We start from the raw sequence: 115,343 nt of genomic DNA on the forward strand, positions 1-115,343 counted from the left end.
TCATTTTTTCTTCTTGGATAATAAACTAGGTTGTAACTCCATTTTTTACCTATAAAAGCGCTATCAGCTAAGTAATAATTATAGTTGCTTATTCCTGTTTTAGATAAAGGACTCACAAAACTTTTATCAAAAATTTTAATATAATTATCATAGATATTATAGTCTGCATATAAATCATCGATATAAGCAATAAGTTCTTGATTATTGCTAAAACCAGAATTTTGATTAGCAACCAAAACATTTTTTTCTTTGTTTAAAGTATTGTCTCCATAAACATTAGATAAAGATTCGTTTAAAAAAATAGGCAGATAAGATTTACCTGTAATGTTAGAGGTATCTACATCTTCAAAAATAAATTCTAGATTTCTAAAGATTTTTTTGTCTTTTAATTTATCATCTATGGTATTTAAGTCAAATTCTACTTTCTGATATTTTTTAAACTCATATTGGTTAAAATGCTTTAATCCATTTTTACGCTTTTGAGCCCAAATTTTTCTAAGAATATCAATTGCAGGATTATTTTTTTTGGGTTGTTTGCCAGTTATTATGGTTATTTCGTTTAAAGATTCTTGTTCTTCTTCTAACGTAAGCCTTAAATTAAACTGAATATTTTGAACTAATTTATAGTTTAAGGTTTTATAACCAATAAAAGAAACGCTTATTTCTGGCCAAGTTTTATCAGATTCTAAGTAAAACGCACCATTATCATTGCTAGTTGTACCCTCAGTAGAGCCTTTAAATTGTATATTACAATAAGGTAGAGGTTCGTTATTTGTATCTACAACAATACCTTTAATTTTAGTTTGTGCTAATAATGAGGTGGTTATGAGTAAAGTAAATACTAAAGTTAATTTAAATTTCATGTACTTTTAAATGTTCAAAAGAACAAATAAAGAAACAGTTTTTTCTTTATAAAAAGTTAAAAAACAAATTATTTTTTACCATAAAAAAAGGCCTTTTTGATTTCTCAAAAGACCTTTTAAATATTTGTTTAAATTCAGTTGCTATAGGTATAACACTTCTTTAACTGCTTTAACTACATCATTAGAATTTGGTATCCATTTTTCTAATAAAACTGGAGAATAAGGTGCAGGTGTATCTGCAGTAGTTATTCTTTTAATAGGAGCATCTAAATAATCGAATGCTTGATCTTGAATTCTATATGTTATTTCTGAAGCAACACTAGCAAATGGCCAAGCTTCTTCTAAAACAACTAATCTATTTGTCTTTTTTACTGATGTTAAAATCGCTGCATGATCCATTGGTCTTACAGTTCTTAAATCAATAATTTCTACAGAAATATTTTCTTTAGCTAATTCATCTGCAGCTTTGTAAGCTTCTTTAATAATTTTTCCAAAAGAAACAATAGTTACGTCTGTACCTTCTCTTTTAATATCTGCAACACCAATTGGTATAATGTATTCTCCTTCTGGGATTTCCATTTTATCACCATACATTTGTTCAGATTCCATAAAAATTACTGGATCATCATCTCTAATAGCGGCTTTTAATAAACCTTTTGCATCATAAGGATTAGATGGCACAATAACTTTTAAACCAGGTGTATTAGCAAACCAATTTTCAAAAGCTTGCGAGTGAGTTGCACCTAATTGACCAGCAGAAGCCGTTGGTCCTCTAAAAACAATTGGACAATTGAACTGCCCACCAGACATTTGTCTAATTTTAGCGGCGTTGTTTATAATTTGATCAATTCCAACTAAAGAGAAGTTAAAAGTCATATACTCAACAATTGGTCTGTTACCATTCATAGCGGAACCGATTGCTATACCTGCAAAACCAAGTTCAGCAATTGGAGTATCAATTACTCTTTTTTCACCAAACTCATCTAACATTCCTTTACTAGCTTTGTAAGCACCATTGTATTCTGCTACTTCCTCACCCATTAAATAAATGCTTTCGTCTCTTCGCATTTCTTCGCTCATTGCTTCGCAAATAGCTTCTCTAAATTGAACTGTTTTCATTTGTTTTAATTAGTAGTTTATTTTGAAAAACAAAAGTAAGAAAAAATGATGTAACGAAAACACTTGTTAGTTATATAAATCTTTATATTTTAAGATGTTTTATGCTTACTTCATATATAAATTAATATTTTAAATAATTTTGATTTTTAACTCTTTTATAATTCCTTATATTCTTGGTTTTTGGTATGTGTTTTGATGTTTATATAACTCTACAAAGTTTATCTTTACAAAGAATTAAGAATAATATAAATACATTTTTACCTATGATTAATAATCGCTTTTTATCGCTATTTGTACTTTTAGTTTTTTCTAACCTTATAATCCATTCACAAGAATTATCAGAAGATAATTGTAAAGTTTGTACTGTTTTACCTGGTTCTGTTGATGAGTTTAAAAGTGCTTTAATAGATTCTAAATTACATTATTATACAGATAATGGTAAAACTAAATTAGATTTAAAAAAAGCTGAAGAAATCTGTGATGCCAATTATTTCTATACTTGTAACGGCTTAATGTTTTTAATTTCTACCGGACAAAAAAATGATAGAACAGAAATAAGACAAGATAAAAATCTTAGTTTAAATGATTACAGTGCAATGCATTTTATTGCAAAATTTGAAAATGTACCAGATACAAACTCAAGAAAAGGAGTTACAATTGGTCAAATTCATAACGATACTAAAGGAGTAAAAAGACCTTTATTAAGAGTAGAAATTGCTGGCGGAAATGCAATTAAAGTAATTGTTACAGATAGTTATATTAAAAATGAAGGGAATGTAGAGAATGATTTTTTTACATCATTTAAAGAAAAAGATGAGGTAGAATGTAAAATAGAAATCAATGATTCTGATGATAAAATTACCGTTTTTGTAAACAATCTTACTCAAGATAAAAAAGAATCAAAAACTTATAATGTAAGTGATTTATGGAAAGAAATGGATGGTAATTTCTATTTTAAAGCAGGGGCTTATACTCAGGTTTCAGGTCCAAAAACAAAAGTGAGTTACAGTAAGTTTCAGTTTGTTTATGAATAAAGATTTATATTGATAAAATCATTTAAAATAAGTCTCAATTTTTAAGGGATTTACTTTTATTTCAAAAAATTTATTATGCGTGCATAGTATTTTTTAAAAAAAAGACGTAGTTTTGTAACAGATAATTTTAAACTAAAAATAGAATTTATGAAAATATTGGTATGTATTAGTCACGTTCCAGATACAACTTCAAAAATTAATTTTACTGAAAATGATACAAAGTTTGATACAAATGGAGTACAGTTTGTAATCAATCCTTATGATGAGTTTAGTTTAACAAGAGCAATGTGGTTTAAAGAAAAGCAAGGAGCAAATGTAACTGTTGTTAATGTGGGTAATGCATCTACAGAACCAACTTTACGTAAAGCTTTGGCTATTGGAGCAGATGATGCAATTCGAGTAAATATGGATGCTACAGATGGTTTATCTGTTGCAAAACAACTTGCAGAAGTAGTTAAAAATGGTGGTTACGATTTAGTTTTAGCAGGTAGAGAATCTATTGACTATAATGGAGGTATGGTTCCTGGAATGTTAGCTGCTTTAGTAGATTTTAACTTTGTTAATGGTTGTGTAGGTATGGAAATAGATGGAACTTCGGTTACTGCAACAAGAGAAATTGATGGTGGTAATGAAACTTTAAGTACAGCTTTACCTTTAGTAATTGGAGGTCAAAAAGGTATTGTAGAAGAAAAAGATTTACGTATACCAAATATGCGTGGAATTATGATGGCGCGTAAAAAACCTTTAAATGTTGTTGAGCCTGTTGCTACAGAAAGTGCGACTTCTATAGAATCGTTTGAAAAACCAGCACCAAAAGGAGCTGTAAAATTAGTAGATGCAGATAATGTAGATGAGTTAATTAGCTTATTGCATAATGAAGCAAAGGTGATATAATTGTAAATTATATCGTTCTGAATTTGTTTTCAGAGTTCAATAAATTAATAAAAATCTTTTAGCGTAGTTTTTAAGTTTGATTAAAAATCTACTGTCTAAAAATCTAAAATTTAAATAAATATGTCAGTTTTAGTTTTTGCAGATTCAGCAGAAGGAAAATTTAAGAAAAGTGCTTTCGAAGTAGTTTCTTACGGAAAAAAAGTTGCTGAACAATTGGGAAGTAATTTAGTTGCTCTAACCATAAATGCTAATAATAACGAAGAATTATATACTTATGGTGCAGAAAAAGTAATTGCTGTATCTAACGACAGTTTGGCAACTTTTAATGCAAAAGTTTATGCATCAGTAATTAAACAAGTTGCAGAAGCACAAGGCTCATCAGTAGTTATTTTAGACTCAAGTATAGATACTTTGTATGCAGCACCAATTTTAGCTGTAGGTTTAGATGCAGGTTACGCATCTAATGTTGTGGCTTTACCAAGTGCTACAAGCCCTTTTACCGTAAAAAGAAAAGCTTTTTCTAACAAAGGATTTAGTAATACAGTAATATCAACAGAAAAAAAAGTAATAGGAGTTGCTAAAAATTCTTATGGAGTTTTTGAAAGTCCTGTGGATGGTTCTACAGAAACTTTCGAAGCAACAATTGCAGATTCTGGAGTAACATCAATAAAAGTAGAAAGAGTTACAGGTAAAGTAACTATTGCAGATGCAGATATAGTTGTTTCTGCAGGTAGAGGTTTAAAAGGACCAGAAAACTGGGGAATGGTAGAGGAGTTAGCAGACGTTTTAGGTGCTGCAACTGCTTGTTCTAAACCAGTTTCAGATTTAGGTTGGAGACCTCATGGAGAACACGTGGGGCAAACAGGTAAACCAGTTGCATCGAATTTATATATTGCAATAGGTATTTCTGGAGCAATCCAGCATTTAGCAGGAATTAATGCATCAAAAGTAAAAGTTGTTATAAACACAGATCCAGAAGCACCTTTCTTTAAGGCTGCAGATTATGGTATTGTTGGTGATGCTTTTGAGGTAGTTCCTAAATTAATAGAGAAGCTCAAAGCTTTTAAGCAAGCTTAATTCAAATATTCAAACATAGTTTTTTAATGAAAACCTATTAGTTTCATAGCTAATAGGTTTTTTCTTTTTAGTAAAAACTATTAAAATTAAAGGAGTAATCTATTATTTTTATTAAATTGTGCCCTCTAAATAAGTGGTAAATAATATCTGTTTTTATGGATGCTACTTTTTAGATTTGTAGAAGATATATGAGTTTAATACTACTAACCATCAAAGGAATTTCTTACAGTCAAACACAAAGTGGTGCATATGCATTAGTTTTGAGTGAAATGCAAGGAACAAGAACTTTACCTATTATTATTGGTGCTTTTGAGGCGCAATCTATTGCAATTGCTTTAGAAACAGAAATTAGACCTCCAAGACCATTAACACACGATTTATTTAAAACTTTTTCAGACACTTTTGCAATTACAGTAAAAGAAGTTATTATTCATAAATTGGTAGATGGAGTCTTCTTTTCTAGCTTAATTTGCGAAAGAGAAGGTAAAGAAGAGGTTATTGACACTAGAACTTCGGATGCAATTGCAATTGCTGTTCGTTTTAATGCACCTATTTATACTTATGAAAATATTTTAGATAAAGCAGGTATTTATTTAAAAGTTGAAGAAGAAATGGCTATTGAAAACAAACAAGAGTCACAAGAAATTCCGATAGATTTTGAGTTAGAATCTTCTGATGATAAGAGCGATTTCTCAGCCTTATCTTTAAGTGAATTAAATAACCAATTAAACAATGCAGTTGATAATGAAAATTATGAATTGGCAGCAAAAATAAGAGACGAAATTAGTAAACGTTCTTAAAAAAATATCTTCATTATGAAAAAAACACTCATTGTTTTACTTTGTTTTTTCTCAGCTTCAATCTTTGCTCAAGATGCTGAAACTTTAGTAACAACTACAGAAATAATACCTAGTCAAGGTTTTTCAATTACAAGTTTATGGAGAGGAATTCTTGGTATGTTTGTACTTATTCTGATAGCTTTTTTATTTAGCAGTAATAAAAAAGCCATCGATTGGAAAAAAGTAGGTATTGGTTTAGCTTTACAGTTATTAATCGCAATTGGAGTATTAAAAGTTAGCTTTATTCAGAAAATATTCGAATTTATTGGTAGTATTTTTATTGAAATTTTAGAATATACAAAAGCAGGTAGTGAGTTTTTATTTGCTGGTATTGTTGCAGATACAAATACATTTGGTTACATATTTGCTTTTCAGGTTTTACCAACTATCATTTTCTTTTCGGCATTAACTTCTTTATTGTTTTATTTAGGAATCATTCAGAAAGTAGTAAAAATATTAGCAATTGGTTTGTCTAAATTTTTAGGTATTTCTGGTATGGAAAGTTTGTCTGTTGCTGGTAATATCTTTTTAGGTCAAACAGAAGCGCCACTTTTAATAAAGGCTTATTTAGAAAAAATGAATAAGTCAGAAATGCTTTTGGTAATGATAGGAGGAATGGCTACAGTTGCAGGTGCTGTTTTAGCAGCTTATATTGGTTTTTTAGGTGGTGGAGATAAAGCTTTAGAACTAGTTTTTGCAAAACATTTATTAGCTGCTTCTGTTATGGCAGCTCCTGGTGCAATTGTAATTTCTAAAATATTATATCCACAAACAGAAGAAGTAAATACAGACGTAACTGTATCTCAAGAAAAAATAGGATCTAATATTTTAGATGCAATAGCAAACGGAACTACAGAAGGTTTACGATTGGCTGTAAATGTTGGAGCAATGTTATTGGTTTTTGTAGCTGTAATTGCAATGATTAACGGAATTTTAGGTTGGGCAGGAGAAGTAACAACTTTAAATGAAATTATAGCAGCAAATACAGGATATGATAAGTTTTCTTTAGAGTTTATTTTAGGTTATATTTTTGCACCATTAATGTGGTTAATTGGTGTAGCATCAGAAGATATGGCTTTAATGGGGCAATTATTAGGTATTAAATTAGCTGCAAGTGAGTTTGTAGGTTATATACAATTAGCAGAATTAAAAGACGTTGCAAGTGCAACACATCTAACATTTAATAAATCTATAATTATGGCCACTTATATGCTTTGTGGTTTTGCAAACTTTGCATCAATAGGTATTCAAATTGGTGGTATTGGGTCTTTAGCTCCTGGTCAGCGTAAAACATTATCAGAATTTGGAATAAAAGCATTAATTGGGGGTACAATTGCATCACTAATGTCTGCAACTATTGCTGGGATGATTATTGGATAATTGACACTATAAATAAAAGTTTTTGTGTTATAAAATAGTTGATAACTTTAAAATATCATCTATAAAAAACTACGAATAAAACCTTAATCTTTTTCTATTTTTACAAACAGTTTTTTCTAAAAAGCTTACAAGAATAATCAATTAAACGCACGCGCATTTTTATGAAACAATATCACGATTTAGTAAAACACGTTTTAGAAAACGGAAATGAAAAAGGAGATAGAACAGGAACAGGTACAAAAAGTGTTTTTGGGTATCAAATGCGTTTTGATTTAAGTGAAGGTTTCCCTATGGTAACAACAAAAAAACTTCATTTAAAAAGTATTGTTTACGAATTACTTTGGTTTATAAAAGGCGATACAAATATTAAATATCTACAAGAAAATGGTGTTAGAATCTGGAATGAATGGGCAGATGAAAAAGGAGATTTAGGGCCAGTTTACGGTCATCAATGGCGTAATTGGAATAGTGATGAAGTAGATCAATTAAAAGAAGTTATTGAGACTTTAAAGAAAAACCCAAATTCGAGAAGAATGTTGGTTTCTGCTTGGAATCCTTCTGTATTACCAGATACTTCAGTTTCATTTTCAGAAAATGTAGCTAATGGTAAAGCAGCTTTACCTCCTTGTCACGCATTTTTTCAATTTTACGTTTCTGAGGGTAAATTATCTTGTCAGTTATATCAAAGAAGTGCAGATATATTTTTAGGAGTTCCTTTTAATATTGCGTCTTACGCTTTATTTACAATGATGATTGCTCAAGTTTGTGGTTATGAAGCAGGCGAATTTATTCATACTTTTGGTGATGCTCATATTTATAACAATCATCAAGAACAATTGAAATTACAATTGTCTAGAGATATTAGGCCATTACCAAAAATGAAAATGAATCCATCTATCAAAAATATCGAAGACTTTACTTTCGATGATTTTGAGCTGTTAGATTATAATCCGCATCCACACATAAAGGGTGCAGTTGCAGTTTAAAAGAAACAAAAAAGAGCTTTCAAAATTTAAAATTGAAAGCTCTTTTTTTATTTTATCATAATAAGTTAATTATAAACTTAAAACACTGTTATCTGCTCCAGCAAAATCGCTCCAAGCAAAACTATCAGCAGCTTCTTCGTTTACATATTCACCGTCAACTAGATATTTAAATTCGTAAGAATTACCAGATTCTAAATCAACAGTTCCTTTAAACGATCCATTTTTTAATTTTTTAAGCGGCATTGCCTCTACATTCCATTCATTAAAACTTCCTACAACTGCAACACTTTTAGCTTCTTCAGCTGGTACAGTAAAAGTTACTTTACAAACTGGTTTACTTTTTAAAAATTGTTTTTTAATTGCCATAATAATTAGGTTAAATTATACTGTAAAAATATAGAAGAACTTCTTTACAACAAACACAATTTAACAATAAGATTAAAGAATTATCAGTTTAATAATATCAGCATATAATTTATTTAAAATTGTAAATAAAGGTATTGCTTATTTGTAGTTCTTATAAAATTGATGTATGTTCTTTATACTTGATTTTCAGGTATTTTAAAACTAAAACGTATTCGTGTAAGTAAAAAGTAGTTTAAAATTAACCGAAAACATCAATTTAAAGAAACATTTCTGTTATTTTTGTGTAAAATGATGAGGATTATATGATTACAATTATAGCTGCAATTGCAAAAAATAATGCATTAGGAAAAGACAATGATTTAATCTGGCATTTGCCTGCAGATTTAAAAAGATTTAAAAAAATAACTACAGGTCATTCTATTTTAATGGGTAGAAATACTTTTGAATCTATTGGTAAACCTTTACCAAACAGAACCACTGTAATTATTACTAGAAATAAAAACTATGTAAAAAATGATTGTTTAATTGCTAATAGTTTAGAAGAAGCTTTAGAGTTGGTAAAAGAAGACGATCAGATTTTTATAATTGGTGGTGCCCAGGTATATACATATGCTTTAGAAAATAACTTAGTAGATGCTTTAGATCTTACTTTGGTTCACGAAGAGTTTGAAGCTGACGCTTTTTTTCCGGAAATAGATACCAAAGTGTGGAAACAAGTAAAAAAAGAAGATTTTAAAGCAGACGAAAAAAATAAATTTGATTATAGTTTTTTACGTTTCGAAAAAATCTAGTTAATTCTATTCGTTCTAAATCCGCCACCTAAATTCATTTTATATTTTCGTTGTGCAAATAAAAAGTAATTGAATAATTTATAATTTACCTCATAACCATAATCTACTGTTGGTTGGTAATCGATAATGTTTTCATAAATACTTGCGTTAAACTGATTTGGAGTTCTGGCTCTTTGATTCCAGGTTACTACCCAAGCTCTATTTCTTGCCTCTAAATATTGTTGAGAATAAAAACCTTCTGGTTTTGCAATTGAATTTAAAAAGTTGTTAAAACCAATATCAATAATTGTTATTTCATATTCTAAACTATCATTTGCAATAACAACAGGTTCTTCTTTTTGAACTGGAGTTTTATTTATAGGTGATGATCCACAAGCCCAAAAAAAGACACTAACTGCGAATAGTACTAGTATTTGTTTTAAAGTTTTCATAATATCTAAATATATTAAATTTATATAAGTTTTTTGTTAAAAACGGATAATACATCCATTTTATCTTTTGTAAAAGTAGATTAGATTGTTTGCAAAGAAAAATGAGAATGAGTGAAAACTACCTTTTAATGAGTAAACAGAAATAAAACCTCAAAAATTATTCCAAATTGTATTATTTTTAAATCTTTAATATTAATTTTAGGACTTAAAACCAGCTTTTTATGTTTAAAAAAATACTTACGCTAATTGTATTTACAACCTTCTTTTCTTGCGGAAATCAAGAGGGAAATCAACAAGTAACAGAAAATTTATATTCAATTTTAAAAGAGAAAGATAGAGCTGTTTTAAAGGATGAACTTTTAGAAGACAGGTTCAATAATTTGTTACCAAAATTAATGGATAAAGCAGATATTGATATGTGGTTGTTAATCTCTAGAGAATATAATGAAGACCCAATTTTAAAAACAATGTTGCCAGCCACTTGGTTAAATGCTAGAAGAAGAACAATTATTGTTTTTTATAGAAACAAAGAAAATAATACTTTAGAAAGATTGGCTGTTGCTAGATACGATATTGGTAAAAGCATTCAATCTGCTTGGGATAAAGAAAAAGAACCCAATCAATGGAAAGCATTAGTAGCAATTATTAAAGAAAGAAATCCTAAGAAAATAGGTGTAAATTCATCTACACATTTTGCTTTAGCAGATGGTTTGGTAAAAACCGATTATGATGAACTGAACCAAAATTTACCAGAAGATTTAAAAAGTAAACTGGTTTCTGCAGAAAAATTAGGCATTGCTTGGATAGAAACCAGAACAGAAAAAGAGTTGGCACTTTTTAGAAAACTAGTAACAATTACCCATAATATTATTGATGAAGCTTTTTCGGAAAAAACAATAATTCCGGGTAAAACAACTACAGATGATGTGGTTTGGTTTTTAAGACAAAAAGTTACAGATTTAGGTTTAGAAACTTGGTTTCATCCCACAATAGACGTGCAAAGAAATAATGAAGCTTTAAAATCTCATATCGAATCTTTTTCTAAAAGTAAAGATGAAAAAGTGATACAAAAAGGAGATTTGTTACATTGCGATTTCGGAATTACTTACATTGGCTTAAACACAGATTGCCAACAACATGCTTATGTTTTAAAAGATAACGAAACTCAAGTTCCAGAATTTTTACAAGAAGCCTTTAAAAAAGGAAATAGAGTGCAAGATATTTTAACCAATAATATGAAAGCTGGTTTAACTGGGAATCAGATTTTAGCAAATTCTTTAAAACAAGGTAAAAGCGAAGGTTTAAGGCCATCAATTTATACACATCCTTTAGGTAAATATGGGCATAGTGCAGGTACAACCATTGGTATGTGGGATTCTCAAAACGGAGTGCCTTTTAACGGAGATTATCCTCTGCAAAAAAATACAGCTTACGCCATAGAACTCAATACAACTGTTAACATTAAAGAATGGAATAAAGATATTAGAATAATGTTAGAGGAAGCTGGTTTTTTTGGCGATAACACCTTTGAGTACGTAAATAAAAGACAAACAGAAATTAAACCAATCAAAATTAATTAAATGAAACAAAGATGTTTTTGGGTAACTGATAGTAAATTGTATCAAGATTATCACGATTTTGAATGGGGAGAACCTGTGTATGATGATAAAATTTTATTTGAATTTTTAATATTAGAAACGTTTCAGGCAGGTGTAAGTTGGATTACCATTTTAAATAAAAGAGAAAATTTTAGAAAGGCTTTTGATAATTTTGATTATCAAAAAATAGCTAAATATTCAGAGAGTAAGTTTAATGAATTAATGCAAGATGCAGGTATTATTAGAAATAAATTAAAAATAAGAAGTACTATTTCTAATGCGCAATTGTTTATGGATATTCAAAAAGAGTTTGGTTCTTTTTCTAAATTTATTTGGAGTTACGTTGATGGAAAACCAATTTTAAATCAGTTTCATAAAAAAGAAGATGTACCAGCTAAAACATCAATTTCAGATCAGCTTTCTAAGGATTTAAAAAAACGCGGATTTAAATTTACAGGTTCTACAGTAATGTATGCCTATATGCAAGCGGTTGGTATGGTAAATGATCATACAACAGATTGTTTTAAATATCCGAATTAATGTAGAGTTTTGTAATAATTGGTTTTGAAAAAAAATCTTAGATTTCTAAGAATCGTAAAAAACGAAGTTAATTACCAAAAATAATACGAATCGCTATAAAAATAGCCACAATTAATCCACCGTAAATAGCAACTTTTTTACCAGCATTTTTGTAATAACGCTCGTGGTTTTTAATGTCTTTTTTATAACTGATAAATATTAAGGTTCCGAAAGCTAAAACAAAAAAGACGATAAAAATTATTCTTCCAGTAGTAAAATAGGCATTTATAAACATCATCTTTATTCTTAATAAGTTTTTAATTAATCCAATATTAGCCCCTTTAAATTATTATAAAGTTTCTATATCTTGTGTTTTGCAAAATTACAAATAAAAGTAGACTAAATGAAAAACAAAATAGCAGCAGTTCACGAATTTCACACAGCGTTTAAATTAAATATTCAAGACAAGCCAACTGTAAATATTTCTGATGATAGAAAAAAGTTACGTTTTGAGTTAATGAAAGAAGAAAATGAGGAATATTTAGAAGCTGCACAAAATAACGATTTGGTTGAGGTTGCCGATGCATTAGGAGATATGTTATATATTTTATGTGGTACCATTATAGAACACGGAATGCAAGATAAAATCGAAGAGGTTTTTAATGAAATTCAACGTTCTAATATGAGTAAATTAGGTGAAGATGGTAAACCAATTTACAGAGAAGATGGTAAAGTTTTAAAAGGACCTAGTTATTTTAAACCAGATTTTTCTAAGATTTTAGGAGAGTAGGTTTATATATTTAGTGCAAATTTTTCAAGACCAGATAATTGTTGAGCTATGAATTTTTTCCATTTATTTTGGAGTGATTCTGATCTAGAAAAATCAGTTTCCAAATCATATTTTTTTTGATATTGAATGTATTCTTTAAAGAGTTTTTTGTGAATTCTTCTATAATCAGATTCTTCAATTTTTTTGTTGGATAATTTAGTTTTTAGAATTTCTTTTCGCATTTTTCTAGCATAAAGTTCAGCAATATCAAAATGTAGTTGTTCGTGATTTAAAATTAATTCACTGTTTGTGTTAATCCAAGATTTATACTTGTAAAACTTGGCTAACACTCGATAAAGATATTTCCCTCCTTTTTTTGCGTAAGGAACTATTATAATATTTGCTCCAGTTTGCGCTATGTTTTTCGAATTCTTATCAATTTTTCCTTTAAAATCTAACTTTTTAACTTTTACATTTTTAGACCAAGTAATTGATTTTTTTTCACTTTTATTTTGTGCACCAGTATTTACAGAAACACTAATAAAAACGATTAAAAAGATTAATTTTATTAAAGATATGTGCATAGTTTTTTATCAAAAATAAATTTAAATAATTTTGAAAGAAAACTCATTATTTTCACTTTCAAAGATAAAAATACATTTAGCAATTACATTCTTATAAGAAACATAATTAATTTCATTTTGTAATAATTTTATAAAATGTTGATATGCTTTCACTTTTAAATTCCAATGGCATCTTAAAAATAAGCACCTTTTATTATCATAAAAAGAATGATGCACAATAAACAATCGATTCTGAATATGGTTTCTTACTCCTTTACTTTGGTTTTGGTAATAATAATTGATAATTTTTTCTTCATCAGAAAAAGTGAAATTTGCTCTTAGTTTTTTAGGAACAATAGTGCCTTTTAAATCAAATCTTAAATTTTTGTTATTATCGAATTCAATATCCCAGTCTTTATCTTTAGCATTTGGGTTTTTCAGAATATCGTTTTGGCTATAGAATAAATATTCATCAACTCTGGCACATTGCCATAAAAACCATCTTCTTCTGTAATAATTTTTATCAGTATTACTCAAAGGTTTAATCTTGTTTTCTAATTGATTTTTACTTCGAATTTTAAAAAGATTTATTTTGGCATCAGTAATATCATTCTGAATATTTCCCCAATTTAATGGGATGTTTTTACTCAATTCTTGTAGTTCTTTACTAAGTTTTAAAAATTCATCTTTATTCATAGCAGTTTTCTTTAGCAATTCTATAAAGATACTACTATTCAGATTGATAGTTGTTTAGGGTGTAAAATGATGAAAATTATTCCTGTTTAGAGAAGTTTTGAAGATGATAAATAATTTAGAAAACTAAGATGAATTATTCTTTTTCCAATGTTTTTTTAATGGATAAACCTATGGCTTTTGCCAAAAAAGGAGGTACAGCATTACCAATTTGTACCATCTGTTTGCCTTTTGCACCTTTAAAAATAAAATCGTCAGGAAAAGATTGCAATCTAGCCATTTCTCGAACTGTAATTACTCTTGGTTCTATAGGATGAATGTTTACACCTCCATGATTTTCTTTAATGGTACAGCTAGCTTCGTTCCAAGGGCATTTTTTCCAAGAATCAGAATAATTATCGTATAAACTTTTACCTTCTGGTACTAATGCCAAACGTTCTTTCATAGCATCGCTATGCTTGGTTCTAATATGATTAAATTCTGCATTGTCTTTTACGTTAATTAAATCTTGAATCGCTTCTTTTGTAGTGATGTAAGAACCCGATTCTAATAAAGGAGAAGGGTGATAATTTGTTTTTTGAATTCTATTAGCAATAAAAATTACACGTTCTCTTTTTTGTGGCACGTAATAATCTGCAGAATTTAAAACAGTAACATTTACTTCGTAGCCGAGTTTTTTTATGTCGTTTTTTATTTTGTCTTCTACTTTGCCTTTTAGCATAGAGCGTAAACCTTTTACGTTTTCTGCAACAATAAATTCTGGTTGTAGTTCATCGATTATTTCTAGCATATCTTTGTATAAAGAGTTTCTTTCGTCTTCTACAATTCTACTGCCAGACATACTAAAACCTTGGCATGGAAAGCCGCCAGAAAGTACAGTTAATGGTTTGCCTTTTAGCTGTTTTTTTACCGTGTTTATAAATTTATCTTTTATAGATTTGTCTGTAATATCTCCTTCAATATGTGGATGTGTAAAATTGTGTCTGTAAGTTAAACCAGCTTCTTTAAACCAATCTAAACCACCAACTTGATTAAAACCAGCCATTTCAAAACCTTTAGCCATACCACCTGCACCACAAAATAAATCTGCAGAAGTTAGTTTGTTTTTCTTCGGATTGTCCCAGTCTTCAGAAATATCAATCCAATTTACTTTATCTGTTTTTGTAGATTTACTTTTCAGGTTTTTAAAATTAATTTCTTCGTTTTTTTTAGAAACAGAAGCATTTAAAAAGCGTTGTAATTCAGTTGCTTCAATTCGATGAACACCACCAATTTTATGCGATTGTAGTTTGCCAGAATGTATATACCTTCTTACCGATTTTTGAGATACATTTAAGTTGTTTGCAACATCTTCTATTCTTAACATTTTCGATAAATTGTCCATTAATGTCTAGTTTTGTCCAAATATAAAAATAATCAAGAATTTATTTATGGTTAGCTATGTAATATTATTCTTTCGTTTTTTTTAATGGCGAGTTAATCCAATAAGCCTCTTTAAAATTTGCTTTTGTGATTTTGCTTTCTGAAAGAGGTAAGTTTTTATTGACAAAGTTTTTTTGAAGCGGTAATTTTTTGTTCTCAAAAACTTCTTGTACAAATAGTTCTCTATATTGATTTAATTTGATGCTTGGTCTTTTGTCAATTTCAAAACCGTTTACATCTTTAATTTTTGTAATATCAAAAGTAAAAAAGGAAGCGTAGTTTGGGTTTTTACTTTCATTTATAAAGTTAATTTTCTCTATAGATTTTTTATCAACATAAACAATAATAGTGTTTTTGGCTGTTTCCATATGCTTTACATCTGTTACGTTTAACTTTACATTTTTAAAGTAAATTTTAATTTTTTTATGAAAAGGTGTTACTGTATTAAAATTTAATTGTCGATTAAAAGAAATTTTAAAAGTGTTGTTTTTTGAGTTAAAAGTAGTTTTAATAATCTTAAAATAATTACCATTAGTTGCTTCGAAAAAATTGTTGAAAGAAATGTAATTTAAATACATTTTATCATTTTTTTGATTGTAATCTATGGTTATTGAATATTGAGGTTTTTTACTTTTTCTGTAAAATAGGTTGTAGTTTAACTTATGAATTGCAAAGTTGTTTTTAGAAATATAAATATATCCGCTTGCGAAGTATTCATAACTAGTTTTGTGTTTTTTTGAATTAAAGTATATTTTATAAAGCGGAGTATTGTCTGTATAAATTGTTTCTTTTAAAAATATTAAGTGATTATTTATAAAGTCTTTTTTAAAAATATTGGCAAATGAAAAAGACATTTTATCATAATTTCTAATGGCGTTTGTTAAGTCTAAAATATTTAATTCATTGCCTCCTAAAGGAGTTATATAAACGCTTTCTGAGTATTTTCTACTTTTATTATCATAAGGAATAGTTAATGATGCATCCTGAATAAATTTTTGATTAATGCCATAATTGTAAACTAAAGTTTGATTTTTTTTATCCTTTAATTTATCTGATTTAAATCCATTATCATAAGATTCTAAAATGCCCTCATGAACGTTTAAATACTCAATAGCTTTTTCTGATTTTATTAATTTTTGATAAGTATTATCTGCAGGTTGTTGATAATCTCTGTAATACCCAATATATGAATGTGGTTGAGTAGGGTAGTTGTTTAAAATGTTTTCAATAGCTTTTCTTACAATTTGTGCGCCAGATAAGGTTTTTTGCTTCTTTTTCTTTTCTTTATTCTTTTTAGAAGTTGTAATTACAATTTCTTGTAATTTGTTATTTGATTTGTTAAGATGAATAATATTAACAATATCTAATTTTAATTCAGAGAGCTTAATTTCTTTTGATTTATAACCAATAGAAGATATTCTAATAATTGCATTTTGATAATATTTTATCGGGATTTCGAAATTACCATTTAAATCTGCATGTGTACCTCTATTGATGTTTTTTAGCATTACAGTAGCGTAAACAACTGGTTCTTTGGTAGAAGTGTCTATTACTTTATAAGATATTTTAGTTTGCTTTTCTTGACTATAAGTAGTGCTAGATAAAAAGAAGAGAATAATAAAAAGGCTAAATTTATTTATCAAAAATAGATGTATTTAAATCAATTTAAAAGTAAAAACCACACCAAAAACATGGTGTGGTTTAAATATAACTTTTAAATAATATTCAATTATTTAGGTTCTAAAATCATATCGATTCTATCAACAACATCTTGTAAGTGGTAACGTCTTAATGTATTACCAGAATAAGCTGCTTTTTTAGCATCTCTTTGAATACGTTTTAACTCACCTCTTGCTACAGATTTTACATCAGATTGGTTAATAGTAATTCCTGATCTTTTTCTGTAACCACTGTTAGCTCCTCTTTGATCTTTCGCTTTATTTAATAAATAATCTAATCGATCTAAATGTGCTCTTTGTAAGTTTCTTCTATATGTGTCTATAGATGCTCCATTGTAAATTTCAGTCCAAACACCTTTACGTAAATCACTCATCATATTAACAAGTGTATAAGATTTAGATGCCCCGTTTAAAGTTTCATTTTCTATCATTCTAGCCATTCTACCAGCATCTAAAATGTTGTTTAAATTTCTAGCTTGTAAACCACGAACTCTTTCTACAGAGCCAGAAAATTCAGTTTTGCTAAAAATGTTTTCATCGATCATCCATTTAGGAGTTTTAAACAATTCATCAATAACAAATTGTAAAGCTTCTTTTTGAATAGCTTTATCTACGTGTGTATAAACAGCTCCTTCTTGGTCTGTAGTTTTATAGTTTTCGTAAACACCACCAATATTAGCAGAAACGTGTCCTATATATCTATTAAACTGACTTAAAACTTGGCCATACATTGTAGATAAGTTTTCGTAGGTTTCACCTTTTTCAGATGTCCATTCTTCTAATCTTGGTAAAATTCTTTGTAAATTTTTAATTCCGTACATAGAAGCTTTCATTGCATCATCACCTAAATCTTCTGTTTGAGAACTAGGATCTACAACTCCACCTGCTTGTTGATGACCAAATCTATACATTGGATCTCCAGCGTGTTTTAAAATCCAAGAATCTAAAACTGGTTTTTCTTCTTCAGCAGTTTTATCTAAAATTGGTCTATAACCCCAAGCAATTGCATATTTATCATAAACCCCAATGTTTGGCATTAAAGCAACACCTTTATCTTCTGGCTGTGCAACATAATTAAAACGAGCATAATCCATAATAGAAGGTGCAGTTCCGTATTTTTTTGTGAATGATGCAGAACGTAAAGAATCTACAGGGTAAGCAGACGAACTCCCCATATTATGTGGTAATCCTAAAGTATGTCCTAATTCATGTGATGAAACAAATTTAATTAATTCACCCATTGTTTCTGTCTTAAAGTTATTCCCTCTTGCATCAGGATTAATTGCTGCAGTTTGAATAAAGAACCAGTTATGTAATAAAGACATTACATTATGATACCAGTTAATATCAGATTCTAAAATTTCTCCAGAACGTGGGTCACTAACGTGAGGTCCATTTGCATTTGGTATAGGAGAAGCTAAATATCTAATAACAGAATAACGCACATCTTCTGGGCTATATTCTGGGTCTTCTTCTTTTGTTGGTGCTCTTTTTGCAATAATTGCATTTTTAAAACCTGCTGCTTCAAAAGCAACTTGCCAATCATTTACACCTTGTATAATATAAGGAACCCATTCTTCTGGTGTAGCTCTATCTACATAATAAACAATTTGTTTTTTAGGCTCTACTAATTCACCTCTTTTAAACTTCTCAATATCTTCGTCTTTAACTTCTAAACGATATCTATCTAAATAAGCAACAGTTTTACTTTTTTGTGCATCTAAACCATAATCAGTTTGTCCACGTGCAAACCAACCAACTCTTTCATCAAAATAACGACGTTTCATTGGTACCTTTGGTAATAAAACCATAGAGTTACTCATTTCTAAAGTAATAGAACCCAAAGCACTATTTGATGGTGCTTTGTTAGCAAAATATGTTTTTACGTGTCTTACTTCTATATTTTGAGGATAACTACTTACTCTGTCTATATAAGAACGTGTTTTATCTAATCTTGTAGCTTGATAAAATTTTCTGTAAAATCCTGGGAAACCAAGAGGTTTTACATCTGTAGAAAATAAAGAAGTTGCATCGATTACAGTTGCTGTAGAATCTTTACTAAATGCTTTAATAGGAAAAGCAAATAAAATAGGCTCTAAGTTAGAGTTTACAACTGCTTCATGTACTGGTAATATTGTATCTGCAACAACATTATGAGAAACAACTCTTAATAAAATTTGTTTTTGTTTCTTTTCCCAACGTAAAACTTGTGTGTTTGTTTTTCCGCCACCAAAACCAATTCCGCTAGCAGTTTTAGCGATTCTTGTTACCATTAACATTTCTCTTTTTAAAAGAGAATCAGGAATTTCGAATAAATAAGTATTGTCTTTTTGATGAACTTTAAATAAACCTTCGTCAGTTTTATATTCTTTGGTAACTACCTTAGCATAAGGCTGAATTGCGCCTTTTTTAGGCTTTGGTTTCGGAGCAACCTTTTTAGGTTCTTCTTTCTTTTTTTTCTTCTTAAAAATTTGGGCTTCAGCGTTTGCAGAGAAACCTAAAACAAGAGCAAAAAGAAGTACTCTCGAAAATATTTTTTTAGTCATAATGTGTAATTTGAATTGTTTTCGAAATTACGGAAACTTTAAAAAACTAAAACCTTAAAGTTTTGTTAAAGAGGATGTGTAACTGTATTATTTAAAAAATTATAAAAAAAACTTCTTAGATTCAATGTTGTAACGCAACAAATCGTATTGTTTTTTTTGTTCTTAATTTTAAAAAAAATATATTTTATAAGTTGTTTTTCAGGTTTCTAGATTTTGTTATATACTAAAAAACCACTGACTAAAAATAGTCAGTGGTTTTTTAGTATATATGTTTAACTTTAATCTTTTAAGTTTGTTTCAACTCTGTATCCATTTTTGTCTAGAAACCAATCTTTTTTTGTTGTACCACCAGATGTTGCCCACTTAGCAAAATAGTTATAGGCTTCTGTAATAATTACTTTTTCTTTTGGTGCTCTATACTCTCCTGTTATATTAATAGCCCAAGGTAAACCTGTAGGAGATTTAAAATCACCATCACTATCTTTTACATCTCCAGACGTTTCTATAGTAGTCGTTGTTGGGTAATAAGTAGTTGCTTTCGTTGGTAAATGTACTTCTTTAAGTCTGTTTTTGTTTACGATTAAAAAAGGATTAAAAGGTGCAGTACCTAGAGCTGCAGTTGTTATAGGGGTTTCAAATACAATTGATATTGTATTGCTTATACCTACATTAATGTGAGAGTTATCAAAGAATATAATTACTGCATTTTGTTGAGATTGCTCGGTTCCGTTTGCGTTATTTTGAATAAATCCTTCTGTTAAATTTTGTCCTATAACACTTGATATTGCAGATGGTGAAACACCTTCTAGTTCTAAACCAAACCCGTTTGTATAACTTGCTCCAATAGATTCAACGATATAGTTATAGTCTAATTGAGTTACTTTGTTTTCTGCATCTAAAATAGTTTGAATATTGTAACTTATCACTAAATCATTAAAATCATAATCACCAGCATAAGGCCATAAATCCTCAAAAGCTAACGTTGCGTTTGTTAATTCAGATGGATAATACATTTTATTATTAACACTTGTACAATCACCAGCAACGGTTTCTGTAATTACAATATTGTCAATAAAATTACCATAACTTCCATTGTCAACAGCTTCAAAAATAAAATAAGTGTCTTGTTGATCATCAGGTACAGTGTAAGTTCCTGAATATTGTACCCATTCAGATTTGCCTGTAGACATATTTGCTTCTATGGTTGCAGTAGCTAAGTTTTCTCCAATTCTAACTACAGCATTATCTACACCAGTTCTTCCACGATGCCAAACAGACCAGCTTATTTCTGCGCCAGGACTTGTACAAATACGCTGATATAAAGCAGAGCTTAGATTTGCATTTAATTCTGCAAAGTAAGTTCCGTTTTGAGCTGTTACACCATTAAATCCAGATTTCCATAACTCAATTTTATTATCCGTAGCAGTTGTAGACCAGCCCTCAACATTAGTTTCGTCCGTTATTGTATAAGTATTTGGGAGTTTTGGTCCGTTTTCAAAATCACTATTTAAAAAGAAGTTATCTGTACAAATAGAACAAGCATCAGTGTTTGTTTTAGATGTACTTGTTGTTTTGCTTGAAGACTTATTTTCTGATTTAAAATTAATTTGATTATTTGTAATCGTTATAATTTCTGATGTATATTCAAGGCCATCTTTTCTTAAAACATATACTTTATCATAAACACTTGATAAGCTAAAAGAATGGTTAAGTTCACCATCATATGGTTTACCAGAGTATAACAAATAATTTAAGGCATCAGAAATATTTTCTTCTTCTGTGTTTGAATTTTCTGAGTATGCAAAAACTTCGTATTTTACAAAAGGGGTAGCATCTGTAATAGATAATGTTACCGCTCTTTCTGTTTCAAAGTTAAAATTATCAGGAATTGATAAATTTTCTAAAACATTTATAGGAGTCTCTGTAATGTCTTCTGATTCTGGGTTTTGAATGTCATCTGCATTTGGCACACAAGAGCTAAGAATAAGCAAAAAAGATAATACAAGGTAAAAGTTAAATGTTTTCATTATATAAAGGTATTAATGTTTTTTTATATTATGTGGTAAAGATATACATATAGAGGTATTATTTTTTAAAATAAAGATTAGTTCAGTCTTTGTTGCATTAAATTGCAAGCAAGTGCCGACGAATGGTATTTGATTTCATAAATTTTATAAAAAGTTTACGAAGTATAGTTCTAAAATACAAAAAAAAAGACTGCCTTTTTAGACAGTCTTTCTATAAAATATTATTTTAAAACGCTTTTACGACTTAAAAGCTTCTTTAATAGTATCTACGTAATCTAATTTTTCCCATGTAAAAGTTTCAACTTCTTCAGAAACTGTTTCTCCCATAGGATTTGTAAATGTAACCGTTTTTACTTCTGGAGTCCTACCCATATGTCCATAAGCAGAAGTTTCTGAGTAAATAGGTGTTCTTAATTTTAAACGTTGTTCTATAAAATAAGGACGCATGTCAAAAATTTCTTCAACTTTTTTACTGATTTCTCCATCAGATAAAGCTACAGTAGCTGTGCCATAAGTTTCTACATTTATACTTGTTGGTTTAGCAACACCAATGGCATAAGAAACTTGAACCAAAACTTCTTTACACAAACCTGCAGCTACTAAATTTTTAGCAATATGTCTGGTTGCATACGCTCCAGATCTATCTACTTTACTTGGGTCTTTACCAGAAAAAGCTCCACCTCCATGAGCACCTTTTCCTCCATAAGTATCTACAATAATTTTACGACCAGTTAAACCAGTATCTCCATGAGGACCACCAATAACAAAAATTCCTGTTGGGTTTATGTGATACGTAATATCATCAGTAAATAATTTTTGAATATGAGCAGGCAATTTTGCAACAACTCTAGGAATTAAAATCTCAACAATATCTTTTTTAATTTTTGATAACATTACTTCTTCTGAAGTATTAAAATCGTCATGTTGTGTAGAGATTACAATGGCATCAATTCTTTGCGGAACGTTATCATCAGAATACTCAATAGTAACCTGACTTTTTGCATCTGGTCTTAAATAAGTAATGTCTGAATTTTCTCTTCGGATTTCTGCTAATTCTTTTAACAATCTGTGAGATAATTCTAAAGCCAAAGGCATATAGTTTTCGGTTTCGTCTGTAGCGTAACCAAACATCATTCCTTGATCTCCAGCACCTTGTTCTTCTGGGCTAGATCTATCAACTCCTTGATTAATATCTGGTGATTGTTCATGAATTGCAGATAAAACTCCACAGGAATTTCCATCAAACATGTATTCTCCTTTAGTGTAACCAATTTTGTTGATTACATCTCTGGCAATTTTTTGAACGTCTAAGTACGTTTTAGATTTTACTTCACCTGCTAACACTACTTGACCTGTTGTAACTAAAGTTTCACAAGCTACTTTACTATCTTTATCAAAAGCTAAAAAGTTATCGATTAAAGCGTCAGATATCTGATCTGCAACTTTATCTGGATGTCCTTCTGAAACACTTTCTGATGTAAATAAATACGACATAAATTTATATGTATTTTAAATAAATTATAATAATAAATGATTGCTTTGTCGCTAAAAGAAGTAGGAAATTACTGCTTTAGCATTTTTTGTTTAAACTGAATTAATTTCAGTTTCAGAGGTTGCAATCAGTTCAAATTTTTCCTCTGTATTGAAATGCAAATTTACATCATTCTTAGAAATAATTGCATTTTTATAAAAAAAATATTCTTTTTTAGGGTTAATTCGTAAAATACTATCAATTTGTTAAATAAAACAAAATAAATTGAATTTTACTTGGATATTAAATTTTTCTATTGCAATATTTGTACTCACAAAGTTCAATAACTTATTGAAATGTTATCAAGAAAGGTGAAGGGATTAGACCCAATGAAGCCTTAGCAACCCTTTGTTATGCTGAAATCTATTCAGTGTTTTAAAGAAGGTGCTAAATTCTACTCAACTATTTTAGTTGGATAGATAACAAAAATGAATATTCCAAATACGGATATTTAATTTTCTTAATAACATTTTTCTAGTAAACACATCAATAAAAATTGATGATTTTGACTTTTGTTTTAATTATTTATTAACTCAAAAAATAGAAAAATGAGTACACACAAATTAGCAACTAACGCGTTGCACGCAGGTCATGATGTAAAAGCAAATGGAGGAACAAGAGCAGTGCCTATTTATCAAACATCATCGTATGTTTTTAATGATTCAGAACACGCAGCAAATCTTTTTTCATTAAAAGAGTTAGGTTTTATCTATACAAGATTAAATAACCCAACAAATCAAATTTTACAAGAACGTTTAGCAGCTGTAGAAGGTGGAATAGGAGCTGTAGTTTTTGCTTCTGGAACATCTGCAATTTCAACTGGATTGTTAACGCTTTTAAAAGCAGGAGATCATATTGTAGCATCAAGTAGTTTATATGGAGGTACGTACAATTTATTAAATGTAACTTTACCAAGATTGAGTATTACAACTACGTTTGTTGATGCTTCTAATCCTGATAATTTTAAGGATGCTGTACAAGAAAATACAAGAGCATTTTTTGTAGAATCTTTAGGGAATCCGAAGTTAGATGTATTAGATTTAGAAGCAATTGCTGAGCATTCTAAAGCAGCAGAAGTTCCTTTTATTGTAGATAATACTGTGGCTACACCAGCTTTATTAAACCCAATTAAACACGGAGCAAATATTGTAATTCATTCCTTAACAAAATATATTGGTGGTCAAGGAACATCTTTAGGTGGTGCTATTATTGATACAGGAACTTTTAACTGGGCAAATGGAAAATTTCCAGAATTTACAGAGCCTTCTGCAGGTTATCATGGTTTAAAATATCATGAAGTTTTAGGTGCAGCATCTTATACTTTTAAATTAATTTTAGAAGGATTACGTGATTTTGGTGGAGCATTAAGTCCAACAAACGCATTTAATATTATTCAAGGTTTAGAAACTTTACCAGTTAGAATTAAACAACACTCAGAAAATGCATTGGCTTTAGCAACTTGGTTAGAAGCGCAAGAAGAAGTTGCTTGGGTAAACTATCCTGGTTTAGAAAGTAGTAAATACAATGATTTAGCTAAAAAATATTTGCCAAAAGGACAAAGTGGAATTGTAACTTTTGGTCATAAAGGCGGATTTGAAGCTGCAAAAACCATTGCAGATAAAACAAAAGTTTTCTCTTTATTAGCAAATATTGGAGATACAAAATCATTAATCATTCATCCAGCAAGTACAACACATCAACAATTAGATGAAGCTCAGCAAGAAAGTGCTGGAGTTTCTCAAGATTTAATTCGTTTGTCTGTAGGTATTGAAGATTTGGAAGATTTAAAAGCAGATTTAAAAGCAGCTTTTTCAGAAATATAAATTTTTATTTCCTGCAAAATTTTTAAAACCTTGTAGGTATTAATTGTAATAAATTTGGCACATCCATTAGAACATATTAAAATAATAGATTTTACCACAGAAGCTGGTGCAATAATTCCTGAATTAAATTTGAGTTATCAAGTCTTTGGTAAAGAATTGGGTACAGCTCCTGTGGTTTTAATCAATCATGCATTAACAGGTAATAGCGAAGTTGGTGGTAAAAATGGTTGGTGGCAAGACATTGTTGGTAAAGAAAAAGCCATTAATACTGATGTTTATACAGTGTTGTCTTTTAATATTCCTGGTAATGGTTTTGATGAATTTTTAATAGATAATTACAAAGATTTTATTGCCAGAGATGTAGCAAAACTGTTTTTAAAAGGATTATCAATCTTAAAAATTAAGCAATTATTTGCTTTAATTGGAGGTTCTTTAGGTGGTGGAATTGCTTGGGAAATGGTAGTGTTAAATAATAAAATTACCCAACATTTTTTGCCTATTGCCACAGATTGGAAGTCTACAGATTGGTTAATTGCCAATTGTCAAATTCAAGAGCAATTTTTGGTAAATTCTAGCAATCCTGTACATGATGCTAGAATGCACGCCATGTTGTGTTACAGAACACCAGAGTCTTTTAAAGAGCGTTTTCATCGATCTAAAAACGAAGATTCTGCTATTTTTAATGTAGAAAGTTGGTTGTTGCATCATGGAAAAAAGTTGCAAGAACGTTATCAATTATCGTCTTATAAATTAATGAATCAATTGTTAAAAACGATTGATGTTACTGTTGGTGGCAAAAAAGACATTACAATTTTAGATCAAATAGATGCTAATATTCACATTATTGGTGTGGATTCTGATTTGTTTTTTACAGCAGAAGAAAACAGAGAAACACATAAAAAATTAGCATTAACAAAAGCAAACGTAACGTATAATGAAATTAATTCAGTGCACGGTCATGATGCTTTTTTAATAGAATACAATCAATTAGAAAAAATAATTGAACCCATTTTTAATAAGGATTACAGAGAAAAGAAGATGAAAGTAATAAAGTTTGGAGGTAAATCTTTAGCAAACGGAAAAGGCATAGAAAATGCCATTGATATTATTGTTGATAAATATAAAAATGATGAAAAATTTACGGTAGTTGCTTCTGCAAGAGGAAATACAACCAACGATTTAGAAACTATTTTAGAGTTAGCAGCTTATAAAAAAGAATACAAAACTGAATTTGAAAAGTTCAAGGAATATCAACAAAAACCTAATGATTCAGTTGATTTATCAAAAGAATTTACAAAACTAGAAACCATTTTTGAAGGCGTTTCTTTATTAGGTGATTACAGCCAAAAAATAAAAGACGAGGTTTTAGCGCAAGGAGAATTATTATCAGTAAAATTACTAGCGAGTTTATTAGAAAAAGAAGGTATTTCTGTTAATCCTGTTGATGCAAGATCGTTAATAATTACTGATGAAAATTTTGGAAACGCACAACCAATTCAAGCCGTTTCTAAAGAAAATGTAATTCAGTATTTTAAAGAAAATAAATCTACAATTAACATTGTTACAGGTTTTATTTCATCAAACAAAAAAGGAGAAACAACCACTTTAGGTAGAAATGGAAGTAATTATACTGCAGCTTTATTAGCAAATTTCTTAGATGCGGATGAGTTACAGAATTATACACATGTTAGTGGAATTTATACTGCCGATCCAAAATTGGTAGCAGATGCAAAAAAAATAGATCAATTATCTTTTAATGAAGCTAATGAGCTCGCTACTTTTGGTACGAATTTGTTACATGCTAAAACAATTATTCCGTTAATAGAAAAAAATATTAACCTTAGAATTTTAAATACGTTTAATCTTAATGATAAAGGAACTTTAATTTCTTCAACATCAGCATCACAAGGAATAAAAACTATTTCTACCATAGAAAATATGGCTATGATTAATTTTGAAGGTAGAGGTTTATTAGGAAAAGTTGGTGTAGATGCTCGTATTTTTAATGCGTTAAGTAAAGAAAATATTAGTGTTAATATTATTGCACAAGGTTCTTCTGAAAGAGGTGTTGGTTTGGTCATAAATGCAGAAAATACTTTACGTGCTGTAAATGCATTAAAAGCTGAATTTGAGAGTGATTTTCATGCACAAGATGTAAATCAAATAACTGTTTTTGAAGAAGTTTCTGTAATTTCTATCATTGGGCAAGATTTAAGTCAATTTCATCATCCATATAATGCTTTAATTAAAAATCAAATTGTACCACTATTGTTTAACAACACTGTTACTGGTAAAAATGTAAGTTTAGTGGTTAAAAAAGAGCAATTATTTAAAGCTGTAAATGTAATTCACGGTCAGGTTTTTGGGGTAACCAAAAAGATAAACATTGCCATTTTTGGTAAAGGTTTGGTTGGTGGAACTTTAATCGATCAAATTATAGAAAACACACAATCTGTTTTAGAAAGACGTAAATTACAATTGAATGTTTTTGCAGTGGCAAACTCTAAAAAAGTATTGTTAAAAAAAGATGGCGCTACTAAAAATTGGAAGCAAAATTTATTAAATAATGGAGATGAAAATGTATCTGTAAATGATATTATTTCCTTTGCAAAAACACACCATTTAGAAAACTTAATTGCTGTAGATAATACTGCAAGTGTAAATTTTGTGGCAAATTATATTCCGTTAATAGAAGCTGGTTTCGATTTAGTTTCTTGTAATAAAATAGCCAATACTTTGTCTTTTGATTTTTATAAAGAATTGCGTGCAAAATTAAAAGATTATAAAAAACAATATTTATACGAAACTAATGTTGGTGCTGGTTTACCATTGATTGATACCATTCGTTTACTACATGAATCAGGAGAAAATATTACCAAAATTAGAGGAGTTTTCTCAGGGAGCTTAAGTTACTTATTCAATAATTTTTCTGCGAATGATGTTCCTTTTTCAGAAGTTTTACAGCAAGCAATAGATAAAGGTTTTACAGAACCAGATCCTAGAGAAGATTTAGGAGGTAATGATGTTGCTAGAAAATTACTGATTTTAGCAAGAGAGTTAGAATTAGAAAATGAGTTTGATGAAGTAAAAATCAAAAATTTAATTCCAGAAAATTTAAGAGAAGGTTCTGCAGAAGATTTCTTAGAGAAATTAGAGTTATTGAATGATGAATATCAAACAATAAAAGAAAATCAGAAAGAAAACCACGTTTTACGTTATATTGGCGAATTAAGTGGAGATTTATCCAAAGAAAAAGGTATTTTAGAAGTAAAATTAGTTTCCACGCCAATAAACACACCTTTAGGTTCTTTAAAAGGTTCTGATGCAATTTTTGAAATTTATACAGAATCTTATGGAGAACAACCTATTGTAATTCAAGGAGCAGGAGCAGGAGCAAGTGTAACTGCAAGAGGAGTTTTTGGAGATATATTAAGATTAGCAAAACATAATAACTAAATTAGTAAGCAGTTTTCAGTTGGCAGTATTTCAATCAATAAGAAATAACTAACAACTAAAAACCAACAACTAACAACTATTTAAAATGAACAAACATTTCGAAACAGAAGCAATTAGAAATCAAACAGAAAGAAGTCAGTTTTCTGAGCATTCTACACCTTTATATTTAACATCGAGTTTTGTTTTTGATGATGCAGAAGAAATGCGAGCTTCATTTGCAGAAGAAAAACAGCGTAATTTATATAGTCGTTTTACAAATCCGAATACAACAGAATTTGTAGAAAAAGTAGTACAAATGGAAGGTGCTGAAAGCGGTTATGCTTTTGCAACTGGTATGTCAGCAATTTTTTCATCATTTGCAGCCCTATTAAACGCAGGCGATCATATTGTTTCTTGTAGATCTGTATTTGGTTCTACTCATAGTATGTTTACCAAATATTTGCCAAAATGGAATATTGAAACCTCTTACTTTAAGGTTGATGAAGTAGATTTGGTAGAAAGCTTAATTAAAGAAAATACTAAGATTCTTTATATAGAAACACCAACAAATCCTGCTGTTGATATTTTAGATTTAGAGTTAATTGGTAAAATTGCAAAAAAACATAATCTTATTTTTATTGTTGATAATTGCTTTGCAACACCATACATACAACAACCTATAAAATTCGGCGCAGATTTGGTAATCCATTCTGCTACAAAATTAATGGATGGTCAAGGTAGAGTTTTAGGTGGAGTTACAGTAGGTAAGAAAGATTTGATTCGTGAAATTTATTTATTTGCAAGAAATACTGGGCCAGCAATGTCTCCTTTTAATGCTTGGGTTTTATCAAAAAGTTTAGAAACTTTATCGATTAGAGTAGAAAAACATTGCGAAAATGCTTTAAAAGTAGCTGAGTTTTTAGAAGAAAATCAAAATGTTGAGTTGGTAAAATACCCTTTTTTAAAATCGCATCCTCAATATGAAGTAGCTCAAAAACAAATGAAATTAGGAGGTAACATTGTTGCTTTCGAAATTAAAGGCGGAATTGAAGCTGGTAGAAAATTCTTAGACAAAATAAAAATGTGTTCATTATCAGCAAATTTAGGTGATACAAGAACTATTGTTACGCATCCATCTTCTACAACTCACGGACGTTTATCAGAAGAAGATCGATTAGAAGTTGGCATTACAAACGGATTAGTACGTGTTTCTGTAGGTCTAGAAAATGCAAATGATATTATCGAAGATTTAAGTCAGGCTTTAGAAAAATAGTCTAACTTAAGTCTTATTTTTTCTAGTTGTTTTCAGCTGTTTTTAGGTTTTAAATATCTTAAATAATAATTTTATTTAAAAACAACGTAAATTGGTTAACCAATTTTGTATTTTTAAAAACTCAATTATAAAGTTATTATTTGTCTTATGAAAAATGCCTACAGATTACTTTTTATTAGTTTTTTATTGATGTCTTTATCTGCTTGTGGTTCTAGCGAAACAGAAGAAGAGCTAACAGAAATTTTAGAGCTAACCACAGTTAATGAGTTTTCTGCGTATCAAGAAACACAAACAGTAAACGTTACAGCAAATATGTATTGGTTTACTGATGTAGTTGGAGATTGGATTTCAGTTACACCAAGATATGGTACAAATAACGCAACTATAGAAATTACTGCAGCTACAAATTCGGTTTACGAAAAACGAACAGGATCAATTACTGTAAATGTTGGTAATTTGTCAAAAACCATAACAATTACACAAGCAGCCAGAGAAGAAAGTTCTGGAGAATTAGACCCAAATAAACCACCATCACAAAATTTTGATTTATCAACCTGGAAATTAAATACACCAGAAAATAACGGAAGTGGTTTTGCAAAAACAATTTCTGTTAGTGAAATGAATAGCGGTTATGAAGATGATGAATATTTCTATACTGCTGATGATGGAGGTATGGTTTTTAAATGCCCTGTTGATGGTTTTAAAACATCAGCAAATACAAGTTATACCAGAGTTGAATTGCGAGAAATGTTGAGAGGAACTGATACAAGTATTAGTACTCAAGGTGTAAATAAAAACAACTGGGTTTTTGGTACTGCACCAGATTCTGATAAAAATGCTGCTGCTGGTTATGATGGAGAAATGACAGCAACTTTAGCTATAAATCACGTTACTACAACAGGAAGTAGTAGTCATGTTGGTCGATTAATTATTGGGCAAATTCATGCAAATGATGATGAACCAATTCGTGTTTATTATAGAAAATTAAAAAACAATGCTTTGGGGTCTATTTATTTTGCTCACGAACCAACAGATGGTAATGGAGATGAACAATGGATTGATGTAATTGGCTCTAGAAGTAGCTCTGTAGCAAATCCAGAAGACGGAATTGCGCTAAACGAAAAGTTCACTTATACCATAAATGTTGTTGGTGATTTACTAACGTTTACTGTTTCTAGAGAAGGAAAAGAGGATGTTGTAAAAACTGTAAATATGCAAAATAGCGGTTTTAATGTAAGTGGGCAATATATGTATTTTAAAGCCGGAATTTATCAAGCAAATAACACAGGTGATGCAAACGATTATGCACAAGCAACTTTTTATGCACTAGAAAAAAGTCATACAACGAATTAAGAAGCTTTTTGTATCATTTTTAGGTATTAGGATTTAGTAATAAACTTAGATATAAAGTTTATCCTACTATCTTAGTATGGTGATTGATTTAAATTATGTAATTTTGTATTATGCTATCTAAAAAAACAAAATATGGAATTAAAGCACTTACTTTTTTAGCAAAACAAGAGTGTAGAAGTCCTGTGCAAATTGCTACGATTTCTAAGAGTGAAAACATTTCTCTAAAATTTTTAGAAAGTATTTTGTTAACGCTCAGAAAAAATGGTTTTTTGGGTTCTAAAAAAGGAAAAGGAGGTGGTTATTATCTCTTAAAAGAGCCATCAGAAATTCATATGACGTCTATTATGAGAATTTTAGAAGGACCAATTGCAATGGTGCCCTGTGTAAGTTTAAATTTTTATGAAAAATGTGCTGATTGTCCAGATGAAAATGCTTGTTCAGTTCATAAACTTATGATACAAGTTAGAGATAATACATTACAAATTTTCAGAAATACCACATTAGCAGATTTAACCAACAATTAAAATTTGTTTTTTTATTTTTGATAAATTGCTGCACAATCAATGAAAAATAAAAATCGTTTTCTATTGCTAATTTTCTTTCTTTCTGTTTCTCTTTTTAGTCAAGAAGAAGAAAAGCAAAAAACAAAATTCACCAATTTTTTAGCCAATTCTTATTATAGTGTAAATTTCGGAGGAATTTTCTATCCCTTTTCAAATGATAATTTAATCGAAGGTTATCAAACAGAAACATTTAGTAAAAATTGGTTTTCTGGCAGATTCATGCTGGGGCATAAAATAACTAATAATTTATCAGCACAATTTGGTACAATGAGACCAGCTTCATGGTTTAAATACAATAATGTAAACAATATTGGTTATGAAAGAAGTGTTTGGATTAATGCTTGGTTTTTATCACTTAAAAAAGATTTTAAATTATCGAACAAAACTTCTTTTTATGCAGAAGCTGGTATTGCTAATTTAACCAGATTTGGTTTTTCTATAGATGATAAAGAAATTTATAATGATGCACATTATGCGAGTTTAATTTATGGTCTTGGCTTACAATATCGATTAACAGAAAAATGGCGCTTGTCTGCAAACGGAACATTTTTACCAAAATCAGAAAAACAAAATCAGCCATCAATTTCGCAATTTTCTTTAGGTTTTGAATATCATTTGCAACAAGTTGATGATAAAACTGCAAATGAATATGCAAAAAACGATTACTTTTTTCCAAATAACATTTTACAATTTAGTTATGGTACAGGAGAGATTGGTTTTGGATTAAATGAATTTTTTGGAATGAGTATGAAAGTAGGTAATTTCGAGAGTTTCGGAATTCCTGTTTTTTGGGTAGGAGAAATAAAAGCGCAACACGCAGTTTCTTTAACTTATCAAAGGTTAATTTATAGGTCAGAGAAAATTTTCTCTTTAGATTGGGGTGTAAGCGCTACATATTTTCAATCAACAAGAGGTAAAACAGATGTGTTTGCATTTTCAATTTTTCCAGTATTGCGTTTTTATTTATTAAGAAAAAAAGATTATGATTTTTATACTAATTACTCAATAATAGGACCAACTTATATTTCTAAAAGCGATATCGATAATACTCAAACTGGTCCCAAAACTACCTATCAAGACACTATGGGCTTTGGTGTTTTTTTCGGAAAAAAAAGACGATATAATTTCGAATTACGTATAATGCACTACTCAAATGGTAATATTTTTACTAAAAATGATGGTGTTGCAATTCCTATTCAGTTCACTTTAGGTAAAACTTTCTAGTTTTAACAGACTTCTATATGCTTTTCGGTTAATAAATTACATATTATTTCTTCTACTAAAACCTTTTAGTAATTATATATTCTCAATTATTAGCTTCTTTTATTGTTAATGTACTAAATCATCAGTATTTAAGTAATTTTTATGCTTAGAACAGCGTTTTTTCTTTGTAAATAACGTAAGTTTGCATACCCTACTAAGTAAATAGGGTAATGGTATTAATAAATTATTATGATTGTAGATCAAATGATTTTTAACAAAAAGATAGCAAAACAAAGTTTTGAAGAAGATGTTACTTCAGAGAAGCCTGTAAGAAGTATTGTAAAAGCATTAAGCTGGAGAGTTGTTGGTACTTTAGATACATTAATAGTCTCTTATATTTTAACAGGTAAAATAGCTTTGGCAGCATCGATTGCCTCTGTAGATTTCTTAACAAAACTAATCTTATACTTCTTTCACGAAAGAGTTTGGAACAAAATAAAATGGGGAAAATAATGAGCCTAGATTTAGATAAAATAAACAATGATTTAAAAGATAAAAGTCCTGCAGAAATTATTGCTTGGGCTATTTCTTTTGCAAAAAATGCAGTAATTACAACAAACTTCAGACCATATGAAGTTGCTATTTTAAATGCAGTTACAGAAGTAAAAAAAGATATAAAAGTAATTTGGTGCGATACGGGTTACAATACAGTACAGACTTACAAGCACGCAGAAGAAATTATAGAAAAATTAGATTTAAACATTCAATTATATACACCAAAACAAACTGCTGCGCATAGAAATGTGGTTTTAGGAGTTCCGTCTATAGAAGATCCAAAACACGCAGTTTTTACAGAGCAGGTAAAATTAGAACCTTTTGCTAGAGCTATGAAAGAACATGAACCAGATGTTTGGTTTACAAATCTTAGAAAAGGGCAAACTGCTTTTAGAAATAGTATAGATGTTGTTTCTGTAAGCAAAGACGGAATTGTAAAAGTAAGTCCGTTTTATAATTGGACAGATGAGCAATTAGATACCTATTTAGAAGAAAAGAATTTACCAAATGAATTCACCTATTTCGATCCAACAAAAGTAGAGAGTAACCGCGAATGTGGTTTACATATATAAAAAATAAGACAATGAGTCAGACAACAATTCAAGTAGATGCTTTAGAAAGCGAAGCAATTTATATTTTTAGAGAAGTAGTTGCACAATTCGAAAAACCAGTGTTGTTATTTTCTGGAGGAAAAGACAGTATAACACTAGTGCGTTTAGCGCAAAAAGCATTTTATCCTGCAAGAATCCCTTTTCCTTTAATGCATATAGATACAGGTCATAATTTTCCTGAAACTATAGAATTTAGAGATCGTTTAGCAAAAGAATTAGGGGTTGAGTTAATTGTAAGAAATGTACAAGATAATATCGATTCTGGTAGAGTAAAAGAAGAAACCGGTAGGTATGCAAGTAGAAATATGTTGCAAACCGAAACTTTATTAGATGCTATAGAAGAATTTGGTTTTGATGCTTGTATTGGTGGCGCAAGAAGAGACGAAGAAAAAGCAAGAGCTAAAGAACGTATCTTTTCTGTAAGAGATGATTTTGGCCAATGGGATGAAAAAAACCAACGTCCAGAGGTTTTTGATATGTTAAATGGAAGGATTGATTTAGGGCAAAATGTACGTGTTTTTCCAATATCAAACTGGACAGAATTAGACGTTTGGTCTTATATAGAGCAAGAAGAAATTGAAATTCCGTCTATTTATTTTGCCCACAAAAGAAAAATATTTGTGAGAGATGGTATGATTTGGTCTGCAGATGATGAAGTTGTGTATAGAGACAAGGAAGAAGTTGTAGAAGAAAGAATGGTTCGTTTTAGAACTGTAGGCGATATGAGTTGTACAGCAGCAGTTTTATCTGATGCAGTAGACATTGCAAAAGTTGTTGAAGAAATCAGAGATTCCTCCATATCAGAAAGAGGAGCCAGAATAGATGATAAACGTTCTGAAGCAGCAATGGAAAAAAGAAAACAGCAAGGGTATTTCTAAAATTTTCTTAAGAAAATTTTAGCCCTTAGCTTTTGGCTTTTAGTCATTAGCAAAAAAATAAAAAGAATACAAATTAAGCTAAAAGCCAAAAGCAAATAGCTAACAGCTAATAAAAATGAAAGTATTAAAAATAGCAACAGCAGGAAGTGTAGATGATGGTAAAAGTACCTTAATTGGTCGTATTTTATACGATACCAAATCATTAACAGATGATAAGTTAGAAGCCATAGAAGAAAAAAGTCAGCAAAGAGGATTTGATTATTTAGATTTCTCGTTGGCAACAGATGGTTTAGTTGCAGAACGTGAACAAGGTATTACAATAGATGTAGCACATATTTATTTTTCTACGCCTAGCAAAAGTTTCATTATTGCAGATACACCAGGTCATATAGAATACACAAGAAATATGGTTACTGGTGCTTCTACAGCACAAGCTTCTATTGTTTTAATTGATGCTAGAAACGGAGTTGTAGAGCAAACTTACAGACACTTTTTTATCAATAATTTATTAAGAATTAAAGATGTTGTAATTGCTGTAAATAAAATGGATTTAGTTGATTATTCAGAAGAAAAATATAATGTTATAAAAGGTGAAATTGAATATTTAGCTAGCAAAAGCGAATACAAGGGTCAGAACTTAACCTTCATTCCTTTATCAGCATTAAAAGGTGATAACGTAGTTGAAAAATCTGATAATATGGCTTGGTACAAAGGAGAAACATTAATGCATCACTTAGAAAATTTAGATGCAGAAGATATTAACGACGAATCTCAAACGCGTTTTCCTGTACAAACTGTTATTAGACCAAAAACAGAAGAATACCACGATTTTAGAGGCTATGCAGGCAAAATTTACGGAGGAGATTTTGAAGTAGGAGATGACGTAGCTGTTTTACCATCATTAACAAAATCAAAAATCAAAACAATTAATTTTTTCGATAAAGAATATCAAAAAGCAAAAAGAGGAAGCTCAGTTACCATTACTTTAGAAGATAATGTAAATGTAAGTAGAGGAGATATGTTAGTAAAAACTAATGAAGAACCTAAAATTGCAAAACAATTAGACGCAACTATTTGTTGGATGGACAAAGAACCTTTACAGGCATCACAAAAATATTACATCAAACACGGTGTAAATGATGCCCAAGCGAAAATTACACAATTATCAAGCATCATAAAAACTGATTTTTCTGGAATTGAAGAAAATCCATCAGAACTAGAATTAAATCAAATTGGAGACATTCAATTAAAATTGAGTAAACCTTTAGCGTTTGATGCTTATAAAAACAATAAATCTAATGGGTCATTTATTTTAATTAACCCAAAAACGAATAATACTGTTGGTGTTGGTTTTATAAAGTAAAACATCCTGCAAGGTTTCAAAAACCTTGTAGGTAATAGAGAAAAAAGTAATTAACAATACTCTTAAAACCCGAGTAAGAGTTCCTTCCCTTTTGGAAGGTTAGGATGGGCTTTTGTATGAAAAGTTTTGAAACAGAAATAGAAAATCCGATTGTAGAAAAAGATATTATTGAATTGGCAGATAAAATTGCTGCATTCAATAACCTACAAATTGATGAGGAAAAATTCAGAAGTCTTCGTTTAGCAAGAGGAGTTTACGGTCAGCGTCAAGCAGGCGTACAAATGATTCGTATAAAACTGCCTTATGGTAAAGTGAAGAGTAATCAATTACGCAGAATTTCTGAAGTTTCTGATGAATATTCTAGAGGTAGATTGCATATTACAACGCGTCAAGATATTCAAATTCATTATGTAGATCTAAACAGAACTCCAGAATTGTGGGCAGAGTTAGAAAAAGATGATGTTACATTAAGAGAAGCTTGTGGTAATGTGGTTAGAAACGTAACAGCATCAGAAACTGCAGGTATAGATGTTAACGAGCCTTTTGATGTTTCTCCTTATGCAGATGCATTGTATAAATTCTTTTTACGTAACCCAATTTGTCAAGAAATGGGACGTAAATTTAAAGTTTCATTTTCTTCTACGGATGAAGATACAGGCTTGTCTTATTTACACGATTTAGGTTTTATCGCTAAAATTGAAAACGGAATAAGAGGTTTTAAAGTAATGGTAGCGGGTGGTTTAGGTTCGCAACCAAGACACGCAGAAACTTTATACGAGTTTTTACCATCAGACAAAATAATTCCGGTAATGGAAGGTGTTTTAAGAATTTTTGATAGATATGGTGAGCGTAAAAGTAGGGCCAAAGCAAGAATGAAATTCTTATTAAAAGATATCGGTTTAGAAGCTTTTAGAGATTTAATTGCACAAGAACAAAAAGCAATTGAATTAAAAACGGTTGCCATAGATGCAGACGCTTATGTTGCTTCAACTCCTGTTTCTGTTGATGTGCCTCAGGTTGAAATTAAAAACCAAGAAGCATTTGAATTATGGAAATCGACTAATTTAATTCCCCAAAAACAAGAAGGTTTTGTAGCAATCGGAATTAAAGTTTTATTAGGAGATTTTTACACAGACAAAGCAAGATTATTAGCAGATTTAGTTGATGAATATGCAGCAGGAGAAATTAGATTAACATTACGTCAGAATATTGTGATTCCTTTTGTTAAGGAAGACTTGGTTCCTTATTTTTATCAAGAACTAGAAAAATTAGGTTTTGTTGAGGCAGGGTATAACAAAGCAGTAGATATTACAGCTTGTCCAGGAACAGATACATGTAATTTAGGTATTGCAAGTAGTACAGGAATTGCAGAAGAGTTAGAGAAAGTGATTGCTGCAGAATATCCTCAATACTTAAAAAACGAAGATCTTGTTATTAAGATTAGTGGTTGTATGAATGCTTGTGGGCAACACAATATGGCTAATATTGGTTTTCAAGGGATGACAGTAAGAACGCCAGACAAATTAGTTGCACCAGCATTGCAAGTTTTATTAGGTGGTGGTAATTTAGGTGATGGAAATGGTGTTTTTGCAGATAAAGTTGTAAAAGTACCAAGTAGAAGAGGCCCAGAAGCATTAAGAAGAATCTTAAACGATTTTGAAGCCAATGCAAACGGAAAACAATTTGTTGATTATTATAAAGAACAAGGAGAAAAATATTTCTATAATTTCTTAAACGATTTACAAGACGCAACTAATTTAACCCAAGAAGATTTTATTGATTGGGGAGAGTCTGAAAAGTATGTAAAAGAAATCGGAATTGGAGAGTGTGCAGGTGTTGTTATCGATTTAATTGCTACTTTGTTTTTAGAAAGTGAAGAGAAAATTGATAATGCAAAAGATGCCTTAGAAAACGGAGTGTATTCTGGTTCAATTTATTATACATATCAATCAATAGTAAATTCTGCAAAAGCATCATTATTAGCAGAAAATAAGAAAACGAATACACACGCAAGTATAATAGCGCAATTCGATGATTTATTTGTAACATCTGGTAAAATAAATTTAGGTACATCTTTTTCAGAGTTGATTTATCAAATTAATAAATATGCACCAACAAAAGAGTTTGCTGAGAAATATATAAATGATGCAAATACATTTTTACAAAAAGTAAGAGCTTATAGAGAAGCAGAAACTACAGTTGCACAATAATTCGCTTAAAAGAAAAAGTATGAGTTTAAAAACGCCAAAATTAACGGTTGTAGGTGCTGGTCCTGGAGATGTAGATTTAATTACAATAAAAGCAATTAAAGTTTTAAAAACTGCAGATGTTGTTTTATACGATGCTTTAGTAAATGAAGAATTACTAGATTACATCAATCCAGAAGCAGAGCAAATTTTTGTAGGTAAACGTAGAGGCTGCTATCGTTATCAACAAGAACAAATTAACGAATTAATTGTAGAAAGAGCTAAAACTTCTGGACACGTAGTTCGTTTAAAAGGTGGAGACCCATTTATTTTTGGTAGAGGAGCAGAAGAAATGGAATATGCTGCAAATAATGGTTTAGAAACAGCAATTGTTCCAGGTATTTCATCTTCTTTAGCAGTGCCTGCATATCAAAATATACCTTTAACAAAAAGAGGGAGTTCAGAAAGTTTTTGGGTAATTACGGGTACAACAAAAGAGCATAAAATATCATCAGATATCGAATTGGCAGCAAAGTCTAATGCAACAGTAGTGGTGTTAATGGGCATGAGTAAGTTGCCTCAAATTGTAAAATTATTTCAAGCTCAAGGTAAAAATAATTTACCAGTTGCTATTATTCAAAATGGCACAAGAGCTGATGAAAAAATCGGAATAGGCACTGTAGATACTATCGAAAATGTTGTTGTAGAAAACGAATTAAGAAATCCTGCAATTATTGTTTTGGGAGATGTTGTAAAACATCGTCAAGTCATTTTAGATATTCAACAAGAATATGCAACTCAATTAAAAGAATAGTATTTTGGAAAGAAATAATTTATATCCTATTTTTTTAAAAACCAAAAACTTACAAGTATTAATTGTTGGTGGAGGTTTTGTGGCAGAAGAAAAACTAACGTTTTTGTTAAAATCGAGCCCAGATGCTAATGTAACAATTGTATCACCAATGTTTAGAGAAGGTACAGTAACTTTGTCAAAAAAAGGGAATGTAAAACTTATTCAAAAAAAGTATAGTAAAAAGTATTTAAAAGGGAAGCACATTGTTGTGGCAACAACCGATATTCCTAAAATTAACGAAACAGTTTACAGCCATTGTAGAAAAAGAAGTATTTTAGTTAATGTTGCAGATAATCCACCATATTGCGATTTTTATATGGGAGGAATTGTAACAAAAGGAAATGTAAAAGTGGCAATTTCTACAAACGGAAAATCGCCAACAACAGCTAAAAGATTACGTCAGTTTTTCGAAGAAGTAATTCCAGAAAATATTGATGATTTAGTAAAGAATTTAAACGAGTATAGAAAAACCATCAAAGGAGACTTTGAGGAAAAAGTAGAAAAGCTAAACGAATTCACAAAAAGTTTAGTACAGAAATAAAATGGCTATTAGCCTTTAGCGTTTTGCAATTAGCGAAAGGCCAAAAGCGAAAAGCCAAAAGCAAACAATTATGATTACAACAGATATATTAATTATCGGAGCAGGACCAACAGGATTATTCACAATTTTCGAAGCAGGTTTATTAAAATTAAAATGTCATTTAATAGATGCGTTACCACAACCAGGTGGTCAATGTTCAGAAATTTATCCAAAGAAACCAATTTATGATATTCCTGCCTATCCAGAAATTTTAGCAGGCGATTTAACAGACAAACTGTTAGAACAAACTAAGCAATTCGAGCCAGGTTTTACTTTAGGAGAAAGAGCAGAAACTATAGATAAACAAGATGATGGTACTTTTATTGTAACTACAAATAAGGGCACAAAACATCACGCAAAAATTGTTGCTATTGCAGGTGGTTTAGGTTCTTTTGAGCCAAGAAAACCAGCTATTGATAACTTAATAAAGTTCGAAGATAATGGAGTAGAATACATTATTAAAGAGCCAGAATTATACAGAGATAAAAAAGTGGTGATTTCTGGAGGTGGAGATTCTGCTTTAGATTGGGCAATTTTCTTATCAGATGTTGCATCAGAAGTAACTTTAATTCACAGAAGAAACGAATTTAGAGGCGCTTTAGATTCAGTAGAAAAAGCACAAGAATTAAAAAACTTGGGTAAAATCAACATTATAACTCCAGCCGAAGTAAAAGGAATTATTGGCGATGATAAAGTTACAGGTGTAGTTGTAGAGAAAAAAGGCGAAGATGCTGCAATTATAGATACAGATCACTTTATCCCTTTATTTGGTTTATCACCAAAATTAGGGCCAATTGCAAACTGGGGCCTAGAAATCGAAAAAAATGCAATTAAAGTAAATAACGCTTTAGATTATCAAACAAATATTCCAGGAATTTACGCTATTGGAGATGTAAACACCTATCCAGGAAAATTAAAATTGATTCTTTGTGGTTTTCATGAAGCAACTTTAATGTGTCAAAGTGCATACAAAAGAATTTTTCCAGACAAGAAATATGTAATGAAGTATACAACAGTAGGTGGTGTACAAGGATTTGATGGTACAAAGAAAGAAGCACCAAAAGCAGTTGTAAAAGCAATAGAATAGCAATCCTGCAAGGTTTTAAAACCTAATAGGTATGTTAATAGCTTTTTAGTCCAAAAATATTTATGAAAATAATGTTTTTAAGAAGCTATTTCCAGCTTTCAGCACTCGATTTTTTGCCTAAAAAGGCAAAAAGAGCTCAAACAAATGCTTCAATCTGGGCTAAACTAGTTTAAAAAATCAATTGCTTTCTTGCAATAAAAGGTAAATTTAAAGGTGTAAATCTAAACAAGTTTTTAAAATTTGTAAGGTTTAAAATCATCCAAATTCATTAATTTTGGACTTTGGTAAATAAATAAAAATGAGTGTAGATATTAACATAAAAATAACCGATAGAAATGGCGAAACACATGAAATTGTTGCGCCAACAGATATGGCAATGAACCTTATGGAAGTTGTTCGTTCTTACGAGTTAGCAGAAGAAGGTACTATTGGTATTTGTGGAGGAATGGCAATGTGTGCCTCTTGCCAATGTTATGTAAAATCTGATCACGAATTACCAGAAATGACAGACGATGAAGATGCAATGTTAGCAGAAGCATTTAATGTAGAAGATAATAGTAGATTAGGTTGTCAAATACAAATGACACCAGAATTAGAAGGTTTAGAAGTAGAATTAGCGCCAGAAAGCTAGAGTTTAAAAAATGAAACAATCAGAACAAATAAAAGAAGCAACCCAATTAATTGGTGCTAAAAATTACAGCATGTGTTTAAGAGACGCTGTTGAGGTTTTTACCAAACAATTAATTAATAATTTGTTCGATGTAAATGATTTAGCAGAAAGTGGTGCAGATACCAGAAATAAGTTTTTACAAATACTAAGAAGATTATCTGTAGAAAAAGGTGAGCATCTTTGGAGCGAGTATAAAAGTTTCTTTGTAGAAATTAGAGAGAAATTAGATTTAGATGCCATAGCTGCAGAAAAAAATGATCCTGCTTGCAAAAGTTTAGAAGAAGTCTATTTGGCTTATCCTGGGTTTTATGCAATTGCTGTACATCGTTTAAGTCATCAATTGCTAAAATTAGAAGTTCCTGTTTTGCCAAGAATGATGAGCGAATTTGCACATAGTACAACAGGTACAGATATTCATCCTGGTGCAGAAATTGGCGATTCATTTTTTATAGATCACGCAACAGGTATTGTAATAGGAGAAACAACCATTATTAAAAATGATGTTTCTATTTATCAAGGAGTAACTTTAGGAGGTATCCAAGTTAAAAAGAGTTTGGCATCAACTAAAAGACATCCAACTATAGAAAGTGGCGTTGTTATTTACGCAAATGCTACTATTTTAGGTGGTGATGTAATTATTGGCGCAAATTCTGTTATTGGCGCAAATGTTTGTGTTACAGAATCAATTTTAGAAAATTCTGTAGTAACTGTACAATCAGAAAATAATATTTTTCAAAAAAGAAATTAAAAAATGCAGACAAAAAGTATCATAGATTTTGTAGGAAATACACCTTTGGTGGAAGCAAGAAATATCTTTAAAAAAGAAGGAGTTACTTTATTATTAAAATTAGAAGGTAACAATCCTGGAGGAAGTGTAAAAGATAGAGCTGCTTATTATATGATTTCTGAAGCCATCAAAAGAAAAAATATTAAACAAGGAGATACTTTAGTAGAAGCTACAAGTGGTAATACAGGTATTGCTTTAGCTTTAATGGCAAAAGTTTTGGGTGTAAATATGGTAATAACAATGCCAGAAAACTCAACTATAGAAAGAGTTAAAACAATGCGTGCTTATGGTGCAAAAGTAATTTTAACTCCTGCTGATAAAGGTATGGAAGGTGCAATTGATCACGCATTAAAATTAAAATATAAAAAAGGATATTTTCGATTAAATCAATTCGACAATTTCGATAATCCAAAGGCACATTACAAAACAACTGGTCCAGAAATCTGGAGAGATACAGAAGGCGAAGTAACGCATTTTGTTTCTGCAATGGGTACAACTGGTACAATTACAGGTGTTTCAGATTTCTTAAAAGAAAAAAACGAAAACATTACAATTATTGGTGCACAGCCTAAAGATGGTGCAAGAATTCCTGGTATCAGAAAATGGAAAGAAGAATATTTGCCAGCTATTTTTAATTTAAAAAAAATAGATCAAGTATTAGAAGTAAGTGAAGAAGAAGCAAGAGAAATGACTATTCGTCTAGCAAAAGAAGAAGGTATTTTTGCAGGTATGAGTAGTGGGGGATCTGTTGCAACAGCATTAAAAGTAGCAAACTCAATAGATAAAGGAGTTGTTGTAGCAATCATTTGCGATAGAGGAGATAGATACTTATCATCAGATATCTATCAGTAAATTAAAAGTAAAATAGCTATTTGCTATAAAATCAAAAAAAAAGTTCGTTACTTTGTCGCGAATTTAGTTCATAAACTTATTAATACGTTATCACGAAAGGCAGAGGGATTAGACCCAATGAAGCTTTGGCAACCTCTCAGAAATGAGAAAGGTGCTACATTCTACAATCTATTTTGATGATTTATCAAAACAGTAATTGACAGATAACAGCGAAAAATACCACTTTCCTGATGACATATGATAGAATAATAAAATATGTCAAACATATACAAAGCTTTACAAGAGAGAATTTTAGTTTTAGATGGTGCTATGGGTACTATGCTACAAGCTTATAAATTTACAGAAGAAGATTTTAGAGGAGAACGCTTTAAAGATTACCCAACACCTTTGCAGGGTAATAACGATTTATTGTCTATAACGCAACCAGAGGCTATAAAAACTATTCACGGAAAATATTTTGAAGCTGGTGCAGATATTATAGAAACCAATACTTTTTCTGGAACTACAATTGCAATGGCAGATTATCAGATGGAAGATTTAGTGTACGAGCTAAATTATCAATCTGCAAAAATAGCCAAAGAAGTTGCTGATGAATTTACAGCAAAAGAACCACATAAACCACGTTTTGTAGCAGGCTCTATTGGGCCAACCAACAGAACTGCAAGTATGTCTCCAGATGTTAATGATCCTGGTTATAGAGCTGTAACTTTCGATGAATTAAGAATTGCTTACAAACAGCAAGCAGAAGCTTTAATGGATGGCGGAGCAGATATCTTATTAGTAGAAACTGTTTTTGATACCTTAAATGCAAAAGCAGCTTTATTTGCAATAGAGCAAGTAAAAGAAGAAAGAGCTATCGAAATTCCTGTAATGTTAAGTGGTACAATTACAGATGCTTCTGGTAGAACTTTATCGGGACAAACAGCAGAGGCATTTTTAATTTCTGTTTCTCATATTCCATTACTTTCAGTAGGATTTAATTGTGCTTTAGGAGCCAATTTATTACAACCCCATTTAGAGGCAATTGCCAATAAAACTGAGTTTGCAGTTTCTGCACATCCAAATGCAGGTTTACCAAATGCTTTTGGTGAGTATGATGAAACCCCAGAAGAAATGGGAGAACAGATTGAAGAATATTTAAAGAAAAATCTAATCAATATTATTGGGGGTTGTTGTGGTACATCACCAGATCATATTCGTGTAATTGCAGATATTGCTGCTAAATATAAACCTAGAGAAGCTGTAACTGTCAGTACAGTAGAAAGTTCTTTATAAAATGATAGAAAGTAGATGAAGATAATGCAGAGCAAATACATGAAATTATCAGGATTAGAACCACTAATCTTGAACGAAAATAGCAATTTTATAAATGTTGGAGAACGTACAAATGTTGCAGGTTCTCGTAAGTTTTTACGATTAATTAAGGAAGAAAAATTTGATGAAGCTTTAGATATTGCACGTCATCAAGTTGATGGAGGAGCGCAAATCGTTGACATTAATATGGATGATGGACTTCTTGATGGAAAAGAAGCAATGGTTCGTTTTTTAAACTTAATTGCTGCAGAACCAGATATTTGTAGAGTGCCAATGATGATTGATAGTTCTAAGTGGGAAATCATTGAAGCTGGTTTACAAGTTGTACAAGGTAAATGTGTTGTAAATTCAATCTCTTTAAAAGAAGGTGAAGATAAATTTATAAAAGAAGCTAAACTAATAAAAAAGTATGGAGCTGCTGTAATTGTAATGGCTTTTGATGAAGTTGGACAAGCAGATAATTACGAACGAAGAATTGAAATAGCTAAAAGATCTTATGATATCTTAGTCAATAAAGTTAACTTTCCATCAGAAGATATTATTTTCGATTTAAACATATTTCCTGTGGCAACTGGAATGGATGAGCACAGAAAAAATGCCATCGATTTTATTGAAGCTACAAGATGGGTTCGTCAAAATTTAGAAAATGTTTCTGTAAGTGGAGGTGTAAGTAACGTTTCATTTTCGTTTAGAGGTAACAATGGAGTTCGTGAAGCAATGCACTCTGTTTTCTTGTATTATGCCATTCAAGCTGGTATGAATATGGGAATTGTAAACCCTGCAATGTTAGAGGTTTATGATGATATTCCAAAAGATTTATTAGAACATATAGAAGATGTAATTTTAGATAGAAGAGAAGATGCAACAGAACGTTTATTAGATTTTGCAGAAACTGTAAAAGGGTCTAAAGTTGGTAAAACTGTTGATTTATCTTGGAGAGAAAATCCGTTACAAGACAGAATTACACACGCTTTAGTAAAAGGAATTGATGCTTTTATTATTGAAGATGTTGAAGAAGCAAGGCAAGAAGCAGAAAAACCAATTGAAGTTATAGAAGGTAACTTAATGATTGGTATGAATGTGGTTGGAGATTTATTTGGAGCAGGAAAAATGTTTTTACCTCAGGTTGTAAAATCTGCTAGGGTAATGAAAAAAGCAGTAGGTTACCTTAACCCTTTTATAGAGGAAGCTAAAAAGGAGGCCCCTAAATCCCCAAAGGGGACTTTACATTGGAAAACTACAGATCCATTAAACTATAGTTTACTTCTTGAGTATTCTAAGAAAATGCGAAATCAACCAACAGAAGCAGAAAGTTTACTGTGGGATGTTTTAAGTAATAAAAAACTAGATGGATACAAGTTTAGAAGACAACATATTATAGGTAACTATATTGCTGATTTTATATGTCTAAAAACAAACTTAATAGTTGAGGTTGATGGTTCAATTCATCAATTACCAGAAAATAAAGTTTCAGATAAAGAAAGAACTGAATGGTTAGAAAATGAAGGATATAGAGTATTAAGATTCACTAATCAGCAAGTTTTATCAAATTTAGATTTTGTTTTAGAAAAAATAAAAGCAAACTTAGCAATTCCCCCTTTGGGGGCTAGGGGGCCTTTAGGTAAAATTTTAATGGCAACTGTTAAGGGCGATGTTCATGATATTGGTAAAAATATTGTGTCTGTGGTTTTGGGTTGTAATAACTATGAGATTGTAGATTTAGGTGTTATGGTACCACCTGAAAAAATTATAGAAGCTGCTAAAAAAGAAAATGTAGATGCTATTGGTTTAAGCGGATTAATTACACCTTCTTTAGATGAAATGGTGTATTTGGCCAAAGAAATGGAACGTCAAAATTTCGAGTTGCCATTGTTAATTGGTGGTGCAACAACATCAAAAGCACACACTGCTGTTAAAATTGATACACAATATAAAAATGCGGTTGTTCACGTAAATGATGCATCTAGAGCAGTAACAGTTGTAGGTGATTTATTGAATAAGAAAACAAATAATGAGTACGTTGCCAAATTAAAGAAAGATTATGACGAATTCAGAACCAAGTTTTTAAAACGAGGTAAAGAAAAATCTTATATTTCTATTGATGAAGCTCGCAAACGTAGATATAAAATTGATTGGAAAACATCAGAAATTGTAAAACCTAGAGAATTAGGAATTCAGACTTTAGAGCAACTAAGTTTAAAAGAATTAGTACCTTTTATAGATTGGAGTCCGTTTTTTAGAAGTTGGGATTTACACGGAAAATTCCCAGACATTTTAACGGATAAAGTAGTTGGTGAGCAAGCATCAATAATGTATGAAGAAGCTCAACAAATGATAAAAGAAATCATTGCAAAGCAACTTTTAAAACCAAAAGCAATATTTGGTTTGTTCGAGGCAAATACCATTAATGAGGATGATATTTCTGTTCATAAAAAAGGCGGAGAAGAATTTGTTTTTAGAACTTTACGTCAGCAATTAAAGAAAAGAGAAGGGATACCAAATATTGCGTTATCAGATTTTGTGGCTCCAAAAGAAACTGGAAAAACAGATTATATGGGTGCTTTTTGTGTAGGTATTTTTGGAGCACAAGAATTGGCAGACTCTTACAAAGCTAAAGAAGATGATTATAATGCAATTATGGCGCAAGCTATAGCAGATCGTTTTGCAGAAGCTTTTGCAGAGTATTTACATAAACAAATTAGAATAAAACATTGGGGTTATTCTGCTGATGAAGAATTGACAAATGATGATTTAATTAAAGAAAATTACAAAGGTATTAGACCTGCACCTGGTTACCCTGCTTGCCCAGATCATTTAGAAAAAGAAACCATTTGGGATTTATTAGATGTAGAAAATCAAATAGGAGTTACGTTAACCGAAAGTTTAGCAATGTGGCCAGCAGCTGCAGTTTCTGGTTATTATTTTGCTAATAAAGAAGCAAAGTATTTTGGTTTAGGTAAAATTACTGATGATCAAGTAACAGATTATTCCGAAAGAAAAGGAATTACAAAAGAGAAAGCTAGAAAGTGGTTGCACCCATCATTAGCTCAAGAATAGTTTTTAAGACCTCACAGGTTTTCAAAACCTGTGAGGTCTGTTTCATATAGCTTCCTGTAAGGTTTCTAAAACCTTTTAGGTGTTTGAAAAAGAATTAGTAAAAGAAAGAAAATATGCTGGCAAACAAGTTGCGTTAGCGATTGAAATGGCATCCTTTTTTCTTTTTCAGAAATAAGATATAATGTAAAGCGCGACCTTTAGGTAACGCCCAAATAATAAAATATTAACTAGATACTGAAACAAGTTCAGCATAAATGAAAATTACAGATCATATTAAAAAAGCAGACGGAAAAACATTATTTTCTTTTGAAATTATTCCGCCAAAAAAAGGAAATAATATTCAAGATTTATACAATAATATAGATCCGTTAATGGAGTTTAATCCGCCTTTTATAGACGTAACCACATCTAGAGAAGAGTATGTTTATATAGATAAAGGCAATGGTTTATTAGATAGAAAAATTACCAGAATGCGTCCAGGAACTGTGGGTATTTGTGCTGCAATTAAACATAAATATAATGTAGATACTGTGCCTCATGTTTTGTGTGGTGGTTTTACTAAAGAAGAAACTGAATATGTTTTGGTAGATTGCCAATATTTAGGGATTGATAATGTTATGGCTTTAAGAGGTGATGCTATGAGTCATCAAAAATATTTTAAACCTAATGAAGGTGGTAATCATTTTGCAAAAGACTTAGTAGCCCAGATAAATGATTTAAATAGCGGAAAATACTTGCATAATGTTGTTGAGGCTGATAAATCTTCTGATTTTTGTATTGGTGTTGCTGGTTATCCAGAAAAGCATCTAGAAGCACCTTCTTTACAAACGGATTTAAAACGTTTAAAAGAAAAGGTTGATGCTGGTGCAGATTATGTAGTTACACAGATGTTTTTTGATAATCAAAAGTATTTTGCGTTTGTAGATGCTGCTAAAAAAGCAGGTATTAATGTGCCAATTATTCCAGGTATTAAGCCAATTGCAGTAAAGCGTCATTTACAATTATTGCCACAGGTTTTTAGAATTGATATTCCAGAACCTTTAATTACAGAAGTAGAAAAATGTAAAACTAATAAAGACGTTCGTAAAGTTGGTATTGAGTTTGCGATTCAGCAATCTAAAGAATTATTGGCTGCAGGTGTACCGGTTTTACATTATTATTCTATGGGTAAAAGCGATAATGTTCAGGCAATTGCATCTGAGTTATTTTAACCCAATTTTTATCTGTTAAAAAGTTATATTCTATATGTTAAATTTATATTTAAAGTTGTAAGCATAAACACAATTGATACACAAATAGTAAAAAGCGATTTTTTTAAAAATGGTATCGTAAATAAAATGTTTACTTTTGTAACCTAAAAAAGAAATAACAATCTAAAAAAAATATAAAAATGGCATTAGAAATAACAGACGCAAATTTTGATGAAGTAGTATTAAAATCAGACAAACCAGTATTAGTAGATTTTTGGGCAGCTTGGTGTGGACCTTGTAGAATGGTTGGGCCAATTGTTGATGAAATTCACGCAGAATACGATGGTAAAGCTGTAGTTGGTAAAGTTGATGTTGATGCAAATCAAGAATTTGCTGCAAAATATGGTGTAAGAAATATACCAACTGTTTTAATCTTTAAAAACGGAGAAGTTGTAGACAAGCAAGTAGGTGTAGCACCTAAAAATGTTTACACAGGTAAAATAGATGCTGCTATTTAGTAGTTTATATTTTATAATAGCATAAAGGTTTGGCTAACGTCAAACCTTTTTTTATTTTAGAACTTTTTTATTTTTAGGTTGCAAAAAACAATGTTGCTATGTGTTAAACCAAAATTATTTTTAATGAATAAATACATCTTTTTTTTGTGCTTTCTTTTTTTTATTTCTTGTGATAAAATAGAAGATGAATCAAAATCTAAAGTAGAAACAGGTATTTCTCTTGAACTAGCCAAATACAGAAAACTGCAAATTTCTGATGTTGTTTATAATTTACACTTTAAAATACCAGAAGAAAAACAAGCTGCTATAGCCTCTAGATTGCAAATGCTTTTTAAGGTAAACGATTTAAAAGAAAACTTTCTATTAGATTTTAATGAAGAAGCTACTAAACTTAAATCGTTAAATATAAATGGAAAAACGGTTGAAATAAATGCATTTAATGAGCATATTATTATTGATAAAACAGACTTAGTTTTAGGTAATAATACACTTGAAATTTCTTTTGATGCTGGTGAACAATCTTTAAATAGAAATGATGAGTTTTTGTACACGCTTTTAGTGCCAGATAGAGCAAGTACATTGTTTCCTTGTTTAGATCAACCAGATATTAAAGCAAAATATAATTTAAGAATTACAGCTCCAAAAGATTGGAAGGTTTTAGCTGGTGCTTTTGAAGAAAGTGCTATAGAAGTTGGTGATTTTATAGAACATACTTTTGCAACTTCAGATTTAATGAGTACTTATTTGTTTTCTTTTGTAGCTGGTAAGTTTACAGAAGAAACTAAAAATCCTGGTGCTTTTGACATGCGTTTTTTATACAGAGAAAACAGCAAAGAAAAGATTGACGAAAGTGTAGATAGAGTTTACAAAATTCATCAAAATGCTATCGATTTTTTAGAAGATTATACAGCTGTAGATTTCCCATATCAAAAAATGGATTTTGCTGCAATTCCGCCTTTTCAATATGGAGGGATGGAACACGTTGGTGCAATTCAGTACAGACAATCTTCTTTGTTTTTAGATAAAAATGCAACTCAAAATCAGAAATTAGGAAGAGCAAAATTAATTGCCCACGAAACATCGCATATGTGGTTTGGAGATTTGGTTACAATGCGTTGGTTTAATGATGTTTGGATGAAAGAGGTTTTTGCTAATTTTATGGCAGATAAAATTGTAAATCCTGTTTATCCAGAGATAAATCATACGTTAAGTTTTATGATGTCTCATTACCCAAGTGCTTACTCAGAAGATAGGACAAAAGGTACAAATCCTATTCGTCAAAACTTAGACAATTTAAAAAATGCAGGTTCTTTATATGGTAGAATTATCTACAATAAAGCACCAATTATGATGCGTCAATTAGAAACTTTATTAGGTAAAGATGCTTTTCAAGAAGGAATTCAAGATTATATAAAAACCTATAAAAATTCTAATGCAGATTGGGAGGAATTGGTTGCTATTTTAGATGAAAAATCTACAGATGATATTAAAACTTGGTCAGATGTTTGGGTAAATTCATCAGGTAGACCAATTTTTACTGAAGAAATTGAATACAATTCAAGAGGACATGTTACGAAATTCATCCTTCATCAAAATGCAGAAGATGGTTCAGATAAAATTTGGACACAATCTTTTAAAATACAATTAAGAGATGCAAGAGGTTTTATAAAGAACATCAACATAAAAAATATGGGCAAATCTTTTGATGTTACAGAAGCTGTGAAAGGTTTTAAACCTGGGCAAATTTTGTACAATACAAACGGATTTGGTTATGGCGTTTTTCCTATTTATAAAGACGAAGTTTATACCTATAAAGATGTAAAAGATGAGGTTTCTAGAGGATATCAGTTCATAAATTTATATGAGAATATGTTAATTGGTGAAATCGCCCCTATTGAAGTATATAAATTTTATTTAGAGGATGTTAGACAAGAAAATAATGAGCTGATTTTAGGATATATAACCAATGGTTTAAATACAATTTTCTGGAAATTTTTAAATGAAAAACAAAGAGAAGATTGGTTGCCGATTACAGAAAAAGTATTAAAAGAAACTTTGTCTAAAAACAAACCTAAAAATATTAAGAAAATAGTATATAATTTGTTATCTAAAGTGGGCTATAATAAATCTTCTCAGAAAACATTATACGCACTTTGGAGCAAAGAAGGTGAAGTTGAAAATCTCTTTTTAAATGAAAATGATTACACTGCTTTAGCAATGAAGTTAGCTATTTACGAGCATCCAAAATCAAAAGAAATATTAGAGCAACAATTAATAAGAATATCTAACCCAGATAGAGCAAAACGATTTAGTTGGCTTTTACCATCTTTAGCACCAAAATCTACAGATAGAGATCTATTTATGACATCGCTTTTAGATAAAGAAAACCGACAAAATGAATCTTGGGTATTGGCTGCTTTAAATAATATTCATCATCCTTTAAGGCAAACTGCAGCGTCTAAACATTTAAGACCAATGTTGGCTAAATTAGAAGAAGTACAACTTACAGGTGATATTTTCTTCCCAAAAAGATGGTTAACATCGTCATTTGGGCATTACTCATCTATAGAAGCCAATGATATTGTAGAAGAATTTAGAAGAGAAAACCCTAATTATAATCCTGTTTTAATCAATAAATTATTGCAAAGTACAGATGATAGTTTTAAAGCAGAAAAAATTAGAAAAGTAGAATGAAACTCTCTGAAGTAAAATCATCAGAAATTAAAAATCTAGATTTGTTGGCAAAACAAGTGGTAGAAGGTTTTATTACGGGGATTCATAAAAGTCCGTTTCACGGATTTTCTGTAGAGTTTTCTGAACATAAATTATACAATAAAGGCGAAAGTACACGTCATATAGATTGGAAATTATTTGCCAAAACAGAAAAGCTCTACACCAAAAAATACGAAGAAGAAACCAATTTAAGATGCCATATCATTATCGATAATTCTGCTTCTATGCATTATCCTATAGTAAAAAAGCAGACAATTAACCAATTAAATAAAGTAGGTTTTTCGGCAATTGCAGCAGCTTCTTTAATGGAAATTCTAAAAAGACAAAGAGATGCTGTGGGTTTAAGTATTTATTCTGATAGGTATGAATATTATGCTCCAGAAAAAGGAAGTGAGCGCCACAGAAAAATGTTATTGAATCAATTAGAGCAATTGTTGGTTTCAAATTCTACATCAAACACAGAAACTTATCAATATTTACACGAGATTGCAGAAAAGATTCACAGAAGATCTTTAATTTTTTTGTTTACTGATATGTTTCAAACCTCTAAAGAAGATGAAGTGCTTTTTGATGCATTAAGACATTTAAAATATAATAAACACGAAGTCGTTTTGTTTCATACTTATGATGAAAAAACAGAAGTCGGTTTTAATTTTGATAATGCCCCAAAGAAATTTGTAGATGTAGAAACTGGCGAAGAAATAAATGTTTTTGCAGAGAATGTACAAGAAAAATATAAAGAATTAGCTCAGTCATATTTTAAAAGTTTGAAAAATAAATGTTTACAATATAAAATTGATTATGTTCCTTTAGATATTAACAAAGGCTACAATGATATTTTAACAGCTTATTTACTTCAAAGAAAAAAAAATAAATAATTTTTTTAATTTATGCTTGCAGATCTAAAAAACTGTATTATATTTGCAACCGCTAAAAGCAACGGTCTGGTAGTTCAGCTGGTTAGAATACCTGCCTGTCACGCAGGGGGTCGCGGGTTCGAGTCCCGTCCAGACCGCGAAAAGCACTTCATTTTTGAAGTGCTTTTTTTGTTTTATAAAAATCTTCACAAATTTTAGGTTTAGAACCATTTCTTTCAAAATTTAGGTAAAATGATGCATAAATAAGTTAAATATTAATTTGATGTTCTTTAATTTTTGAGAAACTTTGTTACCATATGAAGTACAAGAAAAGATTTTTAAATAACTGCATCAATAAATGTTTGCTTTTAATTGGTTTTATAGGTTTTTCTATAAGTATACAAGCTCAAAATAGCGGAATTAAAGGTATAGTTACAGATAATCAAAAAATACCTTTAGAAATGGTTTCTGTGGCAATTTTAAGTCCTAAAGATTCTACTTTTTTAAGTTATGCTACTACAGATTTAAAAGGAATATTCCATTTACAAGATGTGCCAAAAGATACAGTTATAATTCAGTTGAATTTATTGGGTTTTACACAGTATTCTAAAAAGTTGGTTTATAACAATAGTTTAATCGATTTAAAAACGATTGTCTTAGAAGATGATGTTAGTAGTTTAGATGAAATTGTAATAGCTGCTGTTGTTCCTATTCAAATAAAAAAAGATACCGTAAGTTATAATGCTAATTCTTTTAAAGTAAATCACGATGATAATATTGAGGGTTTATTAGGTAAACTACCAGGTATGGAGATTGAGGATGGTAAAATAATATCTCAAGGAAATGCTGTTACCAAAATAATGATTGATGGTAAAGAATTCTTTGGTGGTGATCCATCCATCGTATTAAAAAATATTTCTGCAGATGCAATTGCAAAAGTAGAGGTAATTGATAAAAAAAGTGACGAAGCAGAACTTACAGGTGTAAGTGATGGTAACAAACAAATTGTAATTAATTTTACTTTAAAAAAGACGAAAAAGAATCGTGGTTTTGGTAAAGTGTCAGGAGGTTTAGGTTTAGATAATCGTTATTTTGGTAATGCAAATTACAATCAATTTAATTCTAAAACGCAACTATCTGTAATTGGTAAATTCAATAATATTAACATTACAGGTTCTAATATTCAGGGTTTTTTAGAAAATGCAGATGGTGTTGCAGATGAATCTGAAGATGATACCAATGATAATTTTAATATTAAACAGAAGAGTTTAAGTGGTTTTTTAGAAACCAAAGTTACTGGTGTACATTATGGTAGAGAGCTAAAAAAGCGAGAATCTTTAAATGCAGATTATTTTTACAATGCATCAGAAAATAGCGGAATTTCAGAAACCAACAGAATAAATTTTACAAATACTAATAACTTTAATTTCAAATCCACTAACGATTATTTAAATACTACAAACAATCATAATTTCAATTTTAATTACGAAAACAAAGCCAATAAAACCCATACAATAAAGCTTCGTGGTCGTTTTTATACAGATGATAGAAATTATAATTTAGACAGAAAAGGTGTTTACGAGAATGAAAATAATGAGATAGTAACAGAGAATAATCTATTATCAAACAATACTACTTTTAAAAAATATGGGAATATAAATTTTAATCTTTACAGGCGTTTGCTAAAAAAAGGAAGAAGTTTTAATACAGGTTTTAATTGGGTTGTAAATAATTACGATAGAGAAAATGATCAACACACTTTTATCACCAGAAATATTAATACAGATACACCTGTTTATCAAGAAATAATTGCGTTAAGAGATGAAGAGAGTAGCTCTAGTAATTTTAACTTAAGATTTAAATATACAGAACCACTAGGAGGTAATCATTATTTAAATGCAGAGGTTAATGCTAGTTTTTATGATGTAGATGAAAGTACAGATCAATCCAGAACAACGATAAAAACAACAATAGAAGAAGATTTTATAAAGTTCGATTATACATTTTTTCAGAATATAATGCGAACTAAACTTTTTCATAGTTACAATACGCCTAAAATTAATATTTCTACAACAATGGAGTTGTATAATTTAAGGAGAGAGTTTGGTCAAGAAATCGACCAAATTTATACCAAAGAAAAATTGTATGTAACTCCATCTTTTTTCTTTCAATATAAACCCAATAGAGGAGAAAAGCTTAGGTTTACCTATAGAAGAGTAATTAGAGCTCCAAGACCACGTGAAACAAATCCGTTTATTAACGATTTAAGTCCGTATTTTATCAGAACAGGTAATGTAGATTTACAACCAGAAAAAGTGCATTCTTTTGTTTCTTTTTACAATGTTAACAGTTCAAATTCATCTATAAATTTTAATACAAGACTGCAATATAATTATTCTACGGATGCAATTATTAGAAGTTATACGATAGATGATGATTATATTAGAACCAGCAGTTATCAAAATAATGGAGAAAGGCATCGTTTAAATGCTCAAGTTCGTTTTTCAAAAAAACTGAATAAATTAGGAGTTCGTTTTAATTTAAATAATCGATTTTTTTACAATTCTGCAAACTCAATAGTTAATTTTAATTTAAATAAAATCGAATCTCAAGATATCTCTACAAACTTTGTAATTCAGAATACAAGAAAGAGAAAAGTGGATTTGAAAGCTGGTGTTTTTTATGGTGTAAATAATACAAGTTTTTCTATAGAAAAAGATTTGGATAGAAAATTTACAACACAAAAATATTTTGGAATGGTAGATGTTGATGCTACCAAAAGACTAAATCTAAACACACAATTAGATTATATTATTTATAATGATGATAAGTTTGATATTCATCAAGAACTACCAATTTGGAATGCAGCAATGTCTTATTCATTGTCTCCAAAAAATAACATTGTAAAATTGGTATTAATCGATTTATTAAATAAAAATGTAGATGTTTTTAGAAGAAGTACAGATAATTTTTTCGAAGAAACTATAGGACAAAGTTTAGGTAGGTATGTAATTTTAAGTTACACTTACAGACTAAATAACGGAAAAAGAAAGCCTAAACGTAAAAGTAGTTAGGCTTTCTATAAAATCTTATTTTGATGTTAACATTTCTGGAGTAGCAACAGTTCTAAAACCCATATGGTCTGAACCAGAATCTATAGCTACGCCCATTTTTGCTGATATTCTAAAACTTGCACAATACGACTCGTGGCATAAAAAAGAACCACCTTTCATAACGTGTTCTACTTGATAAGGATTACTTGGACTATAAGATCTTTCAGCTCCTCTAGGATTTAAAAGAGGTTGAGAAATATCTAATTCTTGATAATGATTTACGTTAAATAAATCGCTTGTTAATTCCCAAACATTCCCTAGCATATCATACAAACCAATACTATTTGGTGGGTAAGATTTGGTAGCAGAAATAAATTCAAAACCATCTTTAGATTCATTTTTAGTAGGAAAAACACCTTGCCAAGTATTTGCATTTGAGTTTAAAATTGATGCATCATTCCCCCAAGTATAAATAGTATTTGTGTTGTTACCTTGAGCAGCAGATTCCCACTCTGCTTCTGTAGGTAAACGTCTGTTGGCCCATTTACAGTAAGCCAAAGCATCTTCTAGAGCAATATGTACAACAGGGTAATTATCTTTACCTTCAATAGAAGATTCTGGTCCTGAAGGATGTCTCCAATCAGCACCAATTTTCCAAGTCCACCATTGTTGATAATTGTTCATATTTGCAACTGCGTTTACATTTTTATTAAAAATTAAACTACCAGGTTGTAAAATAGAATCGTGAGGTTTTGGAGTTCCTGGAGGTAATTGAGCTTTCATTTCTTCCCAATCAATTTTGCGCTCTGCAACAGTTATATAATCAGTTGCTTTCACAAAATCGGCGTATTGTTTATTGGTAACTTCATTTACATCAATATAAAAACCATCAACAGTAACTTTATGCGCAGGTTTTTCTCTGGGCATAGCAAATTTATCAGATTCTTTTGCACCTCTTATAAAAGTTTTTCCTGCTACCCAAATCATGTTTTTAGGTGTTTCTATTGCTGATGATGTATTGTTGTCCGCAGGTTTTTTAGCTTCGTTTTTACAGCTAGATATTAATAAAACCAATGAAAGTAAAATAGAAGTAAAATAGAAAAAGCTTTTTTTAGAGTATTGTATCATTTAAGTGTTTTTTTTTGATATTAATTTTGGTTTATAAAAGTAATACTTAATCTTGCTTTAATGCTTAAAAGCCATTTGTTATTTTGGTTAAAAAGCGGTTAAAAGAACATTTATTCCAAAAATAAAACCATTTATTCTATTAAAAATATTGTTTTTAAAAAAATAGAAAACCTACCAGTTCCTACTAGTTGTTATTGTTATTTATTTTGTAAGTTTGTGGTATGGATATTGTTTTTCTTAAAAGTGATTCTGGTAAACCTAAATACAAGCAAATAATTGCTTCTATAGAAGATGCTATTGTTAGTGGCGTGTTAAAAAAGGGAGATAGATTACCTTCTTTAAATAAGATTAAAAACCAACATTCACTTTCTAGAGATACTGTTTTGTCTGCTTTTAATGAGCTAAAAAATCGCGGAATTATACATTCTGTGGTAGGTAAAGGCTATTACGTATCAACAGAAAATGTAAATATAGAACAGAAGGTTTTTTTACTTTTCGATGAATTAAATTCTTTTAAAGAAGATTTGTATAATTCGTTTTTACAAGGTTTAGATGAAAATATTCAGGTAGATATCTTTTTTCATCATTTTAATAAAGACGTTTTTGCAAAGCTAATTAATGATAATATTGGCAAGTATAGTTACTACGTTATAATGCCTGCAAATTTAGCAGATACAGAAAAGGTAATAGACAATCTGCCAACCGAAAAAGTATATATTTTAGATCAAGTACATAAGAGTTTATCTCAATATTCTGCTATTTATCAAAATTTTGAAAAAGATATTTTTAAAGGTCTTTCTTTAATGCTGATGAATATTGTAAAATATGAGAAAGTAATTTTAGTATTTTCAGAAGAAAAACAACCTAAAGGTATTTTAAAAGGCTTTCAATCATTTTGTAATCAGTATAATATAACTTCAGAGGTTATTCCGTCTATGAAAAAGAGAGTTATAGAAAAAGGTGAGGTTTATATCGTTTTAGAGGATAAAAATTTAATAAGAATCATAAAAAATATCAAGGAAAAAAAATTAACTTTAGCAAAAGATATTGCTATTGTTTCTGTTAATGACAATATGCTTAAAGAAATTGTAGAAGGTGGTATTACCACAATTTCTACAGATTTCAAGTTAATGGGTAAAAGATTGGCAGAAATGATTCTTAATAAAGAACAAGTGAAAATTGAAAACCCTAGTAGTTTAATCTTAAGAAAATCTATATAACGTGTACAAAGTTAAAACCTTATCAGAAAATGGATTGAGTTTTATAGAATTACAAAACTCAACAAAAACCACCACAGCAAAAATTTGTTTAGAACAAGGAGCAAGATTGCAAGAGTTAAAATTTAATGATGTTTATTTAATTAAAGAACAGCCAAATTTCGACTATGCTTCATCTTATGCTTCGTCAATTTTATTTCCGTTTGCAAGTAGAATTAAAGACGGTAAATACAGGTTTCATGGCGCAGATTATCAACTCAATAAAAATGATGCAGGTAAAAGTGCCTTACATGGTTTAGTTTATGACAAAAAGTTCGATCTTTTTGAGCCAGAAGAACATCAACATTGTTGTTTTGCAACCTTTAATTATTATGAATATGAATTGAGCGAAGGTTTCCCTTTTACATATATTATTTCAGTTACTTACACACTTTTCGAAGATCATTTAAGAATGAATGTAAGTGTTAAGAATACAGATGATAAACCTTTTCCATTTACCTTAGGTTGGCATCCTTATTTTAATTGTAGCGATTTTAAAAACAGTAATTTATCTTTTAGTAGCGATAAAAAAGTTGTATTCGATAAAAACCTAATCACTAAAGAAGTTGTTGCAGAAAAAACACCAGAGGTTTTTAACTTAGAAGACAAACAATTAGATGATTGTTTTATTTTAAATGATAATAAAGTTGGCTTTTCAACACCAGATTATAAAATTGAAATATCACAGAATTCACAAGAGAATTTCTTACAATTATACACACCTAAAGATGTACCTGTAATTGCTGTAGAGCCTATGACTGGTATTTCTGATACTTTTAATAACAAAATCGGAATTCAGGTTTTAGAACCAGGGAGAACTTTTTCCTTAAACTGGAACTTAAAACTGATTAACTAAAAACAAAACAATAATGAAGGAAGCTTTTATTAATGAAGTTAAAACTAAATTTTTATCCACTTTTAGTACAGAACCAATGCTTGTTTTTTCTCCTGGTAGAATAAATATTATTGGAGAACATACAGATTATAATGGTGGCTTTGTATTTCCTGCTGCGGTAGATAAAGGTATTTATGCTGCAATTCAAAAAAGCGATTCTGGCAGTTCTACTGCAATTGCAGTAGATTTAGATAGCACCATAGAGTTTGAATTAGATAAACTAAAACCATCTAAAGAAGGTAGTTGGGAAAACTACGTTTTTGGTGTGGTTGCAGAAATACAAAATAGAAATAAAGTTGTTGGCGATTTTAATATCATTTTTAAAGGAGATATTCCTGGTGGTGCAGGTATGTCATCATCAGCAGCATTAGAGAATAGTGTGGTATTTGGTTTAAACGAGTTATTTAATTTAGGCTTAACCAAAACAGAAATGATTTTAATTTCTCAGAAAGCAGAACATAATTATGTAGGTGTAAATTGCGGAATTATGGACCAGTATGCAAGTATGTTTGGTATCGAAAATAATGCTTTATTATTAGATTGCAGAACAATAGAAGCGAAGTCTTATGAAATCGATTTTAAAGACCATCAATTGATACTCATCAACACAAACGTAAAACATAGTTTGTCTGATAGTGCTTATAATGATAGAAGATCGGCTTGTGAAAGTATTGCAAAATTACTTGAAGTAGATACTTTAAGAGATGCTACAGAAGCAGATTTAGAAAAAATTATTGATAAAGTTACACCAGAAAATTATCAAAAAGCGTTGTATGTAATTCAAGAAATTGAAAGAACACAAAAAGCTGCAAAAGCCATAGAGGAAAATGATTTAGAAACTTTAGGTGGTTTGATTTATGCATCACATAATGGTTTGCAACATCAATATAAAGTAAGTTGTGACGAGTTAGATTTTTTGGTAGACCAAGCTAAGAAAAACAAAAATATTTTAGGAGCAAGAATGATGGGTGGTGGTTTTGGTGGTTGTACCATTAACTTAATTGCCAGAGATGAAGTAAAAGCATTTGCAGAATCTGCTTCTAAAGCCTATAAAACTAAATTCGATAAAGACTGTTCTGTATATTTTATAGAATTATCTCAAGGAACGCATTTGGTAAATTAAACTTGAATTAAAATAGTAAGAAATTAAAATAATGGAAAATACAAATTTGCAAGATTACTCTCATAAAAGATATAACATCTTAACAGGAGAATGGGTTTTGGTTTCTCCTCATAGAGCAAAACGACCTTGGCAAGGTCAAAACGAAGAAATTTCTACAGAAAAAAGACCTTCTTATGACGAAAACTGCTATTTGTGCCCAACAAATACAAGAATTAATGGTGAAGTAAATCCAGATTATAAAGACGTTTTTGTTTTTACAAACGATTTTGCGGCGCTGCAAAAAGATTCACCTACTTTTAGTGTAAATGACGGTTTATTTAAAGCAGAAAGCGAAAAAGGAATTTGTAAAGTAATCTGTTTTAGTCCAGATCATTCTAAGAGTTTGGCAGAAATGGAAGTGGAAGATATTAAAAAAATTGTGCACGTTTGGCAAGAAGAATATGCAACTTTAGGCGAAAATGAAATGATTAATTATGTTCAGATTTTCGAAAATAAAGGAGCTGTAATGGGGTGTAGTAATCCACATCCTCATGGACAAATCTGGAGTCAATCTACTCTACCAAATGAAGTTGATAAAAAAGATAGACATCAAAAGGAATATTTTAATAAAAATAACACTAGTCTTTTAGCAGATTATTTATTACAAGAATTAGAAGCTAAAGAAAGAATTATTTTTGAAAATGATGATTTTGTTGTGCTTACTCCTTTTTGGGCAGTTTGGCCTTTCGAAGTTATGATTGCTCCTAAAAAAGCAAAAAAGAATATTTTAGAATTATCAGATACAGAAGCTAGAAATTATGCAAAAGCAATTTCTGTAATTACAAGTACTTATGATAAGTTATTTAATACTTCATTTCCATATTCTAGCGGAATTCATCAAGCGCCAACAAATGGAGAAGAAAATGAGCATTGGCATTTTCATATGAGTTTTTATCCGCCTTTATTAAGAAGTGCAACTGTTAAGAAATTTATGGTAGGTTACGAAATGTTTGGTACGCCTCAAAGAGATATTACAGCAGAAATTGCAGCAAAAAGATTAAGAGATTTATTATAAATCTCTTAATTATAGAAATTTAAGGTTATTCAAACAAAAAATATTGATTTTACACATAAAATGATGTGTTTAAAAAGAAGAAATTAGTTTTGGTTAATGGTTAAATTTTACAGAATTTTAGGTGATAACTAGTTTTATGTGAAAATAATTTAACAATAATCGAAAATTTAATTTTATTTCATAAAAATCATCAAACTTTACTAATAATATTTGTGTATCTGAATTTAATCTTTAGATTTGTCCGTATAAACAAGAACAACAATGTTAAACAATAACTATACTCGTTTCTTTTTTTACTTTTATTTTTACAATAAGAGGAGAGACTTTGTATGTTGTTAAGAAACATTCATAATATATAAAGTCTCGAATTTAATTCGAGGCTTTTTTTTTGATATAATATTACCAATAAGTTGAACAAAACAATCGCAATACAAGGAGCAGAAGGCTCAAACCACCATAAAGTTGCACGCGACTTTTACGGAACCGAAATTGAATTAAAAGAATGTATGTCTTTTGATATTTTGGTAGATAGTTTGTTAGATAAATCTGCAGATTTAGGTGTAATGGCTTTAGAGAATACTATTGCAGGTTCAATAATACCTAATTATGCTTTAATTGATAAGTATAATTTACACATTACAGATGAAGAATATTTAAGCATTCATCATCATTTAATGGCTTTAAAAGGGCAAAATATAGAAGACATTAAAGAAGTTTGGTCGCATCCAATGGCATTGTTACAGTGTAAAGATTTCTTTAAAAAGCATCCACATATTAAGTTGGTAGAAGATGTAGATACTGCAGAAGTTGCCAAAAGAATATCCAAAGAAAATTTAGTCGGTATTGCTGCAATTGCACCAAAAATAGCCGCAGAAATTTTTGATTTAGATGTTTTGGAGGATGAAATTCAGACTATAAAAGACAATTCAACAAGATTTGTAATTGTACAGACCAATGCACCCAATAATGGCATTGATCAAATTAATAAAGCATCATTAAAGTTTCAATTAAATCATAAAAGAGGAAGTTTAGCAGCCATTTTAAATGTGTTAAGCGATTGCAAAATGAACTTGACAAAAATTCAGTCTTTACCAGTAATAGAATCTCCTTGGAAATATTCATTTTTTGTTGATATTACTTTTGATGATTATAAAGATTACCAAAAAGCAGAAGCTATTTTAGAAATAATGGCAGAAGAATTTAAGATATTAGGAACGTATAAAAACGGTAGACTTAAGCCAAATTCTGAACTTGATTCAGAATCAAAATAAAATATTATGATACAACCTGCCAAAAGATTAGATACAGTGCAAGAATACTATTTCTCTAAAAAATTAAGAGAAGTAAGAGGCTTAGCAGCAGCAGGAAAACCAATTATCAATATGGGAATTGGTTCGCCAGATTTACAACCACCAACTAAAGTTTTAGAAGCAATTTCTAATAGTTTGGGTGATGCAAGTGCGCATAAATATCAATCCTATCAAGGTTTACCAGAATTAAGAAATGCAATTTCAGGTTTTTATAAAAACAAGTTTTCTGTAGATACAAATACAGAGAATGAGATTTTGCCATTAATGGGAAGTAAAGAAGGAATTATGCATATTTCTATGGCTTTTTTAAATGAAGGCGATAAAGTTTTAATTCCAAATCCAGGTTATCCAACGTATACATCAGTAACAAAATTAGTAGGTGCAGAACCGTTGTTTTATAATTTAAGCGATGCTACAAATTGGCAACCAAATTTTGATGCATTAGAAAGTTTAGAATTAAGTAATGTAAAAATAATGTGGGTAAATTATCCACATATGCCAACAGGTACAGATGCAACTTTAACAACATTCGAGAAATTAATAGCATTTGGTAAAAAGCACAATATCTTAATTATCAACGATAATCCTTATAGTTTTATTTTAAATGATAATCCTATCAGTATTTTACAAGTACAAGGTGCAAAAGACATTGCTTTAGAGTTAAATTCATTAAGCAAAACCTTTAATATGGCTGGCTGGAGAGTTGGTATGTTATTAGGAAATGCAACTTACATTAATGAGGTGTTAAAAGTAAAATCGAATATGGATTCTGGTATGTTTTATGGTATACAAAAAGGTGCCATAGAAGCATTACAATTATCAGATGATTGGTTTTCTGATCAAAATAAAATTTACGAAGAACGCAGAAAATTAATTTGGCAATTGGCAGATAAATTAAATGCAACTTATAGTAAAAATGCAACAGGTTTATTTGTTTGGGCAAAAATACCTGAAGGTAAAAAATCCGAAGAAGTTACAGATTCAGTTTTATATGATAATGATATATTTATTACTCCAGGTACTATTTTCGGTTCTCAAGGTGAAGGATATATCAGGTTTTCATTATGTGTAACCACAGATGTTATTAAAGAGGCTATAAATAGGTTTTCTGCTCTTGGCAATTAGTCATTAGCAAAAAGCAAACAGCTAATAGCTATAAGCTAAAGGCGAAAAGCATAAAAAATGAAAAATATATACATGATTGGTATTGGTTTAATTGGGGGTAGTTTTGCCATCGATATTAAAAACCACAATCCAGAAGCAGTAATTCACGGAATCAGTAGAAAAGACGAAACCCTAAATAAAGCTTTAGAATTAAATTTAATTGATAAAAAAGCAACCTTAGATGATTTAGTAAATGCAGACTTGGTAATTGTATCAATTCCTGTAGATGCAACCGTAAAATTACTACCAACAATTTTAGATAAAATATCCGATAATGGTTTGGTGGTAGATGCAGGTTCAACAAAAGAAGCAATTTGTAAAGTGGTTGAACATCATCCAAAAAGACGTAATTTTTTAGCAGCACATCCAATAGCAGGTACAGAAAACTCTGGGCCATCAGCAGCCATTTCTGGCTTATATAAAGGGAAAACGAACATTATTTGCGAAGTAGAAAAAACAACTTTTAAACTTCAAGAAAAAGCTTTAGACCTTTTTAGAGCCATTGGAATGCGTATTAGATATATGGACCCTGTTTCGCATGACAAGCATATTGCGTATGTTTCGCACTTATCTCACATCAGTGCATTTATGTTAGGTAAAACAGTTATTAATAAAGAAAAAAACGAACGCGATATTTTTGATATGGCAGGTTCAGGATTTAGATCTACAGTACGTTTGGCAAAAAGTTCGCCAGCAATGTGGACCCCAATTTTTGAACAAAACAAAGAAAACGTAATAGAAACATTAGAAGAGTACATCAATAATTTACAAAATTTTAAAGAGTTGATGCAGCAAGATAATTTCTCCGAAATTTTTAACGAAATGGAGAACACCAATTATATTAAACAAATCTTAAACGGCATAAAATAAAACGCCAAAATCGTTGTTATTTCGATAAAAATTGAGAAATCTCAACACAAATTAATTATTAAAATGAAGAATACAAAAGAATTAAGAACATGGTTGGATGATATGAAATTAGATCATCCACTAGTAATAGCAGGGCCTTGTAGTGCAGAAACCGAAGAACAGGTTTTAAAAATTGCACACGAATTAAAAGATTCTGATGTAAATTATTATAGAGCAGGTATTTGGAAACCAAGAACAAGACCAGGGAATTTTGAAGGTGTTGGTGCTTTAGGTTTAGGCTGGTTAAAGAAAGTAAAAGAAGAAACAGGTATGAAAACCTGTACAGAAGTTGCAAATGCAGCACACTGTAAATTAGCAATCGAGAACGATGTAGATTTACTTTGGATTGGTGCTCGTTCTACAGTATCTCCATTTATCATGCAAGAAATTGCAGACGCTTTACAGGGTACAGACAAAATTGTATTAGTTAAAAACCCAGTAAACCCAGATTTAGCTTTATGGTTAGGTGGTATTGAAAGATTATATACTGCAGGAATCAAAAATTTAGGAGCAATTCACAGAGGGTTTTCAACTTACGATAAGTCTAAATACAGAAACAATCCAAACTGGCAATTAGCTATCGAATTCCAAAATAAATTTCCAGATTTACCATTAATTTGCGATCCATCACATATTACAGGTAACAGAGAAATGATTCAAGATGTATCTCAAGTAGCTTTAGATTTAAACTTCGATGGCTTAATGATCGAAACACACTGGGATCCAGAAAATGCTTGGTCTGATGCAGCACAACAAGTAACTCCAACAAAATTGAAATCAATTATGGAAGAGTTAAAAATCAAGAAAACAACTGAAACTGCAACAAGTTACAGAGAACCTTTAGAAAGTTTAAGAGCTCAAATTAATGTGGTAGACGATCAATTAATTGAGTTATTAGGTAAAAGAATGGATGTTGCAGATCAAATAGGTGCTTTAAAGAAAGACCAAAATGTAGCTGTTTTACAATCAAGACGTTGGAACGAAATTCTTGGAAACATGGTTTTAGAAGGTACAAGCAAAGGTTTAAGCGAAGAGTTTGTTTTAAAAATGTTTAAAGCAATTCACCAAGAATCTATCAATCATCAAGAAAAAATAATTAACGGATAATTATCTGATAAAATTATTAAACTGAAAATATTTCAGTTCTAGAATAAAGTACCTGCAAGGATATAGAATCTTTGTAGGTATTTTTTTGAGCGTTACCCAAGGGTCAGGCTTTCGTTACTCGCTTTTTTGTAAAAAACAAAAAGAGCTCAAACAGGCCACTCAATCCTTAACGCAAAGAGCTAACTACAAGAGGAAGTTCTTGAAAACTAATATTTCAATAAATTCTATGTAATCTATGTTGCTATGTGGTCAAATAAATTAGTGAATTCGTGGTAAGTATTTTCAATTTTAGAAGTAAAAATTTCCAATTACATTATAATTTACGTTACTATATAGTTTTAATTAATTCGAGAATTCTCGTCAAATATTTAAAAATCAATAATAATTCTGCATCTTTGTATTAATGACAGGAATTGTATACAAATCTACAGGAAGTTGGTACCAAATAAAATCTGAAGAAGGAACTTTTTATCAATGTAGGATAAAAGGAAAATTCAGAATAAAAGGTATTAAAAGTACCAATCCTATTGCTGTTGGCGATAAAGTAGTTTTCGATTTAGAAAAAAAAGGAGATGAAGAAACAGGGGTCATCAAAAAAATCTTAGATAGAGAAAACTTTATAGTACGTAAATCTGTTAACCTGTCTAAGCAAACACATATTATCGCAGCAAATTTAGATTTGGTTTTTTTAATGATTACCATTAATAATCCACCAACATTTACAGCATTTGTAGATCGATTTTTAGTAACCACAAGAGCATATAGAATAGATACTGTTTTAATTTTTAATAAAATAGATGCTTATAAAATAGAAGAAAGAGCAGAAATTTTATATTTAAAAGATATTTACGAAGCTATTGGTTATACTTGTTTAGAAGTTTCAGCAACACAAAACAAAAACGTAGATAAGGTTAAAGAATTAATGACTGGTAAAACTTCTATGTTTGTTGGTCATTCAGGAGTAGGTAAAACAACATTAGTAAATGCTATTGAGCCAAATTTAAATCTAAAGACCCAAGAAATCTCGAATCAGCATCAACAAGGGCAACACACCACAACCTTTGCAGAAATGTTTGATTTAAGTTTCGATGCCAGAATTATAGACACTCCAGGTATTAAAGGCTTTGGAGTTGTAGATATGGATAAATATGAATTGGGCGATTATTTTCCTGAGTTTTTCGAGCTAAAACAATATTGTAAATTCAACGATTGTTTGCATTTAAAAGAACCACAATGTGCAGTAAAAGCAGCCTTAGAAGACGAAGAAATTTCTTGGTCTAGATACAGAAGTTACCTGCAAATTTTAGAAGGCGAAGAAGAAACAGAGCACTACAGAACAGATATTTGGAACGAGGAAGAAGATTAAAAACGTCAATAGTTCTTTTAATTTTACAAATCAAATTACGGCAATTACACAAAATACAGTTTTTAAATTGCGATAATTATTACATAATTCTAAAAGTAAAAAGTCCCCATTTGGGGATTTAGGGGCATATGAAAGTAGTTTTACAAAGAGTATCTAAAGCGAGTGTAACAATCAATCAAAAAAAAGTAGCTGATATAAAACAAGGTATATTGGTACTTTTAGGAATTGTAAATGAAGATACTCAAGAAGATATCAATTGGTTAATCAGAAAAATTATCAACTTACGCATTTTTAATGATGAAAAAGGAGTAATGAACTTATCGTTAAAAGACATTAATGGAGAAATAATTGTAGTAAGTCAATTTACCTTACAAGCATCAACCAAAAAAGGAAACAGACCAAGTTATATAAAAGCAGCAAAACCAGATGTTGCAATTCCTTTATATGAAAATTTTGTAACATCACTTCAAAAAGAAATAATAACAAAAGTACAAACAGGAGAGTTTGGTGCAGATATGAAAGTTGAATTATTAAACGATGGTCCTGTTACTATAATCATAGATTCTAAAAATAAAGACTAACTTTACCTTTGTTAATTTTGTATTAAAAACAGCAAAAATATTTTCCAAGGAAAATAAATTACATATATTTGCCATGGAAAATAAATAACCAACCATTAAATTTAATAAAAAATGAAAAAAATAGTTTTATCATTAGTAGTTGTAGCATCAGTTTTAACTGCATGTAAAAGCGAGAAAAAAGAAAAAGTAGCTACAGAAGAAGCAAAAGAAGTTGTAGTAAATGTTTCTGAATTAAATAATGTAGATACTGAAGCATCTGTATTAACTTGGAAAGGAACAAAACCAGGTGGAGCTCATGATGGAACTGTAGCTTTAAAAAGCGGAGGTTTATTATTAGAAGATGGAGCTTTAAAAGGAGGTGAATTTGTAGTAGATTTAACTACAATTACAAACTCAGATATGAAAGGTAGCGGAGGTGCTGCAAAGCTAGAAGGACATTTAAAAAATGCAGATTTCTTTGATGTTGAGGTTTACTCAACTTCTACATTTGTAATTACTAACGTAGAACCTAAAGAAGGTAAATTACACGTAACAGGTAACTTACAAATTAAAGATGTAACTAAGAGTATTACAATACCTGCAACTGTTACTACAGAAGGTGGTGTAACCACTTTTAAAAGTGAAACGTTTAATGTTAACAGAGCAGATTTTAATGTAAAATATGGTTCTAAATCTTTCTTCGATAATTTAAAAGACAAATTTATTGATGATATGATGGAGTTATCTTTTGAAGTTAAAACGAAAGCATAAACACTTTTTTTAATACAATATTTTAAACCCAAAACTTTTTAGTTTTGGGTTTTCTTTTTTAAATTGCATTGCTATTAAAAAAAGTCTATGATTAAACATAAATACCCCAATGCATTTTTATGCCTATTATTTTTAGTTACTTTTAATACATTTTCACAGTTTAGCGAGTTTTCGTCTTTAACAATTCCTCCAGAATTAAAAGAAAATGCAAATGCTGTTGTTAGAAACAGTACTACAGAAATTACCATAGAAGAGGTAAATAGAATGGTTGTTTCTAAAAGAGTGGTGGTTACTGTGCTAAATAAACTTGGTAATTCAGATGCTGGAATTTACGAAAGTTATGATGATGATACTAAAATAACAAATCTTTCTGCAATTATTTACGATGCTTTAGGTAGCGAAATTAAGAAATTTAAAGAGAGAGATTTTTTAGATGTTAGTGCTGTTGATGGAGGTACTTTATATTCTGATGCACGAGTAAAATACATAGATTATACACCTATTTCTTATCCATATACTTTGGTTTTTGAAACGGAATATAAAACATCTACTACAGGTTTTATTCCTTGGTGGGTTCCTGTAAATGGTTATTATGTATCCGTAGAAAAAAGTAGTTATGTTTTAAAAAATCCGAATGCAATTCCTTGGCGAATTAAAGAAACTAATTTCAATGATTATAATGTTGAAAAAAACGATTCTGAAACAGAACTTAACTACACTTTGTTAAAACAAACAGCTTTAGAATACGAAAATCAAAGTCCTGCTTATAGAGATATTTTACCAATAGCAAAAGTAGCTTTAGACAAGTTTACTTTAAAAGGAGTTTACGGAGAAGCTACAAATTGGCAAGAATTTGGTAAATGGATGCACGATTCACTTTTAGCTGGTAGAGATATTATAGATGATGCCACAAAAAGTAACCTTTTAGATTTGGTGAAAGATGCAAAAACAGATCTTGAAAAAACAAAAATTGTATATGAATATATGCAAAATAAAACCAGATACATTAGTGTACAAGTTGGTATTGGTGGTTGGGAACCTATTGCAGCAAACCAAGTAGATCAAGTTGGTTATGGAGATTGTAAAGGATTATCTAATTACACAAAAGCTTTGTTAGATGTTGTTGGTGTTACATCTTACTATACTGTTGTTTATGCACAAGAAAGAAGAGATTTAGATAAGGATTTTTCATCCATACAAGGAAATCACGTTATTTTAAATGTACCTAATAATGGTAATGATATTTGGTTAGAATGTACCAGTCAAACTATGCCATTTGGCTTTTTAGGAGATTTTACAGATGATAGAAATGTGTTAGTAATTACTCCAGAAGGTGGTGTTATTAAAAGAACAGCTTCTTATAAAGACGATGTTAATCTGCAAACAATTAAAGGAGAAATAGAATTATCTGAAACAGGAGATGTAAAAGCAAATTTAAAAAGAATATCTAAAGGTATTCAGTATGATGATAAATCTTATTTTGATTCATACACTGATGAAGAGTTGATTAAAAACTACAAATCTGATGTTTGGAGCTATAACAATAATTTAGAAGTAGATTCTTTTAAATTAAATAACGATAAAGAAAATGTTGTTTTTACAGAAGATTTAGGGCTTTCTATAAAAAACTTTGCATCAGTAAACGAAACTGAATATTTGTTTCGTGTAAATATTTTTAACAGAGAAAGTTATATCCCCAAAAGATATAGAAAAAGAAATTTGCCTTTAAAAATTAGTAGAGGTTATAAAGATGTAGATGAATATACAATTAAGATTCCTGCATCCTATAAATTAGAATATATCCCAGAAAATAAAGAATTATCAACCAAGTTTGGTACTTATAAAATAAGCTTTCATAAAATAGATGAATCTACTTTTTCTTACAAAAAAGAAATTTTAATGAAAGAAGGAGTACATCCAAAAGAAGATTATAAAGCTTATAGAAGTTTTAGAAGAAGTATTGCAAAATCAGAAAATTTAAGAATAGCACTTATTAAAAAGTAACAATGAAAAAGAGCATTTTATTAGTATTAGTAGTTTTTTTACAATTATCAACAGTAGCCCAAGATTATAAATTTGGTAAAGTATCTAAGGCAGAATTAGAAGAGGAATTTTACCCTTTAGATTCTACTGCAGATGCAGCGTATTTGTACAGAAATCAATTTACACATTATGAATACGACCCTTCTAACGATAGGTTTAATGTTGTAAAAGAAGTACATAATAGAATAAAAATTTACAGTGAAGAAGGGTTTGAAAAAGCTACAGATATGTTTTATTATTATTCACCTAAAAGCGGAGAGAATGAAAAATTCTCCTATTTAAGAGCTTATACTTTTAACTTAGAGAATGGTAAAGTAACAAAAGATAAATTATCAAAAAAAAGTATTTTTAATGAAAGGAGAAATGAACGTTGGGCAGTTAGAAAAATTACTTTACCTAATATAAAAGTAGGATCTGTTTTAGATATTGAGTATAAAATATCATCACCATATTATGGTAAAATAGACGATTTAGAATTTCAATTTGATATACCAGTAAAAAAACTAGAATACAATATTGAAATACCAGAGTTTTACAAGTTTAATCAATTGGCTAAAGGGTATTTAAGTATTAGGCCTAAAGTTTCTCAAAAAAGTAATTCTTTTAGTTATACCACTAAGTATAGAAATGTTGGAGGTTTGAATACTTCAGCAGGTACAACTTTTGATAATACTAAAATAAATTATTTAAGTAATATTCTAGAATTTTCAGAAACAGATATTCCTGCATTAAAAGATGATGAACCTTATGTTTCTTACATCAATAATTATAGAGGTGGATTGAAATTTGAACTAAAAGAAATAGATTTTTTTAAATTAGGAGGTACCAGTAAATCCTTTTCAACTGATTGGAAAAGTGTAAGTAAGGCTATATTTAAGTCAGAATCTTTTGGAGAAGAGTTAGAGAAAACAAATTATTATAAAAATGATGTACAACAACTTTTAGCAAATACAGCTACAGATTTTGATAAAATTGCTGCTGTTTTTCAATTTGTAAAAACAAAAATTAAATGGAATGGAAGTTATGGTAAATATACCCAAAAAGGTGTAAAAAAGGCATATAAAGAAAATACTGGTAATGTAGCAGAAATTAATTTAATGCTAACTTCTATGTTGCGTTTTGCAGGGTTAGATGCAAACCCTGTTTTAGTTAGCTCTAGAAATAATGGTATTCCACTTTTCCCTACTTTAGATGGTTTTAATTATGTAGTTTCTGCAGTAACTTTTAGCGATGGTAATTATGTGTTGTTAGATGCTACAGAACTTTATAGTTTACCAAATATTTTACCAGTTAGAGCTTTAAATTGGAATGGTAGAATGGTTAGAAATGATGGTAGTTCTTCTTGGGTAAAATTAAGTTCAGGCAAACCAGCATCTAAAGAGAATATTATGATGTTAAAAATAACGGATGATTTAATGGTTGAAGGTATGATTAGAACAAAGTTTGAAAATATAAATGCACTAAATTTTAGGGCTGATTATAACCATATTAAAGAAGAAAGTTTAAGAACTAAATATGAAGAAGAAAATAATATTGAGATAGATGATTTTAATTTAAAGAATAAGCAAGATTTAAATAAACCTGTTTTAAGAACTGTAAAATTTATTAGCGAAGATTTAATTGAAGAAATTGGTAATAAAATCTATATTGAGCCTTCTTTATTTTTAACAACACGTACAAACCCTTTTAAGTTAGAAGAACGTAAATTTCCTGTAGATTTTAACACAGCAAGGAAGGTATTAAATAGAGTCTCTATGGATATTCCTGAAGGATATGTTGTGGAAAAAATACCAGAACCAATGGCAATGGTTTTACCAGATAATTTAGGTACGTTTAAATATAAAGTAACTCAAATAGGAAATAAATTAAAAACATTTTCGGTTTTAGAATTCAAGAAACCTATTATTCCTGCTCAATATTATGTTTCATTAAAAGATTTTTACGGTAAATTAGTGCAAAAGCAAACAGAAAAAATAGTTTTAGTAAAACAGTAGAATTCTATTTTTTATAGATTAATTGAGGTTGTGTTTTTTACTTCTTTAATCGTAAAGGTGCTATGGGTACTTCCAATGTGTTTTATGGCCGTTAATTTAGTAACCATAAAATTTCTGTAAGTATCCATATCTTTTATATATATTTTTAAAATATAATCATAATCTCCACTTACATGAAAACATTCTGAAACCTCTTCTAACTTAGATATTTCACGCTCAAAAGTGGTTACATATGCTCTAGAATGCTGTATTAATTTTACATGGCAAAAAACTAAAAAAGACTTTTCAATCTTATTTTTATTGATGATAGCCACATATTTATCAATTACCTTTTCTTTTTCTAGTTTCTTTACACGCTCATAAACAGCAGTAACAGATAGGTTTAATTGTAAAGAAAGTTGCTTTGTAGTCTGTTTACTATCATTCTGTAATAAATTGATAAGTTTTTTGTCAGTAGAATCCATCATAATAAATTTTCTAAAATGTAGAAATACAATTAGATTTTATAGTTTTTTAAACTAAAAAATAAATCAAATTTAGATAAATAAACTATATTATAAGTAATGTGTTGATAATATTTCTTTTAAGTTGTTTTTTTGATGTAAAATAAAAACGATTAATTATGAAATTCAATCCAGCAGAAAATATTCAAGATTTACAATATTTTGGAGAGTTTGGAGGTGTTAATCCATCAATCTCAGATTCATCAACATATACCTTTTTATCAGCAAAAACAATGTTCGATACTTTTGAGGGCAACGCAGATGGCTGTTATTTATACTCACGTCATTCTACACCATCAAATTTATATTTAGGAGAAGCACTTGCAGCAATGGAAGGTACAGAAACTGCAAATGTTACAGCATCTGGCATGGGTGCAATAACTTCAGTTTTATTGCAACTCTGTAGTTCTGGAGATCATATTGTTTCTAGTAGAACCATTTATGGAGGTACTTATGCATTCTTAAAAAACTTTACACCAAAATTTGGCATCACAACTAGTTTTATAGACATCACTAATTTAGCTATTGTAGAGGCATCAATTACAAACAATACTAAAGTTTTGTATTGCGAATCTGTGAGTAATCCGTTATTAGAAGTAGCAGACATCAAAGGTTTATCAGCTTTAGCTAAAAAATATAATTTAAAATTAGTGGTAGATAATACGTTTTCTCCTTTATCAATATCTCCTGCAAAATTAGGCGCAGATGTAGTTTGCCATAGTTTAACAAAGTTTATAAATGGTTCTTCAGATACTGTAGGTGGTGTAGTTTGTGGTACCAAAGAATTTATAAATGATTTAAGAAATGTAAATGATGGGGCAAGTATGTTGTTAGGTGCAACTATGGATAGTTTAAGAGCAGCTTCAGTTTTAAAAAATATGAGAACTTTACATATTAGAATACAACAGCATAGTAAAAATGCTGCTTTTTTAGCTGATAAATTTGAGGCTGATGGATTAAAAACAGTGTATCCAGGTTTAGAATCTCATTCTTCTAATTCCTTATATAAACAAATGATGAATACAGAATATGGTTTTGGAGGAATGTTAACTGTAGATGTTGGTTCGTTGCAAAAAGCGAACGAATTAATGGAGTTAATGCAACACAGAAACTTAGGATATTTGGCTGTAAGTTTAGGTTTTTATAAAACTTTATTTTCTGCTCCAGGCACTTCTACATCATCAGAAATACCAGAAAAAGAACAAAAAGAAATGGGTTTATCAGATGGTTTAATCCGTTTTTCTATTGGTTTAGATAATAATATTGAACGTACTTATAAAATGATGAAAAAATGTATGGAAGATGTAAATGTCTTGTAAATATGTTAAACTAATATTTTAAGTTTTATTAAACATATAAAACAAGAATTTTTGCAATCTTTGTAATATCATTTATTTGATTAAATTTCTAATCATCAAGATTTTATTACAATATGAAAATACTCGTACAATTAGCAAGAATTATAGTAGGTGTCTTATTTATTTTTTCTGGATTTGTAAAATTGGTAGATCCAATAGGTTCTCAATACAAATTCGAAGAATATTTTTCTGAAGGTGTTTTAAATATGGAATTCCTAATTCCTTTTGCATTAATATTTTCTATCATCTTAATTATTGCAGAAATTGTTTTAGGAGTTGCTTTATTAGTGGGGTGGAAACCCAAATTTACAGTAATTAGTTTAAAAATAATTATTCTAATATTCTTGTTTTTAACTTGGTATTCTGCTTATTATGATAAAGTTACAGATTGTGGTTGTTTTGGTGATGCCATTAAATTAAAGCCTTGGGAAACATTTTATAAAGATGTAGCATTAACTATTTTAATTTTCTTTATTGGTTTTAAAATTAAGTATATAAAACCGATAGCAAAAAGATTTATTCCTTTTCAGATTGTTTTTGTATCGTTAATTATTTCTTCATTTATCACTTATTATGTATTGGCACATTTACCAATTATCGATTTTAGAGCGTATGCAATCGGTAAAAACTTACCAGAAGGAATGGAGTATAAAGACGATGGAGAAATACCTCCTGTTCACGATTTTATGTTAGAAAATGCACAAAATGATTTAGCGCCTCAGATTCTTAAAATGGATAAAGTAATGCTAATTATTATGTCTAGTTTCGAAAAATCTGATAATGATGCTTTTCCAGAAATTAAAAAGATTTCTGAAGAAGCCATACAAAAAGGCTATAAAGTTTACGGTGCTTCTGCTTCTTTTTCTGATATCATTGATTTAACAATTAAGAAATACAATTTACCTTTCGAAGTTTTATTCTGTGATGAAACTACTCTAAAAACAATGATTAGAGCAAATCCTGGAATAATGATTTTGAATAATGGTACAGTTACAGAAAAGAAAAACTGGACAGATATTGATGATATAGAACTATAATGAAAAGTTTATTATTCGTTTTTATTGGTGGAGGTTTTGGTAGTGTATTACGCTTTTTAATTGGTAAATGGCTAAATAACTCAGAAAACGGAATTCCTTATGGCACATTTGCAGCCAATATTTTGGGAAGCCTTTTTATAGGTTTTATTTTAGGTTATGCTGCTAAAACTGATGCGCTTAGTCAAAATCATACATTATTGCTAGCTACTGGTTTCTGTGGTGGTTTTACAACTTTTTCGACTTTTGCTTATGAAAACCATATCTTTCTAAAATCTGGAGATTTTATTTCTTTCGCCTTTTATACAATTGCAAGTTTTGTAGTTGGCTTTTTAGCTGTTTTTGCAGGTATGTACTTGGTGAAATTTATATAGATATAATTTCGAGTGATTTTTCTTTTTTTTTGAAAAATTGTATCAAAAACTAATATTGATTTTAAACTCGTATTCATCCTAAAATTAAATATGAGTTAATATTAAATTTTATAATTAAATAAAAAATATGAACGAATTCGTAACCTATCAACCTAAAGAAAATTACGCAATTATTACCATTAACAACGGAAAAGCAAATGCAATTTCTCACCAAGTAATTGATGGTTTAAATACAAGTTTAGATAAAGCAGAACAAGAAGATAAAATAGTAATTCTTACAGGTCCTCAAAGTATTTTTTCTGGAGGATTTGATTTAAAAGTGATGACAAAATCACCTGAATCTGCTATAGAATTGGTAACAAAAGGTTCTCAATTATCTTTAAGAATGTTGTCTTTTTCGAAACCAATAATTGTTGCTTGTAATGGTCACGCAATTGCAAAAGGTGCTTTTTTATTATTATCAGCAGATTATAGAATTGGTGTAGAAGGCGATTTTAAAATCGGTTTAAACGAAGTTATGATTGGTATGACAATGCACAATGCTGGTATTGCCATTGCAAATTCTCGTTTATCTGAAGTGTATGTAAACAGAGCTGTAAATAATTCTGAGATATTTAATCCAAAGGATGCTGTAAAAGCTGGGTTTTTAGATCTAATTGTTCCTAATGAAGCTTTATTACCAACTGCAATTAAAGTAGCAAATATGTTTTCTAAATTAAACAAAAAAGCACACGCAGCAACAAAATTAAAAGTTAGAAAACCACATTTAGAAACTCTAGCAAAAGCAATTGAGTTAGATGCAAAAGCAAGTATTTCTATAGATTCCTAATCTAATTTATAAAATGATTATTTTCGCAGGCGATTACAAGTTAAAAAATTAAACAAAAAATAAATGAAAGCATATATTTTTCCAGGTCAAGGAGCTCAATTCACAGGAATGGGATTAGATTTATACGAAAAATCACCTTTAGCACAAGAGTATTTCGAAAAAGCAAACGATATTTTAGGCTTTTCTATTACAGATATTATGTTCGAAGGTACAGCTGAACAATTAAAAGAAACTAAAGTTACACAGCCAGCAATATTTTTACATTCTGTAATTTTGGCTAAAGTTTTAGGCGATTCTTTTCAGCCAGAAATGGTTGCTGGTCATTCTTTAGGAGAATTATCAGCTTTAGTTGCAAACGGAGTTTTATCTTTCGAAGACGGATTAAAGTTAGTTTCTAAAAGAGCTTTAGCAATGCAAAAAGCTTGTGAAATTGCACCAAGTACAATGGCAGCAGTTTTAGGTTTAGAAGATAAAGTTGTAGAAGAAACTTGTGCAGAAATTGATGGAGTAGTAGTAGCTGCAAATTACAATTGCCCAGGTCAATTAGTGATTTCTGGAGAAATTGAAGCAGTAGAAAAAGCTTGTGAAGTGTTAACAGAAAAAGGAGCAAGAAGAGCATTGCTATTACCAGTTGGTGGTGCATTTCACTCACCAATGATGGAGCCAGCAAGAGAGGAGTTAGCTGCTGCAATAGAAGCTACAACTTTTAGCGAGCCTACTTGTGCTGTGTATCAAAATGTAGTTGCAAAAGCAGTTACAAATCCAGAGGAAATTAAAGAAAACTTAATTGCTCAATTAACTGCACCTGTAAAATGGACACAGTGTGTACAAGCAATGATAGCAGACGGTGGAACAGAATTTATTGAAGTTGGGCCAGGTAAAGTTTTACAAGGTTTAATGCGTAAAATTGATAGGTCTGTTGCTGCAAGCGGGGCTGCTTTATCAGAGTAAATAGCATTTATACTTTATTATAAAAAAAAACGAGCTTAATAAAAGCTCGTTTTTTTTATAATTTTTGCTAAGAAATGAAACGTTATTATAAATATAATTTTAGTCCTTCGTGAGTTGATTTAAAGCCTAACTCTTCGTAAAATTTAATAGCCCTTGGTCTTTCTTTATTTGAGGTTAGTTGTATAATATGTGCATTTTTTTCTTTTGCTCTTTTAATAGCCCACTCCAACATTTTCTTTCCCATTCCAAGTCCTCTTTGATTGGCTTTGATAAAAACATTCTCTACTTGTGCTCTTATTCCACCAACATAAGAAATGTACTGAATAAATGTTAATTGCATAGTTCCAATTACTTCTAGATTTTCATTTTCTAAAACAATAAGTTCTTGATTTTTATCAATATTTATTTTTTGAAAAGCTTTTACATATTCTATTGGTAATGGAGATTGAAAGTTTTCTCTTTTTTTGCCTAAGACATCGTCAGCCATCATTTTTACAATTTCAGCAAGATCCTTTTCTGTTGCTTTTCTAAAGTTCATTGTTTTTGTTATTTTATAAAGGTAAAAGTCCCAATTTCAAATTTGAAATTGGGACTTTTTTAGTTTAAAATCAAGTTTTTTTTTGTCTTGTTTCTTTTTTTACTTCTTAATCTTCTTTTGTCTTTCATTTAGCAAAACAGGTTCTCCATAACCTAATTCTTTCATTCTGTCTAATTGAGTTTCTGCATCACCAACAACTAGCCAAATCATTTTATTAGGGTTTACATATTTGTTTGCTAAAGTTTTAATTTGTGCTTTGGTCATATTATTAACCGTATTTTCTCTGTCTTTTACATAGTCTGCACTCCAACCATAATCACTAATATTAGACAACATATTTAATTTTGCTCTAGAAGTTTCAAAAGCTCTTGCATTACTTTTAATTAAAAAGCTTTTGGTAGTTTCTAAATCTTTATCAGAAAAAGTAGTTGGGTATTCTTCTAAAATTTTCTTTACCAATTGCGCAGATTCTAATGTTACATTACTTCTTACCCCGCTAGAAATAGTAAAGGCACCTTTTGCTTTTGTACCAGAAAAACGCGAACGAATTCCGTAAGTATACCCTTTACCTTCTCTTAACTCTTGTGTTAATCTAGAGGCAAAACCACCACCACCTAAAATGTAATTCATTACAGAAGCCGCATAAAAATCTTTATCTGTTGCAGCTAAAGCAGGTGCACCAAATTGTAAAACAGATTGTTTTGCATTAGGAATATCATAAAAATAAACAGTTGGTTTTGTTGGTGTATCTGGTGTTTTATATTCAGGAATTATAACTTCTTTAGCTGCCCAATTATTATTTAAAGATGCTAAAGAAGCTGTTACTTTATCTTTAGAAATATCACCCACAACTAACATTTTTGTAACTGAGGGAGAAATATAATTGTTGTAAAATGCTTTTAAATCTTCAATAGTAATTTTTTCTACGGATGCCAAACTACCTAAAATATTCTTAGAACGGATGTTGTCTTTTCCGTAAATCAATTCATTATAAGCATTTCTTGCCACAGAATTAGGGCTGGCTTCTTGCTGACGTAAATTAGAAATGGTAGCTTTCTTTAATAGATCGAATTCCTTTTCATCAAACCTTGGTTCTAATAAAATTTCTTGAGCTAAAGCTAAAGTTTTATCATAGTTTTTTGATAAAGTTGTTCCTGTTAAAGTGATGTTTTCCACATCAGAATATACATAAATAGAAGCACCTAATTCTTGAATGGCTTCTTCTAATTCTTGGACAGTTTTGTTTTTTGTTCCTTTATTTAATAAATCAGCAGTTAAGTTTGCAACGCCTAATTTATCCATAGACTCTAATAGTTGGCCACCATCAATAGTAATATTAAAACGCACTAAAGGCACTTCATCATTTTCTATTCCGTAAATTTTTAAACCATTGTCTAAACTGCTTTCATATACTTCTGGTACAGATAAAGAAGGTGCTTCTCCAAAAGCAGGCTCAATACTTCTATCAAAAGAAGAAGGAGTTTTTGTGTAAGTAGCTGCAATTTTTGGGTCGAATTTTTCTTCTGCTCCAATAACAATTTTTTCTTCAACAACATCAGCTAAAACAGCACCTTGTAAAGCTAAATCAGCACTATTTCTAGGTACAAAACTTGTAGCAACATAGTTTTTGCTTTTAATGTATTTGTTATAAACACGCATTACATCATCTGTGGTTACAGCCAATGTGTTGTTGATATCTTGGGTTACAAAACCAGGATTTCCAGTATAAGTATTATAAGAAGCTAATTTTGTTCCTTTACCTAAAACACTAGATAAACTAGAGTAAAACCTTGTTTCTTGACCCGCTTTTATTCTGTTTAAATCTTTTTCAGAAATCCCTTCTGCTTCAAATTTTGCAAAAGCTTGTTCAATTCCGGTTTTTACAGCATCTAATTTAGTACCATTAAAAGCTCTAATAATTAAGTGTGTTTCTCCTGCAATTTCAGAAGCATAATTATACATAGTTGTATTCGATGTTAGTTTTAAATCATCAACTAAAATCTGATTTAAAGGCGCCGATTTTCCATCAGATAAATATTGAGTTAAAACTTCTAAAGCATAAGAATCTGCATCATATTGTGCCACAGTTGGCCAGGCCATAGTTAATTGTGGTACTCTTGCAAAATTATCTTCATAATATAAAGACTTAATTTCATCTACTTTACCTGGTTTTTTTTCAATTGCAGGTATTTCTTCTGTTCCTTTAGGTATTTCTTCAAAATATTTATGCACCCATTTTGTAGCTTGTTCAATATCAATATCACCAGATAAAACTAAAGTTGCATTGTTAGGTACATACCATTTTCTAAAAAACGTTTTAACATCCTCTAAAGTTGCGTTTTGTAAATCTTCTAAAGAACCAATAACTTGCCAGTTATAAGGATGATTTTTAGGGTATAAATTTTTACCAATTACATATTGATTATGTCCATAAGGTCTGTTATCTACACTCTGTCTTTTTTCATTTTTTACAACCTGTTTTTCTTTTGCCAAAACAGGATCTGTAACTGTGTTTATAAACCAGCCTAATTTATCTGCTTCTGCCCATATCATTTTTTCTAAACCATCTTTTGGAACAGTTTGTAAGTAATTTGTTCTGTCTCTAGAAGTAGAACCATTTGCGCCAGAACCACCAATTCTTGCACTCATTTTATCTAAACCACCTTTTCCTAAATTTTCAGATTCTAAGAATAATAAGTGTTCAAATAAGTGTGCAAAGCCTGTTCTACCTTCAATTTCTCTAGCAGAACCCACGTGTACCATTAATTCTACAGCAACAACAGGGTCAGATTTATCCACATGAAAAACAACATCTAAGCCATTATCTAACTCAATTTTTTTGTAGTTAATGCTTAGTTCTGGTTTTTTTTCTTCGGATGATTTTTTGCAACTCAATAAACTAGTTGCCACTAAAAATGTTAGTAATATTTTTTTCATTTGATTTGAATTTATGGGTTTAAAAGTAATGAAATAAAAGGTTGAAAGTAGATTCTATTTTGTTAAAATAAAAAAAAATAGAAAATATTTTTACAGATAATTGCCAGTTTTTTAGGTTGTTATGCTTTAGGTGAAATTCTTTAACATTCTATAATTAGAATTGGCATAACAATTGGTTTAAAGATGTAAATTAAAAAATAATAAATTATGATTAAAAAATTATGGGTTGCTTGTATCGCAATAGGTTTTGCTGGTGCATTAAATGCGCAAGATGTTAAGTTAGGTCTTAAATTGGGGATGAATATTGCTTCTGTAAATGGTAGTAATGCAAATAATTTAGATTCTAGAACTGGCTTTGTTATTGGGGCTGTAGTAGAAGTTCCGTTAACAGAAAAGTTTTCTGTACAGCCAGAATTATTATATTCTGCACAGGGTGCGCAACAAAGAAATAGTTTTAAGTACGATTTAAACTATGTTTCGCTTCCTTTAATGGCAAAGTATTATGTTGCCAAAGGTTTTAATGTAGAAGTTGGCCCTCAATTTTCTTTTTTAATAAAAGATCAATTGGTTCCTGTAGATCAGTATAATGGAGCTATAATAGAAAATACAGATGCAGAAAACTTTGATCTTGCTGCAAATTTTGGTTTAGGATATCAGTTTAATAGTGGTGTTTTTTTTCAAACAAGGTATAATTTAGGGCTCATTGCAATTAGTGAGAATCCAGATATTAAAAATGGAGTTTTTCAAATGACTTTAGGTTATCAATTTTAAAAAGCAACAAATTTTATTACAATAATCCTCTTCATAACTCTGAAGAGGATTTTATTTTTTACAATACTTCTTTTTTTATGATTTTAGAATACTTAAGAATATCAATATAAGCAAGTTCTTTTTTACTTTAATCTTCTAAAGAATAAACGTAAATTTGCACCCTTAAAAGTAGAAATAATGCAATATAATCATAAAGAGATCGAAAAGAATTGGCAAAAATTTTGGGCTGATAACCAAACTTTTAAAGCCAGCAATGAAAGTGAAAAACCTAAATATTATGTGTTAGATATGTTTCCTTATCCATCAGGAGCAGGTTTACATGTTGGGCATCCTTTAGGATATATTGCAAGCGATATTTATGCACGTTACAAGCGCCATAAAGGCTTTAATGTATTGCATCCACAAGGTTACGATTCTTTTGGTTTGCCTGCAGAGCAATATGCTATTCAAACTGGGCAACATCCTGCAAAAACAACAGAAGCAAACATTAAAACATATAGAAGACAATTAGATCAAATTGGTTTTTCTTTTGATTGGAGCAGAGAAGTACGTACTTCAAATCCTGAATATTATAAATGGACGCAATGGATTTTTATTCAATTATTTAATTCTTGGTATAATAAAGATACAGATAAGGCAGAAGATATTTCAACTTTAGAAAAAGTATTTAAGAAAGAAGGAAATGCAACTGTAAATGCAGTTTGTGATGAAGATGTTACTATTTTTTCTGCGGATGAATGGAAAGCATTCTCAAAAACAGAACAAGAAGAAATTTTATTACAATATCGTTTAACATTTTTGTCTGATACAGAAGTAAACTGGTGTCCTGCTTTAGGAACAGTTTTAGCCAATGATGAGATTGTAAACGGAGTTTCAGAACGTGGAGGTCATCCTGTAATTCGTAAGAAAATGACACAATGGTCTATGCGAATTTCTGCTTACGCTCAACGTTTATTAGACGGATTAGAAAAAATAGATTGGCCACAACCTTTAAAAGATTCTCAAACGAATTGGATTGGGCGATCGCAAGGAGCAATGGTTACTTTTAAAGTAGAAGCTAAAACAGAAAAATCTAGTTCAGAGGTTAAATTATCTTACAAAGAATTAGAAGATCTAAAAGAGTTAAGACAAAATTTGACTAAAGCAGAAACTACACTTTGGAACGAATTAAAAAATAAAAAAGGAGCATCAAAATTTAGAAAAAAATATACAGTTGGTGCTTTTTTGGTAGATTATGTTTGTATTGCAAAAAACTTAATTGTTGAGTTTTCTGGTAAAGAAGATGAAGCAGCAAGAACAGAATTCTTCCATAAAGAAGGATTTAACGTTATTCGTTTTACTGATGAAGAGGTTTTACAAAATGTTGTAAAAGTAGTTTCTGAAATTAATTTTGCAATTCAATTTCCTAAAGTAATTGATAATGTCGAGAGTAAAAAAGAGGTTACTTCTAATTCTGAAGAAGAATCTTACAAAATAGATGTTTTTACAACGCGTCCAGACACAATTTACGGAGTTTCGTTTATGACGTTGGCTCCAGAACACGAGTTGGTTTCTAAAATTACAACTGATGCTCAAAAAGCAGAAGTTGAAGCATATGTAAAAGCAACTGCAAAACGTTCTGAACGTGATAGAATGGCCGATGTTAAAACCATTTCTGGTGCATTTACAGGAGCGTATGCAATTCACCCTTTTTCTGGAGAAAAAGTACAAATTTGGATTGGAGATTACGTTTTAGCATCTTATGGTACAGGAGCTGTAATGGCTGTTCCTTGTGGAGATCAGCGTGATTATGATTTTGCAAAACATTTTAATATTCCTATTCCTAATATTTTTGAAGGTGTAGATATTTCTGAAGCTGCACATGCAGATAAAGAAGGAACTGTAATTGCAAATTCAGACTTTTTATCAGGATTAAAATATAAGAAAGCCTTAAAATTAGCCATTTACGAAATGGAAAAAAGAGGTTTTGGTTACGGAAAAATAAACTACAGATTGCGTGATGCTGTGTTTAGCAGACAACGTTATTGGGGAGAGCCTTTTCCTGTGTATTACAAAGACGGAATGCCGCAAATGATTGACGAAAAACACTTGCCAATTGTTTTGCCAGAAGTAGAAAAATACTTGCCAACTGAAGATGGAAAACCACCTTTAGGAAACGCAACTGAATGGGCTTGGGATTCTCGTAACAAGAAAGTTGTTTCGAACGAAAAACTAAAAAACAAAACAGTTTATCCGTTAGAATTAAACACAATGCCGGGTTGGGCTGGTTCTTCTTGGTATTTTAATAGATATATGGATGCTAAGAATTCTGATGAGTTTGCTAGTAAAGAAAATTTAGAATATTGGAAAGAAGTAGATTTATATATAGGTGGTTCTGAGCATGCAACAGGTCATTTATTATATGCTCGTTTTTGGCAAAAATTCTTGTTTGATAAAGGAATTGTTCCTGTAGATGAGTTTGCAAAAAAGCTGATAAACCAAGGAATGATTTTAGGTACTTCTGCTTTTGTTTATAAAGCTGATGCATTTGTAAAATCAGGTTGTTCTTTAAGTAGTTCTTTTGATGATATTAAGGCTAAAATTCCTTCAATATTTGTATCTAAAGAATTATTTACAACAGATGATGAATTTGAAAATGTAGTAATAGAATACTTATTAAATCAGAAAATTGTTAATCAACAAGAATCAGAATTATTAACCATTATTAGAAGTAATATACATTCTGATGTTTCATTAGTTAATGCTTCTGATGAATTAGATATTGAAGGGTTTAAAAATCATCCTTTAAATGTTGATTATAAAGATGCTGAATTTATTCTTGAAGATGGAGTTTATAAAGTTGGTAGAGAAGTAGAAAAAATGTCTAAATCAAAATACAATGTTGTAAATCCTGATGATATTGTTGCAGAATATGGTGCAGATGCTTTAAGAATGTTCGAAATGTTTTTAGGGCCACTAGAACAAACCAAACCTTGGAAAACTTCTGGTATTTCTGGAGTTTCATCATTCTTAAAGAAATTATGGAAATTGTATTTTACTGATGATAATTTTGATGTTTCTGAAGAAAATGCAACCAAAGACGAGTTAAAAACTTTACATAAAACCATTAAAAAAGTAGAAGAAGATATAGAGAATTTCTCTTTTAATACGTCTGTATCTACTTTTATGATTGCTGTAAATGAGTTAACAGCTTTAAAATGTAATAAACGAGAAATTTTAGAACCATTGTTGGTTTTATTATCGCCTTATGCACCACACATTACAGAAGAATTGTGGAGTAAACTAGGGCATACAGAAAGTATTTCTACAGTTTCTTTTCCGGTTTTCGAACCAAAACATTTGGTTGAGAGTGCTAAGAATTATCCGATTTCTTTTAATGGTAAAATGCGTTTTACTTTAGAATTACCTTTAGATTTATCTAAAGAAGAAATTGAAAAAACGGTAATGGCTCATGAAAAAACGCAAGCACAATTACAAGGTAGAACTCCTAAAAAAGTAATTATTGTGCCTGGAAAAATAGTAAATATTGTAGGTTAAGCCTATAATTGGTTTTACAAAAGACGATTTAAAAACAGTTTAAATAAAAAAAGTGATAAGTAATTTTGAAATTATAGGTTTAGTTGCTGCAGTTATTACAACTTCGTCTTTTTTGCCTCAAGTTTTTAAAGCATACAAAACCAAAGACACAAAATCGCTGTCTTTAACTATGTATGTAGCACTTTTTATAGGTACTGTAATGTGGATGATTTATGGTATTTATTTAAAAAGTTTGTCTATCATTTTAGCAAATGCTATAACAGCGCTATCAACGCTTTATTTGGTAATTTTAATTTTAAAACACAAGAAATAAAATTTTTAAAAAGTCATTATATATATTTATAATGACTTTTTTTATTTTAAGTATGAAAAGAAGAGTACACAGATTTACAAGAAAAACACATCGTTATTTAGGCTTATTTATTGGCATACAATTTCTTTTTTGGACAATTGGAGGTTTATATTTTAGTTGGAATGATATGGATGATGTTCATGGAGAAACTTTATTAGACAAAACTGAACATACTTTTAGTTTTTCTTATAACGAACCTGTAAGAAAACTTTTGCAGTTTTTAGAAGATACAGAGGCAAAACCGATTAAAAACATAGAAGCCATTGTTGTAAATAAAGATAGTTTATTACGTGTAACAAGAAGTAATGATATTCTGTTTTTAAATTTAAATAAGAACAAATACAGAGTTCGAAAAGCATTAACCAAAGAAGAAAGTATTGCCTTTGTAAAGAGCAGATTGTATAATGCAATGCCAATAAAAAGTACTAAATTCTTAACAGAAAAAGAGATTGCCAATAAACACGAATATAGAGGAAACCCTTTACCAGTATTTGCAATAACCTTAGAACACGAAACCAATACTACAGTTTATGTGCATCCTAATACAGCAAAAATCACCAAAGTTAGAAATGATAATTGGCGTAAATTCGATTTTCTGTGGATGTTACATGTTATGGATTTTGAAACCAGAGATCATATAACGAATTGGGTGTTAAGAGTTTTTTCTGTATTAGGTTTGCTAACTATTTTATCTGGCTTTTATTTGTTTTTTATAAGTTCGCCAACACTTAGAAAATGGAGGGAAAAATTAAAAAGCTAACTTTTATTGTAAAGATTGATTTTTAATTGATAAAAAGCTACATTTGGTAAAACTTAATTAAATTCTATGACTACTTTAAGGCAAAATGGAAGTTTATTTACTAACATTCAAAACAATATTGCTACCATAGAATTTGGTCATCCTGCAAGTAACTCTTTTCCAAGTGAACTGTTAGATAGGTTAACCAAAGAATTCAATAAACTTTCTTTAAATGATGAAATTGTGGTTATCATTCTAAAATCTGAAGGAGAAAAAGCATTTTGTGCAGGTGCTTCTTTTGATGAATTAGTTGCCATTTCTAATCTAGAAGAAGGCGAAAAATTCTTTGCTGGTTTTGCAAATGTTATCAATGCAATGCGAACTTGTAGTAAGTTAATTGTTGGTAGAGTGCAAGGTAAAATTGTTGGTGGTGGAGTAGGTTTAGCATCTGCTTGCGATTATGTTTTGGCAACAGAAGCAGCATCTATAAAATTATCAGAATTAACCATTGGTATTGGGCCTTTTGTAATAGAACCTGCTGTAAAACGTAAAATAGGTTTAGCAGCGTTGTCAGAATTAACTTTAGATGCTACTTCTTGGAAAAATGCATATTGGGCAAAAGAAAAAGGTTTGTATGCAAAGGTTTTTGAAAGTATTAAAGAATTAGATGATGAGGTTGATGTGTTTGCCCAAAAATTAGCTAGTTATAATCCATCTGCTTTAGCTAAAATGAAAAAAGTATTGTGGCAAAACACCAATAATTGGGATGCTCTCTTATTAGAAAGAGCAAAAATTTCAGGAGAATTAGTATTATCAGAATTTACAAAAACAGCATTAGCTAAATTTTCAAAAAAGTAAGTGATGAAAATTGTATCAACAAATATTGGAGAACGAAAAGAAATCACTTACAAAAATAAAAAAGTGGTTACAGGTATTTTTAAGTTCCCTGTTGATGAACCTATTTTTTTAGATATAGAAGAAGTTAAGGGTGATGAAATTTCTGATAGAGAACATCATGGAGGTGTAAAACAAGCAGTTTACGGTTATTCTTTAAAACATTATGATTTTTGGAGACCTAAATATCCAGAACTAGATTGGAGTTTGGGTATGTTTGGCGAAAACTTAACGGTTGATGATCTTGATGAAACAAAAATTAAAACTGGCGATATTTTTAAGGTTGGTGATGCAATTCTAGAAGCTACAGTGCAAAGAAGTCCTTGTTATAAATTAGGTATTCGTTTTAATAACATGAAAATCATAAAACAATTTTGGAATACAACTTTTTGTGGTGTATATTTCAAAGTGTTACAAATAGGGTTTGTTAAAACTGGAGACGAGTTTGTAAAGATTAAAAGTAGCCCAGAAAACCCTGCTATTGCAGATTTATTAATCAAAAAGAAAAAAGAAAAAGGGATTTAATGAAACTAAGAAAAAGATATATTTTACTTATTTTACTAGCTTTATTACCTTTTTATAAATTAATACATCCAGATGATTATTGTTTTGGAGATGTAGATTTGGTAATTATTGGTGGTCTTACAATTATTTTTATCATTACTTTTTTAGCGATTTTTTTTTATAACCTATACAAAATAACAATAAAGAAAGAGTTATTTAATTTTAGACCTTTAATAATTACAGCTGTTTTTGCAGTGGTTTTTAACAGAGCTTTAGAGTATCATGATAAAGCTATTTTTAAAGATAAATTTCAGGTTTTTAATAGCTTTTCTAAAGAAAAAGCATTGTTAGAAATCATTTTGTATGATGATGCTACTTTTGAGTTTAAAACAATCTACGATAATTCTTATTGTGTAGAAAAAGGTACTTATGAGTATAAAAAAGACTCACTTTTTCTAAATAAGATAAATAAAATAGATGGTAACATTGTGTTTGGCGATGTTTATGTTTATGATACTATGTACAAAAGATTAAATCCTATTTATACAGGTTTACCAAATTTTACTTTAAAAAAATAATTTCAGTTCAACCATATTATTTTTAAGTATAAAAAAAGTTAAAGTTTTATATTTTTTTAAAAAAAATATAAAAATTAATTTCTATATTTGCTCGTGGTTTTTAATTAAATCACACTTTTTCTTTTTCATAGCAATTTTCCCACTCAATTTTGAGTGGGTTTTTTTATATGTTTAATTCAGAAAAGCTTTTAAAAAATCATTGTAAATCCATAATTATCAAATATCTTTGCAAGCGATTATTGGTAATATGAATTCAACAGCAATTACAGAGACAAGAACTTCAATGCATACACTTTTATCCGATTTAAAACAGCTTACTAAGGTTGGTCTGTCTTTTAGTGTGGTTTTTTCTTCTGTTGCAGGTTATTTATTGGCTGTAGATATTATTAATTATACTACACTCTTTTTGTTAGCAGTAGGTGGTTTTTTTATGGTTGGTGCATCAAATACATTCAATCAAATTATAGAAAAAGACACCGATGCAATTATGCAACGTACAAAAAACAGACCATTGCCAACTGGCAGAATGTCTGTAAATTTTGCTTTAACCATTGCGATATTACTTACAGTTTTAGGGCTTTCAATTTTATATAGTATCAATCCTAAAACAGCTTTGTTTGGTGCAATTTCTATATTTATATATACGTCTGTTTATACACCTTTAAAATCGGTAACACCATTAACTGTTTTTGTAGGAGCAATTCCAGGAGCAATACCTTTTATGTTAGGTTGGGTTGCTGCAACTAATGAGTTTGGTATAGAAGCAGGTTTTTTATTTATGATTCAGTTTTTCTGGCAATTTCCACACTTTTGGTCTATTGGTTGGTTACAATTCGAAGAATATAAAAAAGCAGGTTTTAATATGTTGCCAATGAATACTAAAGACAAAGGCGCTGTAAAACAAATTATTTTTTATACGGCAATAATGATTTTAGTATCAATATCGCCAGTTTTAAAAGTATCTGGGCGTTTTTATATTTACCCAATATCTGCAGTAATCGTTGCAATATTTGGTTTTATAATGTTATATTATGGTATAAAGTTGCATAAATCTGAAGACAATACAGATGCTAGAAAATTAATGCTTGCCAGTGTTTTATATATTACAATGGTACAAGTTGTTTATGTAGTTGATAAATTTTTACATTAAGAATGATAGAAGAACAAGCTTTAGAGCAAGAATATGTAGCAGCTAAAAAGAAATCAGCAAAACCAATGTTGTGGGTTTCAATGATTAGTATGGTAATGTTTTTTGCAGGATTAACAAGTGCTTATGTTATAAGTATGAAACGTGATGACTGGGTTTCTTTTGATTTACCTCAGGCATTTTATATTAGTACGTTTTTAATTGTAGCAAGTAGCGTAACTTTATTTTTTTCGCAAAGATTTTTAAAACAAGATAAAAGACAACTATCTTTAATAATGGTAGTTTTAACCCTGTTTTTAGGACTTGGTTTTATTTGGCAACAATATATAGGCTTTAATCAATTAAAAAGTATTGGATTGTTTTTTACTGGACCAGAAAGTACAGTATCTACATCTTTTATAATTGGTATAACATTTATGCACGTTTTACACCTTATTGCAGGGGTAATTGTGCTTTTTGTTGTTATTTATAATCATTTTAAATACAAATACAAATCGGATGATATGCTTGGTTTTGAACTAGGTGCAATTTTCTGGCATTTTGTAGATATACTATGGATTTATCTATTTTTCTTTTTCTCTTTTATTAAGTGATGAAAAATAGCTATTTTTGGCAAAACGTTTAAGATTTTAATTTAATATTATTTATGGAAGCAAATATTGCTATACCTTCAGACGGAAAAAATACTTGGAGTGGTGGTTCAGTAAGACCATTTGGTGCAAGTTATGGTAAAATGATGATGTGGTTTTTTATCGTTTCTGATGCATTAACCTTTTCAGGATTTTTAGCGGCTTATGGTTTAACTCGTTTTAAATTTATTGACTCATGGCCAATTGCGGATGAAGTTTTTACACACATCCCGTTTATTCATGGAGAATTCCCAATGTATTATGTCGCTTTTATGACATTTGTACTTATTTTCTCTTCAGTTACTATGGTTTTAGCAGTAGATGCTGGGCATAAAATGCAAAAAAATAAAGTAGCTTGGTATATGTTTGCTACTATTATTGGAGGTTTAATATTTGTTGGCTCTCAAGCTTGGGAGTGGAATACCTTTATAAAAGGTTCTTATGGAGCTGTTAAAACTACAGATGGTAAAGTTTTACAATTTGTAAAAGATGGGCACCAAATAGCATTATCAGATTTTGTGGTTGGTGATAGAATGGATCATAGAGAATCTAACACTAAAAAGAATGGTTTGTGGTTCGAAAGTGGCGAAGATGTTGCACAGTATTCTGTAGCACAAATTTTAGCTTCTTATAAAGCAGATCCATCAGTACAAATTAGAAGCGAGCAAATAGATTTAGATAAAAAACAGAAAATTGTTTTATCTAGAGAAAAAGGGCTTTCAGAATTGTCTAAAGGTAAAATGGTACTAGAAGGTGCAAACCTTAAAGCGAATGAATATGGAAATACAATCTTTGCAGATTTCTTTTTCTTTATTACAGGTTTTCACGGTTTTCACGTATTGTCTGGTATTATAATTAACATAATCATTTTCTTTAATGTTATTCTTGGGACTTACGAGAAAAGAGGACATTATGAAATGGTAGAAAAAGTAGGTTTATATTGGCACTTTGTAGATTTAGTTTGGGTATTTGTATTCACATTCTTCTATTTAGTTTAATAAAAAAATAGCATTAAAAATGGCACACGCACACGCACACGAATCTAATGTAAAAAGAATATGGATGGTATTTGGTTTACTATCTGTAGTTACTATTGTAGAAGTAGGTTTAGGTATTGTAAAACCAGGTTTTTTACACTTAACTAGTTTTTTAGGTACAAGTCCTTTAAACTGGATATTTATCATACTAACTTTGTTTAAAGCATATTATATTACTTGGACTTTCATGCACATGGAAGGAGAGAAAAAATGGTTTAGACGTTCTGTAGTTTGGACCGCAGTTTTCTTAATCTGTTACTTAGTAACATTACTCTTAATAGAAGGAGACTATTTATACGAAACATTAGGGCCACTTGTAAAATGGTAATTAAAATATAAAGGTGGTTTTAACCACCTTTTTTTATGCTTACAAAAGTTAATTCCGTTTTATAATAATTTCTGATATATGAAGTTTTTTACAAAAAAAAGAGTCGTTTTATTTTTACTATTTATTTTTCCTTTGATTTGTTTTTTGATATTATCTACAGGAGAAAATAATTTTAAAAAATTACCTGTACTTACAGAAAATATAATAGACGTTTCTGAAATAGATGCTTCAAAATCAGTACAGTTTAAAGGTAATGTTACTATTGTTTGTTTTTTAGGGAATGACATTAATTCTATTAAATCAGGTCTTTTTAATTTAAATGAAAAGATTTACAAAAAGTTTACGGATTATAAACAATTTCAAATTATAGGTGTTTATCCTAAAGGAAAAGAGGAAGAAGTACAAAAATTAAAAAAGGATATTGGCGCTTTTACTGATATGCAAAAATGGAGATTCATTTCAAGTTCTAAAGCAGAAATAGAAGTGTTTTATTCAAGTTTTGAATTTAATGAGCCATTGATAAACCTTTCAACTACTAAAGCGTTTTTAATAGATAAAGATGTTAATTTAAGAGGTAGATTAAATGATGAAGGCACAGGTAATAAATTATATGGTTATAATATGAATTCTGTATCTGTATTAAATGGTAAATTAAAAGATGATGTAAAAGTTTTGTATTATGAATATTATGCAGCTTTTAAAGAAAGAAATAAGAATAAAGCAGATAGAAAAGAAGTAGGGTTATGAGAAAAAAGTATTCTTACGTAGGTATTGCATTTATAATATTATTGTTTGGTATTTATACCGTGCCAAAGGTGGTAAATCGTTTTCAAGATTCTGGTTTGGTAAAGTTTGATAAAGTGCCGAATTTTGAATTCATAAACCAAGAAGGGCAAACAATTACCAATAAATCTTACGAAGGCAAAGTATATGTGGTAGAATTTTTCTTTTCTACTTGTCCTACTATTTGCCCTTTAATGAATAAAAAAATGCTAACCTTACAAGATGCATTTTTTGGTAATCCAGAATTCGGAATCGCATCAATTTCAATAACTCCAGAAATTGATTCTCCCAAAATTCTAAAAGATTATGCACAAGACAATGGAATTAACCATAAAAATTGGCATTTGCTAACAGGTAAATCAGAAGATGTTGTATATGCATTATCTAACAAAGGTTTTAAACTTTATGCAGGTAAAGGAGATGAATCTCATGCAGGTTTTGAGCACTCTGGTTTATTTGCTTTGGTTGATAAGGATGGTTATATAAGATCTAGAAAAGATGAATTTGGAAACCCGATAATGTATTATAGAGCTTTACAAGAGCAAACTTTTCCAGATCAAATTAAAGAATTAAAAGAAGATATTAAATTATTATTGAATGAGTAATACTGAAATGAATTCAGCAGAAAGTCTTGCAGAAGAAAAAAAATATAAAAAGATCATAACAGTTTTATCTATAATTATTCCTTTAGCTGTTGCTGCCTTATTTGGCGTTAATTTAAGACAATTAGGTTTCGATGTAGAGCCTTTAACTTTTCTACCACCTATTTATGCTACTATCAATGGTGTAACAGCAGTACTTTTGGTAGCTGCAGTAGTTGCTATTAAAAAAGGTAACAGAAAATTACATGAACAATTAAATTCATTTGCAATTGCGTGTTCTTTAGCTTTTTTATTGATGTATATCGCTTATCATATGACATCAGATTCAACATCTTTTGGTGGAGAAGGTGTAGTTAAATATGTGTATTATTTTATTTTAGTAACGCATATTGTTTTATCAGTAATTGTAATTCCGTTTGTTTTAATTACTTATATGAAAGCAAAATTGGGTAAATTTGTAGACCATAAGAAAATTGCCAAAAAAACTTTTCCTTTATGGTTGTATGTAGCTGTTACTGGTGTAATAGTTTATCTAATGATTTCTCCTTACTATGTTTCATAAAAAAGTATCTCTTTTTTTATTTTTGATGGTTTTCACAGTAAAATCTTCATATTCTCAATGTGCTATGTGTAAGGCAGTTGTAGAGAATGGAGATGTTTCTATGGCAGAAGGTGTTAATAACGGAATCTCTTATTTAATGGTTTTTCCTTATTTGTTAATTGCAGCTTTATTTTATACTTTGTATCGATATAGAAAGCAAACAAAAAATTAACATTTCAATAAGAGTAAAATGATGTAACATATTTTACTTTTAGTCGTCTTATAAGCATTAACAAAAGAAAAAGTTCTTCTTTTGTAGGTAATAACACAAATAAACCAACCAAAAACAAACGCGTTTTGAAAACTAAATTTATCTTATTTGTAGCTTTTTTAACTTCTATTGCTACTTTTTCTCAAAAAAAATGGACTCTTAAAGAATGTGTAGATCAAGCATTAGAAAAGAATATATCTATACAGCAAAATAAACTAAGTTTAGAACTTGCTAAAAAGGATGTAGAAATTGCTAAAGGTAATTTTTTGCCAAATTTAAATGGTAGTTCTTCTGGTAGATTTGGTTTTGGATCTCTTATCGATAATATTAGTAATTCAAGAATATCTACAGATAACTTTAATGCTTCTTTTGATTTAAGTTCTAACGTAACTGTTTTTAATGGTTTCAGAAATACAAATACATACAAACAAGCACAATTAGGAGTAGAAAGTAGTGTATTAGATTTAAAGAAAATAGAAAATGATATTTCTTTATTTGTAGTAAATGGTTATTTAAATATCTTATTTGCAAAAGAAAACTTAGCAGCAGCAAAAGTACAATACGAAATTAGTAAAACTCAAATAGAAGCAGCAGAAGCTCGTTTTAAATCTGGTGTTATACCCAAAGGAGATTTATTAAACACGCAATCTACAGCAGCAACTAATTTACAAGCAGTTATTAGTCAAGAAAACGCTTTAGATTTAGCATTACTTAATTTAGCACAATTATTACAAGAACCTACAGAAGGCTTTGATGTTATGCCTGTAGATGTTGGTACACCTTCTGCAAATTTATTCTATAAAAATTCTAATGTAATTTATTCTAAATCTTTAGATAGAATGCCAGAAATTGAAAGAGCGAAATTGGCTATAGATAATGCAGATTTGAATATAGAAATAGCTAAAGGAGCTTTTTTACCATCAGCATCTTTATTTGGAGGTATGGGAACAGGTTATAGTCATAGATTTAATGAAATTTTTACGAATGATTATTTCTTTAAACAATTGAATGATAATTTAGGTTACAATATTGGGGTCTCAGTAAGTGTACCTATTTTTAATCGTTTTCAAACAAAAAATAATGTTGCTAAAACTGTTATAAATAAACAACTTTCAGAAACACAATTAGAAAGTGAAAAATTAAGCTTAAAACAAACTATAGAGCAATCTTTTTTAGATGTAAAAACGGCTTTAAAAAGTTATGAAGCAGCTAAAATTTCTTTAGAAGCACAAGAAGAAGCTTTTAAAAATGCACAAGAGCGTTATAATTTTGGTGCCATGACCCAATTCGATTTCGATCAGGTAAGAACTCGTTTGGTAAATGCACAAGCTACTTTAATTCGTTCTAAATACGATTATGTTTTTAAAACAAAAGTTTTACAGTTTTATGCTGGCGATTTAGTTTTAGAATAATAACAAAATAAATACAATTAGAAACCTCACTATTTTTAGTGAGGTTTTCTTTTTGAAGTATATTTGCAATAAAAATAGATTTTGAGTATTATCCTTAACATAGAAACAGCTACAAAAAACTGTTCAGTAAGCATTGCTAATAAAGGTGAAATTTTAGCCTTAAGAGAATTGAATAATGGTAATTATTCTCACGCAGAAGTGTTACATCCTTTTATAGTTGATATTTTAAAAGAAGCTAATTTATCAAACAAAGAAATAGATGCAGTTGCTGTAAGTAAAGGTCCAGGTTCTTATACAGGTTTAAGAATTGGTGTTTCTGCAGCAAAAGGATTATGTTTTGCTTTCGATAAACCCTTAATTTCTATTGACACTCTAACGTCTTTATCGCACGCAATTTCTATTGATAATGGTATTATTATACCAATGATAGATGCAAGAAGAATGGAAGTTTACGCCGCTGTTTACAACCAAGATCATCAGCAAATAAGAGAAATTAAAGCAGAAATTATAGATAAAAACTCTTTTTCTGATTATTTAGAAGAACATAAAGTTTATTTTTTAGGTGATGGAGCCCAGAAATGTAAAACAATAATTAATCATAAAAATGCTGTTTTTGTAGATGATAAATTTCCATCAGCAAAAGAAATGGCAATTTTGTCTTTTAATAAATACAGAAAAAGCGACATTGAAAATGTCGCTTATTTTGAGCCTTTTTATTTAAAAGATTTTGTTGTAATTCCAGAAAAGAAAAAGAAACCTACTTTTTAGTTTTATTCTTCTGATTTGTTAATGTTAACTCTATGTGGATAAGGAATTTCTATTCCAGCTTTGTCTAAAGCTATTTTTACACTCTCAGTAACATCAAAATAAACATCCCAATAATCGTCTGATGTAGACCAAGGTCTAACGGCAAAGTTTACAGAACTGTCTGCCAATTCAGACACATTTACTGTAGGTGCTGGTTCTTTTAATACTTTAGGATGAGATGTTAATACATTCATTAAAACCTCTTTGGTTTTTTTAATATCAGCATCATAAGAAACACCAATAACTAAATCTACACGTCTTGTACCTTCTGTTGTATAATTAACTATGTTACCATTAGACAAGGCACCATTAGGTATAATAATTTCTTTATTAGAAAGACCTTTTAACTTGGTTGTAAAAATTTCGATTTCTTTAACTACACCAATTTCTCCTTGAGTTTCTACTAAGTCTCCGATTTTAAAAGGTTTAAAAATCATAATTAAAACTCCACCAGCAAAATTAGCTAAAGAACCTTGTAAGGCTAAACCTACAGCTAAACCAGCCGCTGCAATTATAGCTGCAAACGAAGTTGTTTCTACACCCAATTTAGAGATTACAACAATAAAAAGTAAAATTTTTAAAGCCCAACCTGCTAAATTTCCTAAAAATTTTTGAAGCGTTACATCTACACCTCCTTTACCCATTAATTTTCTTGCAGAACTAACAACAATCTTAATAGCAAATAAACCAACTATTAATATTACTAAAGCTGTAAGTACTTTTGGTGCATATTCAACGAATATGTCTTGAAACTTTTCAATGTATTCTTCCATTTTTTTGTTTTTATATAGTTTTTGAATGGCTAAAATAAAGGTATTCTAGTAAATGTGCATAGTAAATTAAGACGATAGTAAAGATATAATCGTTGAAATAGCAGGTATAGACTGTATATACAAAATTCGAATTTTCTTAGTCGAATAAGCACCATAAATACCTGCAATAAAAATACAGCAACAAAAGAACATTGCAACATCAATTTTCACTGCAATTACAGACCAAATTAAACCTGCTGCTAAAAAACCGTTATATAAACCTTGGTTGGCAGCCATAACTTTTGTGTCTTCTGCAAATTGTTTGGTTTTAAGTCCAAATGTTCTTATTCCCTTTTTGGTTGTCCATAATGCCATTTCTAAGTATACAATATAACAATGTATTAAGGCAACAAGCAATATTAAAAATATTTGTAGATAATTCATTTTTTAATTGTTTATAAAAGTTACTCAATATACTACTAATTATTTTTACTATTTTTTATTTAGATAAAATACCCTGATTATCTTTTGAATTTTAAATACTTACTATTCTTTAAGGAAACGATATCTTTTTTCAAAATTTAATAGCGTTTACTACTTTTTGTCTATAGAATTGTGTTTTTGAACGTTTCTAATGTTAAATTAATGTTACCAAAAAGTGTTTATAATGTAAAAATTACGTATATTTGTAAAGTTAATGTTAATTAAAACTATATATATCATGAAAAAAATAATAACAATCTGTTTGCTTTGTATGGCAACAATCGGATTTTCCCAAAAAATAAAGCCAACTTATAAAGTTGAAGGTGATTTAGTAAAAGCTACTTATTATTACGATAATGGAGACATCAAGACTCAAGGTTTTTTTAAAGACAGTAAATTATCTGGCGAGTGGACAAAGTATAATAAAGAAGGTGTTAAAGTAGGGTTAGCTTACTATAAAGAAGGCAAAAAGGTAGGGAAGTGGTTTATCTGGTCTAAAGACTATTTAAAAGAAATTAACTATGTTGATAATTCAATAGCTTCAGTTAATACTTGGAAAACGGATTCAAAAATGGCTCTTAACAATTAAATACTTTACTTATGTTTAGTTACTAATAACTCATTAGAAGAAAGATTCTAATGGGTTTTTTTATGGATTATAATTAATTTCTCTTAAAGTTTTTGATACGTTTATAATTTTATTTAGTTTTCTCTTAATTCTCTTAATTCTCTTAATTCTCTTAATTCTCTTAATTCTCTTAATTCTCTTAATTCTCTTAATTCTCTTAATTCTCTTAATTCTCTTAATTCTCTTAATTCTCTTAATTCTCTTAATTCTCTTAATTCTCTTAATTCTCTTAATTCTCTTAATTCTCTTAATTCTCTTAATTCTCTTAATTCTTTTTGGTTAACATTAGTAATAAGATAACAGTTCGTTTTTCTTTTTTTATAGCTAATACAATACCTTTAGTTTGTCTATTTGTGGTAAGTAAACCTCTTAATTACTAAAATAGACTTGGTTTTTGAAAGGTTTTAGAATTTATTATAATACTTAACATATAAGGAATCTTTCTTGGTTTAGTAAGAATAGGACACAAAAAAACGTCTAGAAAATTCTAGACGTTTTTATATATTTTAAAAAAGCTTACTATTATTACTCTACAATTAAAGTAAAAGGAATACTATATTTTACACCTACTGGCTTACCTCTTTGTCTTCCTGGTGTCATTTTAGGTAATTGATTCATTACACTAACAACTTCGCTTTTAATTTTTGGGTGTGGTGCTCTTGCTTGAATGTTAACAATGTTACCACTTTTATCAATTTTAAATGCAATAAATACTCTTTTTCTACCTGGAGAAAGCCCTAATTCATTAGGTAAATCTGCATCAAATTTTCTAGAGAAGTGTTTTTGTACTTTTTGACTGAAACATTTTTTTAATTCATCTTTACTTCCTTTACAACCAGGAAATACAGGTACATCTTCGATAATCATAAAACTAACGTCTTCAATTACTTCTTCTACCTCTTCTACTTCTTCAATTTCTTCTACTTCTACAGCTTCAGTTTCATCAGTTTCAGTAGATTCTATTACAGTTTCTTCAATTTCCTTTTCATCTTCAACAATCTCTATTTTTTCTGGAGTTGGTGGTGGTGGAGTTTTAGGTTTAACTGGTTCTACTCTTTCAGTAATAGGAATTTCTTCTTCCATTTCTGCGTTCATACTTACAACCTCTAAATCACCATAGGTTTTGTCATATGTTTTTTGTTCAATTGCTGCATAAGTTACAAACAAAGCTAATACAAGCCCAATCTGCATAAATATTTTGCTGAAATTTTCTAAATTCGATTTAGGATTTTTCTTAATTTCCATTCTTAAAGAGTTTTTAATAGGTTGCTAATTTAATTAAATTATTGTGTTATATACAAGTCAAAACATTAATTAATCCATTTTTTTTTCAAAAAAAGGTTAAATATAATTAAAGCGAGTATTACGCCAAACGAATTTGCAAGAACATCAATAAAATCTCCTGTTCTATAAACCGTTAAACTAGCTTGTAATACCTCAATTATTATGCCAAATATTATACAGCTAATTGCTATCAAATATTTTTTCTCTGGTTTTTTGTAAAAACTAAATAACCAAGCAGCAGTTAAAGTAAAATAGGCTATACTATGAAAAGCTTTGTCTATATTTTTTATTTCTACTCCTGTACCAGAAAGTTTTATTAAACTTAAACATACAATTGCTATAGTTGTACCAATAGCAACAATGATTAAGTTATCCAGCAATAATTTCTTTATACGCTTCAGCATCTAGTAAGTTTTCTATTTGTGAGCTATCAGAAATATCAATTTTTATCATCCAACCTTTATCATAAGGGTCTGTGTTTACCAATTCTGGCTCATCTTCTAAAGTTTCATTAAACTCAATAACTTCTCCAGTTAAAGGCATAAATAAATCAGAAACTGTTTTTACAGCTTCTACAGATCCAAAAACTTCTCCTTCATCTACAGTATCATCTAAAGTATCTACATCTACATAAACAATATCTCCTAATTCACCTTGTGCAAAATCTGTAATACCTACGGTTGCAATATTATCCTCAATTTTAATCCACTCGTGGTCTTTTGTGTATTTTAATTCTGATGGAATGTTCATTTGTAATTTTATTTTATGATTTGAATTTATTTTAATTTCCTCCTAAATTGTAAACGATATTAAATCCACCATTAATTGCCTGTCTAGGGAAAGTGGTTGATATTGCATATCTAGATGTTTGATGGTTGTAATAAAACGATGCTGTTAAATTACTACTCAACGTATAATCTGCGGTAAATTTAATAGAAAATAATCTTTGACCACCACTAATTTGATCATTATCTTCATCTACATACCTTATTTGTGTTAAATTATCTCTAAGAGAAACATCTGTTCTTAAATTAATATCACCTTTTAATGTTGTTTTTTTACCCGTAAAACGTGTATTCATTTTTACATCTTTAAAAACGTAGCCTAAACCAACAATGTACTCTTTACCTGCAATATCAGTTAAAGTACTGTTGTTAAAGTTCATTGTTAAAGTTCTATCTCTTTTAATTTCTCCTCTAAAAGAAAAAGAGTTTTTCATTTTCATATCAACTTTAATTAATGGCGAAAATTCATCAACCAAAGTGGCACTTGCTATTAATTTTTCTGGCTCGTAGTTACCAGCAACATTAGTTTCTGTAAAAGCCGTATCTTCTTTATACTGTAAATTATTTGTAAAACTAGAAATTGTATACGATGATTTATATCCGTGAGAAACCACAAAAGAAGAAAAGTTCTTTTTAAACCATTTCATTTTCATAAAACCATTGTAACGTAATGTCCAATTAGGAATTGGTATATTTCTAAACAAACCTGTACTTACTTTATTCGGGCTTTTACCTGAATATGCAGCAATAAAAGCAGGTAATAAAACTTGCTGACTATTCTCTCCAAAACCATCTGGATTTACAGTTGGGTTTTCTGTTGCAAATCTGTTTGCTATTATACTTCTATAGTCTTTCATTGTTTGAAACAAAGCATCTCCGTTTGTAAATGCTGTTGAAAACATTGAGTGACTTGTACTAAAATTACCAGTTTCGAAAGTATCAATATCATAATCTATAGTACCAGTTGCAGTTCCGTTTTCTATAACATCTAATTGTTGAGAAAGATCTTTGGTTTGTATTTTATTACCTCTTATATCAATGTTTAAATCTTTTATTGGTTGTACAGTAAAAGAATAATCTAATTTATTGTAATGCGTTCTGCTGTATGTTTTATTATAGTAAGCACTTTCATCTATATCTGGTGTGCTAGCATCATCTGTAAGTGATCTAGGGTTAACTAGCCAACCATTTGTAAGAGCTTTGTTTCTAATATCTACTTGACTACCAAATGCAAATGCTGTTGGAGAACCACCTAAAAAGCCAATACCTTCATCATAACCTTGTAAATATTGTCCGTTGTTTTCTGTATAACTTATTTTACCTTGTTTTACTGATGTTAAAATACCCCAAGTTGTTTTTAAAATTTTCTTGCCAATAGGTAAATTTTTCTTAGGTTTAATTCTTGCAATATTTTTTCCTTTAGCATTTTTACGTTGCGATTTGGTTAATAATAATTTTTCGAAACCAATGCTTTTGTATAATTTCTCGAAAGAGAATGTAGTATTTATATTATGTGTATTTGCATTCTGAATTACGTTACCTATTTGTGCAGCTATAGTTTCGTCTTGTGACGATACTTGCCAATCAAAATCTGCTGTGTAAGCATAATCTGCTTTCATAAAACTTAAGAAAGGAAACTTATTTAAAGGTAATTGGTAAGTACCATTTAATTTTTGATGATATTGGTTTGGTCTTCCTGTATTAAAGAAATCATCAAAAATTTGTAATTCTTCATCGCTTCCAAAAGTATCATAAATGTAACTATTACTTGCGTTAAAATTCATTTGCAGCGATTTTGTTAAATCGAAACCAACTGCGTAATCCCAATCGAATAAAAATCTACGCTGTTTTAATTCTGGTTGTGCAGATAAGCCTTCTACCAAATTTCTAGATTGTTGTTCGTTGTAACTCCTATTAATTCTAGAGTTTATAGCTAATGTAGTAGGTATTGGGTTAATATTTAGGTCTTTAATAAATTTCCAATATTTACTTTTAAATTTCTCTGAATTTTTAAAGAGTTCAATTGGTTTAGAGTTAAAGTTAAAATTGTAAGCTGCAGAAGCCATTACATTTTCGTTAATGTATTTTTCTATATTATAGTCTCTATGAAATTCTTTGTTATGAGAATAAGAAACTGCTAAATTTTCTACATCATAAAATTTAGGTTTTTTACTAGAGTTAGGGTTTCTATTCTTTTTAACATTAATAAAGCTAATGCTAGTTCTTTTTGTATAATCTCTAGAAAACTCGCTATTTGGGTTTTGTTCAATAGCGTCTGCTAATTCTACATCTTGGTATTGAGGATCGTATTTTGGGTCTATAAAAGTTTCTCCCACACTATAGCTCATAGGTATTTGAAGTCCCCATTTTTTTGGAGTTAAAACTTTACCTAAACTAACAGATGTAGAAACATCATACTGTTTGGTTTCGTCTAAAGTTCTTTGGCTTACTCTGTCTTCTACGTTTCCAAAACCAACTGTTTCCATACTACCTGCTAAAGAAATGTTTGCTACATCTGCAAAGTTAGCGTCTGCATTTACAATTGCAGCCCAACCTGCTTCGTTATCGAAATCAGAAGAACGTAATTCGTTAAACCAAACCTCACCAGTTCTACTTATCAAGCTTGTGTTTTTTAAACCTAAAACAATAGTTCTTAATTGTGCTAAAGTTGGGTTACCTTTTACGGTTATTGTATAAGGTAAATCTACTTGTTCTGCAGAAACATAAGGTTCATTAATAGAGGCACCTATTGCGTCTCTTTCTAATTTTACTTTACCTAGGGCTTCTAAAAGCACATCTAAATTGTTTTCTTCTGGCCAGATATCGAGTTGGCTGTTGCCCCCAGAACTTACTGTTAAAGGAACCTCTAGTTCGTAATAATTTTCGGCTAAATCTGTTCCTAATCTTACAATACCAGAAAAACCTTCATCGCCCTCTAAATGCATAAACATTTTAAGGTTTTTAAAACGTCTTAAATCTACGCTTATGTTTTTGTAAATGGCTCTTGTTTTATTAGGTTCTAAATTGGTAACACTTAAAGTAACAGATTGTTCGTTTTGCAATTGTACAGAAGTAGAACCTTGCAAGCGCTCACGCTCAATACCTGGAGGTTGTATGTAGCTACCATTGTTTTGTTCTATACTTACTACACCAACTTCGAAATTTTCTAGTTCTGTTTGATCTAAATCTCTATCTGGGTCAATAGTAGGATCTATAGTTTTTGTATAACGTCTCCAATCTCCACGAACCAAATCTAACTCACCAAAACGAATAACTACTGGTATTTTAAAATTGGTTAAATACATTCTTACAAAACGAATGCTATTAAAGTCAGAAATTCCGTTTACAGAAATTCCGTTTCTAATTGGTACTCTAAACTGATACCATTTTGTTTCTTGAGTATTTCCGTTTTCAAGAGTTACAGAAGTTGTTTTTTCATCTACAATATAATTCCTACCTTCCTGTAATTCATTTCTATCCATAGAAATTTTATACTCATAATAACTCTCAACAGTATTCATTGTTTGATCTTTGTTGATGTCTTCTACATCTGGATAAGTTGTAGATGAAGTAGGATAAGTTTCTGGAGATTGATTTAAAGTAGGTGAGTTTCCTTGCGTGTTATTGTAATCTTTATATCTGCTGATAATTGATGCATTTATGGCATCTAAATTACCGCCTCTAAAAAAATGAAAGTTATCTGCTGCAGGATCTGCCAAACTACTATAAATACCAATGTCTGCTAAACTACTTTCTTCAAGGTCATTTAAACCATCAAAACCAACATCTTGATTAGTTCTTGCTGTATCATCTTCGCTAAAAGCATAAATTATTGACGGATTTCTGGGTACATCTCCCCAAATGGTTCTGTTTACATTAACTGTATTTACTTTTGCTCCATCTTCGGGTAAACCATTCTCGAACATTTTTCGATTATCCTTTACAATATCTTCGGATATATTTCCAAGATTGATATATAAATCTCCCACTTGATTCGAAACATCATTAGGATTTACACCTGGAGGTAAACCTTCTTCTTCTGTAATCGAATAATTTTGATAAGGATCCATAATCCAAAACTGAATGTATTCAACATTGGCTTGATCAAAATTATTTGTATTTAAAGGACGCATAATTCCACCCCAGTTTTCTTCTGGTTTAAGTAAGGTAACTTTATTGTTTGCTACATCAACATTTGCTTCAGTTGTGTTTTGGTTAAAATTATAAGAACCTCTTTCTTGCGGAAAATAAGCTAAATCTAAAGTTCTAATAAGTGTGTTTTGAGTAATGTCAAACTGCTGATCAGGAAAAAGTTCGCTGTAATTAATTTGTCTTGTTTCTGCTCTAGATTGTTCGTCTGCATTAATACTTGCAGGTGTATCTCCTAAACCATAAAAAATTTGATCTATACTATACCAAGCTAATTTTCCTCTTTTATTATTGTAATCTAAATCGCTACTATTACCATTAAAACGATCATCAGTTTCGTTTCTAGGTGTACTTGCCTCATACCAATCTAAAGCAGATAATAAACTAATTGGTATCTGAGAAGCTTCAAAATCATCAATATAAGAGGTAGCTGCACCAGCAACGTCAATGCCACTTGGTGTTCCAGGTAATAAATATGCCATATCTGCTCTTACAGATAAATTAGAAGGTACATCAGTATCTACAAAAGGTAATTTATTTGCCAATTTAGTAAAGTAAGGTACTTCTGTAGAGTAATCTATGTTAACCCCAAACATAGTGTTATTTATTGGCTCTGCACCAAAATTAACTTTGGGTGTTAAAGGTCTTTCATTTACATTTAAAACGGTAGCACCTACTATAAATTCATCAGAAAATTTATGTTCTACATCAATACCCATAAAGGTTTTTCTTTGTTGATTAAACACAGCATTATTTTCTGTAGATACGCTTATAGGGGTTCCAGAAGCTTGTAAACCTGGGTCTATAATTTGTACTCTACCTAAAGAATAATCTACGACATAATCTACACCTTCTACAAGTTGTTTGCCACCAGCAGTAACTTTTACAGATCCTCTAGGCACATTAAATGCGCCAATAGGAATTCCCCCAGCACTTTCTGATTTAAAGTATCCTTTTAAAAAGTATTTGTCTTTATTTTGATAGTTATTTTTAATATTGATTTTTGTGTTTAAATACAGTTCTTTAAAAAGGTATTCACTATCTAAGTTTTCATCTAAACCAACATCACTAGGGTTACTATTGTTTAAAACTAAATCGTTACCAAAAGGTTCTGGTTCTGGAAAAATAACATATCCGTTTTCAGAAATTACAGTTATTCCTTCTACATAATCGAAATAACCATCTGCATTTCTATATTGACTTTGGTCTAATTGATCTAATTTAAAAACTTGAATTAGAGGTAAATTAGGAATGTTAGCTGTATTTGCATTTTGTAAAACATTAGATGCTATACCTGTTTCATCATCTCTGTACTGAATTTCGAAACGAAAACCATCTTGAGATAATGGATATGCGCCTAAAGCATAAACATTTTTCATCATTAAACGCCAGATTGGAAATGATTCTGTTTCTCCTGTTGTAGCGTTTTCGCGATTGGTTTGTAAAATTTCTGAACGTAATAACTTAACAGCTAAATTATCTGGTGCTTGTATACCATCATTAGAAAATTCACCAACTTTAAAAGATTTTTCAGAAGTTCCGTTTACAGAACCCGCAACTGTATACTCGTAAGCTACTGCTAAAACTTCACCATCATTTAATCTTCTATTTAAAGAAATGTAACCTAATTGAGAGTTTAAAGTATATTCGTTAGTACTTAATTTTCTAGCATTTTCTAGCATTGAGTAATCTGTACCAGAGGTCATATTAAAATTACTCCTTAAGGTATTTTCTACATTAGAAACATCTCTAATGCCCGCCAAAACTGCATCAGTATAAATATTGTTAGCATTATTTTGTGGTAAAAATAATTGCTCACCATTAGCATTAATACTAATAGGGTTATTAGAGTTTGTTACAGTACCAGGGTCTGCAACTAAATTTCTGTAAAAATCATTATTAGCATTTGGGTTATCAGTTTCACCTATATCTGCAAGTGCAACAATACTTCTAAAATCTTCTGTAGTAGCATTTCTGTTGGTAATCCAAACTTCAATTCTAGTAATATTTACTTGGCTACTAATTAATGGGTATTGCTTTAAAGAATTTGCATAATTATCAATAAAAAACTGCGATAAGAAAAAGTGTCTGTCATTATCATAATCTGTAGCCAATAATTCAAATTCTTCTATAGAGGCACCAGCTTCTGCAACAACTGTTTTACTTTCAGAGTTTTGTTGCGAAAAAACAGCAGTAACACTGGTGTTACCAAATTGTAGTTTGGTTTTTACACCAAATAAGCTTTGTGCACCATTAATTAAAGAGTTTTTAATTGGCATTGCAATATTACCAGCTTCAATACCTTGTATAATATCGTCTTCTGTAGGCGAATAATCAATTTTTACTAAGTTTTGAAAATCGAAAGTAGATTGTGTGTCGTAATTAGCTGTAAATTCTAAACGTTCACCAACTTTAGCACGAATACTTGCATTTATTTGCTGATCAAAATCAAAAGTAAAACTACTTCTGTTTTCTTCGGATATTTGTGGGTTTTCTGTATTCTGATAAATAACACCTAGTTTCAAGTTCAGATTACCTGTTGGAGTTACTTTTACAGTGTTTCCACCAAAAATGGATTCGAAAAACTTAGAATTTACATAATACTCAGGTAATAAATCTCTTTGTGCAGCTGCAGCACCTTTTTTCTTACTATTAGTTGCACTTACTTTGTCTTTAAAATACTGTAACATATCTCGTTTTAAACGATATTGCGCGTATTCCTTTTGCGTTAAAAAAATAGGAGTTTTGGTGTAATAATCACCAATTTTTTCGATTATTACGTATTTGTTTAAAGCCTTATCAAAAATAACTTCCTTTTCTGCTAAATCATCTAAGAAAAGTCCTCCTTTTTGGGTGTTGTTAAAGTCGTATCTTAAGTTTAAAGTGTCTTTTTTTACTTCAGTTGAATCTTTACTTTGTGTAGTTTGAGCGTGTATTGATAAATTTACTGAAAAAGTAAATAGAACTATTGCAATTATTTTTTTTAATAATCTAATCAATTGATTATAAATTTTTTAAGGCTAGTTTTATGATTTTTTCTACGGATGCATCAGGGTTTTCCTTTAAAACAGCGTTTACAACTTTATCAGATTGTTTTTTGTGAAAACCTAAAACTTCTAAAGCAGATAACGCTTCATCTTTGTTCGTATTGCTTGTGTTTACAGAAACTTCATCAATATCAAACGTTTTTAAAATTTTATCTTTTAAATCGACAATAACTCTTTGTGCAGTTTTTGCACCAATACCTTTTACTGATTGTATTACAGCTACATTTTCTGACGCTATTGCGTTTTGTATTTCTTCTGATGTCATAGAAGAACACATAGTTCTTGCTATACTTGGCCCCACGCCAGAAACAGAAATAAGTAGTTTAAAAACTTCTCTTTCTGTTTTGTTAATAAACCCAAAAAGCGTGTGCGCATCTTCTCTTATAGATAAATGTGTGTATAAAACTACATTTTCATCTGCAGGTAAACTAGAAAAGGTATTTAAAGAAATGTGCAATAAATACCCAACACCATTACAATCTACAACAACTTCTGTTGGATTCTTTTCAACTAACCTTCCTCTAACTTGTGTAATCATAGATTGTTTTTCTAAGCTCTAAAATACTATTTTTTATTCTTTTCCCTTTGCTGCGCATCAACACAAGCCAATGCAGCCATATTTACCATTTCATCTACACTAGAGCCTAGTTGTAAAACGTGTACAGCTTTGCTTAATCCTAAAATTACTGGACCAATAGAATCTGCACTTTCCACTTGTTTTAATAACTTATAAGTGATGTTTGCTGATTCTAAGTTCGGGAAAATTAGAATATTTACTTTTTTGCCATTCAATTTAGAAAAAGGAAACTCTTTGGCTAACATTTCTGGATTTAAAGCAAAATCTGCCTGTAATTCTCCATCTACAACTGCATTAGGAAAATGACGATGAATATAAGAAACTGCTTCTCTAATTTTCTTAGAAGTTTCTGTGTTCGATGATCCGAAGTTAGAAAAAGACAACATAGCAACATTTGGTTTCATACCAAACATTTTTGCTAAATTAGATGTCATTTGCGAAATCTTAACTAAATCTTTTGCACTCGGACTAATATTAATAGTTGTATCTGCCAAAAAGATTGGACCTCTTTTGGTTAACATTAAATTACATGCAGCTACTTTAGAAATGCCTTTGTCTTTTTCAATAAGTTCTAAAATAGGTTTTACTACAGTTGGGTAAGGTCTAGAATAACCTGTAATTAAAGCATCAGCTTCGTTTTCGTTAACCATCATTGCAGCAAAATAATTACGCTCTCGCATTAATTTTTTTGCTTCAGTTAACGTTCTACCTTTTCGTTGTCTAGTTTTCCAGTAAGCTTCTCCAAAACGATTTCTTCTTTCTCTTTCTTCGTCTGTTTTTGGGTCAAAGATTGGTACATCTCCTGTAAAACCAATTTCTTCTTTTAATGCAAGAATAACTTCTTTTCTACCTAATAAAATAGGGTCTCCAAGTTTTTCTTCGTGTACTCTTTGTGCTGCTTTAAGTACATCTAAATGATCTGCTTCTGCAAAAACAATACGCTTTCTATTACTTTTTGCTCTGTTATGAATTAAACGAATCTCTTTGCTACCAGAGCCAGAACGTTCCATTAATTCTTCTCTATATCTATTCCAATCTGTAATTGGTTCTAGTGCAACTCCAGAATCCATAGCTGCTTTTGCAATTGCTGGTGGAATTTCGTAAATTAATCTAGGGTCAAAAGGTTTAGGAATAATGTATTCTCTACCAAATGTTAAGTTTATTTCGTCATAAACGATGTTTACTTGCTCAGGAACCGATTTTTTTGCCAAATCTGCCAAAGCGCAAACAGCAGCCATTTTCATTTCTTCGTTAATTTTAGCAGCTCTAACATCTAAAGCACCTCTAAAAATAAAAGGAAATCCAAGTACATTATTTACTTGATTAGGATGATCTGATCTACCAGTTGCCATAATAATATCTGCTCTTGTAGCAACAGCTAAATCATAATCTATTTCTGGTGTTGGATTTGCCATTGCAAATACAATCGGGTTTTTAGCCATAGATAAAAGCATTTCTGGAGTAACAATATTCCCCATAGATAAGCCAATAAAAACATCGGCATTTTGCATTGCTTCATCTAAAGTATTTAAGTCTTTATCTGTTGCAAATTCTGCTTTTTGCGATGTTAAATTACCTCTGTCTTTTCTGATAACACCCTTGCTATCGCACATTACAATGTTTTCTCTTTTTGCACCTAGCTTTAAATACAAGCGAGTACAAGAAATTGCAGCTGCTCCAGCACCATTTACTACGATATTTACTTTAGAAATATCTTTTTGGGTAATTTCTATAGCGTTTTTTAAAGCAGCAGCAGAAATAATTGCAGTTCCATGCTGATCATCGTGCATTACAGGAATATCTAACTCCTCTTTTAACCTTCTTTCTATTTCAAAAGCTTCTGGGGCTTTAATATCTTCTAAGTTAATTCCACCAAAAGTAGGTGCAATTGCTTTTACAGTTTCTACAAATTTATCTACATCTGTAGCATCTACTTCAATATCAAAAACATCAATATCAGCAAAGATTTTAAATAGTAAACCTTTACCTTCCATAACTGGTTTTGAGGCTTCAGGCCCAATATTACCCAACCCTAAAACTGCAGTTCCGTTAGAAATCACTGCAACTAAATTTCCTTTAGATGTGTATTTGTAGGCATTGTTTTTGTCTTTTTCTATTTCTAAACAAGGCTCTGCAACACCAGGAGAATACGCTAATGTTAAATCGTGCTGAGTTGCATATTTTTTTGTTGGTATTACCTCAATTTTACCAGGTTTTGGTTTTGCGTGGTATAATAAAGCTTCGTGTCGTTTTCTAGAATCGCTCATGCTTATTTTTAATTTCTATGTAGTTCACAAATATAGGGCTTTCATATAAAGAGCAAAGCAATTTTCAACTTTTTAGATGTCGATTTTTTATTGTAAATCGTTGTCAATTAAACGCAACCTACGTTTGGTTTTTTTAACAATTTAAAATCATAGGCAACTTTTGGTATTGTTATTGTGTCTTAATTTTTTAAGAAATTATTGTATGTTGTTTAACAAATTTTAAAGATTTGCTTAAATAAGAAACTTTAAGTTTGTGAAAATCAACCAAAAAAGAATCTATGAAAAAAACATTACTATCACTATTTGTGTTATTGATTTCGTCAATGACAATTGCTCAAGTAAAAGGAAAAATTACAGACACTAAAAACGAACCACTCTCTTTTGTAAGTATTTATTTAGATAAAACTACAAAAGGTACAACCTCTAATGATAATGGAGATTATTTTTTAGAAACCAATAAGTTAGGAAAACAAATTATCGTTTTTCAATTTCTAGGCTACAAAACATTAAAAAAAGAAGTGAATATTACTTCTTTTCCTTTTGAATTAAATGTAAAGTTAGAACAAGAAAATATTCAATTAGATGAAATTTCTATCTCTACAAAAGAGAATCCTGCAGATAGAATTATTAGAAATGTAATAGCTAATAAAGATAAAAACACAGACAAATACGCAAATTATACTGCTAAATTTTATTCTAGAGGATTAACCAGAATTAAAGATTTACCTAAAAAATTTCTTGGTCAAGAAGTAGGGGATTTAGGTGGAGGATTAGATTCTACAAGAAGCGGAATTATTTACTTGTCTGAAACTTTTTCTAATATATCATTTCAGAAAAAACCTAAAAAATTTAAAGAAATAATTACTGCTTCTAAGGTTTCTGGAGAAGATAATGGAGTAAGTTTTAATAGAGCAGAAGAATCTGATATTAATTTATACAACAATAGTATTGAGGTTTTTAATAATTTAATTTCGCCTATTTCTACAAATGCTTTTAGTTATTATCAATATAAATTAGAAGGTACATTTTACGATAAAAATGGTAAACTCATCAACAAAATAAAACTAATACCAAGGCGTAAAAACGATCGTGTTTTTGAAGGTTCTATTTATGTTGTAGAAGATGATTGGGCTTTATATGGTTCAGATTTAACAACTACAGGTGTTCAGGTAAATTTGCCTTTTATAAATTCTTTGGGTGTAAAACAGAGTTATAATTATTCTGATAAAGTTGATGCTTGGGTTTTAGTGACACAAAACATTGCTTTCGATATTAAGTTTTTAGGCTTTAAACCTCGTGGAAAGTTTTCTTATGTGTATTCAGATTACGACTTTAAACCTAATTTTGATGAAAATACATTTACTAACGAAGTTTTATCATTTAAAGAAAATGCCACCAAAAAAGATTCTGTTTTCTGGAATACTTTAAGACCTGTACCATTAACCAAAGAAGAAACTCAAGATTATGCTTTAAAAGACAGTATAAAAGTAGTTCGTAAATCAGAAAAGTTCTTAGATTCTATAGATAATAGATCTAATAAATTCAAATTATTATCTCCAATAACTGGTTATAGTTATAGAAATACTTACGAAAAATGGTCTTTGTCTTTTAGGGGATTAATAGACGATTTTGGTTTTAATACAGTTCAGGGGTTTAAGACTTCTTTAGGAGCAAGTTATTTTAAAAGGTTAAATGATAAAGGGAAATGGTGGAGTGCAGGTTTTGATGTAGAATATGGTTTATCTGATAAAAGAGCCAGACCGACTTTTTATTTTAGTAAAAAATGGAATAATTTTTCTAGACCTAGAATGTATATTACAGGAGGTGTAACAACAGCTCAATTTAATAGAAGAAATGCAGTTAATCCTTTAGATAATTTTGCGCTTTCTTTATTTAGAAGACAGAATGTACTTAAGATTTATGAAAAAGAATTTGCAAGAATTGGCTATTCTGAAGAAATTAAAAACGGAGTATTTTTCTCATCATCTTTAGAATATGCGAATAGAAAACCACTTTTTAATACTACAAATTATTCGTTTGTATCCGAAGAAAAATATCAACCTTATACCTCTAATAATCCTTTAGAACCAAATAATTTTACAAGTTCTGTTTTTACAGCGCATAAAATTGCGACATTAAATATGGGATTAAGATTTGTTTTTGGTCAAAAATATTTAACCTATCCAGATAGCAAGTTTAATATTGGTAACGAAAAGTATCCTACATTAAATTTAAATTATAGAAAAACCTTTGCTGCTGATAATGCTGATTTTAATTCTGATGTATTAATAGCTACTTTAAGACAAGATGTAAATACAGGCAATTATGGCGAGTTATTTTATAAAATTAGAGCTGGTGCTTTCTTAAAAAAGAAAGACATTCCGTTTATGGATAATTTGCAAGTTGTGGGTAATGAAATGTTTTTTACATCTGCAACAAATAGAAAAAATAATTTTGGTTTGTTAGAGTATTATCAATATTACACAAATGATAAATATGCAGAAGCGCATATAGAACATAATTTTAAAGGTGCTATTTTAGGTAGAATTCCGTTGATAAATAAAATGAATTTCCATTTAATTGGTAGTGCAAAAACAATGTTTATGTCTGATACCAAACCTTATTCAGAATATTCTGTTGGGTTAGATAATATTGGTTTTGGTAAATGGCGTTTGCTAAGAGTAGATTACGTAAAATCTGTAAATGGAGGTAATCGAAAAAGCGGATGGTTGTTTGGCTTAAATATGTCTTTCTAATCATTTATCTTTGTTGATTATGAAAATAAAAACACTTTTTTTCGGAATTACATCAGATTTGGTAAATGCATCTGAATTAGAAATTGAGGTTGATGAAAATTCATCCGTAGAAAATTTTAAATCTATTTTAAAAGATGAGTTTTCTAGTTTAGAAAAAATTAATTCTTACGCAATTGCTGTAAATGAAGAATATGCAGAGAACGAAACTCTTTTAAAAGTAGGTGATGTTGTTGCTGTAATTCCGCCAGTAAGTGGAGGTTAAAATCTTGTAATAGATTTTATCTTAAATATTTTTTATCAACATAAAAAGTACCAAAAGGAATGATTGAACAAAGTAAAACAATACCTAAAGTTTTGCTGTTCCAGTTCATTTCTTTTTTAATTACGATAGCCAAAACAATATAAAGCATAAAAAGTAGGCCATGAGGCATACCTAACATTTTTACATAAGTTTCATCACCTTGAAAATATTTAATAGGTGTTGCAATAAATAATAAAAGTAGGTAAGAGATTCCTTCTAAAAAACTAACAATTCTAAAAATGCTTTTCATTCTAATGTTCTAAAAATAATAAAGTACAAAGATACATTATGAATGATTACTTTTGTTAAACTATGCAGAGAACTTCAATAAAAATTACATCAGAAAAATTAGATTTAGAAGAATGTTATCAATTTGTAGAAGATGATTCTTGTGGAGGAATATCAGCATTTGTAGGTACTGTAAGAAATGATACACAAGGTAAAGAAGTAAAACAACTCGATTTTTCTGCTTACAAGCCAATGGCAATTAAAGAAATGCAAAAAATTGCAGATTTAGTTTTAGAAAAATTCGAAATTAAAAAAATTGCCATTCATCACGCAGAAGGAATGTTGCAAATTGGCGCAATACCTGTTATAATTACAGCATCAGCAAAACATAGAAAAGCTGCTTTTTTGGCTTGTGAATTTGCAATTGATACTTTAAAAGAAACTGTACCCATTTGGAAAAAAGAATATTTTTCTGATGGTGAAGTTTGGGTAAATGCGCATCCTTAGTATTCAGTATTCAGTGTTTTGGTATGGTAAAAAGAGTAGTTTATAACTTTGATTTTCGATGAAAAATTTATTTTTGCAACAGCTAACAGCTAACAGCTAACAGTTCTCCTGCTTTGTAGCCATAAATAAAATTGCAATCCAAATAAAATTGCACCTGCTAATAAATGTATGGCTTGTGTGCCTAAAGGGAATTCAGCATAATACATTAAAATACCAGTTATGGTTTCTAAGAAAAGTAAAAAGATAATCCAATTAACTAATTTGTAGCCTAATTTTTTTATTTGATTGATGTAAAACATTCCTAGATTAACTAATAAAATAGCAATAGTAAAAGATCTATGAAAGTAAAATTTAAAACTAGGGTTTAGTAAACTATAATTCTTGTTTTCAAAACCAAAAAGTTTTACTTGTTCATCTATAAATTGTCTTACTTGCGTACCCATTGCAATTTGCACTAAAGAAAAAATTACAGAAACAATTAATAGTTTATTAAAAGTTGAGTTGTAGTTATATGTTTTTTTATCAGAAAGAATAAATTTTAACTTTAGTAAAATGGCAATGATAATTAAACCAACTACCATATGTATGGTAATTATAGTTGGTGTTAAATTAGTGTCTACTACTGTTTTTCCAAGCCAAGCTTCAAAGAGCATTAAAAAGAATGCTGCAAATGATAATATGGTAATTGTTTTGTTTTCTTTCCAGAATTTGGTGGCGCCATAAATTAAAAATAGAAATACAAAACCAGCTAAAACAGAGGTTAATCTATTAATATATTCGGTCCAAGTATGATATTTATTAAATTTATTATAATCGTGTTTGGTGTATTTTGCCCAATTTCTGGCGTTAAACTCAGAGGAAGTGTTTAAATCATTTTCGGCAACAAATAAAGCTTCATCTTTAATAATAATAAACCCTTTTTTGTATGTTGTATTTGGTTTCCAAGTAATTTGTTCTTCAGAGGTTGGCGGAATGTAGTATCCAAAACATTTAGGCCAATCTGGGCAACCCATTCCAGAGCCAGTCATCCTTACTACAGATCCTGCTAAAAAAATAATATAAAGAGATAGTATAGAAATTTGAACAATTTTAGGAAATCTCGTTTTCATCAAAATAAAAGTTTTTGCAAAAATACGGCAAAAAAAAGCCGCTTAAAATAAATTAAACGACTTGTGTCTTATGTAAAAAAATTCTAAATAATATAATTAGATAACTCTAACGTCTACTGCGTTTAAACCTTTTCTACCTTCTTTCAGGTCAAATTCTACTGCATCACCCTCTCTAATTTCGTCGATTAATCCTGATACGTGCACAAAATACTCTGTTTTTGAACCGTCTTCAATTACAAATCCAAATCCTTTAGATTCGTTGAAGAATTTTACTGTTCCGTTTTTCACTTTGATATATAATAAATGTTAATAATACTACAAATATAAGATTATATGCATTACGTTTTACAAATCTTTACTTTAAATAATGATCAAGAAGAATTTTTTTTAAACCATAAGATATTTTAGATTTT

At 29.8% G+C, this 115,343-nt stretch carries 100 protein-coding genes, 1 tRNA gene and 2 riboswitches (1 of these 103 only partly in view); of the genes, 74 read left to right on the forward strand and 27 right to left on the reverse strand.

What is annotated here, in order from left to right; genetic code table 11:
- Positions 1-863, reverse strand: the 5' portion of a protein-coding gene (locus BW723_RS08630) for a DUF5686 family protein (RefSeq protein WP_068355955.1). The gene continues 1,648 nt to the left of window position 1, outside the view; 863 of the gene's 2,511 nt are visible here — the first part of the coding sequence; it begins with the start codon at positions 861-863; the stop codon falls past the left edge of the window.
- A 141-nt stretch (positions 864-1,004) separates the two neighbouring features.
- Positions 1,005-1,982, reverse strand: a complete 978-nt coding sequence (locus BW723_RS08635) for a pyruvate dehydrogenase complex E1 component subunit beta (RefSeq protein WP_068355949.1) — start codon at positions 1,980-1,982, stop codon at positions 1,005-1,007.
- A 263-nt stretch (positions 1,983-2,245) separates the two neighbouring features.
- Here BW723_RS08635 and BW723_RS08640 point away from each other — a divergent pair, with 263 nt between their 5' ends.
- The 6 genes from BW723_RS08640 to BW723_RS08665 all read left to right on the forward strand — a co-directional run bounded on the left by BW723_RS08640 (position 2,246) and on the right by BW723_RS08665 (position 8,192).
- Complete coding sequence (locus BW723_RS08640) at positions 2,246-3,016, forward strand: polysaccharide lyase family 7 protein (RefSeq protein ID WP_162274032.1); 771 nt, start codon at positions 2,246-2,248, stop codon at positions 3,014-3,016.
- A 147-nt stretch (positions 3,017-3,163) separates the two neighbouring features.
- Positions 3,164-3,910, forward strand: coding sequence for an electron transfer flavoprotein subunit beta/FixA family protein (locus BW723_RS08645; RefSeq protein ID WP_068355944.1), 747 nt, complete (start codon positions 3,164-3,166; stop codon positions 3,908-3,910).
- Positions 3,911-4,030: 120 nt separating this feature from the next.
- The gene (locus tag BW723_RS08650; protein ID WP_068355939.1) at positions 4,031-4,987 is read left to right on the forward strand and encodes an electron transfer flavoprotein subunit alpha/FixB family protein; all 957 of its coding nucleotides are present in this window, start codon (positions 4,031-4,033) and stop codon (positions 4,985-4,987) included.
- A gap of 188 nt (positions 4,988-5,175) precedes the next feature.
- On the forward strand, positions 5,176-5,787 hold the full coding sequence (locus BW723_RS08655) for a bifunctional nuclease family protein (RefSeq protein WP_068355937.1): 612 nt from the start codon (positions 5,176-5,178) through the stop codon (positions 5,785-5,787).
- A gap of 15 nt (positions 5,788-5,802) precedes the next feature.
- Complete coding sequence (locus tag BW723_RS08660; RefSeq protein ID WP_068355935.1) at positions 5,803-7,206, forward strand: NupC/NupG family nucleoside CNT transporter; 1,404 nt, start codon at positions 5,803-5,805, stop codon at positions 7,204-7,206.
- Positions 7,207-7,367: 161 nt separating this feature from the next.
- On the forward strand, positions 7,368-8,192 hold the full coding sequence (locus BW723_RS08665) for a thymidylate synthase (RefSeq protein WP_068355933.1): 825 nt from the start codon (positions 7,368-7,370) through the stop codon (positions 8,190-8,192).
- 69 nt (positions 8,193-8,261) lie between these two features.
- On the opposite strand, the gene BW723_RS08670 is transcribed toward BW723_RS08665, so the two are convergent.
- Positions 8,262-8,558: an isoamylase early set domain-containing protein gene (locus BW723_RS08670; protein WP_068355927.1), complete on the reverse strand. Its 297-nt coding sequence runs from the start codon at positions 8,556-8,558 to the stop codon at positions 8,262-8,264.
- 302 nt (positions 8,559-8,860) lie between these two features.
- Here BW723_RS08670 and BW723_RS08675 point away from each other — a divergent pair, with 302 nt between their 5' ends.
- Positions 8,861-9,349, forward strand: a complete 489-nt coding sequence (locus tag BW723_RS08675; protein WP_068355925.1) for a dihydrofolate reductase — start codon at positions 8,861-8,863, stop codon at positions 9,347-9,349.
- On the opposite strand, the gene BW723_RS08680 is transcribed toward BW723_RS08675, so the two are convergent.
- Positions 9,346-9,780 carry a DUF6146 family protein gene (locus BW723_RS08680; protein WP_068355922.1) on the reverse strand — a complete coding sequence of 145 codons (435 nt, stop codon included), beginning with the start codon at positions 9,778-9,780 and terminating at the stop codon, positions 9,346-9,348. The genes BW723_RS08675 and BW723_RS08680 overlap by 4 nt on opposite strands.
- Positions 9,781-10,001: 221 nt before the next feature.
- On the opposite strand from BW723_RS08680, the gene BW723_RS08685 reads away from it, so the two are divergent.
- Positions 10,002-11,360 carry a M24 family metallopeptidase gene (locus BW723_RS08685; RefSeq protein ID WP_068355919.1) on the forward strand — a complete coding sequence of 453 codons (1,359 nt, stop codon included), beginning with the start codon at positions 10,002-10,004 and terminating at the stop codon, positions 11,358-11,360.
- Positions 11,361-11,918 (forward strand): DNA-3-methyladenine glycosylase I, encoded by a 558-nt coding sequence (locus tag BW723_RS08690; protein WP_068355916.1) that lies wholly within the window; start codon positions 11,361-11,363, stop codon positions 11,916-11,918. It abuts the gene before it with no gap.
- A 67-nt stretch (positions 11,919-11,985) separates the two neighbouring features.
- On the opposite strand, the gene BW723_RS08695 is transcribed toward BW723_RS08690, so the two are convergent.
- Positions 11,986-12,195 (reverse strand): hypothetical protein, encoded by a 210-nt coding sequence (locus BW723_RS08695; protein WP_226789195.1) that lies wholly within the window; start codon positions 12,193-12,195, stop codon positions 11,986-11,988.
- 105 nt (positions 12,196-12,300) lie between these two features.
- Here BW723_RS08695 and BW723_RS08700 point away from each other — a divergent pair, with 105 nt between their 5' ends.
- Positions 12,301-12,687, forward strand: a complete 387-nt coding sequence (locus BW723_RS08700) for a pyrophosphohydrolase domain-containing protein (RefSeq protein ID WP_068355913.1) — start codon at positions 12,301-12,303, stop codon at positions 12,685-12,687.
- A gap of 2 nt (positions 12,688-12,689) precedes the next feature.
- On the opposite strand, the gene BW723_RS08705 is transcribed toward BW723_RS08700, so the two are convergent.
- The 7 genes from BW723_RS08705 to metK form a co-directional block, all read right to left on the reverse strand.
- Positions 12,690-13,250 (reverse strand): DUF922 domain-containing protein, encoded by a 561-nt coding sequence (locus BW723_RS08705; RefSeq protein ID WP_068355910.1) that lies wholly within the window; start codon positions 13,248-13,250, stop codon positions 12,690-12,692.
- Positions 13,251-13,271: 21 nt separating this feature from the next.
- The gene (locus tag BW723_RS08710) at positions 13,272-13,925 is read right to left on the reverse strand and encodes a hypothetical protein (RefSeq protein WP_068355907.1); all 654 of its coding nucleotides are present in this window, start codon (positions 13,923-13,925) and stop codon (positions 13,272-13,274) included.
- 133 nt (positions 13,926-14,058) lie between these two features.
- Positions 14,059-15,306, reverse strand: coding sequence for a DNA cytosine methyltransferase (locus BW723_RS08715; RefSeq protein ID WP_217491450.1), 1,248 nt, complete (start codon positions 15,304-15,306; stop codon positions 14,059-14,061).
- A 64-nt stretch (positions 15,307-15,370) separates the two neighbouring features.
- Positions 15,371-16,987 carry a carboxypeptidase-like regulatory domain-containing protein gene (locus BW723_RS08720; protein ID WP_068355903.1) on the reverse strand — a complete coding sequence of 539 codons (1,617 nt, stop codon included), beginning with the start codon at positions 16,985-16,987 and terminating at the stop codon, positions 15,371-15,373.
- 86 nt (positions 16,988-17,073) lie between these two features.
- Positions 17,074-19,569 (reverse strand): zinc-dependent metalloprotease, encoded by a 2,496-nt coding sequence (locus BW723_RS08725; protein WP_068355900.1) that lies wholly within the window; start codon positions 19,567-19,569, stop codon positions 17,074-17,076.
- Positions 19,570-19,847: 278 nt separating this feature from the next.
- On the reverse strand, positions 19,848-21,596 hold the full coding sequence (locus BW723_RS08730; protein ID WP_083139511.1) for an LruC domain-containing protein: 1,749 nt from the start codon (positions 21,594-21,596) through the stop codon (positions 19,848-19,850).
- Between the two features lie 237 nt (positions 21,597-21,833).
- A complete protein-coding gene (metK, locus tag BW723_RS08735) occupies positions 21,834-23,090 on the reverse strand; it encodes a methionine adenosyltransferase (protein ID WP_068355869.1) in 1,257 nt (418 codons plus the stop codon).
- Between the two features lie 333 nt (positions 23,091-23,423).
- A riboswitch (SAM riboswitch) is annotated at positions 23,424-23,553 on the forward strand.
- A 122-nt stretch (positions 23,554-23,675) separates the two neighbouring features.
- Here metK and BW723_RS08740 point away from each other — a divergent pair.
- The 25 genes from BW723_RS08740 (at position 23,676) to BW723_RS08860 (ending at position 55,942) form a co-directional block, all read left to right on the forward strand.
- Positions 23,676-24,950, forward strand: coding sequence for an O-acetylhomoserine aminocarboxypropyltransferase/cysteine synthase family protein (locus BW723_RS08740; RefSeq protein ID WP_068355866.1), 1,275 nt, complete (start codon positions 23,676-23,678; stop codon positions 24,948-24,950).
- A 54-nt stretch (positions 24,951-25,004) separates the two neighbouring features.
- Positions 25,005-28,406, forward strand: coding sequence for a bifunctional aspartate kinase/homoserine dehydrogenase I (thrA, locus tag BW723_RS08745; protein WP_068355863.1), 3,402 nt, complete (start codon positions 25,005-25,007; stop codon positions 28,404-28,406).
- Positions 28,407-28,491: 85 nt separating this feature from the next.
- Entirely contained in the window at positions 28,492-29,658 is a 1,167-nt protein-coding gene (locus BW723_RS08750; protein WP_068355860.1) for an O-succinylhomoserine sulfhydrylase, read from the forward strand.
- 147 nt (positions 29,659-29,805) lie between these two features.
- On the forward strand, positions 29,806-31,011 hold the full coding sequence (locus BW723_RS08755; RefSeq protein ID WP_068355857.1) for a polysaccharide lyase family 7 protein: 1,206 nt from the start codon (positions 29,806-29,808) through the stop codon (positions 31,009-31,011).
- Between the two features lie 110 nt (positions 31,012-31,121).
- A complete protein-coding gene (locus BW723_RS08760; RefSeq protein ID WP_068355855.1) occupies positions 31,122-31,535 on the forward strand; it encodes an RrF2 family transcriptional regulator in 414 nt (137 codons plus the stop codon).
- Positions 31,536-31,574: 39 nt separating this feature from the next.
- Positions 31,575-32,798: an acyloxyacyl hydrolase gene (locus BW723_RS17975; RefSeq protein ID WP_226789196.1), complete on the forward strand. Its 1,224-nt coding sequence runs from the start codon at positions 31,575-31,577 to the stop codon at positions 32,796-32,798.
- A 228-nt stretch (positions 32,799-33,026) separates the two neighbouring features.
- Positions 33,027-33,290: a DUF2061 domain-containing protein gene (locus BW723_RS08770; RefSeq protein ID WP_068355852.1), complete on the forward strand. Its 264-nt coding sequence runs from the start codon at positions 33,027-33,029 to the stop codon at positions 33,288-33,290.
- Positions 33,290-33,904: a phosphoadenosine phosphosulfate reductase domain-containing protein gene (locus BW723_RS08775; RefSeq protein WP_068355849.1), complete on the forward strand. Its 615-nt coding sequence runs from the start codon at positions 33,290-33,292 to the stop codon at positions 33,902-33,904. The genes BW723_RS08770 and BW723_RS08775 overlap by 1 nt, the downstream gene beginning before the upstream one ends.
- Before the next feature lie 11 nt (positions 33,905-33,915).
- Positions 33,916-34,821 carry a sulfate adenylyltransferase subunit CysD gene (cysD, locus tag BW723_RS08780; protein ID WP_068355897.1) on the forward strand — a complete coding sequence of 302 codons (906 nt, stop codon included), beginning with the start codon at positions 33,916-33,918 and terminating at the stop codon, positions 34,819-34,821.
- A 115-nt stretch (positions 34,822-34,936) separates the two neighbouring features.
- Positions 34,937-36,184 carry a sulfate adenylyltransferase subunit 1 gene (locus BW723_RS08785; protein ID WP_068355846.1) on the forward strand — a complete coding sequence of 416 codons (1,248 nt, stop codon included), beginning with the start codon at positions 34,937-34,939 and terminating at the stop codon, positions 36,182-36,184.
- A 116-nt stretch (positions 36,185-36,300) separates the two neighbouring features.
- Positions 36,301-38,394, forward strand: a complete 2,094-nt coding sequence (locus BW723_RS08790; protein ID WP_068355843.1) for a HEPN domain-containing protein — start codon at positions 36,301-36,303, stop codon at positions 38,392-38,394.
- 19 nt (positions 38,395-38,413) lie between these two features.
- Positions 38,414-39,184 carry a uroporphyrinogen-III C-methyltransferase gene (gene cobA, locus BW723_RS08795; RefSeq protein ID WP_068355840.1) on the forward strand — a complete coding sequence of 257 codons (771 nt, stop codon included), beginning with the start codon at positions 38,414-38,416 and terminating at the stop codon, positions 39,182-39,184.
- Between the two features lie 4 nt (positions 39,185-39,188).
- The gene (locus tag BW723_RS08800) at positions 39,189-39,764 is read left to right on the forward strand and encodes a precorrin-2 dehydrogenase/sirohydrochlorin ferrochelatase family protein (RefSeq protein ID WP_068355838.1); all 576 of its coding nucleotides are present in this window, start codon (positions 39,189-39,191) and stop codon (positions 39,762-39,764) included.
- A 70-nt stretch (positions 39,765-39,834) separates the two neighbouring features.
- Positions 39,835-40,890 carry an NAD(P)/FAD-dependent oxidoreductase gene (locus tag BW723_RS08805; RefSeq protein ID WP_068355835.1) on the forward strand — a complete coding sequence of 352 codons (1,056 nt, stop codon included), beginning with the start codon at positions 39,835-39,837 and terminating at the stop codon, positions 40,888-40,890.
- 298 nt (positions 40,891-41,188) lie between these two features.
- A complete protein-coding gene (locus BW723_RS08810) occupies positions 41,189-41,521 on the forward strand; it encodes a 2Fe-2S iron-sulfur cluster-binding protein (RefSeq protein WP_068355832.1) in 333 nt (110 codons plus the stop codon).
- 10 nt (positions 41,522-41,531) lie between these two features.
- Complete coding sequence (gene epsC / locus BW723_RS08815; protein ID WP_068355829.1) at positions 41,532-42,308, forward strand: serine O-acetyltransferase EpsC; 777 nt, start codon at positions 41,532-41,534, stop codon at positions 42,306-42,308.
- Between the two features lie 3 nt (positions 42,309-42,311).
- On the forward strand, positions 42,312-43,199 hold the full coding sequence (cysM, locus tag BW723_RS08820) for a cysteine synthase CysM (RefSeq protein ID WP_068355826.1): 888 nt from the start codon (positions 42,312-42,314) through the stop codon (positions 43,197-43,199).
- A gap of 84 nt (positions 43,200-43,283) precedes the next feature.
- Positions 43,284-43,409, forward strand: a riboswitch (SAM riboswitch).
- A gap of 45 nt (positions 43,410-43,454) precedes the next feature.
- Positions 43,455-44,474, forward strand: coding sequence for a homocysteine S-methyltransferase family protein (locus BW723_RS08825; RefSeq protein WP_068355823.1), 1,020 nt, complete (start codon positions 43,455-43,457; stop codon positions 44,472-44,474).
- A 15-nt stretch (positions 44,475-44,489) separates the two neighbouring features.
- Positions 44,490-47,570, forward strand: coding sequence for a vitamin B12 dependent-methionine synthase activation domain-containing protein (locus tag BW723_RS08830; protein WP_217491448.1), 3,081 nt, complete (start codon positions 44,490-44,492; stop codon positions 47,568-47,570).
- A 254-nt stretch (positions 47,571-47,824) separates the two neighbouring features.
- On the forward strand, positions 47,825-48,781 hold the full coding sequence (metF, locus tag BW723_RS08835; protein ID WP_068355817.1) for a methylenetetrahydrofolate reductase [NAD(P)H]: 957 nt from the start codon (positions 47,825-47,827) through the stop codon (positions 48,779-48,781).
- 179 nt (positions 48,782-48,960) lie between these two features.
- Positions 48,961-49,278, forward strand: coding sequence for a thioredoxin (gene trxA / locus BW723_RS08840; protein WP_068355815.1), 318 nt, complete (start codon positions 48,961-48,963; stop codon positions 49,276-49,278).
- Positions 49,279-49,401: 123 nt separating this feature from the next.
- Complete coding sequence (locus BW723_RS08845) at positions 49,402-51,972, forward strand: M1 family metallopeptidase (RefSeq protein ID WP_068355894.1); 2,571 nt, start codon at positions 49,402-49,404, stop codon at positions 51,970-51,972.
- A complete protein-coding gene (locus tag BW723_RS08850; protein ID WP_068355813.1) occupies positions 51,969-52,889 on the forward strand; it encodes a DUF58 domain-containing protein in 921 nt (306 codons plus the stop codon). The genes BW723_RS08845 and BW723_RS08850 overlap by 4 nt, the downstream gene beginning before the upstream one ends.
- Before the next feature lie 63 nt (positions 52,890-52,952).
- Positions 52,953-53,026, forward strand: a tRNA-Asp gene (locus BW723_RS08855).
- 159 nt (positions 53,027-53,185) lie between these two features.
- The gene (locus BW723_RS08860) at positions 53,186-55,942 is read left to right on the forward strand and encodes an outer membrane beta-barrel protein (protein ID WP_083139509.1); all 2,757 of its coding nucleotides are present in this window, start codon (positions 53,186-53,188) and stop codon (positions 55,940-55,942) included.
- Between the two features lie 15 nt (positions 55,943-55,957).
- On the opposite strand, the gene BW723_RS08865 is transcribed toward BW723_RS08860, so the two are convergent.
- Positions 55,958-57,049 carry a formylglycine-generating enzyme family protein gene (locus BW723_RS08865; RefSeq protein WP_068355808.1) on the reverse strand — a complete coding sequence of 364 codons (1,092 nt, stop codon included), beginning with the start codon at positions 57,047-57,049 and terminating at the stop codon, positions 55,958-55,960.
- A 221-nt stretch (positions 57,050-57,270) separates the two neighbouring features.
- Between BW723_RS08865 and BW723_RS08870 the strand changes: the two genes are divergently transcribed.
- The 13 genes from BW723_RS08870 to BW723_RS08930 all read left to right on the forward strand — a co-directional run bounded on the left by BW723_RS08870 (position 57,271) and on the right by BW723_RS08930 (position 72,601).
- Positions 57,271-58,269 carry a GntR family transcriptional regulator gene (locus tag BW723_RS08870; protein WP_068355805.1) on the forward strand — a complete coding sequence of 333 codons (999 nt, stop codon included), beginning with the start codon at positions 57,271-57,273 and terminating at the stop codon, positions 58,267-58,269.
- 1 nt (position 58,270) lies between these two features.
- A complete protein-coding gene (locus tag BW723_RS08875) occupies positions 58,271-59,161 on the forward strand; it encodes an aldose 1-epimerase (RefSeq protein ID WP_068355803.1) in 891 nt (296 codons plus the stop codon).
- A 13-nt stretch (positions 59,162-59,174) separates the two neighbouring features.
- Positions 59,175-60,323, forward strand: coding sequence for a galactokinase (galK, locus tag BW723_RS08880; protein ID WP_068355800.1), 1,149 nt, complete (start codon positions 59,175-59,177; stop codon positions 60,321-60,323).
- 31 nt (positions 60,324-60,354) lie between these two features.
- Complete coding sequence (locus tag BW723_RS08885) at positions 60,355-61,377, forward strand: UDP-glucose--hexose-1-phosphate uridylyltransferase (RefSeq protein ID WP_068355797.1); 1,023 nt, start codon at positions 60,355-60,357, stop codon at positions 61,375-61,377.
- Positions 61,378-61,787: 410 nt separating this feature from the next.
- Positions 61,788-62,648, forward strand: coding sequence for a prephenate dehydratase (locus tag BW723_RS08890; protein WP_068355794.1), 861 nt, complete (start codon positions 61,788-61,790; stop codon positions 62,646-62,648).
- 6 nt (positions 62,649-62,654) lie between these two features.
- Positions 62,655-63,812, forward strand: coding sequence for a pyridoxal phosphate-dependent aminotransferase (locus tag BW723_RS08895; RefSeq protein WP_068355791.1), 1,158 nt, complete (start codon positions 62,655-62,657; stop codon positions 63,810-63,812).
- A gap of 57 nt (positions 63,813-63,869) precedes the next feature.
- Positions 63,870-64,721 (forward strand): prephenate dehydrogenase, encoded by an 852-nt coding sequence (locus BW723_RS08900; protein ID WP_068355788.1) that lies wholly within the window; start codon positions 63,870-63,872, stop codon positions 64,719-64,721.
- 63 nt (positions 64,722-64,784) lie between these two features.
- Positions 64,785-65,867 (forward strand): bifunctional 3-deoxy-7-phosphoheptulonate synthase/chorismate mutase type II, encoded by a 1,083-nt coding sequence (locus tag BW723_RS08905; protein ID WP_068355785.1) that lies wholly within the window; start codon positions 64,785-64,787, stop codon positions 65,865-65,867.
- A 403-nt stretch (positions 65,868-66,270) separates the two neighbouring features.
- Positions 66,271-67,233: a ribosome small subunit-dependent GTPase A gene (rsgA, locus tag BW723_RS08910; protein ID WP_068355782.1), complete on the forward strand. Its 963-nt coding sequence runs from the start codon at positions 66,271-66,273 to the stop codon at positions 67,231-67,233.
- Positions 67,234-67,361: 128 nt separating this feature from the next.
- Positions 67,362-67,814 (forward strand): D-aminoacyl-tRNA deacylase, encoded by a 453-nt coding sequence (dtd, locus tag BW723_RS08915; RefSeq protein ID WP_068355779.1) that lies wholly within the window; start codon positions 67,362-67,364, stop codon positions 67,812-67,814.
- 111 nt (positions 67,815-67,925) lie between these two features.
- Positions 67,926-68,564 carry a YceI family protein gene (locus tag BW723_RS08920; protein WP_068355776.1) on the forward strand — a complete coding sequence of 213 codons (639 nt, stop codon included), beginning with the start codon at positions 67,926-67,928 and terminating at the stop codon, positions 68,562-68,564.
- An 87-nt stretch (positions 68,565-68,651) separates the two neighbouring features.
- Entirely contained in the window at positions 68,652-70,568 is a 1,917-nt protein-coding gene (locus BW723_RS08925) for a DUF3857 domain-containing protein (protein WP_068355773.1), read from the forward strand.
- Between the two features lie 2 nt (positions 70,569-70,570).
- Positions 70,571-72,601, forward strand: coding sequence for a DUF3857 domain-containing protein (locus BW723_RS08930; RefSeq protein WP_068355770.1), 2,031 nt, complete (start codon positions 70,571-70,573; stop codon positions 72,599-72,601).
- 11 nt (positions 72,602-72,612) lie between these two features.
- On the opposite strand, the gene BW723_RS08935 is transcribed toward BW723_RS08930, so the two are convergent.
- A complete protein-coding gene (locus BW723_RS08935) occupies positions 72,613-73,068 on the reverse strand; it encodes an Lrp/AsnC family transcriptional regulator (protein WP_068355768.1) in 456 nt (151 codons plus the stop codon).
- Positions 73,069-73,223: 155 nt separating this feature from the next.
- On the opposite strand from BW723_RS08935, the gene BW723_RS08940 reads away from it, so the two are divergent.
- The 5 genes from BW723_RS08940 to fabD all read left to right on the forward strand — a co-directional run bounded on the left by BW723_RS08940 (position 73,224) and on the right by fabD (position 77,650).
- Complete coding sequence (locus BW723_RS08940) at positions 73,224-74,423, forward strand: aminotransferase class I/II-fold pyridoxal phosphate-dependent enzyme (RefSeq protein WP_068355765.1); 1,200 nt, start codon at positions 73,224-73,226, stop codon at positions 74,421-74,423.
- Between the two features lie 113 nt (positions 74,424-74,536).
- Positions 74,537-75,499: a DoxX family protein gene (locus BW723_RS08945; RefSeq protein WP_068355761.1), complete on the forward strand. Its 963-nt coding sequence runs from the start codon at positions 74,537-74,539 to the stop codon at positions 75,497-75,499.
- Positions 75,499-75,870 (forward strand): fluoride efflux transporter CrcB, encoded by a 372-nt coding sequence (gene crcB / locus BW723_RS08950; protein WP_068355758.1) that lies wholly within the window; start codon positions 75,499-75,501, stop codon positions 75,868-75,870. The genes BW723_RS08945 and crcB overlap by 1 nt, the downstream gene beginning before the upstream one ends.
- A 127-nt stretch (positions 75,871-75,997) precedes the next feature.
- A complete protein-coding gene (locus BW723_RS08955; protein ID WP_068355755.1) occupies positions 75,998-76,699 on the forward strand; it encodes a crotonase/enoyl-CoA hydratase family protein in 702 nt (233 codons plus the stop codon).
- 63 nt (positions 76,700-76,762) lie between these two features.
- Positions 76,763-77,650, forward strand: coding sequence for an ACP S-malonyltransferase (fabD, locus tag BW723_RS08960; protein ID WP_068355752.1), 888 nt, complete (start codon positions 76,763-76,765; stop codon positions 77,648-77,650).
- Between the two features lie 85 nt (positions 77,651-77,735).
- Here fabD and BW723_RS08965 read toward each other — a convergent pair whose 3' ends face one another.
- Together BW723_RS08965 and BW723_RS08970 are read right to left on the reverse strand one after the other, a co-directional pair.
- Complete coding sequence (locus tag BW723_RS08965) at positions 77,736-78,188, reverse strand: GNAT family N-acetyltransferase (protein ID WP_068355748.1); 453 nt, start codon at positions 78,186-78,188, stop codon at positions 77,736-77,738.
- 99 nt (positions 78,189-78,287) lie between these two features.
- On the reverse strand, positions 78,288-81,125 hold the full coding sequence (locus BW723_RS08970) for a M16 family metallopeptidase (protein WP_068355745.1): 2,838 nt from the start codon (positions 81,123-81,125) through the stop codon (positions 78,288-78,290).
- Positions 81,126-81,332: 207 nt separating this feature from the next.
- On the opposite strand from BW723_RS08970, the gene BW723_RS08975 reads away from it, so the two are divergent.
- From BW723_RS08975 to tsaB, 17 genes are all read left to right on the forward strand, one after another.
- Positions 81,333-81,896: a porin family protein gene (locus tag BW723_RS08975; protein ID WP_226789197.1), complete on the forward strand. Its 564-nt coding sequence runs from the start codon at positions 81,333-81,335 to the stop codon at positions 81,894-81,896.
- 177 nt (positions 81,897-82,073) lie between these two features.
- Positions 82,074-85,433, forward strand: coding sequence for a leucine--tRNA ligase (locus tag BW723_RS08980; RefSeq protein ID WP_068355742.1), 3,360 nt, complete (start codon positions 82,074-82,076; stop codon positions 85,431-85,433).
- Positions 85,434-85,485: 52 nt separating this feature from the next.
- A complete protein-coding gene (locus tag BW723_RS08985; protein WP_068355739.1) occupies positions 85,486-85,746 on the forward strand; it encodes a SemiSWEET family sugar transporter in 261 nt (86 codons plus the stop codon).
- Positions 85,747-85,798: 52 nt separating this feature from the next.
- The gene (locus BW723_RS08990; RefSeq protein ID WP_068355888.1) at positions 85,799-86,545 is read left to right on the forward strand and encodes a PepSY domain-containing protein; all 747 of its coding nucleotides are present in this window, start codon (positions 85,799-85,801) and stop codon (positions 86,543-86,545) included.
- Between the two features lie 66 nt (positions 86,546-86,611).
- Positions 86,612-87,382 (forward strand): enoyl-CoA hydratase/isomerase family protein, encoded by a 771-nt coding sequence (locus BW723_RS08995; RefSeq protein WP_068355736.1) that lies wholly within the window; start codon positions 86,612-86,614, stop codon positions 87,380-87,382.
- A 3-nt stretch (positions 87,383-87,385) separates the two neighbouring features.
- A complete protein-coding gene (locus tag BW723_RS09000; RefSeq protein WP_068355733.1) occupies positions 87,386-87,943 on the forward strand; it encodes an MOSC domain-containing protein in 558 nt (185 codons plus the stop codon).
- Positions 87,943-88,500 (forward strand): hypothetical protein, encoded by a 558-nt coding sequence (locus BW723_RS09005; RefSeq protein WP_068355730.1) that lies wholly within the window; start codon positions 87,943-87,945, stop codon positions 88,498-88,500. The genes BW723_RS09000 and BW723_RS09005 overlap by 1 nt, the downstream gene beginning before the upstream one ends.
- Positions 88,501-88,747: 247 nt before the next feature.
- Positions 88,748-89,650, forward strand: coding sequence for a heme o synthase (gene cyoE / locus BW723_RS09010; RefSeq protein ID WP_068355727.1), 903 nt, complete (start codon positions 88,748-88,750; stop codon positions 89,648-89,650).
- Between the two features lie 2 nt (positions 89,651-89,652).
- The gene (locus BW723_RS09015; protein WP_175335385.1) at positions 89,653-90,240 is read left to right on the forward strand and encodes a cytochrome c oxidase subunit 3; all 588 of its coding nucleotides are present in this window, start codon (positions 89,653-89,655) and stop codon (positions 90,238-90,240) included.
- A 53-nt stretch (positions 90,241-90,293) separates the two neighbouring features.
- The gene (locus BW723_RS09020) at positions 90,294-91,274 is read left to right on the forward strand and encodes a cytochrome c oxidase subunit 3 (RefSeq protein ID WP_068355724.1); all 981 of its coding nucleotides are present in this window, start codon (positions 90,294-90,296) and stop codon (positions 91,272-91,274) included.
- Between the two features lie 19 nt (positions 91,275-91,293).
- Entirely contained in the window at positions 91,294-91,641 is a 348-nt protein-coding gene (locus BW723_RS09025; RefSeq protein WP_068355721.1) for a cytochrome C oxidase subunit IV family protein, read from the forward strand.
- A 78-nt stretch (positions 91,642-91,719) separates the two neighbouring features.
- Positions 91,720-92,388, forward strand: coding sequence for a hypothetical protein (locus tag BW723_RS09030; RefSeq protein WP_068355718.1), 669 nt, complete (start codon positions 91,720-91,722; stop codon positions 92,386-92,388).
- Positions 92,385-93,029, forward strand: coding sequence for an SCO family protein (locus BW723_RS09035; RefSeq protein WP_068355715.1), 645 nt, complete (start codon positions 92,385-92,387; stop codon positions 93,027-93,029). Before BW723_RS09030 ends, BW723_RS09035 begins: the two co-directional genes overlap by 4 nt.
- Positions 93,022-93,588 (forward strand): DUF420 domain-containing protein, encoded by a 567-nt coding sequence (locus BW723_RS09040; protein ID WP_226789198.1) that lies wholly within the window; start codon positions 93,022-93,024, stop codon positions 93,586-93,588. Before BW723_RS09035 ends, BW723_RS09040 begins: the two co-directional genes overlap by 8 nt.
- A 64-nt stretch (positions 93,589-93,652) precedes the next feature.
- A complete protein-coding gene (locus BW723_RS09045; protein WP_394372175.1) occupies positions 93,653-93,799 on the forward strand; it encodes a hypothetical protein in 147 nt (48 codons plus the stop codon).
- A 125-nt stretch (positions 93,800-93,924) separates the two neighbouring features.
- Positions 93,925-95,250 carry a TolC family protein gene (locus BW723_RS09050; protein WP_068355709.1) on the forward strand — a complete coding sequence of 442 codons (1,326 nt, stop codon included), beginning with the start codon at positions 93,925-93,927 and terminating at the stop codon, positions 95,248-95,250.
- Between the two features lie 81 nt (positions 95,251-95,331).
- Positions 95,332-96,018 carry a tRNA (adenosine(37)-N6)-threonylcarbamoyltransferase complex dimerization subunit type 1 TsaB gene (tsaB, locus tag BW723_RS09055; RefSeq protein ID WP_068355706.1) on the forward strand — a complete coding sequence of 229 codons (687 nt, stop codon included), beginning with the start codon at positions 95,332-95,334 and terminating at the stop codon, positions 96,016-96,018.
- Between the two features lie 2 nt (positions 96,019-96,020).
- Here the strand turns inward: tsaB and BW723_RS09060 are convergent, their stop codons facing one another.
- Positions 96,021-96,830: a mechanosensitive ion channel family protein gene (locus tag BW723_RS09060; protein WP_068355703.1), complete on the reverse strand. Its 810-nt coding sequence runs from the start codon at positions 96,828-96,830 to the stop codon at positions 96,021-96,023.
- A gap of 66 nt (positions 96,831-96,896) precedes the next feature.
- The gene (locus BW723_RS09065; RefSeq protein WP_068355700.1) at positions 96,897-97,253 is read right to left on the reverse strand and encodes a DUF1304 domain-containing protein; all 357 of its coding nucleotides are present in this window, start codon (positions 97,251-97,253) and stop codon (positions 96,897-96,899) included.
- Positions 97,254-97,563: 310 nt separating this feature from the next.
- Here BW723_RS09065 and BW723_RS09070 point away from each other — a divergent pair, with 310 nt between their 5' ends.
- A complete protein-coding gene (locus BW723_RS09070) occupies positions 97,564-97,881 on the forward strand; it encodes a toxin-antitoxin system YwqK family antitoxin (protein WP_226789199.1) in 318 nt (105 codons plus the stop codon).
- Positions 97,882-98,445: 564 nt separating this feature from the next.
- On the opposite strand, the gene BW723_RS09075 is transcribed toward BW723_RS09070, so the two are convergent.
- The 6 genes from BW723_RS09075 to BW723_RS09100 all read right to left on the reverse strand — a co-directional run bounded on the left by BW723_RS09075 (position 98,446) and on the right by BW723_RS09100 (position 110,029).
- Positions 98,446-99,165 carry an energy transducer TonB gene (locus BW723_RS09075; RefSeq protein ID WP_068355695.1) on the reverse strand — a complete coding sequence of 240 codons (720 nt, stop codon included), beginning with the start codon at positions 99,163-99,165 and terminating at the stop codon, positions 98,446-98,448.
- Positions 99,166-99,230: 65 nt separating this feature from the next.
- Positions 99,231-99,608: a VanZ family protein gene (locus tag BW723_RS09080; RefSeq protein WP_068355692.1), complete on the reverse strand. Its 378-nt coding sequence runs from the start codon at positions 99,606-99,608 to the stop codon at positions 99,231-99,233.
- A complete protein-coding gene (gene gcvH / locus BW723_RS09085) occupies positions 99,574-99,954 on the reverse strand; it encodes a glycine cleavage system protein GcvH (protein WP_068355689.1) in 381 nt (126 codons plus the stop codon). The genes BW723_RS09080 and gcvH overlap by 35 nt, the downstream gene beginning before the upstream one ends.
- A gap of 31 nt (positions 99,955-99,985) precedes the next feature.
- A complete protein-coding gene (gene sov, locus BW723_RS09090) occupies positions 99,986-107,137 on the reverse strand; it encodes a T9SS outer membrane translocon Sov/SprA (RefSeq protein WP_068355686.1) in 7,152 nt (2,383 codons plus the stop codon).
- A gap of 4 nt (positions 107,138-107,141) precedes the next feature.
- Entirely contained in the window at positions 107,142-107,723 is a 582-nt protein-coding gene (gene ruvA, locus BW723_RS09095; protein WP_068355684.1) for a Holliday junction branch migration protein RuvA, read from the reverse strand.
- Between the two features lie 26 nt (positions 107,724-107,749).
- On the reverse strand, positions 107,750-110,029 hold the full coding sequence (locus BW723_RS09100; protein ID WP_068355681.1) for an NADP-dependent malic enzyme: 2,280 nt from the start codon (positions 110,027-110,029) through the stop codon (positions 107,750-107,752).
- Between the two features lie 278 nt (positions 110,030-110,307).
- Between BW723_RS09100 and BW723_RS09105 the strand changes: the two genes are divergently transcribed.
- Positions 110,308-112,785 carry a DUF5686 and carboxypeptidase regulatory-like domain-containing protein gene (locus BW723_RS09105; protein WP_068355678.1) on the forward strand — a complete coding sequence of 826 codons (2,478 nt, stop codon included), beginning with the start codon at positions 110,308-110,310 and terminating at the stop codon, positions 112,783-112,785.
- Between the two features lie 19 nt (positions 112,786-112,804).
- Complete coding sequence (locus BW723_RS09110; RefSeq protein WP_068355674.1) at positions 112,805-113,047, forward strand: MoaD/ThiS family protein; 243 nt, start codon at positions 112,805-112,807, stop codon at positions 113,045-113,047.
- Between the two features lie 16 nt (positions 113,048-113,063).
- On the opposite strand, the gene BW723_RS09115 is transcribed toward BW723_RS09110, so the two are convergent.
- Positions 113,064-113,336 carry a DUF3817 domain-containing protein gene (locus BW723_RS09115; protein ID WP_068355671.1) on the reverse strand — a complete coding sequence of 91 codons (273 nt, stop codon included), beginning with the start codon at positions 113,334-113,336 and terminating at the stop codon, positions 113,064-113,066.
- Between the two features lie 62 nt (positions 113,337-113,398).
- Between BW723_RS09115 and BW723_RS09120 the strand changes: the two genes are divergently transcribed.
- On the forward strand, positions 113,399-113,821 hold the full coding sequence (locus BW723_RS09120; protein WP_068355668.1) for a molybdenum cofactor biosynthesis protein MoaE: 423 nt from the start codon (positions 113,399-113,401) through the stop codon (positions 113,819-113,821).
- 89 nt (positions 113,822-113,910) lie between these two features.
- On the opposite strand, the gene BW723_RS09125 is transcribed toward BW723_RS09120, so the two are convergent.
- Positions 113,911-114,930 carry a COX15/CtaA family protein gene (locus BW723_RS09125; RefSeq protein WP_068355665.1) on the reverse strand — a complete coding sequence of 340 codons (1,020 nt, stop codon included), beginning with the start codon at positions 114,928-114,930 and terminating at the stop codon, positions 113,911-113,913.
- A 96-nt stretch (positions 114,931-115,026) separates the two neighbouring features.
- A complete protein-coding gene (locus BW723_RS09130; RefSeq protein ID WP_015481089.1) occupies positions 115,027-115,218 on the reverse strand; it encodes a cold-shock protein in 192 nt (63 codons plus the stop codon).
- Positions 115,219-115,343: the final 125 nt, after the last annotated feature.

The sequence above is a fragment of the Polaribacter reichenbachii genome (assembly GCF_001975665.1).
In the GTDB taxonomy this organism is placed as follows: domain Bacteria; phylum Bacteroidota; class Bacteroidia; order Flavobacteriales; family Flavobacteriaceae; genus Polaribacter; species Polaribacter reichenbachii.

Coding starts and splice junctions, on each gene's coding strand:
- BW723_RS08635 (WP_068355949.1), bottom strand. CDS start 1,982: ATGAAAACAGTTCAATTTAGAGAAGCTATTTGCGAAGCAATGAGCGAA.
- BW723_RS08640 (WP_162274032.1), top strand. CDS start 2,246: ATGATTAATAATCGCTTTTTATCGCTATTTGTACTTTTAGTTTTTTCT.
- BW723_RS08645 (WP_068355944.1), top strand. CDS start 3,164: ATGAAAATATTGGTATGTATTAGTCACGTTCCAGATACAACTTCAAAA.
- BW723_RS08650 (WP_068355939.1), top strand. CDS start 4,031: ATGTCAGTTTTAGTTTTTGCAGATTCAGCAGAAGGAAAATTTAAGAAA.
- BW723_RS08655 (WP_068355937.1), top strand. CDS start 5,176: ATGAGTTTAATACTACTAACCATCAAAGGAATTTCTTACAGTCAAACA.
- BW723_RS08660 (WP_068355935.1), top strand. CDS start 5,803: ATGAAAAAAACACTCATTGTTTTACTTTGTTTTTTCTCAGCTTCAATC.
- BW723_RS08665 (WP_068355933.1), top strand. CDS start 7,368: ATGAAACAATATCACGATTTAGTAAAACACGTTTTAGAAAACGGAAAT.
- BW723_RS08670 (WP_068355927.1), bottom strand. CDS start 8,558: ATGGCAATTAAAAAACAATTTTTAAAAAGTAAACCAGTTTGTAAAGTA.
- BW723_RS08675 (WP_068355925.1), top strand. CDS start 8,861: ATGATTACAATTATAGCTGCAATTGCAAAAAATAATGCATTAGGAAAA.
- BW723_RS08680 (WP_068355922.1), bottom strand. CDS start 9,780: ATGAAAACTTTAAAACAAATACTAGTACTATTCGCAGTTAGTGTCTTT.
- BW723_RS08685 (WP_068355919.1), top strand. CDS start 10,002: ATGTTTAAAAAAATACTTACGCTAATTGTATTTACAACCTTCTTTTCT.
- BW723_RS08690 (WP_068355916.1), top strand. CDS start 11,361: ATGAAACAAAGATGTTTTTGGGTAACTGATAGTAAATTGTATCAAGAT.
- BW723_RS08695 (WP_226789195.1), bottom strand. CDS start 12,195: ATGATGTTTATAAATGCCTATTTTACTACTGGAAGAATAATTTTTATC.
- BW723_RS08700 (WP_068355913.1), top strand. CDS start 12,301: ATGAAAAACAAAATAGCAGCAGTTCACGAATTTCACACAGCGTTTAAA.
- BW723_RS08705 (WP_068355910.1), bottom strand. CDS start 13,250: ATGCACATATCTTTAATAAAATTAATCTTTTTAATCGTTTTTATTAGT.
- BW723_RS08710 (WP_068355907.1), bottom strand. CDS start 13,925: ATGAATAAAGATGAATTTTTAAAACTTAGTAAAGAACTACAAGAATTG.
- BW723_RS08715 (WP_217491450.1), bottom strand. CDS start 15,306: ATGGACAATTTATCGAAAATGTTAAGAATAGAAGATGTTGCAAACAAC.
- BW723_RS08725 (WP_068355900.1), bottom strand. CDS start 19,569: ATGACTAAAAAAATATTTTCGAGAGTACTTCTTTTTGCTCTTGTTTTA.
- BW723_RS08730 (WP_083139511.1), bottom strand. CDS start 21,596: ATGAAAACATTTAACTTTTACCTTGTATTATCTTTTTTGCTTATTCTT.
- metK (WP_068355869.1), bottom strand. CDS start 23,090: ATGTCGTATTTATTTACATCAGAAAGTGTTTCAGAAGGACATCCAGAT.
- BW723_RS08740 (WP_068355866.1), top strand. CDS start 23,676: ATGAGTACACACAAATTAGCAACTAACGCGTTGCACGCAGGTCATGAT.
- BW723_RS08750 (WP_068355860.1), top strand. CDS start 28,492: ATGAACAAACATTTCGAAACAGAAGCAATTAGAAATCAAACAGAAAGA.
- BW723_RS08755 (WP_068355857.1), top strand. CDS start 29,806: ATGAAAAATGCCTACAGATTACTTTTTATTAGTTTTTTATTGATGTCT.
- BW723_RS08760 (WP_068355855.1), top strand. CDS start 31,122: ATGCTATCTAAAAAAACAAAATATGGAATTAAAGCACTTACTTTTTTA.
- BW723_RS17975 (WP_226789196.1), top strand. CDS start 31,575: ATGAAAAATAAAAATCGTTTTCTATTGCTAATTTTCTTTCTTTCTGTT.
- BW723_RS08770 (WP_068355852.1), top strand. CDS start 33,027: ATGATTGTAGATCAAATGATTTTTAACAAAAAGATAGCAAAACAAAGT.
- BW723_RS08775 (WP_068355849.1), top strand. CDS start 33,290: ATGAGCCTAGATTTAGATAAAATAAACAATGATTTAAAAGATAAAAGT.
- cysD (WP_068355897.1), top strand. CDS start 33,916: ATGAGTCAGACAACAATTCAAGTAGATGCTTTAGAAAGCGAAGCAATT.
- BW723_RS08785 (WP_068355846.1), top strand. CDS start 34,937: ATGAAAGTATTAAAAATAGCAACAGCAGGAAGTGTAGATGATGGTAAA.
- BW723_RS08790 (WP_068355843.1), top strand. CDS start 36,301: ATGAAAAGTTTTGAAACAGAAATAGAAAATCCGATTGTAGAAAAAGAT.
- cobA (WP_068355840.1), top strand. CDS start 38,414: ATGAGTTTAAAAACGCCAAAATTAACGGTTGTAGGTGCTGGTCCTGGA.
- BW723_RS08805 (WP_068355835.1), top strand. CDS start 39,835: ATGATTACAACAGATATATTAATTATCGGAGCAGGACCAACAGGATTA.
- BW723_RS08810 (WP_068355832.1), top strand. CDS start 41,189: ATGAGTGTAGATATTAACATAAAAATAACCGATAGAAATGGCGAAACA.
- epsC (WP_068355829.1), top strand. CDS start 41,532: ATGAAACAATCAGAACAAATAAAAGAAGCAACCCAATTAATTGGTGCT.
- cysM (WP_068355826.1), top strand. CDS start 42,312: ATGCAGACAAAAAGTATCATAGATTTTGTAGGAAATACACCTTTGGTG.
- BW723_RS08825 (WP_068355823.1), top strand. CDS start 43,455: ATGTCAAACATATACAAAGCTTTACAAGAGAGAATTTTAGTTTTAGAT.
- BW723_RS08830 (WP_217491448.1), top strand. CDS start 44,490: ATGAAGATAATGCAGAGCAAATACATGAAATTATCAGGATTAGAACCA.
- metF (WP_068355817.1), top strand. CDS start 47,825: ATGAAAATTACAGATCATATTAAAAAAGCAGACGGAAAAACATTATTT.
- trxA (WP_068355815.1), top strand. CDS start 48,961: ATGGCATTAGAAATAACAGACGCAAATTTTGATGAAGTAGTATTAAAA.
- BW723_RS08845 (WP_068355894.1), top strand. CDS start 49,402: ATGAATAAATACATCTTTTTTTTGTGCTTTCTTTTTTTTATTTCTTGT.
- BW723_RS08850 (WP_068355813.1), top strand. CDS start 51,969: ATGAAACTCTCTGAAGTAAAATCATCAGAAATTAAAAATCTAGATTTG.
- BW723_RS08860 (WP_083139509.1), top strand. CDS start 53,186: ATGAAGTACAAGAAAAGATTTTTAAATAACTGCATCAATAAATGTTTG.
- BW723_RS08865 (WP_068355808.1), bottom strand. CDS start 57,049: ATGATACAATACTCTAAAAAAAGCTTTTTCTATTTTACTTCTATTTTA.
- BW723_RS08870 (WP_068355805.1), top strand. CDS start 57,271: ATGGATATTGTTTTTCTTAAAAGTGATTCTGGTAAACCTAAATACAAG.
- galK (WP_068355800.1), top strand. CDS start 59,175: ATGAAGGAAGCTTTTATTAATGAAGTTAAAACTAAATTTTTATCCACT.
- BW723_RS08885 (WP_068355797.1), top strand. CDS start 60,355: ATGGAAAATACAAATTTGCAAGATTACTCTCATAAAAGATATAACATC.
- BW723_RS08895 (WP_068355791.1), top strand. CDS start 62,655: ATGATACAACCTGCCAAAAGATTAGATACAGTGCAAGAATACTATTTC.
- BW723_RS08900 (WP_068355788.1), top strand. CDS start 63,870: ATGAAAAATATATACATGATTGGTATTGGTTTAATTGGGGGTAGTTTT.
- BW723_RS08905 (WP_068355785.1), top strand. CDS start 64,785: ATGAAGAATACAAAAGAATTAAGAACATGGTTGGATGATATGAAATTA.
- rsgA (WP_068355782.1), top strand. CDS start 66,271: ATGACAGGAATTGTATACAAATCTACAGGAAGTTGGTACCAAATAAAA.
- dtd (WP_068355779.1), top strand. CDS start 67,362: ATGAAAGTAGTTTTACAAAGAGTATCTAAAGCGAGTGTAACAATCAAT.
- BW723_RS08920 (WP_068355776.1), top strand. CDS start 67,926: ATGAAAAAAATAGTTTTATCATTAGTAGTTGTAGCATCAGTTTTAACT.
- BW723_RS08925 (WP_068355773.1), top strand. CDS start 68,652: ATGATTAAACATAAATACCCCAATGCATTTTTATGCCTATTATTTTTA.
- BW723_RS08930 (WP_068355770.1), top strand. CDS start 70,571: ATGAAAAAGAGCATTTTATTAGTATTAGTAGTTTTTTTACAATTATCA.
- BW723_RS08935 (WP_068355768.1), bottom strand. CDS start 73,068: ATGATGGATTCTACTGACAAAAAACTTATCAATTTATTACAGAATGAT.
- BW723_RS08940 (WP_068355765.1), top strand. CDS start 73,224: ATGAAATTCAATCCAGCAGAAAATATTCAAGATTTACAATATTTTGGA.
- BW723_RS08945 (WP_068355761.1), top strand. CDS start 74,537: ATGAAAATACTCGTACAATTAGCAAGAATTATAGTAGGTGTCTTATTT.
- crcB (WP_068355758.1), top strand. CDS start 75,499: ATGAAAAGTTTATTATTCGTTTTTATTGGTGGAGGTTTTGGTAGTGTA.
- BW723_RS08955 (WP_068355755.1), top strand. CDS start 75,998: ATGAACGAATTCGTAACCTATCAACCTAAAGAAAATTACGCAATTATT.
- fabD (WP_068355752.1), top strand. CDS start 76,763: ATGAAAGCATATATTTTTCCAGGTCAAGGAGCTCAATTCACAGGAATG.
- BW723_RS08965 (WP_068355748.1), bottom strand. CDS start 78,188: ATGAACTTTAGAAAAGCAACAGAAAAGGATCTTGCTGAAATTGTAAAA.
- BW723_RS08970 (WP_068355745.1), bottom strand. CDS start 81,125: ATGAAAAAAATATTACTAACATTTTTAGTGGCAACTAGTTTATTGAGT.
- BW723_RS08975 (WP_226789197.1), top strand. CDS start 81,333: ATGATTAAAAAATTATGGGTTGCTTGTATCGCAATAGGTTTTGCTGGT.
- BW723_RS08980 (WP_068355742.1), top strand. CDS start 82,074: ATGCAATATAATCATAAAGAGATCGAAAAGAATTGGCAAAAATTTTGG.
- BW723_RS08990 (WP_068355888.1), top strand. CDS start 85,799: ATGAAAAGAAGAGTACACAGATTTACAAGAAAAACACATCGTTATTTA.
- BW723_RS08995 (WP_068355736.1), top strand. CDS start 86,612: ATGACTACTTTAAGGCAAAATGGAAGTTTATTTACTAACATTCAAAAC.
- BW723_RS09000 (WP_068355733.1), top strand. CDS start 87,386: ATGAAAATTGTATCAACAAATATTGGAGAACGAAAAGAAATCACTTAC.
- BW723_RS09005 (WP_068355730.1), top strand. CDS start 87,943: ATGAAACTAAGAAAAAGATATATTTTACTTATTTTACTAGCTTTATTA.
- cyoE (WP_068355727.1), top strand. CDS start 88,748: ATGAATTCAACAGCAATTACAGAGACAAGAACTTCAATGCATACACTT.
- BW723_RS09015 (WP_175335385.1), top strand. CDS start 89,653: ATGATAGAAGAACAAGCTTTAGAGCAAGAATATGTAGCAGCTAAAAAG.
- BW723_RS09020 (WP_068355724.1), top strand. CDS start 90,294: ATGGAAGCAAATATTGCTATACCTTCAGACGGAAAAAATACTTGGAGT.
- BW723_RS09025 (WP_068355721.1), top strand. CDS start 91,294: ATGGCACACGCACACGCACACGAATCTAATGTAAAAAGAATATGGATG.
- BW723_RS09030 (WP_068355718.1), top strand. CDS start 91,720: ATGAAGTTTTTTACAAAAAAAAGAGTCGTTTTATTTTTACTATTTATT.
- BW723_RS09035 (WP_068355715.1), top strand. CDS start 92,385: ATGAGAAAAAAGTATTCTTACGTAGGTATTGCATTTATAATATTATTG.
- BW723_RS09040 (WP_226789198.1), top strand. CDS start 93,022: ATGAGTAATACTGAAATGAATTCAGCAGAAAGTCTTGCAGAAGAAAAA.
- BW723_RS09045 (WP_394372175.1), top strand. CDS start 93,653: ATGTGTAAGGCAGTTGTAGAGAATGGAGATGTTTCTATGGCAGAAGGT.
- BW723_RS09060 (WP_068355703.1), bottom strand. CDS start 96,830: ATGGAAGAATACATTGAAAAGTTTCAAGACATATTCGTTGAATATGCA.
- BW723_RS09065 (WP_068355700.1), bottom strand. CDS start 97,253: ATGAATTATCTACAAATATTTTTAATATTGCTTGTTGCCTTAATACAT.
- BW723_RS09070 (WP_226789199.1), top strand. CDS start 97,564: ATGGCAACAATCGGATTTTCCCAAAAAATAAAGCCAACTTATAAAGTT.
- BW723_RS09075 (WP_068355695.1), bottom strand. CDS start 99,165: ATGGAAATTAAGAAAAATCCTAAATCGAATTTAGAAAATTTCAGCAAA.
- BW723_RS09080 (WP_068355692.1), bottom strand. CDS start 99,608: ATGCTGAAGCGTATAAAGAAATTATTGCTGGATAACTTAATCATTGTT.
- gcvH (WP_068355689.1), bottom strand. CDS start 99,954: ATGAACATTCCATCAGAATTAAAATACACAAAAGACCACGAGTGGATT.
- ruvA (WP_068355684.1), bottom strand. CDS start 107,723: ATGATTACACAAGTTAGAGGAAGGTTAGTTGAAAAGAATCCAACAGAA.
- BW723_RS09100 (WP_068355681.1), bottom strand. CDS start 110,029: ATGAGCGATTCTAGAAAACGACACGAAGCTTTATTATACCACGCAAAA.
- BW723_RS09105 (WP_068355678.1), top strand. CDS start 110,308: ATGAAAAAAACATTACTATCACTATTTGTGTTATTGATTTCGTCAATG.
- BW723_RS09110 (WP_068355674.1), top strand. CDS start 112,805: ATGAAAATAAAAACACTTTTTTTCGGAATTACATCAGATTTGGTAAAT.
- BW723_RS09115 (WP_068355671.1), bottom strand. CDS start 113,336: ATGAAAAGCATTTTTAGAATTGTTAGTTTTTTAGAAGGAATCTCTTAC.
- BW723_RS09120 (WP_068355668.1), top strand. CDS start 113,399: ATGCAGAGAACTTCAATAAAAATTACATCAGAAAAATTAGATTTAGAA.
- BW723_RS09125 (WP_068355665.1), bottom strand. CDS start 114,930: ATGAAAACGAGATTTCCTAAAATTGTTCAAATTTCTATACTATCTCTT.